Source organism: Methanoculleus sp. UBA291 (assembly GCF_002499755.1).
Taxonomy (GTDB): domain Archaea; phylum Halobacteriota; class Methanomicrobia; order Methanomicrobiales; family Methanoculleaceae; genus Methanoculleus; species Methanoculleus palmolei.
On record NZ_DANC01000021.1, the window covers coordinates 1 to 113,643 of the forward strand.

General features: G+C 59.9%; 114 protein-coding genes and 3 tRNA genes. 78 read left to right on the plus strand and 39 right to left on the minus strand.

The genetic code is table 11. The annotated features are described in order from the left end of the window. The 6 genes from BP737_RS04830 to BP737_RS04855 form a co-directional block, all read left to right on the plus strand. Window positions 1-232: hypothetical protein (locus BP737_RS04830; protein ID WP_292410110.1), on the plus strand; the 232-nt coding region annotated here is incomplete at its 5' end. Window positions 233-433: 201 nt separating this feature from the next. Continuing rightward, complete coding sequence (locus BP737_RS04835; RefSeq protein WP_292410112.1) at window positions 434-1,330, plus strand: hypothetical protein; 897 nt, start codon at window positions 434-436, stop codon at window positions 1,328-1,330. An 84-nt stretch (window positions 1,331-1,414) separates the two neighbouring features. Beyond that, on the plus strand, window positions 1,415-2,878 hold the full coding sequence (locus BP737_RS04840; protein WP_292410114.1) for a redoxin domain-containing protein: 1,464 nt from the start codon (window positions 1,415-1,417) through the stop codon (window positions 2,876-2,878). A 95-nt stretch (window positions 2,879-2,973) separates the two neighbouring features. Continuing rightward, window positions 2,974-3,579, plus strand: coding sequence for a fasciclin domain-containing protein (locus BP737_RS04845; RefSeq protein ID WP_292410116.1), 606 nt, complete (start codon window positions 2,974-2,976; stop codon window positions 3,577-3,579). Between the two features lie 534 nt (window positions 3,580-4,113). Continuing rightward, window positions 4,114-7,962 carry a bifunctional RecB family nuclease/DEAD/DEAH box helicase gene (locus tag BP737_RS04850; protein ID WP_292410118.1) on the plus strand — a complete coding sequence of 1,283 codons (3,849 nt, stop codon included), beginning with the start codon at window positions 4,114-4,116 and terminating at the stop codon, window positions 7,960-7,962. Between the two features lie 184 nt (window positions 7,963-8,146). Beyond that, on the plus strand, window positions 8,147-9,031 hold the full coding sequence (locus tag BP737_RS04855) for an A/G-specific adenine glycosylase (RefSeq protein WP_342685974.1): 885 nt from the start codon (window positions 8,147-8,149) through the stop codon (window positions 9,029-9,031). Between the two features lie 15 nt (window positions 9,032-9,046). On the opposite strand, the gene BP737_RS04860 is transcribed toward BP737_RS04855, so the two are convergent. The 8 genes from BP737_RS04860 to BP737_RS04895 all read right to left on the minus strand — a co-directional run bounded on the left by BP737_RS04860 (window position 9,047) and on the right by BP737_RS04895 (window position 14,255). After that, window positions 9,047-9,472 carry a fasciclin domain-containing protein gene (locus tag BP737_RS04860; protein ID WP_292410122.1) on the minus strand — a complete coding sequence of 142 codons (426 nt, stop codon included), beginning with the start codon at window positions 9,470-9,472 and terminating at the stop codon, window positions 9,047-9,049. Window positions 9,473-9,509: 37 nt separating this feature from the next. Beyond that, window positions 9,510-9,956 carry a fasciclin domain-containing protein gene (locus BP737_RS04865; RefSeq protein ID WP_292410124.1) on the minus strand — a complete coding sequence of 149 codons (447 nt, stop codon included), beginning with the start codon at window positions 9,954-9,956 and terminating at the stop codon, window positions 9,510-9,512. Window positions 9,957-10,099: 143 nt separating this feature from the next. Beyond that, window positions 10,100-10,534: a fasciclin domain-containing protein gene (locus tag BP737_RS04870; RefSeq protein ID WP_292410125.1), complete on the minus strand. Its 435-nt coding sequence runs from the start codon at window positions 10,532-10,534 to the stop codon at window positions 10,100-10,102. Window positions 10,535-10,672: 138 nt separating this feature from the next. After that, on the minus strand, window positions 10,673-11,113 hold the full coding sequence (locus tag BP737_RS04875) for a fasciclin domain-containing protein (protein WP_292410126.1): 441 nt from the start codon (window positions 11,111-11,113) through the stop codon (window positions 10,673-10,675). Between the two features lie 153 nt (window positions 11,114-11,266). Continuing rightward, window positions 11,267-11,842 (minus strand): DUF447 domain-containing protein, encoded by a 576-nt coding sequence (locus tag BP737_RS04880; RefSeq protein ID WP_342685986.1) that lies wholly within the window; start codon window positions 11,840-11,842, stop codon window positions 11,267-11,269. Next, window positions 11,830-12,636, minus strand: a complete 807-nt coding sequence (locus tag BP737_RS04885; protein ID WP_342685975.1) for a triphosphoribosyl-dephospho-CoA synthase — start codon at window positions 12,634-12,636, stop codon at window positions 11,830-11,832. Before BP737_RS04885 ends, BP737_RS04880 begins: the two co-directional genes overlap by 13 nt. After that, a complete protein-coding gene (locus BP737_RS04890; RefSeq protein WP_342685976.1) occupies window positions 12,623-13,762 on the minus strand; it encodes a methanogenesis marker 9 domain-containing protein in 1,140 nt (379 codons plus the stop codon). Before BP737_RS04890 ends, BP737_RS04885 begins: the two co-directional genes overlap by 14 nt. After that, on the minus strand, window positions 13,746-14,255 hold the full coding sequence (locus BP737_RS04895; RefSeq protein WP_292410131.1) for a Holliday junction resolvase: 510 nt from the start codon (window positions 14,253-14,255) through the stop codon (window positions 13,746-13,748). The genes BP737_RS04890 and BP737_RS04895 overlap by 17 nt, the downstream gene beginning before the upstream one ends. 77 nt (window positions 14,256-14,332) lie before the next feature. Here BP737_RS04895 and cfbA point away from each other — a divergent pair, with 77 nt between their 5' ends. The 9 genes from cfbA (at window position 14,333) to BP737_RS14765 (ending at window position 22,412) form a co-directional block, all read left to right on the plus strand. Next, window positions 14,333-14,740 (plus strand): sirohydrochlorin nickelochelatase, encoded by a 408-nt coding sequence (cfbA, locus tag BP737_RS04900; protein ID WP_292410133.1) that lies wholly within the window; start codon window positions 14,333-14,335, stop codon window positions 14,738-14,740. A gap of 4 nt (window positions 14,741-14,744) precedes the next feature. Then, window positions 14,745-15,920, plus strand: a complete 1,176-nt coding sequence (gene cfbE / locus BP737_RS04905) for a coenzyme F430 synthase (RefSeq protein WP_292410135.1) — start codon at window positions 14,745-14,747, stop codon at window positions 15,918-15,920. Between the two features lies 1 nt (window position 15,921). After that, window positions 15,922-16,986, plus strand: coding sequence for a Ni-sirohydrochlorin a,c-diamide reductive cyclase catalytic subunit (gene cfbD / locus BP737_RS04910; protein WP_292410137.1), 1,065 nt, complete (start codon window positions 15,922-15,924; stop codon window positions 16,984-16,986). Next, the gene (gene cfbB, locus BP737_RS04915) at window positions 16,983-18,353 is read left to right on the plus strand and encodes a Ni-sirohydrochlorin a,c-diamide synthase (protein ID WP_292410139.1); all 1,371 of its coding nucleotides are present in this window, start codon (window positions 16,983-16,985) and stop codon (window positions 18,351-18,353) included. Before cfbD ends, cfbB begins: the two co-directional genes overlap by 4 nt. Window positions 18,354-18,413: 60 nt before the next feature. After that, window positions 18,414-19,283 (plus strand): branched-chain-amino-acid transaminase, encoded by an 870-nt coding sequence (ilvE, locus tag BP737_RS04920; RefSeq protein ID WP_292410140.1) that lies wholly within the window; start codon window positions 18,414-18,416, stop codon window positions 19,281-19,283. 154 nt (window positions 19,284-19,437) lie between these two features. After that, complete coding sequence (locus tag BP737_RS04925) at window positions 19,438-20,631, plus strand: nitrogenase component 1 (RefSeq protein ID WP_292410142.1); 1,194 nt, start codon at window positions 19,438-19,440, stop codon at window positions 20,629-20,631. 118 nt (window positions 20,632-20,749) lie between these two features. Next, window positions 20,750-20,822: transfer RNA gene (locus tag BP737_RS04930), tRNA-Glu, on the plus strand. A gap of 406 nt (window positions 20,823-21,228) precedes the next feature. Further along, window positions 21,229-22,059 (plus strand): CPBP family intramembrane glutamic endopeptidase, encoded by an 831-nt coding sequence (locus BP737_RS04935; RefSeq protein ID WP_292410144.1) that lies wholly within the window; start codon window positions 21,229-21,231, stop codon window positions 22,057-22,059. Between the two features lie 83 nt (window positions 22,060-22,142). Next, on the plus strand, window positions 22,143-22,412 hold the full coding sequence (locus tag BP737_RS14765) for a DUF3368 domain-containing protein (RefSeq protein ID WP_394339211.1): 270 nt from the start codon (window positions 22,143-22,145) through the stop codon (window positions 22,410-22,412). Here the strand turns inward: BP737_RS14765 and BP737_RS04940 are convergent. Further along, the gene (locus BP737_RS04940; protein WP_292410146.1) at window positions 22,297-22,842 is read right to left on the minus strand and encodes a MarR family winged helix-turn-helix transcriptional regulator; all 546 of its coding nucleotides are present in this window, start codon (window positions 22,840-22,842) and stop codon (window positions 22,297-22,299) included. The genes BP737_RS14765 and BP737_RS04940 overlap by 116 nt on opposite strands. A gap of 409 nt (window positions 22,843-23,251) precedes the next feature. On the opposite strand from BP737_RS04940, the gene BP737_RS04945 reads away from it, so the two are divergent. Both BP737_RS04945 and BP737_RS04950 read left to right on the plus strand, forming a co-directional pair. After that, on the plus strand, window positions 23,252-23,539 hold the full coding sequence (locus BP737_RS04945) for a hypothetical protein (protein WP_292410148.1): 288 nt from the start codon (window positions 23,252-23,254) through the stop codon (window positions 23,537-23,539). 550 nt (window positions 23,540-24,089) lie between these two features. After that, a complete protein-coding gene (locus tag BP737_RS04950; protein ID WP_342685977.1) occupies window positions 24,090-25,433 on the plus strand; it encodes a hypothetical protein in 1,344 nt (447 codons plus the stop codon). A 554-nt stretch (window positions 25,434-25,987) separates the two neighbouring features. On the opposite strand, the gene BP737_RS04955 is transcribed toward BP737_RS04950, so the two are convergent. Both BP737_RS04955 and ilvB read right to left on the minus strand, forming a co-directional pair. Continuing rightward, window positions 25,988-26,440, minus strand: coding sequence for a phosphate-starvation-inducible PsiE family protein (locus tag BP737_RS04955; protein ID WP_292410154.1), 453 nt, complete (start codon window positions 26,438-26,440; stop codon window positions 25,988-25,990). 275 nt (window positions 26,441-26,715) lie between these two features. Further along, window positions 26,716-28,392 carry a biosynthetic-type acetolactate synthase large subunit gene (gene ilvB / locus BP737_RS04960; RefSeq protein ID WP_342685987.1) on the minus strand — a complete coding sequence of 559 codons (1,677 nt, stop codon included), beginning with the start codon at window positions 28,390-28,392 and terminating at the stop codon, window positions 26,716-26,718. A 592-nt stretch (window positions 28,393-28,984) separates the two neighbouring features. Between ilvB and nifH the strand changes: the two genes are divergently transcribed. From nifH to BP737_RS05020, 12 genes are all read left to right on the plus strand, one after another. Next, entirely contained in the window at window positions 28,985-29,806 is an 822-nt protein-coding gene (nifH, locus tag BP737_RS04965) for a nitrogenase iron protein (RefSeq protein ID WP_342685978.1), read from the plus strand. Between the two features lie 23 nt (window positions 29,807-29,829). Beyond that, window positions 29,830-30,156, plus strand: a complete 327-nt coding sequence (locus BP737_RS04970) for a P-II family nitrogen regulator (RefSeq protein ID WP_292410158.1) — start codon at window positions 29,830-29,832, stop codon at window positions 30,154-30,156. A 17-nt stretch (window positions 30,157-30,173) separates the two neighbouring features. Next, entirely contained in the window at window positions 30,174-30,593 is a 420-nt protein-coding gene (locus BP737_RS04975; protein WP_292410159.1) for a P-II family nitrogen regulator, read from the plus strand. A 21-nt stretch (window positions 30,594-30,614) separates the two neighbouring features. Next, a complete protein-coding gene (gene nifD / locus BP737_RS04980) occupies window positions 30,615-32,219 on the plus strand; it encodes a nitrogenase molybdenum-iron protein alpha chain (protein ID WP_292410161.1) in 1,605 nt (534 codons plus the stop codon). A 16-nt stretch (window positions 32,220-32,235) separates the two neighbouring features. Then, the gene (locus BP737_RS04985) at window positions 32,236-33,612 is read left to right on the plus strand and encodes a nitrogenase component 1 (protein WP_342685979.1); all 1,377 of its coding nucleotides are present in this window, start codon (window positions 32,236-32,238) and stop codon (window positions 33,610-33,612) included. Window positions 33,613-33,627: 15 nt separating this feature from the next. Beyond that, window positions 33,628-35,019, plus strand: coding sequence for a nitrogenase iron-molybdenum cofactor biosynthesis protein NifE (nifE, locus tag BP737_RS04990; RefSeq protein ID WP_292410165.1), 1,392 nt, complete (start codon window positions 33,628-33,630; stop codon window positions 35,017-35,019). Beyond that, window positions 35,016-36,413 carry a nitrogenase component 1 gene (locus BP737_RS04995; RefSeq protein WP_292410168.1) on the plus strand — a complete coding sequence of 466 codons (1,398 nt, stop codon included), beginning with the start codon at window positions 35,016-35,018 and terminating at the stop codon, window positions 36,411-36,413. The genes nifE and BP737_RS04995 overlap by 4 nt, the downstream gene beginning before the upstream one ends. Then, window positions 36,400-36,708, plus strand: a complete 309-nt coding sequence (locus tag BP737_RS05000) for a 2Fe-2S ferredoxin (RefSeq protein WP_292410170.1) — start codon at window positions 36,400-36,402, stop codon at window positions 36,706-36,708. The genes BP737_RS04995 and BP737_RS05000 overlap by 14 nt, the downstream gene beginning before the upstream one ends. 45 nt (window positions 36,709-36,753) lie before the next feature. Continuing rightward, window positions 36,754-37,362 (plus strand): Fe-only nitrogenase accessory AnfO family protein, encoded by a 609-nt coding sequence (locus BP737_RS05005; RefSeq protein WP_292410172.1) that lies wholly within the window; start codon window positions 36,754-36,756, stop codon window positions 37,360-37,362. A gap of 78 nt (window positions 37,363-37,440) precedes the next feature. After that, window positions 37,441-38,262, plus strand: coding sequence for a molybdate ABC transporter substrate-binding protein (modA, locus tag BP737_RS05010; RefSeq protein WP_342685980.1), 822 nt, complete (start codon window positions 37,441-37,443; stop codon window positions 38,260-38,262). Beyond that, window positions 38,240-39,055 carry an ABC transporter permease gene (locus tag BP737_RS05015; protein WP_292410176.1) on the plus strand — a complete coding sequence of 272 codons (816 nt, stop codon included), beginning with the start codon at window positions 38,240-38,242 and terminating at the stop codon, window positions 39,053-39,055. Before modA ends, BP737_RS05015 begins: the two co-directional genes overlap by 23 nt. A 26-nt stretch (window positions 39,056-39,081) precedes the next feature. After that, entirely contained in the window at window positions 39,082-39,786 is a 705-nt protein-coding gene (locus BP737_RS05020; RefSeq protein ID WP_292410178.1) for an ABC transporter ATP-binding protein, read from the plus strand. A 31-nt stretch (window positions 39,787-39,817) separates the two neighbouring features. On the opposite strand, the gene BP737_RS05025 is transcribed toward BP737_RS05020, so the two are convergent. The 6 genes from BP737_RS05025 to BP737_RS05050 form a co-directional block, all read right to left on the minus strand. After that, window positions 39,818-40,228, minus strand: coding sequence for a HEPN domain-containing protein (locus BP737_RS05025; RefSeq protein WP_292410180.1), 411 nt, complete (start codon window positions 40,226-40,228; stop codon window positions 39,818-39,820). Next, the gene (locus BP737_RS05030) at window positions 40,221-40,787 is read right to left on the minus strand and encodes a nucleotidyltransferase domain-containing protein (protein ID WP_292410182.1); all 567 of its coding nucleotides are present in this window, start codon (window positions 40,785-40,787) and stop codon (window positions 40,221-40,223) included. The genes BP737_RS05025 and BP737_RS05030 overlap by 8 nt, the downstream gene beginning before the upstream one ends. Before the next feature lie 71 nt (window positions 40,788-40,858). After that, entirely contained in the window at window positions 40,859-41,275 is a 417-nt protein-coding gene (locus BP737_RS05035; RefSeq protein ID WP_292410184.1) for a DUF86 domain-containing protein, read from the minus strand. After that, window positions 41,235-41,606 carry a type VII toxin-antitoxin system MntA family adenylyltransferase antitoxin gene (gene mntA, locus BP737_RS05040; RefSeq protein ID WP_292410186.1) on the minus strand — a complete coding sequence of 124 codons (372 nt, stop codon included), beginning with the start codon at window positions 41,604-41,606 and terminating at the stop codon, window positions 41,235-41,237. The genes BP737_RS05035 and mntA overlap by 41 nt, the downstream gene beginning before the upstream one ends. Before the next feature lie 141 nt (window positions 41,607-41,747). Continuing rightward, window positions 41,748-42,548: a sulfite exporter TauE/SafE family protein gene (locus tag BP737_RS05045; RefSeq protein WP_292410187.1), complete on the minus strand. Its 801-nt coding sequence runs from the start codon at window positions 42,546-42,548 to the stop codon at window positions 41,748-41,750. A gap of 177 nt (window positions 42,549-42,725) precedes the next feature. Next, a complete protein-coding gene (locus BP737_RS05050; RefSeq protein WP_292410188.1) occupies window positions 42,726-43,904 on the minus strand; it encodes a pyridoxal phosphate-dependent aminotransferase in 1,179 nt (392 codons plus the stop codon). Between the two features lie 227 nt (window positions 43,905-44,131). Here BP737_RS05050 and BP737_RS05055 point away from each other — a divergent pair, with 227 nt between their 5' ends. Next, window positions 44,132-44,500, plus strand: coding sequence for an ArsR/SmtB family transcription factor (locus BP737_RS05055; RefSeq protein WP_292410189.1), 369 nt, complete (start codon window positions 44,132-44,134; stop codon window positions 44,498-44,500). An 80-nt stretch (window positions 44,501-44,580) separates the two neighbouring features. Here BP737_RS05055 and BP737_RS05060 read toward each other — a convergent pair whose 3' ends face one another. Then, window positions 44,581-46,968, minus strand: a complete 2,388-nt coding sequence (locus tag BP737_RS05060; protein WP_292410191.1) for a heavy metal translocating P-type ATPase — start codon at window positions 46,966-46,968, stop codon at window positions 44,581-44,583. 1,044 nt (window positions 46,969-48,012) lie between these two features. Here BP737_RS05060 and BP737_RS05065 point away from each other — a divergent pair. Further along, complete coding sequence (locus tag BP737_RS05065; RefSeq protein WP_292410193.1) at window positions 48,013-48,699, plus strand: Hsp20/alpha crystallin family protein; 687 nt, start codon at window positions 48,013-48,015, stop codon at window positions 48,697-48,699. Between the two features lie 5 nt (window positions 48,700-48,704). Here the strand turns inward: BP737_RS05065 and BP737_RS05070 are convergent, their stop codons facing one another. Next, window positions 48,705-49,448 carry a uracil-DNA glycosylase family protein gene (locus tag BP737_RS05070; protein ID WP_292410194.1) on the minus strand — a complete coding sequence of 248 codons (744 nt, stop codon included), beginning with the start codon at window positions 49,446-49,448 and terminating at the stop codon, window positions 48,705-48,707. A 168-nt stretch (window positions 49,449-49,616) separates the two neighbouring features. Between BP737_RS05070 and BP737_RS05075 the strand changes: the two genes are divergently transcribed. The 3 genes from BP737_RS05075 to BP737_RS05085 all read left to right on the plus strand — a co-directional run bounded on the left by BP737_RS05075 (window position 49,617) and on the right by BP737_RS05085 (window position 53,357). Continuing rightward, entirely contained in the window at window positions 49,617-51,230 is a 1,614-nt protein-coding gene (locus BP737_RS05075; RefSeq protein WP_292410196.1) for a DEAD/DEAH box helicase, read from the plus strand. A 972-nt stretch (window positions 51,231-52,202) separates the two neighbouring features. Beyond that, the gene (locus BP737_RS05080; protein ID WP_292410198.1) at window positions 52,203-52,886 is read left to right on the plus strand and encodes an FkbM family methyltransferase; all 684 of its coding nucleotides are present in this window, start codon (window positions 52,203-52,205) and stop codon (window positions 52,884-52,886) included. A 33-nt stretch (window positions 52,887-52,919) separates the two neighbouring features. Next, window positions 52,920-53,357 (plus strand): FKBP-type peptidyl-prolyl cis-trans isomerase, encoded by a 438-nt coding sequence (locus BP737_RS05085; protein WP_292410200.1) that lies wholly within the window; start codon window positions 52,920-52,922, stop codon window positions 53,355-53,357. A gap of 31 nt (window positions 53,358-53,388) precedes the next feature. On the opposite strand, the gene polX is transcribed toward BP737_RS05085, so the two are convergent. Both polX and BP737_RS05095 read right to left on the minus strand, forming a co-directional pair. Then, window positions 53,389-55,122: a DNA polymerase/3'-5' exonuclease PolX gene (gene polX / locus BP737_RS05090; RefSeq protein ID WP_342685981.1), complete on the minus strand. Its 1,734-nt coding sequence runs from the start codon at window positions 55,120-55,122 to the stop codon at window positions 53,389-53,391. A gap of 2 nt (window positions 55,123-55,124) precedes the next feature. Continuing rightward, complete coding sequence (locus tag BP737_RS05095; protein ID WP_292410204.1) at window positions 55,125-56,864, minus strand: ATP-dependent DNA ligase; 1,740 nt, start codon at window positions 56,862-56,864, stop codon at window positions 55,125-55,127. A gap of 94 nt (window positions 56,865-56,958) precedes the next feature. On the opposite strand from BP737_RS05095, the gene BP737_RS05100 reads away from it, so the two are divergent. From BP737_RS05100 to BP737_RS05110, 3 genes are read left to right on the plus strand one after another with little or no spacing between them, the layout of a single operon-like run. Continuing rightward, window positions 56,959-58,269, plus strand: coding sequence for an acetyl ornithine aminotransferase family protein (locus tag BP737_RS05100; protein ID WP_292410206.1), 1,311 nt, complete (start codon window positions 56,959-56,961; stop codon window positions 58,267-58,269). After that, a complete protein-coding gene (locus tag BP737_RS05105; protein WP_292410208.1) occupies window positions 58,269-59,891 on the plus strand; it encodes an aldehyde dehydrogenase family protein in 1,623 nt (540 codons plus the stop codon). The genes BP737_RS05100 and BP737_RS05105 overlap by 1 nt, the downstream gene beginning before the upstream one ends. Before the next feature lie 39 nt (window positions 59,892-59,930). Further along, entirely contained in the window at window positions 59,931-60,380 is a 450-nt protein-coding gene (locus BP737_RS05110) for a hypothetical protein (RefSeq protein WP_292410211.1), read from the plus strand. A 15-nt stretch (window positions 60,381-60,395) separates the two neighbouring features. Here BP737_RS05110 and BP737_RS05115 read toward each other — a convergent pair whose 3' ends face one another. Continuing rightward, complete coding sequence (locus tag BP737_RS05115) at window positions 60,396-60,662, minus strand: hypothetical protein (protein ID WP_292410213.1); 267 nt, start codon at window positions 60,660-60,662, stop codon at window positions 60,396-60,398. Between the two features lie 92 nt (window positions 60,663-60,754). After that, entirely contained in the window at window positions 60,755-61,039 is a 285-nt protein-coding gene (locus tag BP737_RS05120) for a hypothetical protein (protein WP_292410215.1), read from the minus strand. 201 nt (window positions 61,040-61,240) lie between these two features. On the opposite strand from BP737_RS05120, the gene BP737_RS05125 reads away from it, so the two are divergent. Then, a complete protein-coding gene (locus BP737_RS05125) occupies window positions 61,241-61,984 on the plus strand; it encodes an SIMPL domain-containing protein (RefSeq protein ID WP_292410217.1) in 744 nt (247 codons plus the stop codon). A 191-nt stretch (window positions 61,985-62,175) separates the two neighbouring features. Here the strand turns inward: BP737_RS05125 and BP737_RS05130 are convergent, their stop codons facing one another. Together BP737_RS05130 and BP737_RS05135 are read right to left on the minus strand one after the other, a co-directional pair. Further along, window positions 62,176-63,036 carry a mechanosensitive ion channel family protein gene (locus BP737_RS05130; protein WP_292410219.1) on the minus strand — a complete coding sequence of 287 codons (861 nt, stop codon included), beginning with the start codon at window positions 63,034-63,036 and terminating at the stop codon, window positions 62,176-62,178. Further along, complete coding sequence (locus BP737_RS05135) at window positions 63,033-63,671, minus strand: DUF432 domain-containing protein (protein ID WP_292410221.1); 639 nt, start codon at window positions 63,669-63,671, stop codon at window positions 63,033-63,035. The genes BP737_RS05130 and BP737_RS05135 overlap by 4 nt, the downstream gene beginning before the upstream one ends. 565 nt (window positions 63,672-64,236) lie before the next feature. Here BP737_RS05135 and BP737_RS05140 point away from each other — a divergent pair. The 3 genes from BP737_RS05140 (at window position 64,237) to hisE (ending at window position 66,490) form a co-directional block, all read left to right on the plus strand. Then, window positions 64,237-65,673 carry a sensor histidine kinase gene (locus tag BP737_RS05140; RefSeq protein ID WP_292410223.1) on the plus strand — a complete coding sequence of 479 codons (1,437 nt, stop codon included), beginning with the start codon at window positions 64,237-64,239 and terminating at the stop codon, window positions 65,671-65,673. Between the two features lie 90 nt (window positions 65,674-65,763). Beyond that, on the plus strand, window positions 65,764-66,204 hold the full coding sequence (locus tag BP737_RS05145; protein WP_292410225.1) for a NusA-like transcription termination signal-binding factor: 441 nt from the start codon (window positions 65,764-65,766) through the stop codon (window positions 66,202-66,204). Further along, window positions 66,197-66,490: a phosphoribosyl-ATP diphosphatase gene (gene hisE / locus BP737_RS05150; RefSeq protein ID WP_292410226.1), complete on the plus strand. Its 294-nt coding sequence runs from the start codon at window positions 66,197-66,199 to the stop codon at window positions 66,488-66,490. Before BP737_RS05145 ends, hisE begins: the two co-directional genes overlap by 8 nt. Before the next feature lie 46 nt (window positions 66,491-66,536). Here hisE and BP737_RS05155 read toward each other — a convergent pair whose 3' ends face one another. The 7 genes from BP737_RS05155 to BP737_RS05185 all read right to left on the minus strand — a co-directional run bounded on the left by BP737_RS05155 (window position 66,537) and on the right by BP737_RS05185 (window position 72,863). Beyond that, the gene (locus BP737_RS05155; RefSeq protein WP_292410227.1) at window positions 66,537-66,983 is read right to left on the minus strand and encodes a bifunctional nuclease family protein; all 447 of its coding nucleotides are present in this window, start codon (window positions 66,981-66,983) and stop codon (window positions 66,537-66,539) included. A gap of 52 nt (window positions 66,984-67,035) precedes the next feature. Continuing rightward, a complete protein-coding gene (locus BP737_RS05160; RefSeq protein WP_292410228.1) occupies window positions 67,036-68,070 on the minus strand; it encodes a lysylphosphatidylglycerol synthase transmembrane domain-containing protein in 1,035 nt (344 codons plus the stop codon). Between the two features lie 229 nt (window positions 68,071-68,299). Next, window positions 68,300-68,869: a DUF357 domain-containing protein gene (locus BP737_RS05165; protein ID WP_292410230.1), complete on the minus strand. Its 570-nt coding sequence runs from the start codon at window positions 68,867-68,869 to the stop codon at window positions 68,300-68,302. Next, window positions 68,866-69,618 carry a diphthine synthase gene (gene dph5 / locus BP737_RS05170; RefSeq protein ID WP_292410232.1) on the minus strand — a complete coding sequence of 251 codons (753 nt, stop codon included), beginning with the start codon at window positions 69,616-69,618 and terminating at the stop codon, window positions 68,866-68,868. The genes BP737_RS05165 and dph5 overlap by 4 nt, the downstream gene beginning before the upstream one ends. A 31-nt stretch (window positions 69,619-69,649) precedes the next feature. Next, on the minus strand, window positions 69,650-70,369 hold the full coding sequence (locus tag BP737_RS05175) for an RAD55 family ATPase (RefSeq protein ID WP_292410233.1): 720 nt from the start codon (window positions 70,367-70,369) through the stop codon (window positions 69,650-69,652). Then, window positions 70,369-72,228, minus strand: coding sequence for a ferrous iron transport protein B (gene feoB / locus BP737_RS05180; protein ID WP_292410235.1), 1,860 nt, complete (start codon window positions 72,226-72,228; stop codon window positions 70,369-70,371). Before feoB ends, BP737_RS05175 begins: the two co-directional genes overlap by 1 nt. Then, window positions 72,225-72,863 carry a DtxR family transcriptional regulator gene (locus tag BP737_RS05185; protein WP_292410237.1) on the minus strand — a complete coding sequence of 213 codons (639 nt, stop codon included), beginning with the start codon at window positions 72,861-72,863 and terminating at the stop codon, window positions 72,225-72,227. The genes feoB and BP737_RS05185 overlap by 4 nt, the downstream gene beginning before the upstream one ends. A gap of 162 nt (window positions 72,864-73,025) precedes the next feature. Between BP737_RS05185 and BP737_RS05190 the strand changes: the two genes are divergently transcribed. Both BP737_RS05190 and BP737_RS05195 read left to right on the plus strand, forming a co-directional pair. Then, the gene (locus BP737_RS05190) at window positions 73,026-74,711 is read left to right on the plus strand and encodes a helix-hairpin-helix domain-containing protein (RefSeq protein ID WP_292410238.1); all 1,686 of its coding nucleotides are present in this window, start codon (window positions 73,026-73,028) and stop codon (window positions 74,709-74,711) included. Further along, the gene (locus BP737_RS05195) at window positions 74,708-75,298 is read left to right on the plus strand and encodes an undecaprenyl diphosphate synthase family protein (RefSeq protein ID WP_292410317.1); all 591 of its coding nucleotides are present in this window, start codon (window positions 74,708-74,710) and stop codon (window positions 75,296-75,298) included. Before BP737_RS05190 ends, BP737_RS05195 begins: the two co-directional genes overlap by 4 nt. 43 nt (window positions 75,299-75,341) lie before the next feature. Here BP737_RS05195 and uppS read toward each other — a convergent pair whose 3' ends face one another. Together uppS and BP737_RS05205 are read right to left on the minus strand one after the other, a co-directional pair. Next, window positions 75,342-76,121 carry a polyprenyl diphosphate synthase gene (uppS, locus tag BP737_RS05200; protein WP_292410319.1) on the minus strand — a complete coding sequence of 260 codons (780 nt, stop codon included), beginning with the start codon at window positions 76,119-76,121 and terminating at the stop codon, window positions 75,342-75,344. Then, window positions 76,121-77,053, minus strand: a complete 933-nt coding sequence (locus BP737_RS05205) for a radical SAM protein (protein WP_292410240.1) — start codon at window positions 77,051-77,053, stop codon at window positions 76,121-76,123. The genes uppS and BP737_RS05205 overlap by 1 nt, the downstream gene beginning before the upstream one ends. A 261-nt stretch (window positions 77,054-77,314) precedes the next feature. Here BP737_RS05205 and BP737_RS05210 point away from each other — a divergent pair, with 261 nt between their 5' ends. The 3 genes from BP737_RS05210 (at window position 77,315) to BP737_RS05220 (ending at window position 82,269) form a co-directional block, all read left to right on the plus strand. Continuing rightward, entirely contained in the window at window positions 77,315-78,217 is a 903-nt protein-coding gene (locus BP737_RS05210) for a DUF7289 family protein (protein WP_292410242.1), read from the plus strand. 5 nt (window positions 78,218-78,222) lie between these two features. Next, the gene (locus tag BP737_RS05215; RefSeq protein WP_342685982.1) at window positions 78,223-79,431 is read left to right on the plus strand and encodes a PKD domain-containing protein; all 1,209 of its coding nucleotides are present in this window, start codon (window positions 78,223-78,225) and stop codon (window positions 79,429-79,431) included. Window positions 79,432-79,713: 282 nt separating this feature from the next. Next, window positions 79,714-82,269: a PKD domain-containing protein gene (locus tag BP737_RS05220; RefSeq protein WP_342685983.1), complete on the plus strand. Its 2,556-nt coding sequence runs from the start codon at window positions 79,714-79,716 to the stop codon at window positions 82,267-82,269. Between the two features lie 307 nt (window positions 82,270-82,576). Here the strand turns inward: BP737_RS05220 and BP737_RS05225 are convergent, their stop codons facing one another. The 4 genes from BP737_RS05225 to BP737_RS05240 form a co-directional block, all read right to left on the minus strand. Then, window positions 82,577-83,758, minus strand: a complete 1,182-nt coding sequence (locus BP737_RS05225) for a KamA family radical SAM protein (RefSeq protein ID WP_292410246.1) — start codon at window positions 83,756-83,758, stop codon at window positions 82,577-82,579. 369 nt (window positions 83,759-84,127) lie between these two features. After that, entirely contained in the window at window positions 84,128-84,505 is a 378-nt protein-coding gene (locus BP737_RS05230; RefSeq protein ID WP_292410248.1) for a Zn-ribbon domain-containing protein, read from the minus strand. 23 nt (window positions 84,506-84,528) lie between these two features. Beyond that, a complete protein-coding gene (locus BP737_RS05235; RefSeq protein ID WP_292410250.1) occupies window positions 84,529-84,897 on the minus strand; it encodes a DUF2073 domain-containing protein in 369 nt (122 codons plus the stop codon). Window positions 84,898-84,902: 5 nt separating this feature from the next. Then, a complete protein-coding gene (locus BP737_RS05240) occupies window positions 84,903-85,544 on the minus strand; it encodes an Era-like GTP-binding protein (protein WP_292410252.1) in 642 nt (213 codons plus the stop codon). Window positions 85,545-85,783: 239 nt separating this feature from the next. Between BP737_RS05240 and BP737_RS05245 the strand changes: the two genes are divergently transcribed. The 26 genes from BP737_RS05245 to BP737_RS05370 all read left to right on the plus strand — a co-directional run bounded on the left by BP737_RS05245 (window position 85,784) and on the right by BP737_RS05370 (window position 104,611). Further along, a complete protein-coding gene (locus BP737_RS05245; RefSeq protein WP_292410255.1) occupies window positions 85,784-86,347 on the plus strand; it encodes a cyclic nucleotide-binding/CBS domain-containing protein in 564 nt (187 codons plus the stop codon). Further along, on the plus strand, window positions 86,344-87,099 hold the full coding sequence (locus BP737_RS05250) for a CBS domain-containing protein (RefSeq protein ID WP_292410257.1): 756 nt from the start codon (window positions 86,344-86,346) through the stop codon (window positions 87,097-87,099). The genes BP737_RS05245 and BP737_RS05250 overlap by 4 nt, the downstream gene beginning before the upstream one ends. A gap of 40 nt (window positions 87,100-87,139) precedes the next feature. Next, window positions 87,140-88,087, plus strand: a complete 948-nt coding sequence (locus BP737_RS05255) for a CBS domain-containing protein (RefSeq protein WP_292410259.1) — start codon at window positions 87,140-87,142, stop codon at window positions 88,085-88,087. 7 nt (window positions 88,088-88,094) lie between these two features. Further along, window positions 88,095-88,934 carry a CBS domain-containing protein gene (locus BP737_RS05260; RefSeq protein ID WP_292410261.1) on the plus strand — a complete coding sequence of 280 codons (840 nt, stop codon included), beginning with the start codon at window positions 88,095-88,097 and terminating at the stop codon, window positions 88,932-88,934. Further along, window positions 88,931-89,713: an HPP family protein gene (locus BP737_RS05265; RefSeq protein ID WP_292410263.1), complete on the plus strand. Its 783-nt coding sequence runs from the start codon at window positions 88,931-88,933 to the stop codon at window positions 89,711-89,713. The genes BP737_RS05260 and BP737_RS05265 overlap by 4 nt, the downstream gene beginning before the upstream one ends. A 425-nt stretch (window positions 89,714-90,138) precedes the next feature. Then, entirely contained in the window at window positions 90,139-91,104 is a 966-nt protein-coding gene (locus BP737_RS05270; RefSeq protein WP_292410266.1) for a deoxyhypusine synthase, read from the plus strand. 116 nt (window positions 91,105-91,220) lie between these two features. Then, window positions 91,221-91,305 (plus strand) — tRNA-Ser (locus BP737_RS05275). A 34-nt stretch (window positions 91,306-91,339) separates the two neighbouring features. After that, on the plus strand, window positions 91,340-91,789 hold the full coding sequence (locus BP737_RS05280; RefSeq protein WP_292410268.1) for a 30S ribosomal protein S13: 450 nt from the start codon (window positions 91,340-91,342) through the stop codon (window positions 91,787-91,789). A 12-nt stretch (window positions 91,790-91,801) separates the two neighbouring features. Then, entirely contained in the window at window positions 91,802-92,350 is a 549-nt protein-coding gene (locus tag BP737_RS05285; RefSeq protein WP_292410270.1) for a 30S ribosomal protein S4, read from the plus strand. Between the two features lie 4 nt (window positions 92,351-92,354). Further along, window positions 92,355-92,744, plus strand: coding sequence for a 30S ribosomal protein S11 (locus tag BP737_RS05290; RefSeq protein WP_209729628.1), 390 nt, complete (start codon window positions 92,355-92,357; stop codon window positions 92,742-92,744). Beyond that, a complete protein-coding gene (locus BP737_RS05295) occupies window positions 92,744-93,592 on the plus strand; it encodes a DNA-directed RNA polymerase subunit D (RefSeq protein ID WP_292410273.1) in 849 nt (282 codons plus the stop codon). Before BP737_RS05290 ends, BP737_RS05295 begins: the two co-directional genes overlap by 1 nt. Next, on the plus strand, window positions 93,570-93,938 hold the full coding sequence (locus BP737_RS05300; RefSeq protein WP_292410275.1) for a 50S ribosomal protein L18e: 369 nt from the start codon (window positions 93,570-93,572) through the stop codon (window positions 93,936-93,938). The genes BP737_RS05295 and BP737_RS05300 overlap by 23 nt, the downstream gene beginning before the upstream one ends. A 5-nt stretch (window positions 93,939-93,943) precedes the next feature. Then, the gene (locus BP737_RS05305; protein WP_292410277.1) at window positions 93,944-94,366 is read left to right on the plus strand and encodes a 50S ribosomal protein L13; all 423 of its coding nucleotides are present in this window, start codon (window positions 93,944-93,946) and stop codon (window positions 94,364-94,366) included. A 13-nt stretch (window positions 94,367-94,379) separates the two neighbouring features. Next, on the plus strand, window positions 94,380-94,781 hold the full coding sequence (locus BP737_RS05310) for a 30S ribosomal protein S9 (RefSeq protein ID WP_292410279.1): 402 nt from the start codon (window positions 94,380-94,382) through the stop codon (window positions 94,779-94,781). 35 nt (window positions 94,782-94,816) lie between these two features. Beyond that, a complete protein-coding gene (locus BP737_RS05315) occupies window positions 94,817-95,005 on the plus strand; it encodes a DNA-directed RNA polymerase subunit N (protein WP_292410281.1) in 189 nt (62 codons plus the stop codon). Next, window positions 95,006-95,080: transfer RNA gene (locus BP737_RS05320), tRNA-Pro, on the plus strand. A 30-nt stretch (window positions 95,081-95,110) separates the two neighbouring features. Beyond that, window positions 95,111-95,278 (plus strand): DNA-directed RNA polymerase subunit K, encoded by a 168-nt coding sequence (locus BP737_RS05325; protein ID WP_292410283.1) that lies wholly within the window; start codon window positions 95,111-95,113, stop codon window positions 95,276-95,278. Window positions 95,279-95,285: 7 nt separating this feature from the next. Beyond that, window positions 95,286-96,473: a phosphopyruvate hydratase gene (eno, locus tag BP737_RS05330; RefSeq protein WP_292410285.1), complete on the plus strand. Its 1,188-nt coding sequence runs from the start codon at window positions 95,286-95,288 to the stop codon at window positions 96,471-96,473. A 1-nt stretch (window position 96,474) separates the two neighbouring features. Beyond that, window positions 96,475-97,083: a 30S ribosomal protein S2 gene (gene rpsB / locus BP737_RS05335; protein ID WP_292410287.1), complete on the plus strand. Its 609-nt coding sequence runs from the start codon at window positions 96,475-96,477 to the stop codon at window positions 97,081-97,083. A gap of 26 nt (window positions 97,084-97,109) precedes the next feature. Next, window positions 97,110-97,898 (plus strand): AmmeMemoRadiSam system protein B, encoded by a 789-nt coding sequence (amrB, locus tag BP737_RS05340; protein WP_292410289.1) that lies wholly within the window; start codon window positions 97,110-97,112, stop codon window positions 97,896-97,898. Further along, window positions 97,899-98,768: a mevalonate kinase gene (gene mvk / locus BP737_RS05345; RefSeq protein ID WP_292410291.1), complete on the plus strand. Its 870-nt coding sequence runs from the start codon at window positions 97,899-97,901 to the stop codon at window positions 98,766-98,768. It abuts the gene before it with no gap. Continuing rightward, entirely contained in the window at window positions 98,761-99,525 is a 765-nt protein-coding gene (locus BP737_RS05350) for an isopentenyl phosphate kinase (RefSeq protein WP_292410293.1), read from the plus strand. The genes mvk and BP737_RS05350 overlap by 8 nt, the downstream gene beginning before the upstream one ends. Then, complete coding sequence (fni, locus tag BP737_RS05355) at window positions 99,522-100,574, plus strand: type 2 isopentenyl-diphosphate Delta-isomerase (protein ID WP_292410295.1); 1,053 nt, start codon at window positions 99,522-99,524, stop codon at window positions 100,572-100,574. The genes BP737_RS05350 and fni overlap by 4 nt, the downstream gene beginning before the upstream one ends. A 30-nt stretch (window positions 100,575-100,604) precedes the next feature. After that, the gene (locus BP737_RS05360; protein ID WP_292410297.1) at window positions 100,605-101,942 is read left to right on the plus strand and encodes an RNase J family beta-CASP ribonuclease; all 1,338 of its coding nucleotides are present in this window, start codon (window positions 100,605-100,607) and stop codon (window positions 101,940-101,942) included. Between the two features lie 10 nt (window positions 101,943-101,952). Next, entirely contained in the window at window positions 101,953-102,918 is a 966-nt protein-coding gene (locus BP737_RS05365) for a polyprenyl synthetase family protein (RefSeq protein ID WP_292410299.1), read from the plus strand. Between the two features lie 4 nt (window positions 102,919-102,922). Beyond that, a complete protein-coding gene (locus BP737_RS05370) occupies window positions 102,923-104,611 on the plus strand; it encodes a glutamate--tRNA ligase (RefSeq protein WP_342685984.1) in 1,689 nt (562 codons plus the stop codon). A 103-nt stretch (window positions 104,612-104,714) separates the two neighbouring features. Here BP737_RS05370 and BP737_RS05375 read toward each other — a convergent pair whose 3' ends face one another. Next, window positions 104,715-105,914, minus strand: coding sequence for a hypothetical protein (locus BP737_RS05375; RefSeq protein ID WP_292410300.1), 1,200 nt, complete (start codon window positions 105,912-105,914; stop codon window positions 104,715-104,717). Between the two features lie 236 nt (window positions 105,915-106,150). Here BP737_RS05375 and BP737_RS05380 point away from each other — a divergent pair, with 236 nt between their 5' ends. From BP737_RS05380 to BP737_RS05405, 6 genes are all read left to right on the plus strand, one after another. Continuing rightward, window positions 106,151-107,230 carry a hypothetical protein gene (locus BP737_RS05380; RefSeq protein WP_292410302.1) on the plus strand — a complete coding sequence of 360 codons (1,080 nt, stop codon included), beginning with the start codon at window positions 106,151-106,153 and terminating at the stop codon, window positions 107,228-107,230. A gap of 3 nt (window positions 107,231-107,233) precedes the next feature. Next, complete coding sequence (locus BP737_RS05385; RefSeq protein ID WP_292410304.1) at window positions 107,234-109,123, plus strand: hypothetical protein; 1,890 nt, start codon at window positions 107,234-107,236, stop codon at window positions 109,121-109,123. 24 nt (window positions 109,124-109,147) lie between these two features. Then, complete coding sequence (locus tag BP737_RS05390; RefSeq protein WP_292410305.1) at window positions 109,148-109,819, plus strand: hypothetical protein; 672 nt, start codon at window positions 109,148-109,150, stop codon at window positions 109,817-109,819. Window positions 109,820-109,892: 73 nt separating this feature from the next. Continuing rightward, window positions 109,893-111,086, plus strand: a complete 1,194-nt coding sequence (locus BP737_RS05395) for a TolB family protein (protein WP_292410307.1) — start codon at window positions 109,893-109,895, stop codon at window positions 111,084-111,086. A gap of 178 nt (window positions 111,087-111,264) precedes the next feature. Beyond that, window positions 111,265-111,777 (plus strand): hypothetical protein, encoded by a 513-nt coding sequence (locus BP737_RS05400; RefSeq protein ID WP_292410311.1) that lies wholly within the window; start codon window positions 111,265-111,267, stop codon window positions 111,775-111,777. Between the two features lie 730 nt (window positions 111,778-112,507). Continuing rightward, on the plus strand, window positions 112,508-113,599 hold the full coding sequence (locus BP737_RS05405) for a tyrosine-type recombinase/integrase (protein WP_342685985.1): 1,092 nt from the start codon (window positions 112,508-112,510) through the stop codon (window positions 113,597-113,599). Window positions 113,600-113,643 lie beyond the last annotated feature (44 nt).

Sequence of the window (113,643 nt, forward strand, 5' to 3'; positions counted from 1 at the left end):
TGCTCAATATACCGGGACGCCGGAACTGGAAGCACCAGACCGGGCCAGGTATGGCATATACGATGCCGTAACCGGTGAGTTGACCCGACAGAAAGAGAGAAGACCAAAACAATACGAATGTGCGCAGTGTATGTACTATGATCCTGAGCGTGCCTACTGCACCTATATTTATGCGCCCGTGGATATCCTGTTTGTGTGTCCGCAGGTTCTCGATAATCCCATGCGACGCTGAGTGTTGCGCGACAGCAGCAGAGAACGCGACAGTCGTTACAATCCGGATCAGGTATAGAGACGAGACGCGAACCCCCACCACATCTCGGCCAAGCCGGTAGGAACAGCGGTCTCGTCAGGTTAGGAACAGGTCGTCGAACCCGACAATGCCGGATCACCCAACATTTTTGTATCACTCCTGCCATGGCGTAGCCTGATTGCCATGCCAGGTGCAGACTACATCTACCCAAACGTCACAGAAGTCGCGCAACGGGGAGGACTCCTTGAGCGCTGGCATCTTGCCGAACGGTTCGGCTGCACGTATATCGAAGTTCCCGCCGATTTCATCAAGAACAAAACCGAGGTGGAGCGAACCGGGCAGGAGATCGGCTCCATGCTCAACCGGTCGTCTATCCTGCACCTTTACGAGCAGGATACAGACCTTCCAGGCTCTCTCGACTACGTCATGCACACCGAACCGGCCGTCCCGAGAAGAGATCAGCACCATAGGCAGGTGAAAGCGGCGTTGCGGTGGCGCGACCCGGACTGGGTGATCGCGTTCGGGGACATGCTCCTTGAGATCGAGGACCGTCTGGGCATTCCTCCCGGGATCATCGAGATTCACCCCGGCGACAGGAGGAACGCCCACACCGATATCGTCGCGGCGATGCACACCCTGATCGCCGCCCACTGGAACGCGTTTGGGGCAGAACCCCTGGTGCTGCTTGAGAACAACAAGGACCAGAGCATCTCCACCGGGAGCCAGATCCGTGCGTTCTGGACGACGCTCAAGAATGTCCACCCGGAGATCGCCGGACTTGCCGGGATCGCCCTTGACCCCTGGAACCTCTACGCCGCCGAAGGAGAAGATTTTCCGGAAGCGCTCCGGCAGGTCCCGCGCGAGGCCCTGCGGGCCTTTCACATTCACAACAACCTTGCCCCTCCGTCGATGACCGATCCGATACCCTGGCGGCAGGTATTCTCGGTGATCGGCGGCCTTCCCGACACGCCCTGCATCAAACCCGCGGTCTACCGGAAGAACATGGTTTTCGGGGCGATTGCCTTCTGCGAGGAGATGCTTGCCGCCCCAGAGACGCTCTCTCCCGAGCCGCCGGCATGAGATTGGGGGCGACGGCGGTTTACCGAGATCCAGGCCACCGGGCCGGGCCAACATTCATAACGTTAAACCGCCAGAAGGTGCCGCATGAAACTGATAGCAGCCCCTGAGTTCCCCGCAGGCGTTGAGTGGCTCAATACCAATCGCCCGCTCTCCGTCCGCGACCTTGCAGGCAGGATTGTGCTGCTCTCTTTTCAGACGTTTGCCTGCTCAAACTGCATACGCCTGGCACCGGAGGTCCGGCACCTCCAGGATAACCACCCGGACCTGGTAGTTATTGAAGTTCATTCACCAGGGTTTGAGTCCGGCGCGGTTGCCGGGAACCTCCGCGAGGCGGTTCGCCGCGCCGGAGTACGTGGTCCCATCGTCGTCGACCCCGATCGTCTCCTCTGGCAGGCCTTCGGGGTCCGGGACTGGCCGACCCTTATCCTCATCGACCCGGAGGGGAACATAGTCGGGAAGACCACCGGAGAGGGGCTATCTGGGAGGCTCGACCTGAAGATCGACCTGATAGTGAAAGAGTTCGAGCAGCGCGGTTTATTGGCAAGGGGGCCGTTGCAGTCCGGAGCCGATCGGGAGACGGCGCGGGAGGGGACCCTTTACCACCCCGCCAAGATCGCAGCGGACCATGCGGGGGCACGGCTCTTTATAAGCGATACCGGCCACCATCGGATAATCGTCGCCGACAAAGCAGGAAAGATTCTGGAGACAATCGGCTCCGGAGCCGCCGGAAACGCCGACGGGTTGTTTCAGGAGGCGGCTTTCTACCTGCCGGAGGGCCTCGCCTTCGATGAGGAGGCGGGAACTCTCTACGTTGCAGATACCGGGAACCACATGATCCGGCAGGTTTTCTGGCCCGACCGGCGGGTGACGACGGTCGCCGGGACCGGACTTGCCGCCCCCTCGCCCGGTGAAGGCGGACCGGGTACCGATGTAGCGCTGAACGCGCCCCGGGACCTCGTGCTGATGGGCGGCTATCTCTATATCGCAATGGCCGGGGGGAACCAGATCTGGCGGCTGGATCTGGCCGCCCGCACAATAGAACCATACGCCGGGTCGGGCCTGGAGGCCCTGGTCGACGGCCCGTTTCCAAAGGCCGCTTTCGCCGGACCCGCCGGCATCGTCGCCGACGGCGAGGTGCTCTACGTAGCCGACAGCGGGGCTTCGGCGATCCGGCGGATAAAGCGGGGGATGGTCGAGACGTCCATAGGGCACTCGCTGGAAGACTTCGGCGACCTTGACACCATCGCCGGGATGGCCCGTATCCGTCACCCGAAGGGTATAGCCTACCGGGACGGGGCGGTCTACATCGCCGATACCGAAAACCATAAGATCAAGCAGTTCGACCCGGGCACCGGCTGGGTTCTCACCATAATCGGGAACGGCAGCCGCGGCCACCGGGATGGACTGTCGGGGGACGCGAAACTGAACGAGCCGGACGGCCTGGTCGATTTCGGAGGGCTCTGGTATATCGCCGATACCGGCAACCATGCCGTCAGGGTCTACGACCCGGTGCGCCACGTGGTCTCGACCATGAGACTCTGGAAGTAAAGTGCCCCGGGAGCTCGGGTTCCCGGGCTCTTCTGCCGGTTCCGGAGACAATGAGTTAGAAGGAAAGGTTTGAGTATACAGCCCACAGAGGAGCCATGAGAGCGAAGTACGCACTATTCATAGCCGTTCTGGTTCTCGGGGCGGCGGCCCTCGCCTGCGGCTGCACGGACCCGTCGGAGGACGGCGACCGAAACCAGACGGACGGCACGGCTGCCGCAACGCAGATGGGCGTGAACCTGACAATCGGTGAGGTGCTGGTCGGGGACGGGAACTTCTCGGCATTTACCCGCGCTATCGATGCAGCCGGGCTTGAGAGAGTTCTCGCCGGGCCTGGACCGTATACAGTTTTTGCACCCACCGATGAAGCATTTTCCCGGCTTCCCGAGGCGGTGATGCAAGACCTCTCAAACGACCCGAAGGGCAATCTCGCCGAGGTCCTGCTCTACCACATGGCTCCGGGAACCTATACGAGAGCCGAACTCGCCACGAATGGTACCATCGCAACGGTACAGGGCAACTCAATCTCTGTCGATGCCGACGGCAAGAACATAACGGTGAACGGAGTAGAGATCATCCGGGTCGATATACAGGCTATAAACGGCGTCATTCACGCCATTGATACGGTTATGGTCCCATCCGGCGTTACCCTGTCGGGACAGAACGAGACCGCCGCAAACGTGACGATGAACGTCACCGGCTGAAAGATTGCCTGCCCCGGACGCCCTTTCTGCGGCGCATACGAATTGCATTCGTGCCTGGAGATGTATCCGCATAAAGACCGATTTGATCGCGGATTGTAAAAGAAGCAGCCAATTACGGCTCTGTTGAGACCATATTTTGGTTCCGGAAGTCGTGAAGGCTGAAGGTCTTCAGTGTGCGGCAGGCTGAGCGGTCAAAACGAGAATGTACCGTGTAGCAGACGGAGAACCATCGCCACGGGAGAACGACTGCTAGTCCGGCAGAAACTCGAGCACGGAGGATGTGAGGAGAGGCTGACGGGGAGTGCAATACGCGGAACGCCCGAATCTTGAGAAACCTGAAGGATTTCGAGGGAAGCATCCCTCTCCCCTCACAGGGTCCCCATCCGAAATCCGTGTCAGGGCCGCAATCGACTCTCCAGAGAGGGTTTCAACAGGGGTCCATAACAACAGTTTTCCCGCGACCGCACAAACAGATGAGTCACCGTCGCCATCAGGGAGAACTCCCGACCCTCCCGGCATCGATCGTGAACGCTTATGCCTCGTTTTAACCTCAGTCCGTCGCTCATCGGCTGGTTCTTCTACCACGACTGCGAGCGCCACCTCCGCTACCACGCAACCCCGAGAGAGGAACGGGAGGCCGCCGGTATCCCGGCAGGCGCGATGGACCATAGCCCGGTGACGCAGGCCCTCCTGGATGCAGGAATCCGGTGGGAGGAAGAGGTCGTCCGTATGAAACTCGCAGGACATGTGCAGCTCCCGGCCGGGACCGGCCCCCTCTCCGGACGGTCGTTCTCTATCGAGGAGAGTTTCAACCTCCTCCCCCGGTTATCCCCGGGAGAGGCAATCTACCAGTCAACCATCCCGGTCTCGGTCCACTTCCTGCGCAACTACGGCATCAACCCGGAGGTGTACCGGTTCTCCCCCTGCCGCCCCGACCTCATCCGGCTGGATGGCAGGGGCGACGGGGGGCCGCATCTCTCGGTCATCGATATCAAGGCAAGCGAGGACCTCAGCGTCAGCCACCGGGTCCAGGCGACGCTGTATGCCCTGATCCTCGATCACGCCCTCCGCCTGCTCGGGATCGACCTCCCGGTCAACCTCGCCCGGGCAGGGATCTGGCTGTACGGGGACGACGAACCCAGACCGTTTGACCTGCACCTCAACATCCGGGTGATCGAGGACTTCTTCCGCCATCGCCTTCCGGTTATCTTTGCCGGCCCGCCGGGGGACGTGCCCTGGCACCTCACGGCACGATGCGAGTCCTGCGAATACTACGCGTGCTGCCGCAAGGAAGCGGAAGTTTCCGCCTCTGTCTCGCAGATTCCGGGCCTTTCATCCGTCGGGCGACGCTACCTCCGGGAAGCCCCGTGGGACCCCGGTCTCTCCATCAACACGCTTCCCGACCTCGAAGAGTTTCTCCGGGACCCCGAGAACGACCGGCACCTGGACAACTGCGGGTCGCTTGCAGATCAGGGCGACCGCCTGCGGGCGACCGTCCGGGCGCTCCGGACGGGAGAGGTCATCGCGCTCGCCGCAAGATCGCCGGCCCTCCCTGTCTACGAAGATATCGGTATCGTTCTCACGCTCCAGAAAGACCCCGTCTCCGGCCGGATATACGCTCTCGGGTTCCGGCGCTTCAAGGGCGAGGCGGTCTACGGAACGCCCTCAAACGAAGTTATCTCCGTCGCCCGGAACCCCGACGACTGCAACCGGGTGAGGCGGGAGTTTGTCCGGGCGCTCGCCGGAGAACTTGCAGCCGTCCACGAGTATAACCAGGGCCGGGAATGGACAGGGCAGAAGTCGGTGCAGACCTACGTCTACGACACTTACGAAGAGGAACTCTTCACCAGACTGCTCGACGACGCAATCAGGGACCCCGAAACGGCGGAAGATGCCCTGCGGCTGCGGTTTTACTACCAGGACCCCGGCATTGCTATCGGGTCCAGCCACCCGTCAACATCGATCCCGTTCCCTCTCGTCGTCCTGACGCGCGAGATCCGGCGACTGCTTGCGCTCCCCGTCCCGTTCACCCTCCGTCTGCCGGAGGTCCTTGCGGCAATCCCCTCTTCCCGTTTCGCATACCGGCTCGATCCGGGCACTCTCTTCTGGAACGAGCACAGCAACGCGCTCAAGAGCGACGCCATCATCATGGCGTGGCAGGGAACAAAGCCGGAAGCCGCAGACTGGGTCCGGCAGGAGATGTCGCGGCGTCTGCTTTCAGCGGGGAGCGTCCTCGACGGACTCCGTGAACGGGTTAAACCCGGCCTCGTGCGCTGGGCGGAGAATTTCCGGTTTCCGCGCCCGTGGGATGCCGCGGCACCTGAGATATCGCGCCTCCTCTTCATCGTAGAGTACGAATCGACCCTGGGTGCCCGGAAGGTGCAGGAACTGCGCAGCAAGCCGTGGCCGGTTCGGGTCCGGGACGGGATCAGCATCCCCGTCCGGAAGAGCGAAGGGAACTTCTGGAAGGTGCTCGGTCCCCTGGACCTTGCGCTCTTCGAGCAATCGCAGGCGTTCAGCTACCTCCTCATCCCTCGCGGCGAAGCAGGCGAAGAGGCCATGATCGCGTTCGACGACCTCCGCTACCGGAGCAGTCCGAACCCCGGGACGAGCGGAGTCTGCTTCGCCAGGGTCCGGGACACCATCGTCGACCGGAAGGCGGGTCAGGTCCGGGGACTTGTCCTGGAGGTGACGTACGGCCGGGAGATCGCACCTTTCGCGGAGGGCGACCTCGCGGTGCTGCACCCCCGTTTCACCGACTTTATCGTGGCGCACTACGTCGACCGCCTCCTCACCCTGGACGGACAGCCGGATAACACGTTCATCCGCCTCCTCCGCGACCCGCAGGGGTTCGCCGCCCCGGTCGTTGAACCCGAGGGACTCGTCGCCGATGCAGAACGGCTCGCCGCCGGCGCCGGGTTCACGCAGAGCCAGGCCGGGGCGTTCCGCCACCTGATGAGAGACCGGCTGACACTGGTCTGGGGGCCGCCCGGAACCGGGAAGACGCATTTTCTCGCGACGGCCATCCTCCTGCTCGTCAAAGCACGGAGGCTGCATGGAAAACGGGTCCGGGTCGGTGTCGCAGCGTGCACCCACGCTGCGATCGAGAACCTGCTCGTCAAGGTGCAGGAGTCCGTCGATGAGTTCGATCTCGCCGCCGACTTCCCCATCTACAAGTTAAAGGGCGCCAGAACAGCCGGAGGGGAGCGGAGCCTTGCGGTGCTGCCCCATGATCGGGCCGATACCGTCGTCGGCTACCCGTCCCTCCTCCTCGGCGGGACGGTGCACAGTTTCGGCAAACTCGAGAAGTCCCTCCCGTCTCTCGACCTCCTGATCGTCGACGAAGCGTCGCAGATGAGACCAACCGACCTTGCAATGGTGCTCCCGATGCTTGCCGAGGGGGGCCGTCTCATTCTCGCGGGCGACGACCTGCAGCTTCCCCCGGTCGTCCAGGGGGAGTACCCGCTACCGGAGGACGGCCTCCCCGGGCTTGAAGACTCCGTCTTTGCCTACCTCCGGCACCGCGACGACCCCGCGCGCCCTGCCTACACCTGCCAGCTCCAGGAGAACTGGAGGATGAACCGCACCCTCTCCTGCTTCCCGGCGGAGACGCTCTACGGCGCCGATTACGCCCCGGCGAACGATACGATCGGGCGGCAGCAAATCGCCCTCGTCCCGGGTCCTCCGGGAGAGGAATGGGTCGAGCAGGTCCTCGATCCGGCATACCCGCTCGTGCTCTGTGTGCTTGAGGGTGTCCGGACGACGGTGGAGAACCAGATCGAGGCAGCGCTGGTTACCAGCCTTGTCGGAGCGCTCCGGGAGAAGCTCATCGACCCTCAGTCGGGTAAGCCGTATCCGGCAACGGGGGAAGGAGACTTCCTCTTCTGGCGGCGCGGGCTCTTCATCGTCAGCCCGCACCATGCCCAGATCGGCGCAATTCGGAGTCGCCTTGACAGGATGCGGGCATGGGAGTATCCGCCGTTCGTGGACACCGTCGACAGTATGCAGGGACAGGAAGCAGAGGCGGTTATCGTCAGTTACGGCGTAAGCGACGTCGAGACCGCTCTTGCAGAGGCCGAGTTCATCTACAGCAGAAACCGCCTGAACGTTTCGCTGACCCGGGGACGGTCGAAATGCATCGTTTTTCTGCCCCGGCCGCTGCTGGAGCCGCCGCTCGACCTCGTACAGAACGAGAAGGCGGCAACCGGCCTTCGGCACATGCTCGACCTCCAGGAGTTCTGCCGGGACCACGGAAAGGAACGGACGTTCGACCTGGATGGGGCGGCAGGCGCCCGGCTCACCGTGATGCGGGCGCGGGTGGAGGGAGGTTCCCACCTCGTGCACGGATCTCCATCGGATATTGCAACCGGAGAAAGGGCCTGACGCAATCCGGTTTACCGGGACGGTCGGGAAAATTCCAGTTTCCGCCATCATCCCGGGGCTTTGATCTCCGGCAAGCGCGAAGGGGACGCTTTGGGCAGGAAAGTGTCGGACCTGCCATTCTCAGCGCTATTAACGTCCCATCCCCGACCCAACCTATTTCCCCGGGTCGGACCAAACAGATGGTGTGATCGGCAGTCTCGACCCCGACCAGAACGCACGCGAACGCGACATCCTTGCCGCCATCCGGGAGCAGGGAGCCACCCTGGAGACCATGGGCCTCTTTCAGGACCTTATTCTCTCCCATTACCGGGCTCACGGCCGCGACCTTCCCTGGAGGCAGACCACCGACCCTTACCGTATCCTCGTCTCCGAGATCATGCTCCAGCAGACGCAGGTCGAGCGGGTCGCCGTAAAATACCCGGAGTTTATCGAGCAGTTCCCGAATTTTGAGAGTCTTGCCCGCGCACCGAAGAGCGAGGTGCTGCGTGTCTGGCAGGGCATGGGTTACAACCGCCGGGCAATCGCGCTCCAGAAAGCCGCCGAGCGCGTGGTGGAGGAGAACGGCGGCCGGCTCCCGGCGGATGTCGAGGCGCTTGCAGCCCTCCCCGGCATCGGGAAGGCGACCGCGTCGGCAATTGTCGCGTACGCGTTCAACATGCCTGTCGTCTATATCGAGACGAACATCCGGCGAATCTTCATCCACTTCTTCTTCCAGGGCCGGGAGGGCGTGCGGGACGACGCTATCCTCCCGCTCGTCGAGCAGGCGCTCTACCGGGAGAACCCCGGGGAGTGGTATAGCGCATTAATGGACTACGGCACGATCCTGAAGAAGCGGACGGCAAACCCGAACCGGCGGAGCGCGTCCTACACCCGGCAGAGCCGATTCGAGGGGTCCGACCGGCAGGTCAGGGGCCGGATACTCGCGCTCGTTCTTGATGAGGGGGCGGTCACCGAGGAGCAGGTGATACTCCGGGTCTGCGAGAATCCCGGACGGGTAAGAAAGATCCTTGGTGACCTCGCGCGGGAAGGGTTCGTCGCCGAGAGCGAAGGGACCTATACCTGCAGGTAATGGGGGAAGAACGCTTCAGGGCGCAGCGATATCGATTGTCGGAGGGACAAGCGCCGCGCGGATGGCATGACAGATGCCGTTCGTGCAGAACGCGTCGGCCTCGACGATGGGGACGCTGTTGACGGTGATGCCCCGGTCGGACGACCGTATGACCAGGTCGGTCCCGAGGCTCGACCTGACGGCAGTGACGCTCCGGAGGTCCTCGGAAGTGAACTGCCCCGGCACCACGTGGTAACTCACGATCAGGAGAAGTTTATCCGGGTCCTGCCGGAGTTCGTCCATCCGGTCCTTCCGGACCCGCATAAACGCCTCGTCCGTAGGGACGAAGACGGTAAACGGTCCTCTTTCGCGGAGCATCGGCTCCATGCCAGCAATTCGGACCAGTTCGAGAAACGTCGTGAGACTCCCGGAGTCTTCCAGGGTAGTAATGATGTTCTTCATACTGCTCTTCTCCACGCACACCACTACCCCTGCAGGATTATTTATACGTTCTCCCGGAGCCGGCCCTGCCGGCAACCGTATCGGCAACAGGAGGCCGGAGCAGAGCGTGGACCGCGTGGCAGATCCCGTTTGTGCACCACGCATCGGACTCCACGACCGGCACGTTGTTGACCAGCACCCCCTCCGGGGCGATGTCCACGGTCAGGTCTTCCCCCTGGAGCGAACGCAGGGCCCGTATGCCGAGCAGGTCGATCATAGAATGCACCCCCGGGACGATATGGTAATTCAGCAGATCGGCGAGCCGGTCGGCATTCTCCCGGATTGTGGCGAGGTCCGATACTGCCCGCAATGCATCGTCGTCAGGAACAAAGAGCGTATAGGGCCCTTCGGCGCTCAACCGCCCTTCCATGCCGGCGGCCCGTACCAGGTCGAGGAACGTGGTAAATGAATCCGATTCACGCAGGGTCGCAAGGATGTTCTTCATGAAGGCCAACTCCCGCCGGGAGTATATAAAAATACGGGCGGTTCCTCACGGCCCCGTGGGTCTATCGCATGGAAGAAAGACACCCCGTAGGGTCCCTGTATCCGAAACGGCGTTTTACCATTCCAAGATCGGAAGTCCCCGAGTCAGGCCGGTCTCTTCACCCGCGCCGCAACGGCGCGCGGCAGGAGCACCCGGTCGATGATGTGGTAGATGCCGTTCGTGCACTCAATATCTGGCTCGACAACGGTGGCGTCGTTCAGCCGAATCGCTGCCGGAGGCCCCGTGATATCCAGGTGTTCCCCCTGCAGGGTGGCAATCGCCTCCAGCTGTCCGAGTTCACGCACAGTGAGTTTGCCCCTGACGATGTGATACGCGATCATATCCGCGAGTCTCTCCCGGTCCTTCAGGACAGCGTCCAGCACCTCTGCGGAAAACGCGGAATACGCCTCATTCGTCGGGAAAAACGCCGTATACTCGCCCTCCCCCCGGAGGATCTCCTCCATCCCTCCAGCCTGTATCATCCTCGTGGAGATGCTCAGCCGGCTGTCTTCCCGGTTTGTCTCAAAGATACTCTTCATCGATGATCCACCTACGGACACCGGGGGTACTTTGATGGATATATAAAATTGCATTCATAATAACGACAGGTCCCGGGGGCGGACTGCCAGCCCCCGGAAGGACGGCGACAGAAAGAAAAAGGGTATTCTGGTCCGGGTTTAGTCCGCTGCGTATGCTTCGTAAGCCTGGGCGAGCGTCGCAAAGGGGACGCCGTCAAGGACGTGGAGGACGCCGTTATCGGCCTGCACGTCTCCCTCAAGCACGAGGGCCTCATCCACCTGGGTGCCCTTCCCGGTCTTCCGGACCATGATGGAGTTTCCTTCGGCGGTCTTCACGACATTCTTTGCCAGCAGCGTATCGAGCTTGCACGCATGGTTGCGGATGGTGAAGAAGTCGATGAGATGCGAGAGCATCTGCTTATCGTTTAAGATCATTGCCCGGTTTGGTTCGGGGATCGCATCCCACGCCGAGTCGACCGGAGCAAAGAACGTCATCGGCCCCTCCCCCTGCAGCACCGCATCTTCGCCGAGCGTCTGAATGATCGTGACAAGCCGGCTGAACCTTCCATCGCTCTTTAACGTATCAAAGATCTTCGCCATATCAGGCACCTTCCTGTAAGGGCCCTTCGTAGGTTATTGTATATATTGATTATTATACAAATGTTAAGATACAAATGAGGGAGAGAATAACGACCCGGGTAAAATGCCGGCCCGATTGACCGAAGACGCCGGAGCACCGCCTGGCTGTGCTCCTCAGGGGGTCCCGCCGGTCAGGTCACGGATATACCGGTTAAGGAGTTCGAGCGCCTCCCACTCCCGGGGGCCGCCGCACTTCCGGGCAAGGCCGGTATGGTGTTTGACCAGTTGTCCGAGCCACGGATCGCGGTTCCTGATATAGCGGGTGGCATGGACCGTCGCTTCAACGATGCTCGAAAACCCCCGGTTCACCGGGTGCAACCGCAGGTCAAGCACCTCCTCGCGGAAGGGGACGAGCCGAACGGTGATCGCCTCGTCGCTCGACCGTTCCACATCGGCGACGAACGCGGCCCAGGCCTCCACGTCGCGAAGACGAGAGACGACCCGCCCATCGATCTTCTCCATAACGAAGGCCTCCGGAGGCAGGTCATCAAAAGTGGTCCGGACGTAGAGCACCGGGTCAAAGATGAAGTTCGCCACCACCCAGCGGTCCCGGGCGATATTCCTCGCCGTATGACTCCCCCGGAAGAGAACCATGTGCAGGGAGCCGCTCCGGTTGATGATCCCCATAGGTGCGGCGTTGCAGTCGGTGGTCGCAATCACTTCGTTGATCCCCTCGCTCAACAGTCCCACTGCCATCCCTCCCCGAGCGCCACGTAAATTCCGGCGATGGTGATATCGGCAAGCGAACCCGGGTTGATACCCTCCCGGATGCATTCGGCGTCGAAGGCAGCGAGATCGCGCCCTCCGTCAAGTACTTCGGCCGCACACCGCATCGTCTTCTCAGCCGTCTCCATCCCGTGCTTCTTTGCAATGAAGGTGTCGGGCTCCGAAGCAAGGAGGTCGAGGAACGCCTTGACGATTGCCTCCCGTCCGTGCCCGTGCGCATGGAGCAGGTCGGCGCTTCGGCGTGTCAGGCGGAATCCGTTCGTCCACTCCCGGGCAACCATATCCCGGGGCGCCGAGTAAGCCATGATGTCGGCAAGCGTCATGCCCCGTTCCCGGATCGCAGCAACCGAAGCCGGGTCGTTCACGTCCAGATCGTCGCGCTCCGCCATCCGGACATTGGTGAGGCCGAACGCCGCGTAGAAATCGACCGCATCTTCGACGTCGGTCCCGGCGACAACCCGCAACGCCCCGTCGATATCCTCCCCGAGGACGAGCGGGATGAGAAGAATGAACGCTCCGAAGTGGGTGTTTCCCCCGGCGTAACCGCTGGTGAGCCGGACCGCCTCCCGGATCAGTCGCCCGACCCGGCCGCCGGTCTTCTCGGCCGCATCAAAAGCAGGTCTCGCGAGGATCGTTGAAGCGAGGAAGTGCTCGAGACGGGTGCCGGAATAGTCGTGGCACCGGTCAACGTTCCCTGGTTTCGGGTAGGCGCAGACCTCGAGCATCATCGCCATCTGGGCCTGTTCAGCTCGATTCATCGGCGGTCTCTTTTTCATCGAATATCCTGTGCATAATCTTCTCGGAGAGACGGTGCTTGCAGCGCATGTACTCCCGCGCAGAGAGGCCCACATTCTCAAGCGTCATGTTCCGGAACATGCAGGGCGAACTGATCTTGCAGCACCAGGCGAGGCTCCCGAAACAGGTGGTCTTCCCGTTTTCGAGTGCCGTTCCCTTCACCGCCTCCTGCTTGAGTTTCAGGTACTCTTTCCGGGAGAGCCCGATCCTCTCGAGGGTCGGGATGAGCGGGCAGGCCTTCACCGGCATACAGCAGAAAGCGAGCGCCCGGATGTCGCCGCCGCGGCAGAGTTGCTTCGGAGCGTTGTACCAGCCGCCTTCATCGGCGGCCCGGGTTATGGCGGCATCAAGACCCGCAAGCGTCCAGGGGTCGGATTTTCGAGCGAGCGAGACGAGGTCCGCCCCGTGAGAGAAGGCGTCCATCGCCCGGTCGAACGTGTTGATGGAGTTGTTTGCGATGAGCGTCAGGGGCGAAGCGTTGCGGATCTGGCGGAGTTTGTTGTGCCCATAGTCCATCAGGTCCACGTGGAGGATATCCGCTCCCGCCTTCCAGACGGTGCGGGCGAGGTCGGCGTCATTGGCCGCAACACCGGCACGGACCTTCACTGAGACGGTCACATCTTCCGCTTTTAAGGCCCGGATGATCTCGACGAGGGCGTCCGGGTGATGGAGGAGATACTCGCCGCATCCGGCGTTAAGCATCGGCGACTGCCGGCAGTGGGCGTCAATCTCGTAAACCACGCGGTCTTCAAACGCGCTCGCGACCCCGGCGTAGGCAGCGGGGGTGCTGCCGCGAAGGTTGATGCCAGCGACGACGCTGCTCTCTTTCAGGGCGTCGATCTCATGCCCCAGCGCTTCGATGGGATCGGCATACAGGAATTCTTTGCGGCCATCCTCCGCCATCCGCCGGCTCACTTCAAGGGTAGGGCCGTCAATGGAGTAGCCGCCGATAAAGGCGACCCCGACGTGAGCCGCGCGCTCAAGAACGTAGGCCGCATCCACGATCCCGGCCATGGACGCGATAGCCACCGGTGTTTTCACGACCTGATCGTTTATGAGAAGTTCAAAACGATCATATGCTTCCATCATCTTCCCGATCCGTTGGTGGTGAGAGCGGATATTGATTTGTATCGAGCCCCGGGAGGTCATACTCCTCATCGGAACGGGTAAGCGCACAACAGAGCCGAAAATCGTCGATCGAGATACCAGGCGCGCTGCCGTAGTATCCGAGCACCGTGCTCCAGGGCATGAGATACGCCTCTTTTGCCCTCCCCGCACCGAACCGGAACTCGACGGCAAGGAATCCGCGGCGTCCGGTCTTCCGGATGAAGTCCGTGATCGCATCGACCTGGTGAACATTGTTTCTGTCGGAGTGGAAGTGCTGGGTGAAGTAAAGTTTCTTTCCCGATATCGACTTGCACTCGATGGCAAGGTAGTAGCGGGGGTCGAGAGAATCGACAAGTACATCGACGTACTGGGTATTGAACTTGCTCTGTTTGAGCCGGTAGGCAAATCCCTGCATCTTTCGGTGGGCGAAAAACCGGTTGACGCAGGAAGTGATCGCCCGTTCGAAATTATCCATCCATTAGAGGTTTAGGAACGGTCCCATAAAAACAATCGGTAATTATTTTAAGGTCCTCTCGTAGTACCTTGTAACATATGAGTAAAAAAGGGATGTTACTGATCGGTCACGGGAGCAAACTCCCCTACAATAAGGAACTCATCGAGACCACCGCAAACCTCATCGCCAAAAAAGCCGATGAATATATCGTCAAACCCGGCTTCATGAGCCTCAACACCCCGACGGTGGAGGAGCAACTGGAGGCGTTCCGGGGCGAGGATATCGACATGCTGGTCGTCGTCCCGCTCTTCCTCGCACGGGGCATTCACATCAACCGGGATATTCCCGAACTTCTCGGCCTTCCCGAAGACTCCAGGAGAGGTGAGTTTCGGCTGAACGGCAGGACCGTGCCGCTTGTCTACGCAAACCCTATCGGCAGCGACCCGCTCCTCGCCGAACTGATGCTGAAGAACGCATCCGACGCGATCACCGAACTGAAGGCCTAGGAGCATGCGAATCCTGGTGCTGGACACCATCCACGGCGGGGCGGAACTCGCCGGGGCGCTCCGTGGTGCCGGCCACCAGGTGGACGAGGTGGACGTCTACCGCGGAAAGACCGGCATCCCCGTAGAGGAGGCGCTCGCCCGCACTTACGACCTCGTCACCGCGCCGGTGCACCTCGACCCGGATCACCCCCTCCTCCGGCAGCATGGCCCTGTGGTCTCGCACCACGAGATGGTGAGGCGGGTCCTCGGCGACCGGCTCCTCCCGCACCCCTTCATTGAGATCACCGGGGCGCGGGGGAAGACCACCACCGCCCATGCCCTCGCCTCGCTGCTGCCGGGCCCGGGCATCCTGCACACATCGACCGGGACCTACCGCTACCCGGAGCGGGAACGCCTCTGGAAGAAGAGCATCACGCCCGCTTCATTGATCGCGGCGGCGCGCGAAGCGGAGCGGATAGGGGGCTGGTTGATTGCCGAAGAGTCGCTCGGGGTTACGGCCGCCGGAGACGTGGCGGTGCTGACCTCGACGGAAGACTACCCGATCGCGGCAGGGAAGAAACACGCGATAACGGAGAAATGCCGGCTGCTCTCCCGGGCGAGGACGGTCGTGCTTCCGCCGGGGATCGACCTTCCGGGGCGGACGGTCGTCGCCGACGAGGTCGTGTCCTTCGACGGCGAGACCTGTCGATACGCCGGAAACGGGGTCGCCGGTACCTTCGAAAATCCGCTCTGCACCCTCGTCGGCTACCGTCCGGCGCTCTCGTTCGCGGCCGCGACCGCCTGTGTGCTCGGGATCGATCCTGCGCCGCTTGCGGGGTTCACGGCTCTCTCCGGCAGAATGGCGACCAGATGGGAGGGAAAACGTCTGATCCTCGACAACGCAAACAGCGGGACGAACATGGCCACCACCGTTGAAGCCGCCCGCTATGCGAGGACCCTTGCCGGCGACGGCGCCCTGACGCTCGTCATCGGCGAAGAGGCGCGGGCGATCTGCGAAGGGTTCCCGACGGAGGAGGTCCGGCGGACGGTATCTGCCGTCGACCCGGCGGCGACCGTCTACGTCGGGGAGGCGTGGCCTGGAGAGGAGCATACCGCCGCGACGCTCGAGATGGGGCTGGACCTTGCCCGGGAGATAACCCCGGCGGGAGCAATCGTCCTTGCAGTAAAGACATGGCGATAATATGCATTACATTCAACCGAGACCAAGTTCCATCGTCGCGGCGCTCTACACCGCCCGCGACCTGGGGGTGGACGTGGCGATCCTTCACGGTCCGTCGGGCTGTTCGTTCAAGCACGCCCGGCTCCTTGAGGAGGACGGCATGCGGGTGCTGACGACCTCGCTCGCCGACAACGAGTTCATCTTCGGCGGGCACGATCCGCTCGTGCAGGTGCTCCGCTATGCGGAGGAGACATTTCGCCCCCGGCGGATAGCGGTCGTCGGGACGTGTGTTGCGATGATCATCGGAGAGGACCTCCAGTCCGCAATCGAGGATTCCGGGATCGAGACCCCGGCGATTGCCGTGGATATTCATGCCGGGTTCCGGGAGAACATCGACGGCGTGCTCGCAGCGCTCGAACCGGCGGCGACCGCCGGATGGATCAGCGGCGACGAACTGGAACGGCAGCGCTACCTTCTCGCGAAAGCAAACGAGGTCGAACGGCTGCGGGGAGCGGCCTCCCGGACCTACATCGAGCCCTCGCGCGGCGACCTCAAGCATGTTGCAGCCGGTCGCCTCGTGGAACTCGCCGCCGCCGGTGCAAGAGGGGTTGCGGTCATGAACGCGAAGAAAGAGACCGCCTATATGTTTGCCGACGAGCTCCTCGCCCTCCACGATGCCTGCCCGGATGCCGCGGTCACGTATATCGCAAACCTCGAAGACCGGGGCCTCCCGAAGGTGCGGGAGGATGCCGCCCGGATCGTTGCCGGGATGCGGGGGCGGGGGGTCGACCCGGAACTTCTCGGGGCTCTGGACGAGTACGGGGCGAACGGCCCCGCGATCGGGGAGCGAATCAGGGAACTCAAACCCGACTTCGCCCTCCTCGTCGGGGTGCCGCACGCCGTCCCGTCGGAGTACACGGAAGGTATCGAGGTCTTCTCGGTCACGAACGGCCCCCGGCAGGTTGAGCCGCTCCGGGAGATGGGCCACCGGCACGTCATGGTCGAGATCGACCTGCACCCGAAGACCCTTGGTGTCCGGGAGATCGTCGAGAGCGAGTTCGGGGCGATCCTGCGGAGCATGCGATGAAGTCCTTCCTCGTGGCCGGTGACCGTTCCGGAAGCGGAAAGACGAGCATCACCCTTGCGCTTTCGGCCCTCCTTTCAGCCACCCGGTCCGTCCAGACCTTCAAGGTGGGGATGGACTACATCGACCCATCGTACCTTGCCGGGGTGACGGGACGGCCCTGCCGGAACCTGGATGGCTACGTGATGAACCCCGACGAGGTCCGGGCGGTCTTTGCGCACGGGTGCCGGGGAGCGGATATCGCCGTGGTCGAGGGGGTGCGGGGGCTCTTTGAAGGTGCGGAGGCCCTCACCGACCTCGGGAGCACGGCCGCGATTGCAAAGCAACTCAACCTGCCGGTTGTTCTGGTCGTCAACGCCCGGAGCATCACCCGGAGCGCGGCGGCGATCGTGAGGGGATTCCAGGTCTTCGACCCGGACGTCACGATCAGAGGGGTCATCTTAAACAACATCACCGGCGCCCGCCACCAGGAAAAGGCTATCCGGGCGATCGAGCACTACTGCGGCATCCCGGTCGTCGGCGCCGTCCCCCGGACGGCGGAGATGGAACTTGCGATGCGCCACCTCGGCCTTGTGCCCTATCGGGAAGGGCAGGGGCACGGGGAGTTTCAGAGGCGTATCGAGGCGGTGAAGCGGATGATCGCCGATCACGTCGATCTCGACGCCCTGCTCGCGCTCGCCCGCGAGACTGAACTGCCGGCGGAAGAGAGCCCCCTTTACGCGGCGACCGGCGAGACGGACGTTCGGGTCGGCGTCGCCCTGGACGAGGCCTTCAACTTCTACTACGCCGATCTCTTCGACGTACTCTCATCGCTCGGGGCGGAAGCGGTCCCGTTCTCCCCGCTTCACGACTCCCTGCCGGAGGCCGACGGCTACATCCTCGGCGGCGGCTACCCGGAGGTCTTCGGCCCCGAACTCGAGGCGAACACCGCGGTGCGGGAGGGGATTCGCGAGGTCTCCCGGAACGGCACTCCAATCTACGCGGAGTGCGGGGGGCTCATCTACCTCACCGACCGGATGGTGCTCGCCCCGGGCTTTATGGACGCAAAGACGGAGAGGGCCTACGACCTCGCCGGTGTCTTTCCCGGCACAACGAGGATGCCGGCCCGGCGGATGCTTGGTTACGTGGTGGGGACGAGCGCGGCCGGGAGCCCCATGGGCGAGGCGACGTTCCGGGGCCATGAGTTTCACTACAGCAGTGTCGATCTCTCTTTGGAGACCCGCTACGCCTACCGGCTGAGCCGCGGGAGCGGGATCCGGGACGGGCTCGACGGTGCGGTGCGGGACCGGACGATCGGGAGTTACACTCACCTCCACCCGGTGACGAGCCGGGGGATGCTCGCGCATTTTGTGGACTGCTGCCGAACCTAAGACGGGCGCGAACGGTATAAAACGCAAAACATACAAACGAACCGGGACCACACGTATTGCATGATAATCTACCTTGACGGTAAATATGTCCCCGAGGAAGAGGCGAAGGTCTCGGTCTTCGACCACGGCCTCCTCTACGGCGACGGCGTTTTCGAAGGGATACGCGCCTACAACGGGAGGGTTTTCCGTCTCGACGAACATCTCGCACGGCTTTACGACTCGGCAAAGACGATCGACCTTGCCGTCGCGATCACGAAGGAGGAGATGGCCGAAGCGATCAAGGAGACATTGCGGCGAAATAACTTAAAAGACGCCTACATCCGCCCGATCGTGACGCGGGGCAGGGGCGACCTCGGCCTTGACCCCCGAAAATGCCCGAAACCGACCGTCATCGTCATCGCCGTCACGTGGGGCGCCATGTACGGCGACCTCTACGAGAAGGGCCTTCGGGCGATCTGCGTCTCGGTCCGGCGCACTCCGCCGGAATCGATGCCGCCGAACGTCAAGAGCCTCAATTACTTAAACAACATCCTCGCAAAGATCGAGGCGAACCACATGGGTGTGGACGAGGCGATCTTCTTCGACACCCAGGGTCATATTGCCGAGGGATCGGGGGACAACCTCTTCCTCGTCAAGAACGGCGTCCTCATCACCCCGCCGACATTAAACAACCTGCGCGGCGTCACCCGTCTGGTCGTGCTGGAGATCGCGGCGTCGATGGGGCTTACCGTCATCGAGCGGAACCTCGGCTACTTCGATCTCTATGCGGCCGACGAGGTCTTCGTCACCGGGACCGCGGCGGAGATCGGGCCGATCCGTGAGATCGACGGCCGCGTCATCGGGAACGGGAAACCCGGTCCCGTCACCCGGCAGTTGATGGCGGCCTTCAAGACCGTCACCCAGAAGGAAGGGACCCCGGTCTACGAGTGAGGGGAAAGGGTCTTTCAGAAAGATCCTTTTTTCTAACCGTTTGCTGATCTCACGGGCGCCTCGCATGTATATGTAGTATGCAGAACAAGACAGGGGTAACCGTTCCGCCCCGTGCAAGATCAGAGCCGGGCCAAATCGATGAAGGATGGTTACGATGACCACCAGGGCAGTGAAGATCCCCCGGGCGACGTGCAAGCTCTTCGGCGCAATAAAGGCGCTCGCAACCATCAAACGGTGTGCCGTGCTCGTCCACGGGCCGAAGGGCTGCGTCTACCATATCAACTACATCCTCGGGATGCGGGGCGACCGCCCGTCCGAGATCTACTCGACGTGCCTTGACGAGCACGACGTCATCTTCGGCGCCGAGGAGAAACTCAAAGAAGCCATCGAAGAACTCGATGCGAAGCTGCGGCCCGATCTCATCGCGGTCCTTTCCTGCTGCGTCTCAAGCATCATCGGCGAGGACATCGCCGCCGCGGTGAAAGCCGCCTCGACCGACGCACGGGTCGTCGGGATCGAAGCCGGGGGATTCGAGGGCGACTTCCGGACAGGCTACAGCGAGACCCTCTGTCGGCTCGTCGAGGAGTTCGTCTGTGAACCGTGCGGGGCAAACGAGCGGTCCGTCAACCTGATAGGCCTTCTCCGAGGCGGACCGGACCTGCGGGAGCTCGTGCGCATCCTCGACCTCATCGGCGTCCGGGTCAACGCGGCGCTCACCGCCGACGCAACGGTCGAAGAGATCGAGCGCCTGGGTTCTGCGGCGCTCAACATCGTCGTCTGCGAACCGGCGGGGAAGGAGGCCGCAGAGGTGCTCGAACAGGTCTGCGGTACCCCGTTCATCGTCGCCGACATCCCTGTCGGGCACGCCGCCACCGTCCGGTTCCTGGACCATATCGCCGAATCCCTCGGGCTTCCGCACTACGCGGGGCACGACCCCGACACCGACGGCGCCTGCCGCGAGGTCCTCGCCGGCCGGCGGGTGGCGATCGTCAGCGGGCCGACGCGGGCAATCTCCATGACTCTCTTCCTCGCAGGTCTCGGCCTTGCACCGTCTCTCATCGTCGTGGACTTCGATTCGGACACCCTGGACCGGCTGAAGGACCTGGCCGGCCCGGAGTGCGAGATCCTGATCGAGCCGGAGCAGGAGGAGATCCGGGAGAGGCTCAAGACCTGCCGGATCGACCTGGTCTTCGGCGGCATGCTCGAGAAGCCCCTTGCCGCATCCCTCGGGATCGAGCACCTGGACATGATGCACGGCAGCCAGAGGACGCTCGGGTTTGCCGGCACGGAGCACCTCGTCGCGGCGCTCACGAAGCAAAAGCCCCGCCGCCCCGGCGGATGCGGGTAAGGTGGACGACGGCGCGTACACACCCCGGGGAATGGCAGGCCGTCATCGAATCCGCCCGGCTCCCCCGGCACAACTTTTTTATCTCCCGGCATCGAAGTTGTATGGCAACATCGTGCATGCTGCTATAGTGTAGAGGCCAATCATGTCGGCCTTTCACGCCGACGACAGGGGTTCGAATCCCCTTAGCAGCATCTGTTTTCAGGCTCAAATTTGTCTCTAAAAGGTTTTATATCCCTGTTCCGACCCCCCTTGCATGGGAGTGTGCATAGCACCAACCCAAACAGACAGAGAGTTCATCACATCGATAGAACCTACGCCAGCACACCGTCCGGGGAAGCCCTGGCCAGAGACATACTCGCGACGACGCCGACCTCATCAACGAGTTCGTGACGGGACTCCAAGCATCGCACGGGATCACCCTGAGCAAGGGGTTGAGGCGTTCAAGAAGAGTACTCCTCGATATAAATGCTGTGAGCACTTGTTCCTGGGATGATTCACGTGGCATGCAGTGTCATGATCGGGAGAATACTAGGATGACTTCATAGAAAGAAGGAAAAAGGAGCTTTTTTTATATGATCAAACTGGTTTCACCCACCGATGAGACTGCAAGCCCCGAACAACAGCACATCAAAAAGGTCACCATTTCTATTTTTTATATTGGTTTACGCTCTTTCTATTCCACTTTGGGTGCTTAATGTCATTTACCCGGTGAATCTTCCTGTGGATAATCTTCCCGTGACAGACATTGTGGCCACTTTTACCCCGATGATAGCGGCATCCATCCTTGTGTACCGGGAAGAGAAACTTTCAGGGGTAAAGAATCTGTTGAAAAGAGCCTTCGATTATAAGAGGATCACGAAAAAAGTCTGGTATGTTCCCATCATTTTCTTGATGCCGTTTATCTACGTTCTGACCTACGTGACAATGCGTCTCGTCGGGCTGCCGGTCCCAACTGTTTGGAACCCGCCCCTATTTACACCGCTCCTCTTTATTGCGTACTTTTTTGCCGCTGCAGGTGAAGAGCTTGGCTATACGGGATATGTCACCGATCCTATGCAAGCCCGATACACCGCACTGACAGCCAGCCTCATCATTGGGTTGATTCATGCGGTATGGCATTTCCCGTCGGAGATTGCAATTGGCCAGACCCTGGGACTGATTATATGGGGAGGAGTTATGCTGGCCGTTAGTTTCCGGATTCTGACTGTCTGGCTCTATAACAACACTGAAAAAAGCGTCTTTGCAGCCATACTCTTTCATGCCGTGACCAATACCGGAAGGAGCATATTTCCCGGTAGTCGTTCAGCTTTCGAACTGTATGACGGGGTTATCGGCTATGGGCTCATTGCCATCACGGCTGTGATCGTGGTGTTTTTATGGGGATCAAAGACGTTGGCGCGATTCAGGTATGCCCATAGAGCAGATTAGGCGGGCTAGAACGACTCTTCCGATCGGTTCGCCGGGCATTTGGCGGAAGTTTGAAATTGGAAGAATTAACATAAACCGGCATTATCGGACTGCTGTTCCGGGCAAAGTACGAAGGGCAGGCCTCCTCGCTTGCAGAGGAGATGGACCGGCTAAGAGAACAGGGTAATTTCCGGATCCACGATGCCCTCTACAGGCGTGTTCTTAAAGTGGAGAAGGAAAAGGACCTGATCCGCCTGGTTAAACCAACCCGGGCTGTTTCGCTCTGCTTCTCCACGAAGCCCGACCTCGTCTCTCTCTGGTTGCTTTCCAGGGTTTATACGACTTTGAGGCACCTCTTAACACCAACTCATTAGGTTGTCCCACGTATTCCCGCCGTATTCCTGTATATTTTCGTGCCCCTATGCCAATGGTCGATCCCGCCATACCCCCAACACGCAACTCCCGAGGCGCCCGCCCCTCTGGGATGGCAACATCGTTCAGCACCTCAAACAGCCGCAGCCCTATATCGGTCGGCTCGTAGAACACCTTCCGTTTATCCACGAAATCCTCGAACTTGGCTATCTTTCGTGCTACAAGCCCGCCGTCGACGAGACCTTTCAGAACCGGACCGATCGTGTTCGGATTCGCCTTGAACTCCTCTTTTATCTCGCTGAAGTACTTCCTGCCTTCAAGTACCAGGGCTATGTACACGGCCCACCGCAGGTCGTTATTCAGCTCCATCACGGCAACCCTAGCTTCATAGGGGATCTCATTCAGGAATTTTTCGACGACTGCCTGCTCCATACCTCACCTCAACATAGATATCGATTACATATGGCTAACGGATATTAACCCTATCGCCAACATTAGTTAGTATTGTGTAACTAATTGTTATAATATCGAGATGATAATACTTTCTTAATGGCACCTCCGAGGGGACACTCAACCAGACAGAACGCAGCTCGCATTCGTTTTGAAAGAATGAAGCGAGAACTTCCCATCGGCATTTATGGCTCGTTCTACCAGGAGAGAAAGAGTGACCTGCTCAGACTGAGGGATGCCCTCAGACAGCGTGGCTACCTCAACGCGTGCATATCGGAAGACTTAGACGACAGACTACAAAGGTTACGAAACCCACAAGACCCCTTATATGATCGTCGCTTGAGCATACAACTGATCGACCTTGAGTGTGGCTCATATCTTCGTCCTTGCAATGCCTAGAGATGACGAACCGGCCAACCTGATACAGTCCGTCTCGATGGAACTGGAACGGCTCACCACCCTCATGGATTATGGAATAAAAGATCGTCAGGATATCATGCTCCTTGTCCAGGACGGGCTTACCGACTGCATCGCCGGGAGTGCCGGGAACGTATTCAAGGGATTGATTGCCGAGAAAGAGCATGACTGGGATATCGAATACTATACGCAAATAAGTGCCACCTTCAAACCAACACTTAACTTCTGTTATCGGTGTATTGAAAAACGGTGGGACCTATAACAAACACACCTCGGAATGAACAGAAAGACGGGATTCACTCGATCTGAACTCCCTGAAAGGCTTGAATTCCTTGCTTGTACAGCACTGCCAAGTGCCAGCGTATCAAGGTATGCAGCAGCTCTCTCACTTACTCCCATGTCCTTTCTCATCTCCGTATCGATAGCCGATCCCGCCACACCCCAACTCGCGACCCCGGAGGCATCCGCCCCTCAGGAATGACGACATCGTTCAGCACCCCTGCCGGACAGAACCACTCTCCCGCCGCCGCTTCCCAAATCGGGAATCGCACGAAATTCACCACAGCCGCCGCAGGCATCTATATATACTCCGTCCCCAATCCCGCCGCGGCGTGCGATCATTGTACCGCAGATATCTTCCCCGCGATCGTCTACAGGAGGATCCACCCCATTTGAGAACAGGCAGAGAGGGGTGCACAGACCCGGGCGCAAGGAAGAGAGGACAACATATGCGGGATCGTGATCGCATGCAACAGGGCTCTCCCCCTGAGAACGAGACGGAGAAACGACAACAGTCAAGGAAGGTGAAACGTATGAAAGTGATAACGTTCGGGGTGACGGCCGCGATCCTCGTCATCGTCGTCTGCGCGACGGGACTTGTTTCGGCAATGCCGCCTCCCATACAGCCGGAGCAACCGCCGGTAGTCCAACTTCCGCCAACGCCGACACCAACGGTCGTGCCGACGCGACCCCCGGTAATCGGGCCGCCGATAGTGGTAGAACCGCCGATAGCCGAACCGCCCCCGGCGACAACGGCCACACCGACGCAGACCGCGACGCCAAATGCAACGGTAACGGCAACATCCAACCAGACACCGACGGCGACGCCGACACAAACCGCAACGCCCACACCAGCACAGACATCGCCCCCGACAGCCCTGCCCCAGCGTCCGTCACCGCCGACAATCACACCTCCGCAGTCACCGACGACACAGCCCCTGCAGAGCGTCCCGACAGGTGCCGCAACACAGGTATCGAGCGGTCCGGCGGACAAGATGTTCCCCGCAATATCCGGAGACAACATCCTCTGGGTTCTCAACGATTCGCAAAACGAATCGCTCTCGGTGGAACTCTACAGCATCTCCTCAGAGAATACCTCGACCATATCCAACGCCACATCGGTTCCTCTCGGCGTGCCGCACCAACTTGCCATCGCTGAAAGCAACGCGGTCTGGTCGGGGCAAGACCCCGGGACAGGAGACATCAGCATTTACCTCTACGACATCTCTTCGGGCGGGCTGCAGCAGGTGACGGATGAAAGCGGCGGGACGCAACTGGACCCGGGTGCCTCGCAGGGCTACATCATCTGGACGAACCTTACGACCGGGTCGAGCGACGTGTACCTCTATGCGATTGCAAACGAGAGCACCATACCCGTGGTCACCGATAACTCCTACCAGATGGAGACGGCCATCGGCGGGAATACAACGGCCTGGGCGGATAACGCAACCGAGAGTGGAGATTTCAACATCGTAGTGGCGCCTGTCGGGGAATCTGAAGGAACCTCCCTAGGCGGTTCCGGTGACGACCGCTACCCGGACGTATCGAGCGACGGCCGGTACGTCGCCTGGATCGGCTTCCTCGGCAACCGGAGCGCCGTGTATCTCTACGACGTGGAAGAAGACAACACGACGGAGATTACCGGAGAGTCGGATCTACCGGACTCCGTTGCGGTCGACGGCAACCTCGTGGTCTACTCGGACCTGCGGAGCGGAAACCACGACATCTACATGTATAACATCACCACCGGAATGGAATCGCCGGTTACGCAGGACCAGTACGATCAATCTTACCCGGACGTCTCCAACGGCGAGATCGTCTGGATGGGCAACAACACCGGCCGGTGGGAGGTCTACCGTGTCTCAGCCGGCGGGTAACGGAAGCGGGGCATAATGCCCGCGAGTTCGGCATCCACCGCGGCATGGACGCAACCCCGGGATGCGGCACCGCCGGGCTCGACCTTCGGGCTGCAGAACAGAGCAGGAACCGCAACAGAGCAAAGAGAACCGTATCGACCACGCAGGACCCTGCACACTGTGGCATGTCTGCTCGCCGCAGTGCATTCCACCCTTTTTACGAGAGGTATCCTGAGACAGAAAATCCGGGAGAAATCCCATAAATACCCGTAATATCGGCGGCTATGATACCCTTTCAGCTCCCTACGGCGGCACCTGATCCTGTGCCTCGTCGCCGAACGGCGCGGCATCCATGGCGGTGATACTACCATTTGCATCCATCCACACAAACCATGGACCTCCGTCTCCATCGTCGACCCGGGAGTCCGGTGGATCTGGCCGTAGAAGTCCGGGTTCAAGAACCCGATGGCCGCGAGCTGCATCGGCCCATATTGATAACGAAACACCAGAGCATGCACTCTCTGTAGGGAAAAAGAGAGAGAACCAGTCAAACCGCGAACGCCAGAGAAGCCGGATCACTGCTTTTCCCGGCCCTCAGATGAGGGCGCAGGATAGCGCGGCGAGAGAAAACTCGGCAGTCCTGCCTGGCGTATGAAGTAATACCCGCCGCAGAGAGCGATGATAATCAGCCCGATACCGATGAGCTCGCCCGCAGTTGCCGTACCGAGGAGGATAACTTTCCTTGCAATAGCAATGATCGCAACGAGAATGATGGTCTCGACGTGGAACTCTCTCCGATTCAGGTACGCCTTTATCGTCTCCAGAAGTTCCAGACCGATGAGAATCAGAAGAAAATGCCCGAGGAGATCGAACAGGTCCAGACTATCGAATCTGTAGAGAGTGTCGTCGAACAGTCCCTCAACCACCAGCCAGCCCAGTTCGAGGAGGGCAAAGAATAACAGCAGCATCAGGAATATGATAAGCACAATGTAGACGGTGTGCTCAAACCGTTCGACGAAACGGTACATATATAGTTTATCCTCCAGATCGGCATAAAAATCTGTCGAGATTTCGCTGTTTCTGCCTCGGGGATCGTTGCTGGCGCCTCATCTCCCGTTCTCGCCCTGGCGGCCGGATCATTACCCCGAGCACCGAAATGACGCCGGACCCAGAATGGCCGCCCACCCAGATAGCGCGGGAGGCAAAGGGGGATCAACTTCTTTCGGTTCATCCGCTCAGGCTCGCCTGGCGGCATGCCCCGCCGGGGAAAAAAGATGGGCAATCTTCCCCGGTGTCCTCCGGCTTAGCCCGCACCCGGATCGATCATCGCGTCGATCGCCGCACCGGGGGGAACCATGGGAAAGACGTTCTCCTCCCGCTCGATCCTGAAATCGATAAGGTATGGGCCGGCATGATCGAGTGCGTTCGATAACGCATCCCTCACGTCCTCATCGGCCTCGACCGTCTCGCCCTCGATGCCGTAAGCCCGGGCAACTCCGACGAAACCCAGGGGAGGCAGGGCGGTGCAGGCATACCGACGGTCGTAGAAGAGTTCCTGCCACTGACGGACCATGCCGAGGTACCGGTTGTTCAGGACCAGGATCTTGAGGGGGATGTTGTACTGGGCGATCGTCCCGAACTCCTGGATATTCATCTGGAGACTGCCGTCCCCCGCGATGACACAGACCGTCTCATCCGGGCGGGCGAAGTGCGCCCCCATAGCCGCGGGAAGGCCGTAGCCCATCGTCCCGAGCCCACCGGACGAGATCCATGCCCGGGGCCGCTTGAAACAGTAGTGTTGCGCCGTCCACATCTGGTTCTGGCCCACCTCGCTTGCGATGATGCCGGTTCCGTCCAGGAGCGAGCAGAGGTCCCGAACGATTCGTTGCGGGCGAAGACCGCCTTCGAGCGGGCAGCGGAGGGGGTGCTCCGTCTTCACCTGCGAGATCCTCGTGATCCAGGCATCGCGCTCCCTTCTTTTCTGCATGAGCCCGAGCATCTCCGTCAGGACAGCCTTCGCATCACCGACGACGGGGATATCGACCGGTTTGTTCTTTCCGATCTCCGCCGGATCGATATCGATGTGCACGACCGTGGCGCCGGGGGCGAAGGTCTCGATCCGCCCGGTAACCCGATCGTCGAACCGCACGCCGACGGCAAGCAGGAGGTCGCACTCCGTGATCGCGGCATTCGCGTATCTCGTTCCGTGCATCCCGGGCATGCCGAGGTTGAGCGGGTGGTCCCCGGGAATGAGCCCAAGCCCCATCAGGGTTGTCGTCACCGGGATGAGCATGGTCTCCGCGAGCGCGACGACCTCCGGGGCCGCCCCGGAGGCCACCACCCCGCCCCCGGCGTAGATGACCGGCCGCTCGGCCGCTGCGAGGGCGGCGACGGCCTTCTCGATCTGCATCCGGTGCCCCCGGAGGACCGGGCGATAGCCCTTTCTCACGACCGGTTGCCGGTGTCCGCCGTCGTATTCGATCCGGCTCTCAAGCACATCCCGCGGGAGATCGATAAGGACCGGGCCGCACCTCCCCGTCCGGCTGATATAGAAGGCTTCACGGACGATTGGCGCGAGGTCTTCCGTTCGTTTGACGAGGTAGTTCTGCTTGGTGATCGGGGTGGTGATACCGGTGATGTCGGCCTCCTGGAAAGCGTCGTTCCCGATGGATGTCGTCGGGACCTGCCCGGTCAGCGCAACCATGGGCACCGAGTCCATGTACGCCGTCGCGATCCCCGTGACGAGGTTGCAGGCCCCCGGGCCGGACGTTGCGAGACAGACCCCGGTCCTGCCGCTCGCGCGCGCGTAACCGTCGGCGGCGTGCGCTGCCGCCTGCTCGTGCCTTACCAGAATGTGCCGGATCTCCGAGCAGTAGAGTTCATCGTAGACGGAGAGGACCGTCGCACCGGGGTACCCGAAGATGGTCGTCACCCCCTGTTCCGCGAGCCCTTCGAGCAGGATGCCCGCACCTGACTGCATCATGCGGCCACCCGGAAGGAGAGACCAGACGGTTCGGCAAAACGTCCGCAATCAGAAGGCGAGACTGTGCAAAGAACCGCAGAATAGTCGTTTGAGCGTTCGCTTTTCAGCCGATCAGAGTCGGACTGTTCACAAATCCTTCCCGCCGTATGCCGTTCGGCATGAGTACAGCGGCTGTACAAAACGATCCGTCATGGTTGTCCACCACGCTATGGTATTTGCTCTCCAGCGATATGAATGGATCGGGAACGGTTCGCAGACGCTGAACCCTTCCCGTGCGAGCACAGGCCCCCTTTCACCGGGCCGGGACCGGAAGTACCGCGACGCGAAGGGCGATTTCCCCATCACGTTCTCTCACGGCAGCCGTTCCGATCACTTCGGCTCTCCGCGCATCAGGTTGTGTTTTCGCCGTCGGTCACAGGGGCCGGACAATCCCTGCGGAATAGCATCCCCTGCTGCCGTTGCCCAGATGCGCAGGGCTCCGCCCCCCCATATTAAAAATATTTATATAATGAAGGAAGGAATGTTCCTTCCATAAATTATAAATAGTTGTATGCAGACAATTCAGGTGGCAACGAAAGAGGAAAACACCATGAGACAAGTGGCAATCTATGGAAAAGGCGGTATCGGCAAATCGACGACAACGCAGAACACGGTGGCAGCGCTCGCGGAGGCCGGTAAGCACGTGATGGTGGTAGGGTGCGACCCGAAGGCCGACTCTACCCGGCTCCTGCTCCACGGATTGTGCCAGAAGACGGTTCTCGATACCCTCCGGGACGAAGGCGACGACATCGATCTCGAGGAGATCCTCAAATCCGGATTCGGGAACACCCGCTGCGTCGAATCGGGCGGTCCCGAACCCGGGGTCGGCTGCGCCGGCAGGGGGATCATCACGTCCATCAACCTCCTCGAGTCTCTCGGAGCATACACCGACAACCTCGACTACGTCTTCTACGACGTGCTCGGCGACGTCGTCTGCGGCGGTTTCGCGATGCCGATCCGGGAAGGAAAGGCACAGGAGATCTACATCGTTGCCTCGGGCGAACTGATGGCTCTCTATGCCGCAAACAACATCTCCAAAGGCATTCGGAAGTATGCCCAGACCGGCGGCGTCAGGCTCGGCGGCATCATCTGCAACAGCCGAAAAGTGGACAACGAACTCGAACTCCTGCAGGCGTTCGCCAAGGAACTCGGGTCACAGTTGATCTACTTCGTCCCGCGCGACAACCTGGTGCAACGTGCCGAGATCAACAAAAAGACGGTCGTCGACTTCGACCCCGAGTCCAACCAGGCGAACGAGTACCGGAACCTTGCCCGGGCCATCGACAACAACAAGATGTTTGTCATTCCCGAGCCCATGACGCAGGACCGGCTTGAAGAACTGATGATGGAGCACGGGTTCCTGGGCCTGTAACAACCAGACAGAGAGTGAAGCGCATGCAGTTTGTACGAGCGATAGTCAGGCCTGAAAAGAAGGACGAAGTCCTCGAAAACCTGTCGGCAGGAGGATTCAATGCCGCAACGGTCGTCGACGTCGTGGGCCGCGGCAAACAGAAGGGCATCAGGATGGGGGACGTCTACTACGACGAGATCCCCAAAACCCTCATCCTCGTCGCGATAGAGGACGAGGATAGGGACAGGATCGTGGATATAATCCTCAAGACCGCCAGAACCGGCCCTAACGGCAACTTCGGCGACGGGAAGATCTTCATCAGTCCCGTGGAAGAGGCGTACACCGTCTCAAAGGGGACGAAAGGTCTCTGAACCGGAGGTGCCGAACGATGAAAGAGATTATGGCCATCGTGCGGATGAAAAAGACCGGTGCAACGAAACGCGCCCTGATCGAGGCGGGCGTCGCCGGCTTTACCGCCGTCAAAGCAATGGGCAGAGGAAAATTGCTGCCGCATGAGGAGATTAACGTCCCCTGCAAGGAGAAACTCATGGGGATGGCCGCTACCGACGTCATCGAGAGGGAGGAATCCGAAGAACAGGTCGTCGCGTTCCTCGACGACAAAACAATGTTCCCGCGGCGGCTGTTCACCATCCTCGCCTACGACGAGGACGTGCCGCGGATCGTGGACGCAATCATCAAGGCAAACCGCACGGAGCGCGGTGCAGGCGACGGGAAGATCTTCGTGACGCCTGTGGCCGATGCAGTCCGTGTCCGCACGGGCGAATCCGGTGACGCTGCAATCTGGTAAGGACTACAGGAGACAGAAGACATGACGATGACGGACGTAAACGTCGACGATATACTGGCACCGATGCCGGACAAAGTAAAAAAGAACAGGAAAAAACACATCGTCAAAAAGGATGTATCCGCCGGCTCCTGCCCGCAGATCGAGGCAAATACCAGGACGGTTCCCGGGATCATAACGCAGCGCGGATGCTGCTACGCCGGATGCAAGGGCGTGGTCGTCGGACCGATCAAGGATATGCTCACGATCACCCACGGCCCGATCGGGTGCGCGTACTACAGCTGGGGGACACGGCGGAACAAAGCACGGGTCGACGAGAAAACTCCTCCCGAGCAGATCTACTCGACGATGTGCTTCTCGACCGACATGCAGGAGAGCGACATCGTCTTTGGGGGCGAGAAGAAACTTGCGAAGATGATCGACGAGGTCGTGGCGATCTTCCACCCGAGGGCCATCAACATCTGCGCGACGTGTCCGATCGGACTCATCGGCGACGATCTGGCCGCCATTGCAAAAGCGGCGGAGGAGAGGCACGGTATTCCGGTGATCCATTACAACTGCGAGGGCTATAAGGGGGTCAGCCAGTCGGCCGGCCACCACATCGCCAACAACCAGGTTATGGAACGCATCATCGGAACCGGCACCGAGAAACCTGACGGGAAATACGTCCTCAACATACTCGGCGAGTACAACATCGGCGGAGATACCTGGGAGATCGAGAGACTCCTCAACGAGATCGGCTACACGATAGGCTCGACGCTCACCGGCGATTCGGCCTACGTAAACATCAGGAACATGCACAAGGCCCACTTAAACCTCGTCCAGTGCCACCGTTCGATCAACTACATCGCCGAGATGATGGAGACGAAGTACGGCATCCCCTGGCTGAAGGTGAACTTCATCGGCATCGATGCGACGATCGACACGCTCCGTGAGATCGCACGGTGCTTCGGCGACGAAGAACTGATCGCAAGGACCGAGCTCGTCATAGAGCGTGAACTCGCCGCAGTCACGCCGGAGATCGAGCGGTACGAGAAGATCTGCAGGGGCAAGACCGCCTTTGTCTTCGTCGGCGGGTCGCGCAGCCATCACTACCAGTTCCTGCTCAGGAATCTCGGCATGGAGGTCATGGTTGCGGGGTACGAGTTCGCCCACCGCGACGACTACGAGGGGCGTGAGGTGATACCGACCATCAAGAGCGATGCGGACTCAAAGAACATCCCTGAGCTCCACCTCGAACCGGACCCCGAGATGTACAGAGCACCCCACCTGCACCTGAACATGTCGAAGGAGAAGTACGACGAACTGGTCGCGTCCGGCATCCTCAACGACTACAAGGGAATGTACCCGGACATGGTGAACGGCGGCATCATGATCGACGACGCCAACCACTTCGAGACCGAAGGGCTGGTCGAGATCTTCAAGCCCGACCTGATCTTCACCGGCATAAAGGACAAGTACGTCACGCACAAGATGGGCCTCCCCTCAAAGCAGATGCACTCGTACGACTACAGCGGCCCGTACACGTGCTTTAAGGGTGCGGTGACCTTTGCAAAGGATATAGCGCACTCGCTCTCCACGCCCGCATGGAAGATGATCACGGCGCCCTGGAAACAGAGCAAAACCTGACAGAGGTGATGAAACAATGCTTGACTGCACACCAAAAGAGCCGCTTCCCGAAGATGCGCACACGACAGGAAAGATCAACCCGGTAAAGACGTGTCAGCCGGTCGGCGCGATGTATGCAGCCCTCGGCATTCACGGCTGTCTCCCGCACAGCCACGGGTCGCAGGGGTGCTGTTCCTACCACCGGATGGTATTGTCCAGACACTTCCACGAGCCCGCGATGGCCTCGACAAGCTCCTTCACCGAAGGGGCGTCCGTATTCGGCGGCGCTGCAAACTTAAAGACCGCGATAAAGAACGTCTTTGCGATCTACGACCCCGAGATCATCGCGGTCCACACCACATGCCTCAGCGAGACCATCGGGGACGACATCCCGACGATCATCAAGCAGTCGGAGATCCCCGAAGGCCGGTACGTCATCCACGCCAACACGCCGAGTTACCACGGCTCGCACATCACCGGCTTTGCGAACATGTGCAAGGGGATCGTCTCCTACCTTGCTGAGTCGGACGGCGGTCCGAAGAAGGAGCAGGCAAACATATTTCCGGGGTTCGTCAACCCCGGGGATATGAGGGAGATAAAAAGGATCGTAACCGAGATGGGCGTCCCCTCGATCATGTATCCCGACACCACGGGCGTGATGGACGCACCATTGCGGGAGACTTACGAGATGTACCCCCGGGGCGGCGCGACGATCGAGGCGATCAAGGACTCGGGCAACTCGAAGATGACCTTTTCTCTCGGAGCCTGGTCGTCCGACGAGGCGGCGGCGGCCCTTCAGTCGAAGTGCGGCGTGCCCGGCGTCCCCCTCAGGGTCCCGATCGGGATCAGGGCGACCGACGACCTGATCATGGCGGTGAAGGAAGGGTTCGGGGTCGACGTGCCCGAATCCCTCGAAGTCGAGAGGGGACAGGTCGTCGACACCCTGATCGACACCCACTTCCAGTACGAGGGGAAGACGGTGGCGCTCTACGGGGACCCGGACATCCTGATCCCGCTCGCGGAATTCCTCATCACGATGGGCATGGTCCCGAAGTACGTCGTCACGGGAACGCCCGGCGCCAAATTCGAGAAGACCGTCAACGGGATGCTCGAAGAAGGGGGAATAGAAGGAAGCAGGGTCAAGGCCGAAGGGGATCTCTTCGACCTCCACCAGTGGATCAAGGACGAATCGGTGGACCTCCTCATCGGCAACACGCACGGCAAGTACATCGCACGAGCCGAAGACATCCCCCTGATCAGGGTCGGGTTCCCCGTATTCGACCGGGCCGTGCACCCGCTGATGCCGATCGTCGGTTACCGGGGGTGCCTCCGGCTGATCGAGATGATCAGCAGCGCACTGCTTGAGAGGCGCGACCGCGACTCTCTGGACGAAGACTACGAGTTGATCCTGTAAGATTGGTGAGAAGACATGGAGAACGAATGTTTTGTGCCCGCCGAGCCTGCAGCGTGCATCGATGAACGGCAGTTCTCCATCATGACCACGGGAAAGAACAAAAGCCGCATTCACTGCGCTGACGACAGTCTTGCCGGGGCCGTGAGCCAGCGGGCCTGCGTATACTCCGGGGCGAGGGTGGTCTTAAATCCGGTGACGGATGCGGTCCACCTCGTCCACGGCCCCATCGGGTGTGCGGCGTACACGTGGGATATCCGCGGCAGTCTGTCCAGCGGTTCGGAGATCTTCAGGCAGAGTTTTTCTACCGACTTAAAAGAGAGGGACGTGGTCTTTGGTGGAGAAAAGAAACTTGTCGCCTGTATCGACGAGATCGTCGAGAAGTATCATCCGCCGGCGATGTTCATCTACGCGACCTGCGTCGTCGGGTTGATCGGCGACGATATCGTCGCCGTCTGCAAGGAGGCATCGGAGAGGCACGGCATCGACGTGATCCCGGTGGAGTCGAGCGGTTTCATATCGGGAAACAAGATCGTCGGCTACCGGGCGGCAGGAGAAGCCCTGCTGAAGTTGATCCGCCCAAAAGATGGGGAAACGGCCGAAAAAACGCGGGAACTCAACTTCCTCGGGGAATACAATCTGGGCGGCGAGAAGTGGCTCGTCGAGCGCTACCTTCGGGAGATAGGCATCGAGATCAACGTGGCCTTCACCGGGGACTCGACCGTCGCGGCCCTGAAGAGAGCACCCGGCGCGTGCCTGAACCTGGTGCAGTGCAGCGGCTCCATGCACTGGGTGGCGATGAGCCTGGAGAAGGAGTACGGCATCCCGTACATCGACGTAAACTTCTTCGGCGCGGAGAACACCGCGGAAAGCCTGCGTAAGATCGCCCGTTTCTACGGAGACGAGGAGGTAGCGCGCCGGACGGAGGCGCTCATCGAGCGCGAGATGAGGAGGGTCAGGCCGGTCATCGAGATGTACCGGGAGAAACTCACAGGAAAGCGGGCGGCGATCTACGTGGGCGGCGCGTTCAAGGCGCTCGCCATCATCCGCCAACTGCAGGAGCTCGGCATGGAGGTCATGTTCACCGGCACGCAGACCGGCAAGCAGGAAGATTACGAGCAGATCGGCGCCATCGTCAGCGAGGGGACGGTCGTGATCGACGACGCCAACCCCGCCGAGATCGAGAAGTTTCTGCTGGAGAAAGGTGTCGACATGATGGCCGGCGGCGTGAAGGAGCGTTTCCTTGCGCACAAACTGGGCATAGGCTTCGTCGACCACAACCACGACCGCAAAGACGGTCTTGCCGGGTTCGACGGGGCGATCAGGTTCGCCCGCGAGGTCTACGCCACCACCTGCTCCCCGGTCTGGGAGCGGGTGAAGAAGAACCCCTTCGAGGAGGCGGAAGGATGAGCGGGCACGAGGTCACGTCACGGGCAAGACAGGTCAATGAGAACCAGTGCCACATGTGCATGCCCCTTGGCGGCGTCATTGCTCTCCGGGGCGTCGAAGACTCCATCGCACTGGTGCACGGTTCACAGGGGTGCAGCACCTACATGCGCCTTACGAACGTCGAGCACTTCAACGAACCGATAGACATCGCCTCCTCGTCCTTGAACGAGAAGCAGGCGATCTTCGGAGGGGAGGCGAACCTGAGAATCGCGCTGGACAACGTGATCCGGGTCTACCGCCCGAAGGTCATCGGCATCCTGACGAGCTGCCTTGCCGAGACCATGGGCGACGACATCAAGAGGTTCGTCGAGACCTACAAAACGGACCGAGATATCAGGGGCATCGAGATCATCCCCGTCTCCACGCCGAGTTACGGCGGCACGCACACCGAGGGGTTCTGGGCGACGACACGAGCGGTCATCGCCCACTACGCCCGGCCGACCGAACGCCACCAGGGGATCAACATCATCGTCCCCAACATCAGTCCGGCCGACATCAGGGAGATAAAACGCATTCTCGACCTCATGGGACTTGAGTACACACTGCTGCCCGACTACTCCCTGACGCTGGACCGCCCCTTCGGGGGACGGTACAAAAAGATCGCACCGGGCGGCACGCCGACCGCCGCTATCGCACGCATGAGCGGGGCGCGGGCCACCATCCAGTTCGGCCTCACCTGCCCGGACAACCTCTCCCCCGGTCGCTTCCTGGAAGAGCGGTTCGGTGTCCCGCTGATCAACCTCCCGCTCCCCATCGGCCTCGACAGCACGGACCTGTTTATCGGGACCTTGAAGGACCTCAGCGGGCAGTCCGTACCTGACAGCCTCAGGCTCGAGCGGGGATGGCTTTGCGACGCGATGGCCGACGCCCACAAGATCAACGCGGCGGCGCGGCCGGTCATCTACGGCGAACCCGAACTGGTCTATGCCCTGGCAAAACTCTGTCTGGAGAACGGTTCGATCCCCGCCGTCATCGCCAGCGGGACGCAGGAGAGCGATCTATCCGCGTTGCTGCAGCCCCTGCTCGAGGATGCGATGGAAGAAACGCTCGTCTTCGAAGAAGCGGATTTCGTGACGATCGAGGACGCAGCGGTGCGGACGTCGGCGAACCTTGCCGTCGGCCACTCGGGCGGCCGGTACCTGACCGAACGGCAGGGGATCCCCGGACTCAGGGTGGGCTACCCCGTCCACGACCGGGTCGGGGGGCAGAGGATCCTCTCGGTCGGGTACACGGGCACCCTCGCCTTTCTCGACCGATTCACCAACACCCTGCTGGAAGCGAAGTACGGTTCCTACCGCAGACTGCGGAAAGAAGAGTTGCTCAACGAAAGAGGTGTATCCAATGCAAAAGCCTGAACGTCACATCTTCATCTGCACGAGTTCACGCGCAAACGGCCAGCAGAAAGGGTTCTGCCACAGCAAGGACGGCGTGACCGTCATGATGAAGTTCATGGAAGAGATCGAGGACCGTGAACTCGGCGGCGAGGTCTTCATCAACAACACCGGCTGCTTCGGCATCTGCGAGAAGGGGCCGATCGTCGTGGTCTACCCCGATAACGTCTGGTACGGGTCGGTCACGCCCGACGACGTCGAGGAGATCCTGGATGAGCATATCGAGGGCGGCAACGTCGTGGAACGCCTGGTGATCTAGATGTGCAAAAGGTGCGAAGGTCACGGCGGTGTCGGAGAGATCGCAGTGCTCTTGGATGCGGACGGTTTCTCCGGCAGGTTCACCGAACCCGGAAAGGTCGTCGTGTACAGGAGGTGCGGACCCTCCTTTACGGCCGAGCGCGAGATGGAACTCGCATTCAACCGGAGCCGAGGGCTCGCGGAACTGCGATCGAGGATGAGCGAACTCCTCCAGTTCCTCGGCCCCTGCAAGGTCTTCGTCGCGAAGTCGGCGAGCGGCGCCGTCTACTTCGAACTCGAGAAGGCAGGGTGCAGCGTATGGGAGGTCCCCGGCAGACCCGCCGAGTTCCTCGACAGCGTGCTGAAAGGCGAGGAGGAGGCGGAGAGCGTAGCGGCAGCGGAGACCGTGGAGATCCCCGTGCCCGTCGAGGTCTCGCCCGGCAGATTCTTCGTCTCGATCAAGGAGGTCCAGGGAAAGACACCCCTTGTCAGCAGCAAGCAGGTCCTCCAGGAGTTCATCTGCCGGGCCGGTTTCGATGCGCTGGAGGTGGTCTGCGACCACGTGCCCCCCTGGATCGAGGTGGAAGCGCAACGGAGAGGGTATGCCACGGAGACCGAGCCACGTGGGAAGAACGAGGTCCATGTGAGGCTTGCGAGGAAGACGGCCGCCCGGTGAGGCGCCGTCTCCGAAGCCGCAGTCGGTCCAGGCAACTTCGACGTATACCGATAATCCGGCGTACATTCGAGGCACACGATGAGATCTCATGATACCGTTACACTGCTGGTGCCGCTTCTCCTCATCGCCGCAACGCTCGCCGTCGCAGGATGCACCGGCACCACGCAGCCGACCGCACAGCAGACGACGCTGACGGTCTTTGCCGCAGCCTCGCTCACGGGGGCCTTCTCCGAGATCAAAGAGGCCTACACGGCGGAGAACCCGGACGTCGTCGTGGACTTTGTCTTCGACGGCTCCCAGGCGCTCCGCACCCAGATCGAGCAGGGAGCTTTGCCCGACGTCTTCGTCTCGGCGAATGAAAAGCAGATGGAGGCCCTGCAGGAGGGTGGGTTCATGGAGAACGACACGGTCGCGGTCTTCCTCGAGAACTCGCTTGCCGTGATCGTTCCCGCCGAAAACCCGGCGAGTGTCACGAATCTCGCCGGTCTCGCCCGGCCGGGCGTCAGGGTCGTCATCGGAACGAAGGACGTCCCGTTCGGGGCCTACACCAGGCAGGTGCTTGATGCAATGGCGGCCGACCCCGCCTACGGCACGGCGTACCGGGACGCCGTGATGGAAAACGTCGTCTCCGAAGAAACCGCAGTCTCGACGGTGATGCCGAAGCTGACGCTCGGCGAGGCGGAAGCGGCGTTTGTCTACAAATCGGACGTCCGGCTCGATGATCGCTCTCGGGTCCGCCAGATCGAGGTTCCGGCGGAGTACAACGTCGTCGCGGAGTACCCGCTCGGAATACTCGCGTCCTCGGAGCAGAGGGCCGAAGCGGCCGCATTCATAGCGTTCGTCCGCGGCCCGACCGGCAGCGCCGTCCTGGAATCCTATGGATTCGACCCCGTTCAATAGGGCCGCAAGGCCCTGGGAGGCCGTCCTCTCCCTCCTTGTCTTCTGCCTCATCGCGGGTTTCCTCCTCTTCGTGACGATCCCGGTAGCCTCGCTCTTCCTGCGGATCACCCCCGAGGCGTTCTTCTGGTCGCTGCAGCAGCCGGTGGTCCTCGACGCCCTCCGGCTCTCCCTTCTCACCGCCTCGGCAAGCACCGCAATCGTCGTCCTCCTGGGGACGCCGCTCTCGTACGTGAACGCAAGGGTGCGCTACCGCGGCCGGGCGATCGTCGACACCCTTACGGACCTTCCGATCGTCCTCCCGCCCGCGGTTGCGGGCATCGCTCTCCTCATGGCCTTCGGCCGCCGGGGCGTCGTCGGGGAGTTCCTCGACGGGTTCGGCATAACCGTCGCGTTCACGACGGTCGCGGTGATCCTCGCACAGGTCTTCGTCGCCTCGCCGTTCTACATCCGGCAGGCGCGGGCGAGTTTCGAGGCGGTCGACCCGCTCTACGAGGACGCGGCCCGGACGCTCGGGGCGTCGAGGCTCGCCGTCCTCCTCCGCGTCTCGATCCCCCTTGCACGGAGCGGGCTCGTATCGGGGGCGATCCTCTCGTTTGCCCGGGCGCTCGGCGAGTTCGGCGCGACGATCATGTTCGCCGGGAACCTCCAGGGCCGGACCCAGACGATGCCGCTTGCGATCTACACGACGATGCAGGGAAACCTCGACGAGGCGATCAGCATCGCGATCGTCCTCGTGGTCATATCGTTCGCCGTGATCCTGACTGTTAAACACACCACCCGGAGGAGTGCCTGAGGCTTACCATACATGCCGCAAAACAGTTGCGGGACTTCGAACTCGACGTCTCCCTCTCGGTCGGACCGGGGGAGACCCTCGTCCTGATCGGGGAGAACGGAGCCGGAAAATCGACCGTGCTCAACCTGGCCTCAGGGCTGCTCGTCCCGGACCACGGCGAGATCGCCCTTGCGGGCCGGGTGCTCTACTCGGACCGCCTGCGCCTCGACGTCCCTGTCGAAGACCGGAACATCGGTCACCTCTTCCAGTCCTACGCACTCTTCCCGCACCTCTCGGTCTTCGAGAACGTCGCCTTCGGCCTCCGGTGCCGGAAGGTCCCGGCCGGCGAGATCGCCGCCCGCGTCGCCGGGGAACTCGAACGCATGCACCTCTCCGATCTCGCGGGCGTCAACGTCGGCCGGCTCTCCGGCGGGCAGCGCCAGCGGGTGGCTCTCGCCCGGGCGCTCGCGGTAAAGCCCGGCCTCCTCCTCCTGGACGAGCCGCTCGCCGCGGTCGATGTTCGAGCCCAGGGAGAGATGCGCCGCGAACTCCGGGAAACCATCCGGGCCGCTGACATTCCCTGCATCCTCGTCACCCACGCGCTCCGCGACGCCCTCGAACTCGGCGACCGAACCTGCGTCATGGAAGAGGGGAGAGTCGTCCTCGAGGGGACGCCGGAGGAGGTGCTGGCGTCGGGGGAGAATGAGTTTATCGCGGAGTTCTCGTGTGGATGCAGGAGGTACCGGGAGTAGGGAACGGGGCGGCCGGGGAACGTCGTGAACGTCAACTGAGGAGCGTCTCGACCTTCTGGATCAGAGCCACAGCTGAATTCACCGCAAATTCGGCCTCGGCCCCGGAGATCGTCCCCGCGGCATCATAGACCGAACTGTGCCGTTTGCGACGCATCCTGTCGAAAACGAGAGCATCGTCCTCGTCGATGAAAAGTCCGGCAAACTTCACCACGGAGATATGCTGATTTGCACCGTCAGGGCGATACCCTTTTGCAAACATCAGGGCACGCCCGGCCTGGAGTGCTGCATTATACGCGATGGTATACGCCCAATCACAATCAATCGGGAGAAGTATCCTGGCGGTCTCAATGTCCCGGCGGGCAAGGGCCATTGCGTCGTCCACTTTCTTCCGGTCGGGCGGGAGCCGCTTGATCAACCCCTGCCTCTCAAGATCTTCAAGCATCACAGGTTCCAACGATCATGATCTTTCTCTCGCTCATTACATTCTTTACGAAAGGATCTCCGGTTTCCCGTCGTCGGGCAAACTCGCTGCCCTGCATGAGCGTGTAGTTGATCTCCCGGCTGATTGCACGTTCGCTCGTGTTTACGAGGGGGATCAGTGCCTTCTCATCCACGTCGCCGACGATGAAGAGGTCGATGTCGCTCTTTCCTCCAGCGGTCCCTTTAGCAAACGATCCATAGATGAACATACACTCGATATTCTGCAGGAGCGAGAGGTTCTCCCGGATGACTCGTGCAACTCCCTCCGTCTTGAGCACGAGTCGCTGGAGGTCAGTATAGAGGAAAAAATCACGGTTGACGGTGAAATACTGCTGATTTCCCCTTTTCTTCCCGACCAGAAGCCCGAACGATTCCAGATTCGCAAGCTCGCGGCGCACTCCGGTGATGTTCTCACCGGTCATGCGGACAATTTCGCGAACGTAAAACTCGCTCTCCGGGTTGAGCAGAAACAGGGTGAGGAGTTTCACCCGGACCTTCGAAGGGATGAGCGCCTCAATCATGAATATATAATGTATTCAACAGGATAAAAAATGTATTCGATCGAATACAAAAATATTCTTTTCGATCCTGTTCATGAGCCTCGTCGGGCTCCCACGGAAGACTGGGATGATGGTGGTGGGTGACCAGGTCGCTGGAGGCGACAAAGAGGGATTATCCTGCACGGGTGCGGGGCTGGCATAATTCCATCTTCAACTAAAAGGGCCGATGCAGGACCATCTTCTCCAAGGAGGTTGACGCCGGGCTTTCGGCCTGCAGCAATGTCCCTGTTAAGCAATAGGTGGGTGGGGATCTCCGGGTGCTCTCTACGTAACTCCGGAGAGACCATCTTTGCCGCCTCGCCGATAATGGTCAGCATACGTTCGATCCCGGCGCGTTCCAGCCGGCGGTTCCGAAGATCTTCCGCCGATATGATGTTTTCGGAGAATTCCTCGATGCTTATGATGGCATCAAGGATGTGGTGAAGATACGCGAGGTCCTCCGGCGTCATAGATCACCACAGCATCACGGTATATCGCATCGGCGAGGTAGGGGCTCACGGCGTTTTCGGTGACGAGGTCCACCTTCATGCGGAGAGACCGGGCGAGTTCGTCCTCGATCCGCACAAGCGAGAAAAGGCTCTTTTTGCGGGCGAATCTGACCAGGATGTCGATGTCGCTCGCCGGGCCGGCGGATCCGCGTGCGTAGGAGCCGAAGATCGCAATCCATTCGGCATCGTTTTGGGTGAATTTCGCAACGATTGTCTCCCGTGCTGTCCTGGTTAATCTACGTCCTGCTATTTCACCCGACCGCATCTGTATGCTGGTTAGTATGACGCTCACCCCGTATCAGTCTTTTGAAGAATGAAGCGGCTCCCAGACATGAACGAGCGATTACCTCCCGATGAGGCGTCTCTTCAGAGCAGGGTGAAACCAGCCCCGGAATGAACAGACATCCACTTGAAGCAAAATTTATTGCAAACTTCAGATCATCATGAAGATCCCGATCGCTGCGATCAAAAAGCCGAAGACAAGCTGGATTGTCCGGGCCGGTATCCTTGCCGCAACCTGCGCCCCGGCGAACGCCCCGAGCGAGACCCCGATCGCGTACGATACAAAATACTGCAGCGAGTAGTTCCCCTGCACGATATGGGCCAGGGCCCCGGTCGACGAGGTCGCGAAGATGATCGCCATTGAGGTCCCGACCGCGGCGTGGACCGGGAGCCCCCCCGAGATCATGGCGGGGACCATTGCAATCCCCGAAGAAAGGCCGGTTGCCCCGCTCATGGCCCCGGCCACGAGCCCCCATATACCGAGGTGGAGGTAATACATCCTGACCTCCGGGAGTTCCTCGGTATCCGAAGAATACGCCTGGCAGAAGGAAGGGCCCTTCACGATCGCCGGGACGAGGGAGAGGCCGGGAAGGACCATCTGGGCCGCAAGGATCAGCATAACGGCTCCGAAGAGAAGGGTAAGGGTGCCGTCGGAGACGAAACCCGTCAGAAAAGCCCCGATGAGGCTTCCCGCCATGCAGGGGACTGCCGCAACAGCAATCGTCTTCCAGCACAGTCTCCCCTGCCGCCCGTAGACGATGCCCCCCGATAGCGCGGTAAAGGGGGCCACGGCAAGGCTCGTCCCGATTGCAGTCTTCAGGTCAAGGCCGAAGAGGAGCGTGAGGGTCGGGACGGCGAGGAAACCTCCGCCGAGACCGAGGATCGCGGAGACCCCGCCGATACCGGTTGCAATGATGAACGCGAGGATGAGCTGGATCAAAGACGGAATCATTGATTGGTCATCCTGCTCGGCTCCGTCCTTGCAGGCTTAAAAACGGGGAACCCGTTATCCCCCGGTATGACCCCAAAGTCATGCGCCGTGAACGGGGATGAAGCGGGGGCCTCCCGTAGATCCGCCGGGGGCCTTTTGTCCCAGTACGTCTTCTCAGTCATTCAGGACCCACAAAGGTCAATTCAGTTGCTCCAATCTGCGGGTGGCCTCCAGGAGGGTCTCATCCTTCTTTGAGAAGGTGAACCGGACCCGGTTCTCCCCGCCGTCTCGGAAGAACGAACTCCCCGGAACCGCTGCAACACCGACATTCTCGACGAGGTGCCGGGCAAACTCCGTATCGTTCATCCCGAACTCCGAGATGTCGGCGAAGATGTAGTAGGCCCCTTCCGGGAGACGGCACCGGAGACCGGCTTTTGTCAGGCCCGAAAAGAGGATCTTTCGTTTCCGGTCATAGAGAGCCGCAAGGTCCCGGTAATACGAGGGAGGGAGATCCAGCGCTGCAACACAGGCACGCTGGAGGGGAGCCGGGGCTCCCACGGTCAGGAAGTCATGGATCTTCCGGATCCGGGCCGTCAGGTCCCGGTGGGCCAGGGCATACCCGACCCGCCAGCCCGTAACGCTGTAGGTTTTCGAGAAACTCCCGATCGTGACCGTTCGCTCCTCCATCCCGGGAAGCGAGCCGATCGAGATATGCTTGCGCCCGCCATAGAGGATGTGTTCGTAGATCTCGTCCGTGATCGCGACGACATCGTTCTCGACGCAGAGATCGGCAAGGAGCCGCAGCTCCTGCCCGGAAAAGACCTTCCCGGTCGGGTTGTTCGGGGTATTGAGGATGAGGACCCGGGTCTTCTTGGTAAACGCGGATTTCAGGGCCTCCTCGTCGAGAGAGAAATCGGCCTTCAGCCGGATGAACCGGGGTACGGCCCCGGAGATGACGGAATCAGGCCCGTAATTCTCGTAGAACGGCTCGAAGATGACCGCCTCGTCGCCCGGCGAGATCAGGGCAAGGAGGGAGGCCATCATGGCCTCCGTTGAGCCGCACGTCACGGTGATCTCGGTCTCCGGATCGAACTGCATCCGATTGTACGCCTCCACGTTCCGGGAAAGAGCTTCCCGAAGGGACCTGTCCCCCCAGGTGATCGCATACTGGTTCACATCGGCATGAAGCGCCGCACAGGCCGCATCCTTGAGTTCCCGCGGGCACGGAAAATCGGGAAATCCCTGGGCAAGGTTGATGGCGTTATTCGCTATCGCAAGCCGCGTCATCTCACGGATGACCGACTCGGAAAAATGGTCGGCACGGGACCTCCGGGAGGGCTCCATCGCCCCGCAGTCAGTGTATGGTGCAGGAGACAAGCCGCTACACCCCACATCTCTCATACCTTGGCATATTGATCATAAAGAGAAATAGTTCCGGGGAAAGGAGAAAATTTTGCCGCAATCATTCTGAAAGTTCCCTCAAACAACCAATATCACTCGTTATCATCCCGAACGAAAGAACGACCGATGAGATTGCGGGTTGTGGTTCAGCGTATCTGCGGAGAAAGGATATATTTTATACGACCACATATTCAGGTGGTGTAATGAAAGAGTCCCCCTGCGATTTTGATATGTGCGAAGAGGTGTGCGAGCATCCTCAAACGATATGTCAGGCAAAAAAAGAGATGGCGCCGGAGGAAGACATTCAGCATGCGACAGAAATATTCCGGCTTCTGGGCGATGTGACCCGGTTTAAGATATTATACGCTCTCTCTAAGCGCGAGTTGTGTGTCTGCGATATTGCAGCGGTGGTGCAGATGGCGCAATCGGCGGTATCGCATCAGCTCCGTCTTCTGCGCGGGGCCCGCCTGGTCAAGTATCGCAGAGAAGGGACCATGGCCAAGTATTCGCTGAACGACGAGACTATCGCCGTTCTGCTGCAGCATGGGCTCGACCACGTCCGACAAAAATAACAAGAGATTCGCCGGAGCGGCCCTAGCCCGTCCAGCAAGAAAAAAAAATCAAAACTGACCTGTTTGCAGCGCGTCAGTCTCTATGTAGTTGATCGGCTTACCCCCTGCATCAAACGCATGCCATTCAAGGTAACGAGAAGCGACGACCCCATGTCGGCAAGCACCGCCAGCCAGAGATCGACGAACCCGAGAAACGTCAGGGCAACGAATACCAGTTTGACCATGATGGCAAAACCGATGTTCTGCTTGATAACGGTCACCGTCCTGCGGCTCAGGTCGATCACATAGGCCAGCTTCCCCAGATCGTTGGACATCAGGGCGATATCGGCCGTTTCCAGCGCCGTATCCGAGCCGGCCACACCCATCGCAACACCGACGTTGGCGGCTGCCAGCGCCGGGGCGTCGTTGACGCCGTCCCCCACCATCACGACGGTGCCGAACTCTTTCGTCAGTTTCTGCACGGCAGCCACTTTGTCCTGCGGCAGCAGGTCGCTGTAGTAGGCATCAAGGCCGAGGTCTTTTGCTATGGCGCCGGCCACCCGGCGATTGTCGCCGGTCAGCATGGCGATGTGCTTCATGCCGACCCGGCGAAGGGCCCGGACGGCATCCCTGCCGCTGCCGCGCAGCGTGTCGGCCACTGCAATCATGCCGAAGATTGCACCCCCGGAGCCGACCAGCATGACCGTCTTGCCCTGCTCTTCCAGCCCGGTCACCCTGTTCATATATTGCGCCGGGTTCAAACCCAGGTCCTCGAAGAGACGCAGATTCCCGATATAGACCGTCTGCCCGTCGACGTCAGCCCGGGCGCCGCGACCGACCAGAGCCTTGAAATTCACTGCCGGCTGCAGGGGTAAACTCCCGGCCTTTTCGACGATGGCCACGGCCAGGGGGTGTTCCGACCATTTTTCGACGGCCGCCGCCATGGCCAGGAAGTCCTGCTCGGTATGTTCACCCAGCGGCAGGACATCCGTAACAACCGGGCGGCCGTGGGTCAGGGTGCCGGTTTTATCAAGAGCAATGGCCTGAATGGCGCCCATCTGCTCGAGGTAAGCGCCGCCTTTGATGAGGACGCCGTTACGGGATGCGTTGCCGATCGCCGACACGATGGACACCGGCGTCGAGATGACCAGGGCGCACGGGCAGGAGATGACCAGCAGCACGAGCCCGGTGTAGAACCAGTACGCAAAGTCCTGACCGAACAGCAGCCAGGGGAGGACCATGGTTCCGGCAGCGGCAAGCAGGACCGCCGGGGTATAGTACCTGGCGAAGAGATCGACAAACTGCTGCGAAGGCGCTCTCTGGGCCTGGGCCTCCTCCACAAGGTGCATAATCTTCGCCAGCGTCGAATCTGCGGCGACCCGGGTGACCTCAACCTCCAGAGCGCCGTGTTCATTGACGGTCCCGGCATACACCGCATCGCCGGCTGCCTTCTCCACCGGGAGCGACTCCCCGGTGATCATCGCCTGGTTGACGGCCGACATACCGCTCCTCACCGTGCCGTCCATCGCAATTCGCTCTCCGGGTTTGACGATGATCAGGTCGCCGACGGCAACCTCCTCCACCGGCAGCCTCTGCTCCACCCCGTTGCGCCGCACCAGAGCGTCGGGCGGGGCCAGATCCATCAGCGTCCGGATAGACTGCCGGGTCTTATCCATCGTATAGGTCTGGAGGGTGTTGCCGAGAGAGAAGAGAAAGGCAACGGTTGCCCCTTCGCTCCACTCCCCAATGGCCGCCGCCCCGATGATGGCGACGGTCATGAGAAGGTTCATGTCGAAGGTGAGGGAACGCAGGCCGTACAGTCCCCGTTTTGCCGTGCTGTAACCGCCGACAATCGTAGCCGCGGCGTACAGCGGGATCACGATGGGGTCGCTGAAACCCAGCAGGTCCAGGGCACCGGCCACCGCCAGTATGATGCCGGAGGCGACGGTTGCCTGGGTGCGCCGGTGGGCCCACCACGAGATCCCGGTTTCCGGGCGGTGCCGACCCGCTTCTTCGCGTTCGGCTTTATACCCGGCCTGCCCCACCGTCTTCAGGATCTCGGCAAAGGGAGCGGTGTGCTCCACCGTCATTTTGCTGGCGGCAAAATTGACCTGCACCGAGCGTACTCCCTCCAGCGCGCCGACCCGTCTCTCCAGGTTGGCTGCGCAGTCGGCGCAGTCGAGGCCGGAGAGCCGGAACACCGAACGCCGGACCTCCGGATGGCCGGCGTCTGCGGAAAGGAGCGTGGCCCGGTAGCCGAAACCGCCGACCGCCTTCTCGATCTGCTCCGGCCGGATCCGCACCCGGTCGTAGGTCACTTTCATCTTTGCCGTAGCAAAGTTGACGTCTGCATCGATGACGCCGTTGAGTCTTCCAATGCCCTTTTCGAGCGTAGCGGCGCAATCGGCGCAATCAAGACCGTCCACGGCGAATGTGTCGGTCAGAGCATCGGCAGCGGCTGCCGCCCCGGGACCCGCGTGTCGGTGCATGTCACCCTCATGGCAGCAGTCACAAACGGGCTCGGCGGACGCAGGTTGTGCGGGCTCTTCGTCCGGGCAGCAGTCGCAACCCGCCCCGGCGGTCGCCGTGGAGTCTTCCGGCAGAGAACAATCGGAAGCTGCTGCCGGATCAGATTCGGGGGGTTGCTCCGACGAATCCGGGCGGCAGCCGCACCGGCAGGCGGTTTTCTCCGCTTCATCATCCGGTGATGAATGATTATGGGCCATTGTTTTACTCCGGCCCGTATCCGATGTGTTTGATATCCTGCGACAGCAACGAGCCGACGTGTTCGCTGGTTAAAGAATACCCGGGCGATCTTTCCCCGCGGCGGCGGTCGACCGGGAGTACACCGGGCAACGGCCGTAGTCGATGAAATGCTGCCGGCGGTCTCGTTGACACAATGACACCGGTATCGCAGGCGTGTGCCTCCGGGGGAGATATGACTCGCAATGTCTTCGCCCCGGCTGTATTCGGCGGTTTGAATATCCCGCCCAATTTCCGGGCTTCCGGTGCAGGGCTCATCTCTTCGTTTGCAGAGTTGCCGTCCCGACGTCCGCAACGGCGTGAGCGCAGGTCCTTTCGGTCTTCTCCGATAGACATAAACAGTCCCTTCTCATCGATACACCACAAATATGAATATATATTCACATATCGAGTATATGAATTCATCCCCGGGCACAGGTTCGACCGACGAGAACTCGGTAAGATCTGCCGGATCAGGCGGCACATGCAGGTGTATCTGGCAGGAAGAGAAACGCGAAGACTGCCTATATGAACATCTTCTGTCCACTCGCCGGTTCCCTCATCTTCACGGCGCCCGCCCAGGAAGTTCCGGGTCGTACTTCAGGGGATACAGGGCTGCAGAAGCCATGGGCATGAATTTTCCTTCACGTTCCCCATAGGCATCACCCATACTCCGGATCAGTCTTTTGAAGGGAGACGCGTTCAATCCGGCCGCCCCACACCCCGCACAGGAACATATATACGAAGTGTCTGCAATCAGAAGACCGCCAGCAGGCAGGAGAAGAACTATCATGGCGTGGAGAAGATCGGCACGCGAACCATGGAGCGAGTTTGAAGATATGCTCTCGGGTATGCAGAGGCAGTTCACCGAGATGATGGAGAACCTTTCACGAACCGCGCAGCAGCCACCTCTCCCCGGCGGGGCCGGGACGATGGTCGACGTCCTCGAACACGACACCGACGTCGTGGTCGTTGCCGACCTCCCCGGCGTTGAGAGAGGAGACATAACCGTCCGGCTCCTTGACCCGCGGACGCTCCGGATCGCCGCCCGGCGGGAGGAGGCAAGCGAAAAGGAGCAGACAGGATACCATATGCGGGAGCGGAGGATCGGTTCTCTCTCCCGGACGGTCTCTCTCCCAACCGATGTCAAGGACGAAGGGGCGGGCGCCACGTTTAAAAACGGGACTCTCGAGGTGCGGCTGAAGAAAGCCGCCGAGGCCCGCGGCGAGGAGATTCCAGTGGGCGGACCGGCCGGCCAATCCGTCGCACAGGAGCACCGGCAACAGATTGAGGAAGAGTACCGGGAGGACAGGGAGAAGATGAGGCCGTCCGGGTACCGGAGTCGCAGCGACCTGATGGAAGAAGCGCAGAAGATCAAGATCGAGGAGAAAGGAGACCCCGACGAGCAGAAGAAGGCCGCAGAACTCCGTCGACAGAAGGAGAGGATGTACGAAGAGGGGAAAAAGACGTTCCGGTGAGGCGGTCAGGCCGCAAGGTCCCGGACGGCTGAAAATCCCGCCTCGATAAGATCCATCCGGCCCCGGTTGCGCCAGCCGGGATAGGGCAGACAGAGAAGGTGATTCTCCTCGAAGAGGACCTCCCGGAGGTCTCCGGAGATCTCTGTAATCGTCCTGACACCGGCGAGGGCATTCGCATAGGGCTCGATCTCGCGAAGCCCGGCGAATGCCGTACTTCCGAGGGCGACGACGTATCCGGGGGCGAGACCGGCGATCTCCCGTCCGAGAATTTCCCGCGCGCTCAACCGGACGAGGCCTCCGGGAACGGCCGCCCTCCGGTTCTTCCGGAAGACGCACTTGACGGTATCGACAAGGAAGAAGCCGTTCCCGGTGAAGAGATCAAGGTTTTCCCGGCGCGATTCGCCGTTAAGCCCGAGCAGCAGAAACAAATTTTCCGCAAACCCGAGGGAGAGCGGAGCGCGTCCCCCGCGATGTCGCACGTCGTAGCGGCCGTTCCAGAAGTAGGGGTAGTCGGGATTCAGACAGTCGGAAGGTGCGGCAACCTCGCGCCGCCCGGCAGACCAGGGTGGGGATTCGGCGACGAAGAGCACCCGTATGCGGTCGGGCGGCCTGCAGTATGCGCTGCAAACGTCGTGAGGCAGGAGTTCCGGCAGGATGACGTCGCAGAGATCCGGGCGACCGACGGAGTAGCGGCGGTAGACCTCCCGAACCCTCGCGGCGCTCACCGGCGGAGGGTTTTTGACATCCATTCCAGGAGGTTTGCTTCGCAGAAGTGATATATCTTTCAGGAAGGCACCACACGCGATACGATACACGGACACACGCCCTGTATTCTTCATCCTCACGCTACTGAGATCTGCTGCGCGCCCCCGTCACCCCCACAAGATAAAGATACATAAACACCAAGATATGAAAGAATGGAAAATAACGTTACCTTTCAGGATTTCAATATCTCGCAAAAGACACTCCAGGCGATAGAAGACCTGGGCTTTGAGGAGCCCACGCCGATCCAGGTACGCACAATACCAATGATACTCAAAGGCCGCGACGTGACCGGCCAGGCCCAGACCGGGACAGGAAAGACGGCAGCGTTCGGCATCCCGGCAATTGAGCGCGTCGACCCCGACAGCCGGGCGACACAGGTTCTTGTCCTCTCTCCCACCCGAGAACTCGCCATTCAGACCGCCGAAGAGTTCTCCCGCCTGGCAAAATACCACAAGGGCATCAGCACCACCCCGATCTACGGTGGCCAGCCGATAGACCGGCAGTTCAAGGCATTGCAACGCGGCGTCCAGATCGTTGTCGGGACCCCCGGCCGGGTGCTCGACCACCTCGACCGCGGGACGCTCTCGTTTGCCCGGGTAGGCCTGGTCGTCCTCGACGAAGCCGACCAGATGCTGGATATGGGATTTCGTGAAGATATCGAGAAGATCCTGGACGAAACACCAAAAGACCGCCAGACGGTTCTCTTCTCGGCCACCCTCCCGAAACCCATCCTCGATATCTCGAAGAAGTTCCAGAAGAACCCCGAGTTCATCTCTGTCGCACGGCGCGAGGTGACCGTCCCGCAGATCGAGCAACTCTACATTGAGGTGCGGAATAGAGACAAACTCGAAGTCCTCACCCGTCTGCTCGATATGTACGACCCGGAATTGACCCTCGTCTTCTCAAACACCAAAAAGGGCGTCGACGAACTGACCACGCACCTCCAGGCCCGCGGCTACTTCGCCGAAGGACTCCACGGGGACATGAAACAGACCCTCCGGGACCGGGTGATGGCAAAGTTCCGTGCGGGGACGATCGACATTCTCGTCGCCACGGACGTCGCCGCGCGGGGCATCGATGTAGAGGACGTCGACCTGGTCATCAACTACGACGTCCCGCAGGACATCGAATATTACATCCACCGGATCGGCCGGACAGCGCGTGCCGGCCGCACCGGACGGGCCGTCACGTTCGTGGGCCCGAAAGAGTATTTCAAACTCCGGACGATCCAGGACTACACCCGGATCAAGATCGCCCGCATCCCGCTCCCAACACAGGGAGATGTTGAGGAGAGCCGGACACGGAAACTCATCGACCGGGTACAGCACATCATAGAGGAGGGCGACCTTGAACACTACATGAACCTCGTCGACCAGATATCCGAAGACTACACCTCACTTGAGGTTGCCGCGGCCCTCCTGAAGATGGAGCTTGCCGGGAGCAGTCCGGGCGACAGGAACCAGGTCCTGCCGCAGGAGATCGGACCGGCTCAGGGGTTGGCTCTCCTCAAGATCCCGGTCGGAAAAGAGCACCAGATCCGGCCCAAAGATATTGTCGGAGCACTCGCAGGCGAGACCGGGATTCCCGGGACCGCAATCGGAGCAATCAATATCTACGAGACATACTCCACGGTCGATCTCCCCCTCGACCTCGCCGACCAGGTCATTGAGGGAATGAAAGGGAAAACCATCGCAAGGGTCCGACTGACCCAGCCGATCGAGATCATCGGAGCGCCGGGGAGCAACGTATCTTGGGACAGGCGGTAAGTAAGAGCATGCGGGCTGGCTCCATTCCGGAGCACCTCTTTTATCGGGCAACGTGAAGAGAAAGGCCGCTGAACCACACTCCGGCTTATTCGGAACGCTTTTACACGAAATCTGGAATTCATTTGGTAAAGGTTGACGGGGGTGCTTCACGGCAGCCCGGAAGTATGGGGGGTTTCCCGGCATACCGGCACCGCCCCCTCCCATAGGAGAAAGGATTATATCCTAGAATACGTATTTTGTCATCGAAGGGGGTGGTGGCGTCAACGGATACGAGATGCAATCACTGAATCTCCCGAAAGTCTCATCACCAAGTGCATCCTCCCGGTAAGACCTGCCCAATAAACTCATATCACCCACAAGAGATACGAATACCATGGTGTGCTGTAAGCCTCTGACCGGGTTCAGACAACCTGTGCTGCCGACCCTGCATCCAGAGGGCGTTGACGGGTGACCAGACGACGCGTCACGCCCTCCTGGAAACCCGATCTGAAGTTAGGAGACGCGAGACCGTGAAGTCCATGTGACTGCTCCTTCGAGGTCGTCCCCGGGGACACCCTCCCTCTGAATTGCAGTCCCGTAGACCGATTGCTGCGTTCGGGTCGCGGTCCACGACGAGCCTGCAATGCGGGCAGGCATGGACCGCGCCCGGAGAGCTTTTTTGCGACGATCATCTCACACAGATAGTTTCGAAAAACGGTTACAGGTGTCGTGGGCCTTCTGCCTGCCTTCGTCCTGAAGCATCAATGCGTGAGAGATAATAATTTATACTGACTTAAGCGGTTATCAAAAGCAAACGTCGTTTGACAGCGATCAAATTTGATTTATACCTGTTTCATGGTAAAATGGGCACGCGAAAAGGATAATAGGAGAGCATGGATTCGGACCTTCCGTGCGGGGCCGGGCAGGGGAGCACCATGGCAATCCCGGGGAGGAACGCCCATATAGGCAAGGGACCAAACGCTACCTGATGCAATGGCCCGAAAGGATGTTACATCGGTCGTCGCTTACGACGACATAACCTTCAGGAGGATGCCGGATTCGGCCGATGCCGTCTACGTCGTCGGCGAATACCGCATCGACGACATCCGGCCGGACGAGAGAGTCCTCGATATTGGGGCGAACGTCGGTGCGTTCTGCATTCGGGCCGCCCGGAGATCCCGGCGGGTCCTGGCCGTCGAACCAATCCTCACGGAGGCACTCCGGGAGAATGTCAGAGCAAACGGCGTCGACGTCACGGTGTTCGACGGGGCGCTCGGCGATGGAAGCGTAAGGCGGATCGCCTGGGGAAACCGGACCCTCGCCGTGAAAACCCGGACCCTCGAGGAGTTCATCGATACGGCCAGGGGCTGCGACTTCCTGAAGTGCGACTGCGAGGGTGCGGAATGGTCCATCCGGCCCGGGGCCCTCGACGGGGTGCGCCGGATCGAGATGGAACTTCACATGCCCCCGATCGGGGGGCCGGTGAACAGGGCGCTCCTCGACTACATCGGGGAGCACTACGACTTTACGATCGACCGGACCCCGGGCTACGATGTGCGGGGCGTGATGGGGATCCTGCACGCCGCCCGCAAGAACGGCAAACGACATCTTCGCCCTCAAATGCCGGGAGTTCCCGTCTCCGCCGATAACCAGGATTCGGTCGACACGCATAAATAGGAGTCAGGATCACCACCCCGCCGGTGAAGCAGTATGGCACAGGTAAAGGAAGGCGACACCGTCAAGGTGCACTACACCGGGAAACTGGAAGACGGCACGGTCTTTGACAGTTCCAACGAACGAGAGCCTCTGGAGTTCACCATCGGCAACGGACAGATTATCTCCGGGTTCGAGCAGGCTGTGATCGGCATGACGCCGGGAGAGACAAAGACCGCCACGATCCCCCCGGAAGAGGCATACGGTCCGCACCGTGAAGACATGACGCTTACCGTAGACCGGGAGCAGTTCCCCGAAGATATCAACCCCGAGCCGGGCCAGCAACTCCAGATCCAGCAGCCGGACGGCAAGGCGGCAATCGTCGTCGTCAGCGACGTCTCGACTTCGACCGTGACGCTGGACGCAAACCATCCGCTGGCCGGAAAACCCCTGACGTTCGACATCCGCCTCATGGATGTCGTCAACGCGGCATGAGAGCGGGTAACCGGTGACCACCGGCCCACTCTTATGTCCGCAGAACTCTTCTCAACCCCGCAAGCGGGTGGGTATTGACGATATCGTCCGCCGAGAGCCAGCCTCGCCGGGCGGTCGCGACCCCGAACTCCATGTAGCGGAGGTTCTCCCGGCTGTGGGCGTCCGAACCGAGCGAGAACCGGACTCCCGCCTCGCGGGCCGCGAAGCAGTTGACGTCGGAGAGGTCCAGACGGGACGGAAAGGCGTTGATCTCCATCAAGACACCGAGTTTTGTTGCGGCATCATAGACCGCAGATAGATCGATCCGGTAGGGCTCGCGTTCAAGGAGGATCCGCCCCGTCGGGTGGCCGATGATGTCGACGTGGTCGTTATGCATCGCCGTGATAACCCGCCCGGTCATCTCCCGCTCGGTCTGCTTGAACCCGGAATGAACGCTCGCCACCACAACGTCAAGGTCGGCGAGGACGCTGTCCGGGAGGTCCGGCTTCCCATCCATGCCGATGTTGCACTCGGTGCCGGAGAGGACGGTGAAATCATCGCCGGCCACCCGGTTAATCCGCTCGATCTCGCGCACCTGGTCGGCCAGGCGCCCGGGGGAGAGGCCGCGGGCGATATGGAGGGCCTCTGAATGGTCGCAGATGGCGATGTACCTGTAGCCGAGTGCTCGCGCCGCCTCCGCCATCTCCTCGATGGAGTGAGCGCCCTCGCTCCAGCGGGTATGGACGTGGAGATCGCCCCGGATCGCGTCGTAGCCGACGAGGTCGGGCAGGGTCCCGGTCCGTGCGGCCTCGATCTCGCCGCGGTCCTCCCGGAGTTCCGGCTCGATCCAGGCAAGACCGAGAGCCCGGTAGACCCCGCCCTCGTCCTCGCCCGCGACCGTCCTGCCGCTTGCAAGGTCTACGAGCCCATACTCGTTCAGCCGCCAGTTTCGCGCAACAGCAAGTTTCCGGAGAGCAATATTGTGCTCCTTTGAACCCGTGAAATACTGGAGCGCGGCCCCGAAATGCCCGTCCTCCACAACCCGGAGGTCGACCTGGATCCCGGTCGCGAGCACCACCGACGTCTTCGTCGTTCCCCGGGCGAGAACCCGCTCAATACCCGGAAGGGTGGAAAATACCTCCATCACCTCCTCCGGGCGCGAAGAGGTCGCGAGGACGTCGACGTCCCCGACCGTCTCCTTCCTGCGCCGTATCGAACCGGCAAGGCTCACCTGCCGGACCGACGTGAGCGACGAAAGACGCCGTTCGATATCGCGGGCGACGGGCAGGATATACCCGAGAAGGCGGCGCTCTTTTGCGGTCCGGCTCATCCGGACGCTCTCGAGGATGTTCTGCTCGGTCTTCTCCCCGAACCCGGGGAGGTCGCGGATCCGGCCGGCCGCTGCCGCCGCCTCCAGGTCGTCGACGGTCCGGACCCCGAGTTCCCGGGCGAGATAGACCGCCTTCTTCGGCCCGATCCCGGGAAGCCGGACCAGGTGCTGCACGCCCTCCGGGAGTTCCTCGCGGAGAGACGCGAGGTAAGCGAGGCGGCCAGTCTCGACGATCTCGCGGATCTTTTCGGCGATGCTCTTGCCGACGCCGGGGATATCATCGAGGTCGCCCTCCCGCGCGACGTCGGCGATATCCTCCGGAAGAGTCTCGATCGCCCGGGCTGCCCGCCGGTATGCCTGCGGCTTGAACCGGACGCCTTTGATCTCCAGGAGGTCCGCGACCTCGTCGAGGACCGCCGCGACCTCTATATTGGTCACCTGCGAAAGATTCTCCACCGTCACGCCTCCCGCTGCCGGCGGAACATGGCCGCGACCTCGGTGGTCGTCGTCGCCTGTTCCGGGCTCTTCTCGTCCCGCCACCGCACGAACCGCGGGAACCGGAGGGCGAGCCCCCGCCGCCGCTCCGGGTCCCAGTTGCAGGTATGGACCGGGCTCTCGGTGATCTCAAGCCCGAGCACCTCCACGACCCGGGCCGGCACGAACCAGAAGTCGGGTGCCGCCTGCGGGTTCACCATCACCCGCGCCGGCTGCCGGTCCGTCCTCGCACCGGCGAGCCGTCGGGGGAGGCCCGCGAGTTCTTCGTCAGAGAAACCCGTGCCCATGCCGCAGACCGTCTGAAAGAGGTCTTCCTCGTGGTTATAGGCGGCACAGAGGACCGAACCGTAGGTCCCGGCCCGCTTCCCCCGACCGGCGCTGGCGCCGACGATGACAAGGTCGAGCGTATCGGCAAGGCCGGGAGCGTAGTCCCCCTTCCACTTGATCCACTGCCACTCCCGCGCTCCCGCCCGGTAAAACGAGTCCTTTGCGCACGACTTGCAGACGATCCCTTCGAGCCCGCGTTCAATGCAGGCGCTGTAGAACTCCGTGATCCCGTCGGTATCCCCTGTTACAATGCGGTCGGCGACGGAGATCCGGTCGTCCCCTGAGAGGACCGCCTCGAGTATCGCCCGCCGGTCGGGGTAACTCCGGGAGAGGCAGGACTCGCCGTTAACGTAGAGGAGATCGAAGACCCGGTAGGTCGCGGGGATCTCGCCGGCAACCTCCCGGACCCGGTACTTCCGTCGCCGCCGCATCAGCGTCTGGAACGGCTGATAGGTCCCGGCCTCATGGTTGAACGCAACCGCCTCGCCGTCGAGGATCGCCGTCTTCGCCGTAACGGAGCCCCGGACGCGGCGGACGATATCGGGGTACTGGTCGGTGACGTCGGTCAACCGCCGCGAAAAGAGGGTGACGTCGTCGCCGTCCTTGTGCGCCTGAATCCGTTCGCCGTCGTACTTCTCCTCGACGGCGATGACGGGAGAGCCGATCCGCTCGAGGATCTCCGAGATCCTGGCGACCCGCTGGGGAAGCATCGGCCGGACGGGCCGGTGCAGGGCGATGGTGATTGCCTGCACCCCGGGCGGCCCTTTCACCCGGAGCGTCCGGGCCACAAAACCGATATCGGATGATACGTTGTAGGCATGCTCGAGGAGCGGGCGCCCCGTCTTCGATCCCAGGTATGCCTCCGCAAGGGCATCGAGGAGCGTCATATCCCCGACGCCGAGCCGCATCTCCCCGGTGGCGAGCCGGACCAGGTAACGCCGCTCAGGCGGCGTGGCGGCGGTGAGCAGCCGTGCGAGGATGTTTTTCTTCTCTTCCGCCGAACCCTGGCCGGACGCATGGGCGATCCCGACAAGACCGCGGTGGACGTCGGCGACCGAGAGCGATCCTGTGGCCGGGGCCTCGATCAACCGGGATGCGGCGTCGCCGTAATCGCCGAGTTCCCGCGTCGCCGCCTCGACGAAAGCCGGATCGGTTCCGGCCGCAAGAGCGATCGCCGCCGCCGTGGTCCGGTCCCCGAGGCCCAGATTCAGATCGCTGGCGCCCGGACCGATCTCTCCCAGCACAAAGTAGCAGACGATGCCGATCTCGTCCGGCTCCGCCCCGGCGAGCAGTCGCGCGAGAAGTGCGGTCATCTCGTTTCGGGACGATGTCGCCTCAAGCCGCTCAAAGCAGGAGGTGAGGGTTGCAAATTTCACGGCTGACCGGTTTCTTCACTGCCGGGAGCTACATCAACGTTGCGGTCTCCGGCCCGGCGGGGACTTTATTACCGACCGGGGACAGGGTAGGTGCATGGAGCCCCTGATACGTGTCGAACCTCCGGGTGAGAAAGCCCTCGAGGTGCTCCGCCGGGACGCGGCGGTCATCTCCCGGTCGATCGTGAGGAAGTACCCCCTCGTGCTGCAGAAGGCGAGCGGCGTGAATCTCTGGGATGTCGATGGAAACCGCTACCTTGATTTTACGGCCGGGATCGCCGTAATGAACGCGGGGTGGAACCACCCCCGGGTCGTCTCCGCCGTCCAGGAGCAGGCGAAGTACCTCTCGCACGGGGCGTTTCTGGACTTCTGCTCCGAAATCCCGGTGCGGTGCGCCGAGGAATTGGTGAGACTCCTCCCGGACGGGCTTAACCGGGTTTACTACGCCAACTCCGGGGCGGAGAGCATTGAAGCGGCGATGAAACTTGCCCGGCACCACACGGGCAGGAACTTCTTCATATCGTTCTACCGCGGGTTTCACGGCCGGACCTACGGGGCCCTCAGCCTCACCGCCTCGCAGGTTATTCAGCGCCGCGCCTTCGGGCCGTTTCTGCCGGTTGTCCACGTGCCTTATCCCGATCCCTATCACCCGCTCGGCGGGGACCCCGCGACCTGCGACGCCGACGTCATAACCTACCTTGAGGATACCGTCTTTCGCTCCGAGGTCGCGCCCGACGAGGTTGCCGCGATCTTCGTCGAACCCGTACTGGGGGAAGGTGGATACGTCGTCCCGCCGCCGGGTTTCCTTCCCCGGCTGCGGCGGCTCTGCGACGAGCACGGGATCCTCCTTGCGGCGGATGAGGTGCAGTCGGGGTGCTTCCGGACCGGGCGGTTCCTCGCCTCCATGCACGCCGGCGTCACCCCCGATATCGTCTGTCTCGGGAAAGCGATCGGCGGAGGGTTGCCGCTCGGCGTCACCGTTGCCTCCGAGGAGGTCATGGACTGGCCGCCCGGCTCGCACGCGAGCACCTTCGGCGGGAACAACCTTGCCTGCGCGGCGGCGCTCGCCGTGATGGCTCTCCTCCGTGAAGAGGGGTTCGGAGACCGGGTGCTGGAAAGAGGAGAGTATCTGATGGAGCGCCTGCGCGAACTTGCGGAGCGGCATCCGATCGTCGGGGACGTTCGCGGCCTCGGGCTCATGGCAGGGATGGAACTCGTCCGGGACCCGACCACAAAGGAGCCGGCAGGAGAGGAGCGGGAGACCGTCCTCCGGCACGCGTTCGAACACGGTCTCGTCCTGCTCCCGGCAGGGGAGTCGACGATCCGGTTCAGCCCGCCCCTGACCATAGACGAGGAGGAGATCGATATCGGCATGGATATCCTCGACAGGGTCATGGAGGGGTTTTAATGCCGGAGTCGGAGAAGGTCACCTACGTCTCGCTTGAATCGGACGAGAGGCTCCACGGCGAGTACGAAGCGGCGCTCCATGAGATCGAGCGGGAGTTCGGAAAGCGCCACCCGATGTACATCGGCGGCCGGGAGGTCACGGCCGATCGGGAGTTCGAGGTGTGGTCTCCCATCGACGCGACCGTCCTGCTCGGGGCGTTCTCCTCCGGAGGAGAGGAGCATGCCCGGCAGGGAATCGCCGCAGCGAACGGGACCTTCCCGGAGTGGAGCCGGAGGGACTGGCGGAAACGGGTCGCGGTCATCAGGCGGACGGCCGATGCAATTGAGGACCGGCTCTTTTCGCTTGCAGCCCTCCTGACTTTTGAAGCAGGGAAGACCCGGTCCGAGGCACTGGCGGAGGTCGGCGAGACGGCCGATATGCTCCGGTATTACTGCGGGGTCTACGAGCAGAACAACGGCTACGTGCTCTCCCTGCACTCCCCGGCCCCGGGGGAGGAGTCCCGGAGCGTCATGCGGCCGTACGGCGTCTGGGCGGTCATCTCCCCGTTCAACTTCCCGATAGCGCTTGCCGCTGGCATGATCTCCGGGGCGCTCCTCACCGGGAACACAGTCGTCTTCAAACCGACAAGCAAGACGCCTCTTTCCGGGGCGACCCTCTTCCGACTTTTTGCGGAGAGCGGGGTCCCTCCCGGCGTCCTCAACCTGGTGACCGGGCCCGGGGGCCCCTTCGGCAGAGTCGTGGCCGCCCATCCGGACGTCGCCGGGATCGCATTCACGGGGTCGCGGGCCGTGGGGATGCGGCTGGAGCGGCAGACGGTCGCGGTGCAGCCCTACCACAGACCGCTGGTCATGGAACTGGGGAGCAAAAACCCGGTGATCGTCACGGCGAACGCCGATATCACAAAGGCGGTTGAGGGTGTGGCCCGGGCGGCCTTCGGGTTTGCGGGACAGAAGTGCAGCGCCGCATCCCGGGTCTACGTCCAGGCATCGGTTGCGGAGCGGTTCCTGCAGGCGCTCCGCAACCGGGCGGAGCGGATGGAAATCGGGGACCCCCGACGGCGGGAGGTCGCGTACGGCCCCCTGATCGACGACGATGCGCGGCTGACCTTCCAGAAGGCGGTCGACGAGGCGATCCGGGACGGCGGCAGGATTGTTGCCGGCGGGAAGGTCCTCGAGGACGAACGCACCGGTCGGGGCGCCTACGTCCGGCCCACGGTCATCGCCGGCCTCGCGCACGATCACCGGATCTTCCGGGAAGAACTCTTCGTCCCGATCCTCGCCGTCGGCACCTTCGAGACCCTCGATGAGGCGCTCGCGCTCGCAAACGCGACGGAATACGGCCTGACGGCGGGAATATTTACAGAAGACCCAGAAGAGGTGGAGAATTTCTTCGACAGGATACGGTTCGGGGTCGTCTACGCCAACCGGCGCGGAGGGGCGACGACCGGAGCCTGGCCCGGGGCCCAGCCTTTCGGGGGCTGGAAGGCGAGCGGAACGACCGGCAGGGGTGTCGGGGGACCCTACTACCTCCTCTCGTTTCTCCGCGAGCAGGCAGAGACCCGGGTGACGGAGCCGGGCGGAGATGAACAGGACCTCGCCCGCCGCACGCCGGCATCACAATAAGGGGAGAGGTCCCACCACCCACACAAGGAAGAGATCGGCATGGGCAAGCGCAGGAAGATATCGGTCGTCGGCGTCCTCGTCTCATGGGCCATCGGACTTGTCGTCTTCCTGATCCTGCTCGGCCTCCTGAACGCCCTCGCCGGCTCCTCCGTCCAGACCCCGGTCTTCCTCCGCATCGTCGCGTTCCTCAACGCGAATCTCGGGCTGCTGATCCTGATCTCGGTAACCTTCCTCATCGGCGACCTCTTCGGCGCCCTCGCGTTTCCTCTGAACCTGCCCGGCCCGGTCTTTGGCGCCGTCGGTGCCGTCCTTCTGGTCGTCTTTCTCTTCCGGCTCATCCGGATCGTCGGCGAGATCGCGGGCATTGGAATCTTCGCGCTGCTTACCGGGACGCCCGCGCTCCTGATCTCCCTCTTCGTCTTCGTCGTCGTGCTCGTCGGGGGATACATCGCGCTCTTTGCGGACCCACCCGGCGAGGATCACAGCTGAAGCATGAGCCGACGATTATTCGGACCCTTCCGCCTCCTCAAACGTACTCACCCCATATTCCTGTAACCGGCCGGTCTCCGGGTTCATACGAACTATCACGAAGAGTTCATACTCGGGGTTCTCCCAGAGGGCGAGGGCAGGGTTGTCCTCCCGGGCCCGGAACCCAAGGTCTTCGAGGCCCTTGCAGACGTCGCCGTAGGTGGTGCTTGCGGCGATCATCTCCCGGACCCGGCCCTTTCTGGTCTCCTGCTCCTTCCGGTAAGCCGCTATCGATCCGCGCATGCGATTGACCATACCGCATACGTCCTCATAAATTTGACCCGGCGGGAGACAGGTGAGAAGAGGCGGAGATCGGGTTGTCCGGAAAAAAGACCTTATCGGGCAGTATATCCAGGGAAATCTTCCCTGTGGTCTTCAAGGTCGTCGTAGGCGGCCACCCTGTACCCCGCATACCCGCCCCCGAGGTTCATCCTGAGCAGGACAAAGATCCTGAGGGCAGGCTGTACCCAGATCGCGACATCGGCATCGTCCTGCTCGGGAACGAAGTTAAGCGACCGGAGTGTCTCTTTGACACTGGCGTAGTCGGGCGTCGACTGGATCATCTCCTCGATCTCCGCCATCACGGCCCGCTGCTGTGCCGCTGCGATATCATCAAGCATGGCTCTCCCGATCGATCGTCTCATATAAAACATGATCCGGGAGCGGATATCGAGAAGAATCTCGCCGCCCCGGGGCGTTGCAGCCCCCCGGACCGGCGTCTTAAATGCCGGATTTTCACATTCCACAGAGTAAAACTACGAAAATTCCCGTAGTTAAAGCAAGATATTTATTTTCACCAAATCAAGTGATGACTGATATCTATGCGAGGAAAGACAGCACTTCTGGGGATTGTTCTGGCGATCCTTCTCTCTGCCGCGGTGATCGGCAACGTCACCGCACAGGTGTCGGAGGAGTCCACAGACAAACTGATCCATGTTTCAGGGACGGGCAAAGTGACGACCACACCCGACCAGGCCGTCATCCGGTTCGCGGTCGAGACCGAGCACGCCGACGTTACGGTGGCGCAGCAGCAGAACGCCCAAAGAATGGACGCCGTGATCAATGCTCTAAAGAACGCAGGAATTCCGGAGAAAGATATCCGGACCGCCGGTTACAACATCATCCCGGTGACCGAAAACAACGACCGGCCCCTGACTACCGACGCAAAGGTCCGGTTCTACCGCGTCGTCAACACCCTTGAGGTCACGCTCACCGACGTGAATCGCGCCGGAGAGATCATCGACCTTGCAGTCGCGAACGGCGCAAACCGGGTCGACCGGTTCACGTTCACCTTAAGCGACGCAAAACAGCTGGAGTTCCGCTCGCAGGCCCTGACCGCCGCGGTAGCGCAGGCGCGGGGCGACGCGGACGCGGTTGCCGCGGCCCTCGGGAAGACCATCGTCGACGTCAAAGAGGTCAACGTCGGAAACAACTACATACCGCTGGCTTACGACAGCAGTTATATGAACATGGAAAAGACGGCGGGTGCGGCGGTCCGGACCCCGCTCGAGGTCGGTGAGATCGACGTGACCGCAACCGTCTCCATCTCCTACGTCATCGGGTAACGCTTTCGCAAAACCCACTTTTTTTTGTCTGCAGGTCCGGGGGCGGTCTTATGCACCGTCCCGGTGAAGATATCGGCGCCCTCATCGGGGCGGCGTATCTCCGGCATCCCCAAACGGCGGGACTGCAGGCACGGCACCCGGAGTCCCTCCTGCGGAGGAGGGGGCGGAAAGGCGCACCGGACCTAAAAGGGTTACTCCATCCGCTCTCGCTTTTCAGGAGCCCTGTTCGTCACCCTGAGTTCGTCCGCAAACCGGAGGGTCTGTTGCGGGTAGGGCATCTCGATACCGTTCTCTTCGAGCGCCTGTTTGATCTTCCAGAGGAGGTCCGTCCTGACGCCCCACCAGTTCTGAGCCGGCGCCCAGATGTAAGCGGTCAGGTTGACGCTGCTATCGCCGAAGTTGTCGACGAAGACCGAGGGCGCCGGATTCTTCAGTGCGAACGGATGGGTCGCGATGACCTCCTTCATGATCCGCATCGCCGCCTCTGCATCGTCCTCATACCTGATGCCGATCTGATACTCAAACCTTCGGGCGGCGTTATGGACATAGTTGGTAATATTGGAGGTGAAGACCTTTTCGTTTGGAATCCGGACGTAAATCCCGTCATAGGTCTTGATGACGGTCGAGAGGATGCGGATATCCTCGACGTTACCGCTGACGTTCGCGACGTTGATGCTGTCGCCGATCCGGATCGGGTGCTCGAACATGAGGAAGAGGCCGGAGATCAGGTTGGAGACGACGCTCTGGCTGGCAAAACCGAGGACGAGACCGGCAACGCCCCCGGCCACCAGGAGGCCGGAGAGGTTGAAATTGAGCTGCGGGAGAGCGACGACGAGCGCCCAGACGATGATGAAGTAGTAGATCAGTTTCACGAGCAACTCGCGCTCGTTCTTGGGCAGCCGGTCCCCGAGGGCTCGCCGGACGTTTATCGCGACGATCTTCGCGATGGTGACGCCGACGATGAGGATGATCGCAAAATACAGGAGGTCCTCGACGGTGATCGAACCGACGCCGATAGGGATCTCCAGAACCTCGGTCAGGTCGAACGTCATGACAGCCCCCACTCCATCAGGTATCCCCGGGAGAGCACCGGGATCTTGCGGGCCGTGTAGAGCTCGATGGACTTCACCATATCCGATTTGAGGGGCACATCGACGAAGTCCGTCTCCGCAAGGAGCTTGGAGAGAATCTTCATGGTGGTAGTGACCGCCACGAACTCACCGTAGTAGAGCTTCATGTCGGTGCTGTCAAAGACCGCCCGGGAGACCTCCGCCCATTCGTGGGATGCATTCGAGATGGAGAGTTCCATCACCCCGTCACAAAAAGATTCGACCGGAGGGATCTCCGGGTAGACGGCACTCCAGTAGTACCGGGCGATGACCCCGGTCGTCGCCGGGCCGTAGAGCGTATACTTCTGACGTCCGGGAGCGAAGACGTCCAGCACCTCAATGCATTTTGCAGCATCGAGATACACGCCGATCTCGACGGGGAACTTCAGGTAGATCGTCTGGGTGGCACCGGGCCCGATGACCATCGGAGGGAATTCCATCATCAGGAAGTCCGTGATCTCCTCAGGGAGGTTGACCGGCTCCACCGGGTTGATGACGATCTCATCTGTCTCCGAGACCAAGATCCGCTCGAACGTCTGCCCTTCGCACCTCCGCCGGTAGGTCATAAGACCGTTCACCGGCCCGGCCTCCACCGAAACACTCCCGCATTCACGATGGAAAGCGCCTCTATACCTCCCAAACATCATCTATAATCTGCAAATACTCAAATATTAACTTACTTCAATGACGTAAGATGCCGATTTTTGCGTCCCGGAGCACAATCCGGAAAGACCCCCAGAAAAAGCCTGTTACTCCTGTTCCCGGAGAGAACCTGCTTATTGTAGTAACTCCGGCTGCCCAGACGGGATGAGATCTGAGAAAATATAAATATCAAATCGCCCGGGATGTATATTTTGAAGAGAATAAATAGACATCCTTTTAAGCGACGGTTCCAGAAACTTTCTCTGCGTATTAGTCCCGGTTCAGGGTGATACCCGTCGTTTCCGCCTTTTGCGGTAGTTGTCGTGAAGGTAGGGGCTATCACCACTGATCGGAAGCAGTAATTAATAAGAGGCGTCGAACTTGTCCAGAGAGAAGATCTTCCCGGCGGCCAAGAAGGTGCCACCGGGGCAACTTTGCAGGGGCGAAAACCGTCCACAGGTGATGCGCGTGAAGATGTACCAGGAGATTGCCAGAGGGCATATGAATTGCAGCCAGATACCTGTGGGTATCTTCGACCGTCTCCAGCAACCGACACTCGTTCTCGACTGCGAGGGGCGGGTGGTTATCTGGAACGACAGCATGGTACAGTATACCGGCGTTCCGGCAGAAAATATCGTTGGAATGGGCGGGTACGCGCATGGAGAAGCGCTGTTCGGCGAGAAACGTCCTACACTCGCGAACTACCTCCTGACTCGCGGCGATGCCGGAAGCGACTACCAGCAGCACAACGAAAGTGAGGAGACATTCACCGAGTCACGCATCACCCTGGCGTCCGGGAGAGAGGTTGTCTGCACGGCAGCTTCCCTCTACGACACCACCGGCAGACAGATCGGTGCCGTTGAGACCATCCGGAACACCCCGGAAGAGGAAACGATCCAAGAGTCTCGTGGAGGAGCGGAGGAGCAGATCCAGGTCCTGGCAAGCGCTCTGCCGGATATGATCTTCAAGCTCAACCGGGACGGCGTCTTCACCCAGTTTTACTGGTCCGAAGCCCGGAAAATGGGCGTAGACCCGGAAAAAGTCATCGGTGCGGCTCCCGGCGTCCTGCTCCCGCCGGAGGAGGCGGACTTCCTGACCGGAGCCGCTCGCCGGGTCATCGAGATGGGAGAGGTCGTCTCGAAGACCCGGTCGTTTATGTGGCACGGCGACCGACGGTCGTTCAAAGTCACCATTCACCCCCTGCACAACCAGGCCGGAAAAGTCGTGGCCGCCGCCGGGGTCAGCCGCGACATCACCAGCGTTCTCTGCCGTGAACGAACCATTCAGGAGACCGGCCAGCTCTCCAGCCTTTACCTCGACCTGCTCGGCACCGACATCTACAACACCAACATGGTCGCAGCAACGATCATCGAGATGCTTCGGGAGCGGCTCTCCGGCGAAGAGGCGGAACTCGCTCAAATGGTCAAAAATACGGTCGAGCAGGGGATCAACGTCATCAAAAACGTCGAACTCTTAAATACGCTCAAAACTCATCGCATCTGCCTGGAGCCGGTTGACCTGGACAGCAGTATCCGCAGCCAGATACGCCGGTACGCAGGCATCGATATCAGGTATGAGGGAGAAAAACTCATGGTCTGGGCGAACCCTCTCCTCGAGCACATCATATCAAATCTGATCAGCAACAGCATCAAGTTCGGCGGAATGAAGGTGCGGATTGAGATAACCGTCATGGAGGCCGGAGATACCGTAACGCTGACGGTTGCCGATACCGGCATCGGCATACCGGACCATCTGAAGCCCAACATATTCGATCGCTTCGCCAGGGGAAACAAAACCGCATCCGGGAGCAGAGGTCTTGGACTCCATATCGTCAAAACCCTCACAAACCAGTACGGCGGACGTGTCTGGGCGGCGGATCGGGTGCCCGGCAAACCGGAGGAAGGAGCGGCAATAAAGGTGATCCTGCAGAAGTGCTAGGCCGACATCCGGTTATGGCCAAGGGTACTTAGATATATATTCTCTCAAGGACTATATCCTACCGCATCATTCCCATCGGGGACTGCTTCAATGATACGAACCATATGCTTTAAAGAACGACGATACATCGAAGAGTTGAGAATTCTTACCAGAGCGACCGCGCTGGACTGCATCATCGATGAACGCTTCGACCGGGTAGTATACCTCATAAAAGAAGGCGATATGGGTCTCGCCATCGGCCGAAAGGGAAGCAATATCAGGAAAATGCAGCGGGTCCTCGGAAAACGCATCGAGATGGTTGAATATTCCCCGGAAATTGAAAATTTCACGAGGAATGTATTTAAGCCTGCCAGCGTCGTCGGTGTCAGGAGAGAAGACGACGGGAGACTCACGGTCTACGTCGATCCGGGCGATCTCGGCATCGCCATCGGGAAGAGCGGGTGCACCATCGAGAAAGCACGGCTCCTCCTCTCCCGGTACTTCGACACTGTCCTTGGTGAGGTGCTCGCGGAGGAAAACACCCATGCGTGACTGGAGCATCCTCGACGAGGTCTGGGAGGTCATCCAGGACCGGGCAGAACACCCCTCTGCCGAGAGTTACGTCAGTTCGGTCCTGACGCACCGGAAAGGAATCGACAAATCCCTGGAGAAGGTCGGTGAAGAAGCAGTCGAGTTCATCCTGGCCGCAAAGAACCAGGTGCCGGAGAGAACGGTCTCCGAAGCGGCCGACCTCCTCTTCCACTTCCTGGTGGCGCTTCAGGCATCCGGCACCGACATTTCGACTGTGCTCGACGAACTCTCCGCACGTCGAAAATAACCATAGTCATCCGGATTTCGGGGCGGGGCAATTCCCGGCGAACCGCTCAAAGGTATTCCTTCAGGTCCACCATCCGGGGAAGATCGTCCTTCTTCACGGCCGCGGACTCGACGACTGTATCTTCGATCATGATGGGAGCACGGTAACGCAGAGCGATGGCTATCCCGTCGCTCGGCCGGCAATCCATGATCTCGGTGCGCGACCCCTGCCGGAGGAGGAGTTTGGCATAGAAGACCCCCTCTTCCAGGGAATCGATGTGCAGGGCGTCGAGGGCTATCTCAAAATTCCGGAACAGCTCGACAATGAGGTCGTGGGTTATGGGCCGGGGAAGCATCTCACTATTTAACGCATTATTTATCGAAATCGCCTCCCAGAGCCCGACGTATATAGGTATCGTGCTGTCCTCCCCGGCATCCAGGACGACTGTCGGCGCCGCCCCCATATCGCTCACCGACATGAACACGCCCTGCACCCTGCAACTTTGAGCAGTCATGTTATCATCTGACATGAGCCTTATGACGTTTAAACCTTGGGGTCAATCCTTGCTATTTCTTCACGCGGGCAAGATACTCGCGCCGTACAATGACGAGACTCGACAGGAGACCGACGAGTATGTTGAGGTAGTAGAGGATCAGCCGCCAGAGAAGGACGAAGACCCCCACAATCGACGATGGGATGAAGAGGCTGTAGAGCGATGTGGCGCCGAGCTCCGCAATACCCGAGCCTCCGGGCGTGAGCGGGATCATCATGATGACGGCAAGGATAAGCTGGGCGACGAACGACTCGATGAGGAAAGGCGGCTGCCCAAGACCCACAAGGAGCAGCGAACCGATGGCAAACTCTGCGAACCAGAAGAGCGTTGTAAAGATAATCCCCCATACAAGGCCAACCTTTCCGCGGTTCACGAACCTGACGAGGCCGTCGTTAAAGTTGTCCACCTCCCGATCGATCGTCTCAAGGAGGCTCTCGAACCGCTTTAAGTGCCAGCGCCGGTCGATCCACCGCGACATCCTTTTGAGGAGACGCTTGAGGTAGTCCGGGTTCCTCACCGAGTAGACGAAGACCAGCACAAAGAGGATGACGGCTATCCAGGCGGCGTACATAAGGAGGCTCAGGCCGCTGAACCCTGAGGCAAGGCCGCTCCAGTACCGCCCGAGGAAGAGCATGGAAAAAGCCCCGAGGGCTCCAAGGACGATCCCATCAAGAATCCGCTCCATAACGACGACGGCGGTGGCGTCTCCGATCGGGACGCCGGCCCGGTAGAGTTCGTGAACCCGGACCGGTTCGCCTCCCGCCTGCGCCGGGGTGACCGACGCAACGAGTATGTTTGCCAGTACCAGGTTCATGCAGTGTTTAAAGCCCACGCGGTATCCGAGCGACGCTGTCATCAACTGGATACGGAGGGCCCAGAACCCGAACGAGACGAGGTGGAGGAGGACGGCAAGGACCAGGTAGAGCAGACTCACCCGGCTGAGATACTCGATCGTCATCTCGTCGACGGTGAAGTACAGGACACCCACCATGACAAGGGTGCTAAAACCGATCGAGATGAGCAGCCAGGTCCACTGGGACTTCTTCATGCTTTACGACGCTCCGTGTACTGGGGACGGATTCGGAGACCCGGTCCCCGAACGCCAATAGATATCCGCAGATATCATGCAAATTATCGGGCAATTTCAGGGGAAGGTGCCCGAAATGAGTTAATAGAGTATCGTGCAGCTACTATTTAACGATGATTTTATCGGATTTCGGCGGGATTGTCAGGATTCGGAAAACCCGCCGTCCGCGCACAGAGCATTACGAAGACCTCTAGACGGTGAAGAGTCCCCGGTCGCCGGTTATACGGAATAACCCGGCACGGATACCGGCATCAAGCCAGGCATACCCATAGCTGAACCGGGCGAGGGCCCCGGCAAGGTCGCCCGCTTCGAGGCACTCCACACCCCCGGTATACCAGGAGTGAGCCGCGGCATGGAGCGACTCGGCTCCCGCACAGAGGGGACTCGCCCTGTCCGGCCCCGTGCAAACCGCCATATAAGCATCAGAAAGCATCCGCCGGTAACGATGGGTCTTTTCATCCAGATGGGCGCTCAGTGAATCCGGGATGCATGCATCCACATCGACCGGGGGGTGGGCGGCAAGCGGTTCGAGCAGCCCGAGGCGCGAGCCCGCGTCGAGCCAGCCGATCCCGTATGCAAACGCGGCGAGCGCGTTTACCGGGTCACCCGCCCGGAGAAACGTTGTGCCGTCGCTCTGGTATGCTATGGCCATCTCGACCACCTCGTCCGCTGCCCGGTGGAGGAGAGTTCCCGCCGGAACGGCAATCCGGGTCCTGGAGAGGGACCCCCGGTAGAGAGTTCCGTAGTCTTCGAGGATCATAGGCCGGCAAAGACCTCCAGGTACTCGCGCTCCATGGGGTGGAGTTCCGCCGGCACGAGAAGGACATGGAGCGGAGGCCCGAAATCGGTCTCTTTGAGGTCCGCGCCTGACCCGGCGCGAACCACCGGGGCCGCCGATCCGGCCCGGGCGATGCCCACGTAGAGTGCCGGCGGTTCGATGCCGAGCTTCTCCGCCATCTCTTCGAGGAGAGCGATCGCTTCGGGGATGCACATGTAGCGGTCCTTCTGGATATCAAGGTAGACGAGCGTATGGAGAGAAAGAGCGAGGTTTGCCGCAACCGTCTCGATCGGAGTCGTGGGGAACCACCCTTTCGCGGGGAACGGCACCGAACAGGATTTCCCGAACCGGTAATTCTGGAGACCGGAGAGGCCCGAGACGGCGCTCGATATGGACGAAGCGTGGATGATGGACGTCTCAATGCCGGCGGCGGCCGCCCGCATCCGTAAGTCGGCATGCGTCGTCGAGACCATGGGGTCCCCCCCGGTCAGGAACACCACCCGACCTCTCGCGGCACGTTCCAGGACCTCACGGGGGTCCTGCTCGACGTCCTCCCGCACGAGCACCCGGACCTCCTTGCCGAAGAACGCCTCCATCGCGGCGACATCCGTCCCCATCAGCCGGGACGTATACGACTCAAGGTAGATGGCATCGGCATCCCGGACGCAATCGAGACCTTTGACCGATATATCCCCGAGATCGTAGAGCCCGAGGCCCACAAACGTCAGCATGGCCGGTTCGACTCCGGAGCAGGCATCATCGTCATCCCTCAATCGTCAGTATGTCATCATCGTAGAAGTAGCGGATCCAGGGAGTCGTTCTGCCGCGGATGCCGATAACGCGGAAGCTCCGCTCCACCGGCTGCCTTCCGTCATCCGTCCTCACTTCAATGACAATGTTCATCAGCTGCTTGATCGTGGCTATGATCTTCTCATCGAACGACTCGCTGTTAAGGACATAGACGCCGATCCCCTCGATTTTCTTCACCCGGTTCGTGATGACGTGGAGAAACTTGAAGGTCACCTCCAGCCGCGCATACAGAAGGAGCGTCGAGACCGAATTGACGCAGAGCCGGACCGGCGGGGGCATCGGCCCCGGAGGATCGGCCATCACCCCCTCTTTCCACATATACTCCACCATCCGGAAGAACTTGATCCCCATGTTGGTCAGGTCGCGGGGGCTCGTGACGAACTTCACCTTCGCCGTGTCCTGCAGGGTCGGCACCGACGTCTTCGTGACCGCGTCGATGAACCCGATATGGCTCATGTTCACCCCTGCCCCCTTGAACACATCGGCGACGACGGCGACACGCTCGTCGGTCGTGATTGCAACGGTCCATTCCCCGGACTGGGGGCAGGTTATCCTGTACGCGAGGTGTTCCGCGTAGGCAAGAGGCGGTGCCAGGACGAGGATATTCGTGGCGGCCCGCAGGCCACCGAATTCCCTGTCTATCATCGGGATACCGGTTTTATAGAGATACATCACATCACCAGCGGCAGTATATGGAACAGAAGACTTCCGACGAGGAGGCCGAGGGCGACCGTATAGACCGTGATTGCAAGCGTGATCTTTGAACCGACCTCGCGCAGGAGGACGGTGATGGTCGCGAGGCAGGGGACGAAGAGGACCGTCACGACCGCAAAGATATAGAGTTGCAGAGACGAGAGCACCGCCCCGAGGTTCGCGGTCCCTGCGAGGATGGCAAGGGTCTCAAACGCCATCTCCTTACGGAGAATGCCGAAGACGAGCGCCGTCGCCGAGTAACCGGGCAGGCCGAGGAGGGCCATGGTGTAGGGCTCCACCAGTTGTTCGAAGGCGCCCATGACGCCGAAGAATTCGAGCAGTCCGAGAACGACGCTTCCCACGAGGAGCAAAGGCATGGCGATGAAGAGGAACTCGGAGAGGCGCAGCCAGGCCTTCTTCATCACGAGTTTCGGAACCGGCCGGCGGAGCGGCGCCATTTCCATGATCATGCCGAACCGCTCGCCGGGCGTCACCCGGGAGAGGAAGAGCCCCGTGATCAGGATCAGGACAAAGACGATGGCGTAGACGCTGAATGCCGCTCCGATACCGACAAAACCCGCCACAATCCCGGCAATGATGACGGACCGGGCCGAGCAGGGCACCATGGTGACCAGGAACGAAGCGATGACGCGCTCCCGCCGGGAGGAGAGAAGTCGTATGCTCATAATGGCCGGCACGTTGCACCCGAATGCCAGCGTCAGCGGGATGACCGCACCGCCGTGCATCCCGACCCGGTGCATCGCGTTGTCGGCGAGAAAGGCCGCCCGGGTCATATACCCGGAGTCCTCGAGGATAGAGATGATGATGTAGAAGAGGAAGACATACGGGAACGCTATCCCGAAACCCGCCTGGAGCGCGAGCAGGAGAGATTTTCCCAGTTCTTCCACCAGAGGGGGCAGCCCGAGCGCGAGGAACGGCTGGAGCAAAAAGACATCGAAGAACTCCACGATAACTTCCTCAAGAAACGATCCCGTGATGAAGACCACAAGAAGCATCCCCACGAGGATACCGAGCATGATGGGGATGCCCGGGAACACCCGCGTCAGGATGCGGTCGAGATCGGTTTTGGGGAGGTGGGCCTTCTCCTTTATGGTGAGTCCGGCGATTTCGTGGGCGAAGTTGTGCCGGTTGGCCGCGATGATCTGGGCGACCGTCATCCGGTGCCGGGACTCGATCTCGTCGGCAATCGTCCGTGCCGCTTCGAGCAACTCCGGATTATCGCCAAACCCAAGGAGCGCACGGATGCTCTCCTTTCGGTCGGTCCCGAACATCTTTTCAAGGCTCCGGATGGCAGCCTCGATGTGGTGATCGTAGGGGATCTCAATCGCCGACGGGCGGGGAGCGGCAAGAGCCGCTGGAATGATCTGGTCGATGTTCTTCCCCTGCGACGCGGCCGTCGGGATCACGTCGATGCCGAGGAGGTCGCGGAGCGGGCCGGGATCGATTTCGAGCCCCTCTTTTACGGCTTCGTCGGCCATATTCAGCACAACGACCATCGGAAGACCGTACTCCGCCACCTGGAGGAGAAGATAGAGGTTGCGTTCCAGACGCGTGGCGTTCAACACCACGATGACCGCATCGGTGTCCTTCTGTTCCAGGAACCGACGGACCAGATTTTCTTCCTCCGAACTTCCATCCAGGGAGTAGACACCGGGGAGGTCCACAAGTTCGATGATCTCCCGCTGGAAGCAGGTGTTGCCCCGCTGCAATTCGACGGTGGTCCCGGGGTAGTTGCTCACCTCGACGCCGAGACCGGTGAGCTGGCTGAAGATCATGGATTTGCCCACGCTGGGGTTACCGATCAGTGCAAACCTCATGGGCACGACTCCACAATGATCGATGTCGCTATCTCGGGGCTGATCGCAATGTCGCACCCTTTCACCCGGACCACGATCGACAGGTTCGGTAGTTTCCGCCGGATCTGCACGACTTCACCGGGGAAGATGCCGAGGTCGAGCAGCCTCCGGTTCCGCCGGGGCCCCTGGATCATCGCTACCCGGGCGGTATCCCCTTCCTTGCAGTCGAGCAGCGTGCAGGTTCCCTGCCCCCGGCGGCAGCGTCCCATATGCCGCCCCGGGGCGGTTTGCGCGTCGTCCATGTAGGTGGAGAGCCGATCGATGGTCTCGTCGGAGATGCCGTGCTCGAGCGTGCAGGCCTCTTTGCTTGCTCTCTCCGCATCAACGCCAAGCATCTCCGTCAGGAAGCACTGCAGGACACGGTGCTTTCGGGCAACCTGCGACGCGACCGCCGACCCGTTCTCGGTCAGCCTGACGGCATCGTCCGATACTCGCTCAAGGTATCCTTCCTCGACCAGGGAGGCGAGAGAAGCGTCGACGGTCGCCTTCTCGACGCCGAGTGCCGCGGCTATCTCCTGCGACGTCGCCGACTGCCTGCCGTTTTCCGTGATCGTGAGAATTGCTTCAAGGTAATCCTCAACTGTGGAAGAAAGCATGTTACACTTTCTTTCATTTCTACAAGTTTATGGATTTGGGTTATCATAGTCGTCTATGAAAAACAGCGCCGTGCCGTCTTCATGAACCGAACAGACGGGGGTTCGTCCGAAGCGCCTGACGAACGTTAATGCCTATATGGTTTTGCAAATGATCGATTGATCATGGAAAGCCCGGGTAAGCAGGTCACCAACAGGGATGTCACCGAACGGCTCGCGTTCATGAGCCGTCTACTCGAGGTCGCGGGAAGCGACCGATACCGGATCGGGGCTTACGAGCGGGCGGCACGGCAGGTCGAGCGACTCCCCCTCCCGGTTGCCGGACTCGACGAAGAGGAACTGACCCGGGTCCCGGGCATAGGAGTCAAGATAGCCGGACAGATCCGGGAGATCGCCGCCACCGGATCGTTCCGGGAACTCAACGACCTGCAGACAGCCGTTCCCGGGTCGCTCGTCGAGCTGCTCGACGTTGCCGGGGTGGGACCCCGGACCCTGCGCGTCCTCTGGAAGAGACTCGGTGTCCGGACCGTGGAGGATCTCGCGCAGGCAGTGGAAGGGCACCGGATCAGGGCGCTCCCGGGTTTCGGCGTAAAGAAGGAAGAGATGATCAAAAGAGGCATCAGGCAGCTTCGCCGGAAATCGGACCGGATGACCAGACAGCAGGCCGAGGCCGTGCTTGCGAGCGCGCGAGCATTGCTCCCTCGCGGAGGGTATGCGGTCGCGGGGAGCTACCGGCGAGGGTCAAGTACCGTCGGCCGGATTGAGATTGTCGCTATCGGAGACCGGAGCACATTCTTGCACCGTCCTGGAACCGCCGCCGACGGGGTCGCCGGCGAGAGCGCTGAAGAAACCGTGCTCTTTGTCAACGACGCCGAACTGAACATCCGATTCACCGACCCCGAACGGTGCGGCACCGCACTCCTCTGCGCCACCGGCTCCCGCGGGTTTTTAGACCGGCTCGGTGCGGTAGCACAGAAACAGGGTTACCGGCTTGACCGAAACGGCCTCGCGGACTCGGCGACCGGGAAACTGCAGACGTTCGAGAGCGAGGAGGAGGTCTTTGCGTTCCTTGGCATGGCGACTATCCCGCCGGAACTGCGCGAGAACCGGGGCGAGGTCGAACTTGCCCTCCAGCACGCCCTCCCCGACCTTGTCGACCTCCACGAGATACGGGGGGACCTCCACGCCCACACCACCTCAAGCGACGGCCGCCAGTCGCTGGAAGACGTGGCAGAGGCAGGAGATGCCCGGGGCTATGAGTATATCGCAGTCACCGACCACTCGTCACGCATGAGCCCGGATGCTCTCGCAAAGCAGCGGGTCGAGATCGAGCGGGTCAACCGGCGGCATGTCTGCCAGCTCCTTGCCGGGAGCGAGGTGGAGATCAAGAGCGACGGGAAGTTAGGGTATTCGAATAAGGTCCTTGCAGACCTGGACCTGGTGATCGCCTCGGTTCATACTGGATTCAGCCAGGACCAGGATACCCTGACCCGGCGGGTCCTCACCGCGATGGAGAACGACCACGTCGATATCATTGGCCATCCTACCGGGCGCCTCCTCAGCCGGCGACCGCCGTACGCAATCGATCTTGTGCGCGTGGTCGCTCATGCGGCGGAGACGGGGACCGCCCTTGAGATCAACGCGTCGCCCCACCGGCTTGACCTTGAGGATATTTATATCTGGCACGCGAAGAAGAAGGGAGTGAAACTGGCTGCAGGAACAGATGCTCACAGGATTGGCGAATTCTCGAATATGCGCTACGGCGTTATGCTGGCGCGCCGGGGCTGGTGCACCGCGAGCGATATTATAAACACCCTCTCTCTATCCGGGTTGCTGGAGTGGAGGTCGTGATCTACCGTCTCTACGAGAAGATCCTCCTTCGGGACCTCCATACGCTTCCGGAGCAGATCTGTTTCATGATCACCGAGCAGGATATGCTCGACGCCCCGGGCAACCTCTACCGCGCCACCCAGTGGTGCCGTGACCTCGGGATCAGGAGCGTCATGTTCCACATCAGTACCACCGACCCGGCCCGGCTGGAGCAATGCCTTCCGCAGATCCGCGCGATCTCGTCGATTGCGCACCTGACCCTGCACTACCTGGACGGAATGGAGGCGAGCGGGGAAGGTATGGACGTAACGGTGGCGATCGGGAAGAGCGGGCGGGAAGAGATCGCCGACTGCGTGAGAAGGATGGCCAGAGACGGTGTAGACCCATCTTCGGTCGACGAAGACCTGCTGGAGTCATACCTCACCTTCAACTACGAACCGGACCTCGTCATCAAAACGGGCGGCAACCACCTGACCGACTTCCTCATATGGCAGTCGGTCTACTCCGAACTCTTCTTTCTCGACGTCAACTGGGCGCTTCTGCGGAAAGTGGATTTTCTCCGGGCACTCAGGGATTACCAGTCGCGCGCGCGCCGGTTCGGGCGATGAGATGTATCCGGCGCGAGGTCCGGAAAACCCTCTGCCTTTATCGTCAGGACCGACTCTCTGCACGCTCCTTCAGGCGCATGCGCTGGTCATAGACGCGCATCGCCCGCAGGAGATCGATCTTCCGGAACGCCGGCCAGTAGGGGGCGCAGAAGTAGACGGCGGACTCGTGGCCGTTCGCGAGCCAGGGGAGGAAGTTGGATGTCCGGTAGTCGTTGCCGGTGCGGATGATCAGGTCGACGGGGGGTATCGGCGCTCCCCGGTTGAGGTGGCTCTCGATGGTCGCGGTGCTGATAGCCCGAGGATCGATGACGCCCTGCTTTATTTCATTCAGTATTGACCGGGTTGCATGCACGATCTCGTTTCGGCCGCCGTATGCAAGCGCGATGTTGATGTAGTAGTCGGTGTAGTGCCGCGTCGCCTTCTCCGCCGCCTCAATGGTGGCAAGAAGGGCGTCGGGGAGGAGGGACCGGTCGCCGATCATCTGTACCCGGATATGGTTTTGATGCACCCGCTCGTCGGTCAGTATCGCGACAAATTTCTCCTGGAAGAGCGTAAAGAGCGATTTTAACTCGCTCTTATCCCTCCGGAAGTTCTCGGTGGAGAAGGTATAGAGCGTGATGTGCTGCACCCCGAGATCGCACGCCCAATCGAGGACATGCTCCGTGGTGTCCGCCCCGAGCCGGTGTCCTATTGCGGTATCGAACCCCTGTTCTTTGGCAAATCGGCGATTTCCGTCCTGGATCACCGCAACATGCCGGGGAATGTGCTTCACCTCCCATCGCAAACAGCGCTCATAGAGGGCCTCAATCCGGGACCTGAGTATCACAGAGGCGTCACCTCCACCACCATACCACCGTTGGGGTAGCGCTCGACGACGTACTTCCGGCCGGGCAGCCCGGCACCCTCGCCGGCAAGCACCCACCATGCCATCTCGACCCTTCCATCGCAGACCATATAATCATCCTCATCGAGGCTCGCCAGAAACTCGGTGACGGGGACCGCCGGTTCGAGCACCCCGTACACGACAGTCCCGTCATCGGTCACCTCTTCAAACGGACGCGCAGTATTGGCAGCGATCCGCTTTAACCGTTCCCGCAGCTGGACCGAGTCTTTGAAGACGGATGAGCAGAAATGGACTTTCGGGTCGTCGGGGAGTTCTTCCACCCAGCGGCGGGCGCCCAGCACCGCGTTATGCAGTCCGTCCTCGGGTTCGAGCCCGCGCGCGCGCATGGCGGCGGCGCAGGTCTCGCCCCACTCCAGTTCGTTGATGTTGAGGAAGTCAAGGAGCGGCAGCACGGCGGCAAGGGCGCCGATGCCCGGGAGCGCCGGCACCTCGATGCCGATGGAAAAACCCATTCGACGGGCGATGACGGCAGAACGGGCGTAGTCGGTCTCGCTGATGCGGGGCCAGGACTCGTGGGGCGGGTGGAGCCGGATCTCGTCGACCAGACCCTGCAGGCGCCGGAACATGGTTTCGTCCGGTGCAAGGCCGGTGTAGAGATGGATCTGGTGATCCGGGCCAAAATGCTCTTTGAGGGCCCGGCAATACTCCACCACGCGGTCAAGTTCAAGCAGCGGTTCGCCGCCGGTGACACCGGTCCCGAGAGCGCTCATGCACTCCGCTTCCTCGATGGCCTCCGACGGCGACGAGACCTGCCGGTCGTTTGCAAAAACAACATCCCGGCCTTTTCTCTCGCGCGAGAGCGGGCAGTACCAGCAGGTGCGGCGACACCGTCCGGTCACGAAGAGAACCATCTTTGCTCCCTGGTGGCAGAGGACACAACCCGGGCTCAGATGCGGCCCGTCGGAGGATACTCCCGAATCCTGTGGCATAAGACTGTATTATTTATGGCGGATGGAGATGAAAAGGTTTAATGATAAAGGAAGGAAGGGCAGAAAGACCAGATATGGGCATTAAATTGCCATACGCTCCAGGATTTTGCGTTTATCCTTCGGGCCGCAGGTGGCGGTGAACAATAAACAGATATAGGCCACGCACAGAAAATGATCCTGATAATGTCACCCAAGCCGCGCGATGACGGCCTCTCGGAGGTTGTCGGTTTCGTCCTTCTCCTCGGCGTGATCGTTGTCGCACTCTCGCTCTACCAGGTCTACGCAGTCCCTGCGGCGGGAAGGGAGAACGAGATCGCGCACATGAACCAGGTGAAGGACCGGTTCGTAGACTATAAGATCGGTCTGGATTCGCTCTGGGTGAACGAAAGACATGGGGTGCTCCTCTCGACGGCCTTCGACCTCGGGACGGGCGCGGGCGCGACCGGCGGCAGAGTCTTCACGCTCCCCATCTTTACTCCTGCGGGCTCGGGGGGGACGGTCTCGGTGATGAGCGGGGGGGCCAACCTGACGATTGAAGCCGGGACTGAGAGCACGACCATCCCCCTCGGCAGCCTTACCTACCGGTCCTCGAACAACTACTGGGTGGAGCAGACCTGGACTTACCAGATGGGCGCGGTCTTCCTCTCCCAGGAAGAGGGGACGACGGTGCGGGTCGGGCCGTCGATCGCGGCCTACAAAACCACCGACGGCAACACCACCCTCACCATCGCCCCGATCAGTCTCGACGGGGCGGCCACGATAGCGGGCTCGGGGCCGGTGCGGGTCGAGACAAGGATGCGCTCGAGCGGTTCTTCCTCCCTCAACGGGGCCTACGATCGGGTGAACCTGACCATCGAGGCTGGCGATCTGACGACGGCCAGAGCCTGGGAGAGAGGTTTTGGGGAGGTCCGGCAAAGGGCGATAGAAGAGGGGGTTGATACCTCGTCGTGGTCGATTGAACGGGACGGGAACACGACCCGGCTCATCGTCCGGCCGCCAGCAGACGAGAGCGAGACGGTGACCCTCAAGGTGTATCCGGCGAACTACACGGTGACGATCCATAACGCGGCGTCCCTGGTGGAGTGAGCGGTATGAGACAACATCGCGGTGAAGATGGAATCTCCGAGGTGGTCGGGGCCATGCTCCTGGTCGGCGTGACCGTCCTCGCCGTGGTGATCGTGGCGGTAGTCCTCCTCTCCGGCTACCAGCCGGACGAGGTCCCCCGTGCAGCCATCGTCGCGGGGAACGAGAGCGGCCGCCTCGCCCTCGTTCACGAGGGAGGCGACCCCCTCAGGGCGGGGGAGTACCGGATCTACGTTGACAACGAGAGCGGCCTTGCTGACGGGACCGATGACTTCATCGGACTTGAAGACGGCGCCTGGTCGATCGGGGGAGTCCTCACCTATACAGGCGGCGCAAACCCTACCCGCGTGATCGTGACCGCAGTCGCAGGGGGCAGCGAGACGATCCTTGCCGAGGTGGCCTTCAGGGGAGGGGGAAAGACGTTCTCCCCGGACCCGACGGAGCCGGGGGCCGGGACCGTCTCTGCAAACTTCACCGCGAACGTCACCTACGGCCCCGCCCCGCTTGCCGTCCGGTTCACCGACACCTCCACGGGCGGACCGACCGCCTGGCTCTGGGACTTCGGAGACGGAAACACGTCGACTGTGCAGAACCCCATCCACACCTACACGACGCCTGGAACCTATACCGTCAGCCTGACCGTAACGAGGGCGGGAGCATCCGATACCGAAACAAAGACAGGATACATCACCGTTACAGTATCTTCAACCGGGCACGATGCCCTGCTCAACACGGCAGTGGGAAAAACGGGCACGCTCATGCCGGGCGGTTACCTCGAATTCAAGGTGACCGGAGCCTACTCCTATGTCGAGATCGGGGGCACGCGCTACGACCTCACGATCGGCGATACGGTGAAACTGGTCATCGGAACGAGCGGAAGGGGCGAGATCTACATGAGCGAATCGACGATCACAACGTTTGCCTACGATGATGTAACGCTCTACATCAACGGCGGCGGGAAAGGAACCGCAAAAATCAACGATATCTACATCCAGAGTCACGAAGACCTCGTTTCAACACTGACACTGAACGTGCCGTCGAACAATAGGTGGACACGGTTCACGGTGGATGGTGAAACCATCATCGATGGTGATGATGACCGTGAAATTACCCTCTACAACCTGATGCCGGGAACGGATGGGCTGATGAATCTGAACAACGGGCAGGAGACGATCTATTTCGTGGGATCGATCACCAATTACATATTCTACGGGTAACGTTTATGAAAAACAACCAAAATGACGTGCAAACAATCTCCAGTCATTCACCCCGGGGCGAATACTGGATGGAATATGGAGGTTCGGCTCTGCCTGACCTCTTTGTGAAGAACCATCAGGCGTTGAGATGACCATAAGTTCCGCTCCTCGAGATAGTGTGATTTCTGCTGTCTCCGCTTCAATTGCCCTTGATAAGCGTGGCATTGCCGGAGGTAGTGTACAGAAAGTAAATGTATCGATGAAGACAACCAAGTTTCAGGACGAAACGTAAAAGGACCCTTCATGCCCGGCGACACCGCCGCCTCCGACCTCATCGGCGTCATGGCTCTCATCGCCGTCTTCGTGACGGCGGTAGCGATAGCCGGGGTGGCGCTCCTCTCCCACCCGCCCGGGGATGCGGCGCCCGCAATGATCGCCCGCATGGAGACCGATAGTGAGGGAGGGACCGTTTCAATCTACCACGACGGCGGCGACCCGCTTGAGAAGGGGCGCTTCGCGATCCTCGTCGACGGAGTCGACCGGACGGCCGATTTCAGCCTTATCGACGCCGCAGGAGAAAAGCATGAGATCTGGACGTCGTGGAAGACCGGGGAGGCCCTTGTCCTCGATACGAACGGAACGGAGAACCTCCGCATCCAGATTGTCGGAGAGGGCGTGAGACGCACCGGCGGCGACTGGCTCCTCCACGACCTCGGGAACGGCACGGCGGTGACGCCGACAACAGGACCCACACCGACAGAGACAGCAGGACCAACACCGGTGCCCCTTGCTGCGAACTTCACCGCCAACGTCACCTACGGCACCGCCCCGCTCGCCGTCCGGTTCACTGACACCTCCACGGGCGGGCCGACCGCCTGGCTCTGGGACTTCGGGGACAACGCTACCTCGACCGACCGGCACCCAACTCATATCTACGCGGCGCCGGGCAACTACACCGTCAGCCTGACCGTAACCCGGGCCGGGGCCTCCGACACCGAGACGAAGACCGGGTACATCATCGTCTCCTGCTGCTCGTCCCCGGGGCTTCTCGGCACCTATTACCCGACCAGAGAGTTCACCGGCACGCCGGTCCAGAGGGTCGATCAGAGACTCCGGTTCGCCGACGCGGAGGCCGGGAGAATATATCGTTGCGGTTCCGACGAAGAGGACTGGCCCAACAGCACTCTCAACAAGACCGAGCAGTTCAGCGTCGTCTATGAAGGTTACCTGCTCGTTCCGGCGGATGCCACATACACCTTCTACCTCACCTCAGACGACGGGTCGCGCCTCTGGATCGATGCCGTGGACGAGGGTGCCGAACCCCTGATCGACCACTGGGGTTACCACAAGCCGGAGGAGAAGAACAGTTCGATCCATCTCTCCGCCGGGTCGCACCCCATCAAGGTGAAGATGTTCGAGAACAACGGAGCGGCCGTCCTTTACCTTGAGTGGTCGTCGCCCGACTTCGAGCGCAAACCGGTCGATTCCTTCTGTCAGGGCACGGTGCAGGTCTCTGCAAACTTCACCGCAACACCGCTGAACGGCACCGCACCCCTTGAGGTGCAGTTCACCGACGCTTCCATGGGAGGGGTGACATCGTGGTTCTGGAACTTCGGGGACGGCACCACGTCGACTGTGCAGCATCCGAACCACACCTACACGGCGCCGGGAACCTACACCGTCAGCCTGACGGCAAGCAACGCCTGCGGGTTCTCGACCGAGACCAGGACCGACTACATAACCGTGCTGGCCCCGCCCGTTGCAAACTTCACCGCGAACGTCACCGAAGGAAACGCGCCGCTCGTCGTCCAGTTCAACGACACCTCGACCGGCAATGTGACCTCATGGTCCTGGGACTTCGGGGACGGCAACACATCGACCGAGCAGAACCCGGTGCATATCTACGAGAGCCCCGGCAACTACACCGTCAGCCTGACCGCAAGCAACGCCTACGGCAACGACACCTGGACCAGAGAGGACTACATCCGGGTTACAAAATCCTTCATCGATTTCATCATAGACGAGAACGTCTTCGTCTACGGAAGCGCCCTCCAGTTCGGCGGGAACAACGTCAACGGCCCGGGAGCAACGGTCATCGTTACCGGTGGGCTGACGACGAGTGACCTGAACGGCGGCGCCTCCATCGCCGTGACGGACATCTACATCGACGGCGACGTTACCCTCGACGACGGGAGCGCGGGCCTCGGGTCGGCAGAAAAACCCGGGTCCATCTACGTCAACGGGGACCTTGAGTTATGGAGAGGCGCAAGAGAGATCTATGGCGACGTGTACGTTGCCGGCAACTTCAGCCTGAAGGACGCGAAGATCCACGGGAACGTCTACGTCGACGGAGACCTCACACTCGAATGGACCCCCTGGATCGCGGACGATGCATACATCTACTACACCGGCACGAACACGACCCCCAGCAACTACAATGCCGATATCCTTGCAAAATGCATCCACCAGGCAACAGTGCCCGGATTCACCATGCCGGATCAGGGGATACCCTCCGTGAAATCTGACGAATGGTATGCGGCACGAGGGTACGTCTCGGGCGGAGACCTGACGAGCAACATGAAGGTATTTGCCGACAGTTACACCTCCGAAGGTTGGAAGCACACCGCAACCAACGTCATCATCATCGCACGCACCGGCGACATCACCATAACAGGGCTGGGCGGTAGCGGTGTCACCGGCATCTTCTTCGCCCCGAACGGGAAGGTAACGTTTAATGGTGCATTCCTGGAGGGAGTCGTCGTCGCCCGCGACGGATTCGACGTCACCAGCGGCGGAACGACGGTCACCTTCAAGAACGTCGAGGTATACGTCAGCGACCCTGCGGACTATCCGTTCTGACGGGTGAAGATAAGGATCACAGGGCCGACCATAGCCCTCACCCCAAATATCATCTTCGCCCCACTCCCCGCCGTCGAGCAAGCATGAAAAGCCTCCCTGCCCCTAACCGGGAACGAAAACCCTTATAGACGGAACAGGTCCTGCTCGTGTGCATTCTCCGGCAGGCGGGCATATCTTCTGAAGAATGGAGCGCAGTCGATGATGAAAAATCCATTCTAGGCCAGACTGCTCTTAGCGCATCTCAGGCGCCCAAACCCCCGTTCGCCCCGGCGTGAACTCCGCACCCGACGACAACCTCCCGGACAGCCTACATCGGCCCATCCGGCCCCGTCACCCTCCCCTCGTCCATCAGGTCCGTGTAATCGTCGAACCAGTAGGCCTCCGGGTTGCTCTTATAGACCATGAACCGGCCTATGTCCTCCGGGTTTTCCGCCTGGTTGTACTTGAAGAACGTGAACTCATCGGTCCGGCCCACCACCTCGATCTTCCCCGTCGCGTGGGAGATCACAAACCGGGCCCGCTTCGCCAGCCCCGAGCAGCCCGACCGCGCCTGCTCGAAGATCCGGTAGGACTCCTCCACCGGCACCGCGAACGTCCGGTTGCCGGTCGTCGGGCGGCACTGGAAGACATAGTAAGGATTCGCCCCGATCGAAGCGAGTCTCTCGAAGAGCGCAGCAAGCACCGCCGGGTCGTCGTTGATGCCGCGGATCAGAGGCGTCTGGTTCATGACGACCGCTCCGGCATCCTGCAGGAGAGAGACTGACTGACATGCAGCGTCGGTCAGTTCCCGCGGGTGGGTGAACTGCGCCATGACGTAGATCCGCTTTTCGTCCGTGCTGTACTTCCGGATCATATCGAGGAGCGCCGGGTTATCGGTGACCCGGAAGGGATCGTATGCAGGCACCTTCGTCCCTATCCGGATGACCCCGACATGATCGATCCCCCGGAGTCGCCGGACGATATCGGCCAGCCCGGCGGCCTCAAGCATCAGCGGATCGCCTCCGGTAAGCAGGACGTTGGTGATCTCCGGATGGTCCCGGATGTAGAGAAGTCCCTCCGAGACGTCCTTAGTCACTTCGCGCGCACTCTTGATGAAGAGACGCTTGCGGAAGCAATAACGACAGAGACCGCCGCAGAGGTCGCTGACCAGCAGGAGAGCAGTCTCCCGGTATTTGTGCTGCAGCCCCGGCGCCATGGTGTATCGGTGTTCGGACGACGGGTCAAGTTGCCCCCAGGGCTCCAGTTCCTCAAGGGTCGGGATGATCAACCGCCGGATAGGGTCCCGGGGATCGCTCCAGTCGATCAATGAGAGGTAATAGTCGTTTGCGCGAAACGCAAAGAGTTCCGTTACCCGCGCAAGGTCGGCACGCTCCTCCGGAGGGATACCGGAGATCCTATCGAGCGATGATAGGTAGACCGGAGTTCTGGTATCATTGATCTGGCCCGTTGCATCATCGACCGGATTCTGGGTATCATCTCTTGTGTTCATGGGAATGCCTCCAGACCGACACTCTGCCGTGCATGATGCGACCCGCACAGGCCGGGGGACAGGTGCATGAGAGCGAGAGCGAGAAGAAGATCCGATCTACGCGCAAAGATTCATGAGAGATTCATGCTCTCATGCAGGAAACCGTCGTTTCGGCATGTATCACAGAGTGTCGGGTTTGGTTTGTACCTGAAAAAAGGGTCTGACGATATTTAAACATTCGGTTTGAGGTGCAAAAATGCAGGGATCTCGCCCGGATTCCCATCGACTCCCCGGTTCGTCAGGGCAGGGCGGGAGTGCAGATACCCGGGCGGAAGGGCAATGCCTCTCCCGCTTACAGGGGGTCTCCGACCGGTGAAACGGTCGGAGGCGCTATCTCCTCTTCTTTCTGGCCATCGAGAGGATATCCACCACGTATCTTCCTTCTTTCTCCAATCCGACGACAACTTCATCAGATCTGGCCAATTTATCGATGTTCAGTTCGTACGAACCCGGCCCGAGGATCCGGATGCTCTCAATCCGCTCAAAGACCTCGATCTCCTCTTTTTTCCGGTCCTCGCGGATCTCAAGCACGTTCTCACCCGTTTCCCGGGCTATTTCGTCGATGGTCTTCTCTTTCAGCACGTCGTCGTGCCGTTCGGCCTCACGAATGTAAAGAAACTTCTTTCCGCCACAGCTCGGGCACCCCTTCAGTATCTTCGTCGAACCGTCCTCGAATTCCCTGCCGCATTGCGTACACTTGTGAGGCATATCTATCACCCGTACTTATCCCGCTACTTTGAAGATGAGACCCACGCACTGATGAGGTCTTTCTCCTTCTTAAGGGTCCGAAGCTGGTTTGCAGGCCCGATCACGGTCAATCGGCTCTCAGAGCGCTTCCCTCCAAGCAGTTTGCCGAGGAATCCGGTCGGCGCTTCCCGAATCGGATAGGTCTCCATCTCAATCCCGGAAAACCCGTCGGGCGCGATCTCCCGCATCGTGATCTCGATAAGTTTACTCTGTTCGTCCGGCGCGAGACCCTTCTCCAGAACAACGATGTTCCCCTCCATGACATCGTCAAGGATCAGGCGAATCTTCTCCATGGATGTGAGCCGGTCGAGGCGATCTGCCGAAATAAGGTCTATCTGTACACCCTGTATCATCTCCATCACCCAAAGTATGATGCCATCTTTTCGTACAACTCGTCCACGTTGTTCCCTTCAAGACCCGAGATGGAGATCACCGGGTGCTGAGGAAACGCACTCTTGATCCGGGCGGCAGAAGCATCAGGGAGGTCGTTCTTGTTCGCAACGATCAGGACCGGGAGACTCCGGCTCTCGATGATCCCGATCAGCATGATATTCACCTGCTGGAACGGGTCCTGCGTTGAATCAAGCATGTAAATGACGCCGTCGATATCCTCACGGAGCCAGTGCATCGCCTCGGCCACGCCCTCGGTAGCCTCCCGTGCCCGCTTGATCGCTTCCTCCTTCTCGATGCCGTATTCAACGAACTCGTTATAATCAATCTTGGTCGTCACGCCCGGCGTATCGACGATGTCGATGGTGATCGAGTTGCCGTTGTGGCTCGTGATGGTGATGTCCTCCTTGCGCCGCACGCGGCGGGTTTCGTGAGGCACCTCACTGACCGGCCCGACTGCATCACCCACCCAATCCCGCACAATTCTGTTTGCAAGCGTCGTTTTGCCTGCATTGGGAGGGCCGTAAATCCCAATACGGCAGGTCCGCTTCTTAAAGAGCGTCTTTAAGAACGTTGAGATCTTTTGTTTTGCACGAACGAAGAACGTCATTAAGCTCCCTCAAGTAGGCCGATTCGCCTATACTAAGGTGTGTTATGGCACTCACAAATACATATAATTATATGTTCCGTTCAGCGCACCCATCTGATTTTATGGAAAGAACCGCAATCCCAGAGCGAGAGAATTCTTTTATACTGTTGAGACCTAGATACACTTGCACCGGGGGAATCAGACCGCATATCGACCGGATTAGAAGAATACCAACATATTGATCGGATCAGGTGAATCCCATGATGAACAACAGCGATACTATCCGTTTCGAGACACGCATACCGGTAAGGGAGGTCATGCAAAGTCATCCAACGACAATCGATGTGGGAGAGGCCGTTGCCAGAGCGGCGCAGACCATGTGCCGGGATGGAGTCGGCAGTTGTATCGTACTGCAAAATAACCTGCCCACCGGGATCGTCACGGAGGAGGATATCAACTGTAAAGTCGTGGCAAAAGACTTAAAACCGAGCAGCATTCAGGTTCGCGAGATCATGAGCACCCCGCTGATCACGATCGGTGCCGATAAACTGGTCGGCGACGCGGCGGCAATGATGGTGAAGCACCGCGTTCGCAGACTTCCCGTCGTTGAGAACCAGATGGTTATCGGGATCGTGACGGTCAGAGATATTCTCACCGTTGCAGCCGAAGTGAACGAACTGCTGGCAGATCTTATTGAGATCAATCGCGAGGAGGAGTATGCCATGGGCGTCTGCGACCGATGCGGGAAGATGTCCGACGACCGATCAAGGGTCGACAACCTTATGCTCTGTCCCGCCTGTCGGGAGGAGGAACAATTGCTATGAAAGTGGCCTCAAGCCTGATGGTGGAAATACCCACCCTGCACTACGACGACTACGTCACGAAAGCGCGAAGCGTTCTCCGGGACGACGTCTTTCGTGAACTTTTCGTCGTAGACGAGACAAAGCGCCTGATGGGATACCTGGACATATCCGACGTCCTGTTGGTGATAGACACCAAATCAAACGTTACCATCAAGGGCTTTATCCGGGAGGCCGCCCGGGTCGCTCCGGATACGCCCCTAACAGAGGTCGCCCTCGCCATAATGGAGGCCCGGACAAACAGCGCGGCGGTCGTGAACGAAGACGGCCGGCTCCTCGGGGGAGTACTCTTCTCCGAGCTCTTTCCGGTCCTGATCTCCCGCTACAACATCCCGGGGAGGGTCAAGGACGTCATGTCGCGGGAACCCGTCACCTGCGAATTCCGGGAGCCCATACACCGCATCTACAGCCTGATCACCTCCAGCGGTTTCATTGCATTCCCGGTTCTGCAGAAGAAAGAAGTCATCGGCGTCGTCTCCCGTCGAGACCTTCTGCGCGCCGGAAACATTCGTATGTCGGTGAAAAACCAGGCGGATACCACGGTGGAGCGGGTGATGACAACACCCGTCATCAGCGTAGCACCCGACGATACGATTGCAACGGCGAGCCGGCTGATGGTCGATCATGATGTCAGCATCCTCCCGGTTATCGATGAAAAAAAGAGGTTTGTCGGCGTTATCGACCGTCACGACGTTCTAAGCAGTCTCCCCCGATGAGGAGATTTCCATACCATATCTTTCCGAAAAGAGTGATACTATGCAACCGAACTCCAATAACTCAGAGAAGAAACCGGCCGACCGGCTCCTGAAGATGCCGGGGAAAGGCGAACGCGGGCCTGTCGATTTCAAGACGAGGGTCGCCGGGCACGAAGGCGAAGTCATGGCGATCGCCACAAGAGATGTTGTCGTGGCACAGCGGACCACCTCGATCATCCAGGCAGTCGAGATCATGACAAGGGAAGGGTTCCGCAGGCTGCCGGTCGTCGACGCGGGTACGCACCGCCTCCGCGGGATCGTGACCGTCAGCGACATCATCGACTTCATGGGCGGCGGCGACAAATCGAATCTTGTGCAGGTGAAGCACGGGGGAAACTTCCTTGCCGCCGTCAACGAGGATCTGCGCGAGATTATGACCGCGCACCCGGTCACCATGCCCGTATCCGGGAGCATTGCCGATGCGGTCGAGATCATCGTCAATCGGAACATCGGCGGGATCCCCATCGTCAACGGAGGGGGAGACCTGAAGGGCATCGTGACCGAGCGCGACGTGATGAAGGTGCTCACCACCGAGCACTCGAGCCGCACGGTGGAGGATGTGATGACGTCATCGGTCCGCGTCACCGGGCCCGACACCCCTATCGGCAAGGTCTGTGAAGAGATGGTGAAGTGCAGGTTCCGGCGGCTTCCGGTCGTCGTGGACGAGGTTCTCTGCGGTATCGTTACCGCTACCGATATTATGAATTACCTCGGCAAAGGCAAAGCATTCGAACAACTGACGACCGGGGACTCCGCCGAGGTGATGGGGGCGCCGGTGCGGTCGCTCCTCTCCGGGGAACTGCACACCACCACACTGGACCGAAATATCCACGACGTCGCCATCGAGCTGATCCGGCGACGTATCGGTGCGTTTCCGGTTATCGAAGATTCACGCCTTGTCGGACTCGTGACGGAATACGACCTCGTGAAGGCATTTGCAGAGGAGTGAAAGGAACATGCGTGCCATTGACGTGATGTCGAGTCCGGTGTATGTCGTTGCACCGGCCGATAACGTTGCCTATGCGCGAAACCTGATGCTTAAACACCGTGTATCAAGACTTCCCGTCATGGAGGGGGATGAACTCCGGGGCATCCTCACCAAGAAGGACATCGCCTATCGACTCAGGCAGACGGAACCGATGTGGCGACGACGCCCAATCGACCGGATTCCGGTCAGTATCCTGATGGCGCCAACGCCGATCACCGTAACGCCGGAGACCGGCATTCGCGAGATTGCAGCAACGATGCTTGACCGCGACATATCGGGATTGCCTGTCGTCGCCGACGGCAAGGTGACCGGCATCGTCACCAAACTGGATGTTATGCGCTCCGCCCATGTACTCGGGCTCTCGTCCCGGGTCGACGAGATCATGGAGGATGCGGTCACGGTCAACCGGTATCACTCACTGGACCATGTCATCGACACGATTAAGGGGAAAAACGATAAACTTATCGTCGTTAACGACAATGGAAGCCTTGCCGGCATTATTACGGAGAGTAACCTTGCATTCTACGAGTATCTGGACGAACGGATGAACCTGCCCAGAAAAGACATCACTCTCCTCCGGAAAGAGGAGCCGGCAGGGCAGAAACGATTCAGATACGTCGTCGAGGTATCGGCAGTCGCAGAGGACATCATGAGCCGCCCCGTCATCACCGTCTCCCCCGGCGCATCCCTGCAGGATGCCACCGGGCTGATGCTCGAAAATCAGATCAACAGCCTCGTTGTCGTTGAGGACGGTGATATCCGGGGCGTGCTCAAGAGAGACGATATCATTAAGGAAGTGGCAAAATGAGCGACAAATATCAGGTACTTGTCAAAGACGTGATGGCAAAACCGATCGCCATCGCAAAGTCTGCCTTTGTCAGCGAAGCGCTCGAAAAAATGCTCGATCAGGGGGTCGATCCGCTCATCGTGACCAACAACGGCACGGTCATCGGCACGACTTCCCGGGCGGCGATTGCTGAGACGCTCGGGAGCAAGAAGACCCAGGCACTGAAAGCCACATCCATTCACGTCGCGAACACGGTCGAAGAAGACTTCACCTCCGCATACCCGGACCAGAGCATCGATGTTCTGGTGCCGTTGCTCCAGCACTACAAGCTGGTCGTGGTTCTTGATGCCGAGCACCGCCTCATCGGACAGGTGACGGCGGGCGACCTCCTGAAGGTGCTTCGGCCGGCAGGCGGCATCAAGGACGTTCTGGAACCGGTGCAGTCCATCCAGGCCGAGGAGCGGGCCGTCCACCTCCGCAGGAGGATGCTTGACGGCAACATCAACCGGTTCATCGTTGAGGACGGCGACAAAGTTCTCGGGATCGTCACGGAGACCGATGTCGCAAAGGCGCTCTATGCGTTCAAGGATATCGTGGAGGGGACCCGGCAGGAGTACCGGATCAGAAACCTCCTTGTGCGCGACATCATGAGCACGCCCCTGATCTCGACGGATGCGGGTACGGACGTCTCGGACGTCATCTCCCTGATGCTCAAGAAGAGCATCAGTTCCGTCCCGGTCACGGAGAACGGAAAGATCACGGGCGTTGTTACCAGGAACTCACTCGTTCAGGCCCTGTGAACGGGGCCCTGAAGACCACCTCTTTTTCGGGCCCGGGGGCCAACGCCGGCGTTTGTTTTGCTTAACAGGACTGATTAAAGGGGGACCGGAGCCAGGCTTCGCCGGGCGCCATCGGTGCCCCCATTCCCAGCACCACCAGCCTTATCTAACTGACCTTCTGACGCTCAGTCGCCGCTGTGGCTCCAGGCGAAACCCTCCAGGGTGACCCTCGCCGGTCACCCTTCCGGGTCGAATGTCCTGGACATGAGGGTATCCCCGACCGAAGAGAGCCCTTTTAGTGGATTTCTGTAGGTCGAAATTAAAGGGGCGAAACCTGCACCGACCGCATCTCGTGCACGATCTTTCCAGAAACTTCGCTTCGTTCTTCCGGACGGGTGCCAATCATTATGGTTCTGCAACAAGAAACGGGTAATCAGGATGTATCCATGATACCAACGCAGCCAGTCAAACCGAACACGGACGTAACGGCACTTCTTCTGTCCATGAGCAGGACCGGCTTCCAGGGGCGGAAACTCGGGGAGTCGCTCGGCGTCTGGACCAGGATGGTCGAAGATCCGGACTGCACGATATTCATGGGGCTGTCGGGGGCGATGATCCCGGCAGGAATGCAAACGGTGTTGATCGAACTCGTCAGGCACCGCTACGTCGACGTCCTCGTCTCGACGGGCGCAAACATCTTTCACGACACCTGCGAGCACCTCGGCGTGCGCCACTACCTCGGCAACCACCACGCCGACGACGCGGCGCTCCTCGAAGAGGGGATCGACCGGATCTACGACGTCTTTGCCTACGAAGAGGAGTTCCGGAGCATCGATGCGGAGATCGCCCGGTTTGCCGACGAGCTCGCGCCGTTCCGGGGGTCGTCGCGGGAGTTCATCCGGCTCCTCGGGGAGTGGCTCCGCAAGCGGCAGCCGGAAGGGCGGTCGCTCATCGCCACCTGCGCCGAATACGACGTCCCGATCTTCATTCCCGCTCTCGGCGATTCGTCCATCGGCATCGCCCTCGTCATGGCCCGCCGGCGTGGGGTCGAGATCGAGATCGACCAGATCGCCGATACCGACGAGATCACCCGCATGGTCGAAGAGTCGAGGAAGACCGGCGTCATCTACATCGGCGGCGGTGTGCCGAAGAACTTCATCCAGCAGACTCAGGTCATCGCCTCAATTCACGAACAACACCTTGGCGGACATGCCTACGCCATCCAGTACACCACCGACGCCCCCCACTGGGGCGGCCTCTCCGGGTGCACCTTTGAAGAGGCGATCAGCTGGGGCAAGGAGGCGCCGGAGTCCCCGCGCGTCCAGTGTTTCTGCGACGCGACGATAGCACTCCCCATCGTCGCCTCGGGGCTGATCGGAAGCGGGGTCAAGCGGGCCCGTCCGTCTCCCTGACACCACCACAATTATTATTAGGGTATCGTACTAAAATTAATAGGCACAAGTCATAGAATGCTGTGTCTGGAGCAGCACCCCGTGTGTTGCGAGTATCGAAAGATGCGAAGTTCTATGTTGAGGTAGCCAAGCCTGGTATGGCGCAGGTTTGCTAAACCTGTGTCCCCCTGGGACTCGAGGGTTCAAATCCCTCCCTCAGCGCTTTCACCGACAACGTCGATGATGAGGCGATCACATGGATGATGAAGAGATAAAATACTTTGTTCGAATCAGGAACACTGATCTCGACGGCACGAAGGCGGTGCACATAGCACTGACCGGGATCAAGGGCATCGGCCCGCATACGTCGCGCACCATCGCCGCCCTTGCTGGCGTGGACCCCCACGCCGTGCTCGGCAAACTTGACGACGAGACGGTCGGGCGGATCGCAAACACCGTCGATACGTATACCGAACAGGTACCCGACTGGATGGTGAACCGTCCAAAGGATGTCTATACCGGGGAAGTCCGTCACCTTCTCGGGACCGATCTTTCCATGATGAATGACGATGATGTCAACCGTATGAGGAAGATGCGCAGTTACCGCGGCATCAGGCACGAGACAGGACAGAAGGTCCGCGGCCAGCGCACCAAGTCCACCGGAAGAACCGGTACGACAGTCGGCGTCAAGAGAAAGAAAGAGTAAGGCGGTGATTGAATGGGATATCCCGGAAAGAGTTACAAGCAGTATGCGACGCCCAAGCGGCGGTTCGAGAAGACAAGACTTGAAGACGAAAAGCGGCTGATCATCGACTACGGGCTCCGGAACAAGCGTGAACTCTGGAAGGCGCAGAGCGTGCTCCGGAAGTACCGGGCCGCAGCCCGTGAACTGGTGGCGCTGCGATCGGGAGGCCTCAGCCCGGAGGATTATCAGAAGAAAAAGGATCAATTCATCAACCACCTCTACCGCTACGGTCTCGTCGGTGAGAGCGCCGATGTCGGCGACGCTCTCGCCCTGAAGGTCGAGCAGCAGCTCGATCGCCGCCTCCAGACGCTGGTCCTCCGGAAAGGACTCGCACGCTCGCCCAAGCAGGCCCGCCAGTTCATTACGCACGGGCACATCGCAATCGCCGGCCGCCGGGTGACCGTGCCCGGTTACCGGGTCGAGAGAGCCGAAGAAATGGAGATCGGTTACTACGGCCCCTCTCCGCTCTCGAACGAGGTCCACCCCGAAAGAAGCCGCATCGTCCGTGCAGGAGTGAGGTAAACCCATGGCAGAAGAGAAATGGGGCATTGCACACATCTTTGCCTCCTTCAACAACACCATCATCACCGTCACCGACCTCTCCGGAGCCGAGACGGTCACCAAGAGCAGCGGTGGCATGGTCGTGAAACAGGACCGGAACGAGAGCTCGCCGTATGCGGCCATGCAGATGGCAATCCAGGTCGCACAGAATGCACGCGACAAGGGGATCACCGGCGTCCACGTGAAAGTTCGTGCACCGGGCCGCGGCAAACAGCGGAGCCCCGGTCCCGGCGCTCAGGCAGCGATCCGTGCCCTTGCCCGCGCAGGGATGAAGATCGGCCGCATAGAAGACGTCACCCCGGTGCCCCACGACAGCATCCGCGGCAAGGGCGGACGGCGAGGAAGGAGAGTGTAATGGAGATAGCGTTTTCTCGACTGGATGAGAGAGTCGCCAAATTCATCTTAAACGGCGTTTCCACGTCGTTCGCCAATATGCTCCGACGGGCGATGATCAGCGAAGTGCCGACGCTCGCCATAGAAGATGTCCGCGTATATGATAACACCAGCGTCCTCTTCGATGAGATGCTGGCGCACCGGTTGGGGCTCATTCCCCTGCGAACCGACCTGAAACGCTACGCGGCACGGAGCGAGTGCGCCTGCAACGGCGCCGGCTGTCCGGTCTGCACCGCGACCTATACGCTCTCCGCCGAGGGGCCGAAAACGGTCTACTCAAGCGACCTGATACCCCAGGACCCCGACGCGGCACCGGTAGAGGGGAGCATTCCCATCATCGATCTCGCCAAAGAACAGAAGGTTGTTCTCGAAGCGCAAGCGATCCTCGGTACCGGAAAAGAGCATGCGAAATGGCAGGCGACCACCGTCTGCGGGTACAAAAACTACCCCGTGATTACCATCGACGAATTGTGCGACGGGTGCGGGATGTGCGTCGATGAATGCCCACGCCATGTCCTCGAAACGGGACAGGGAAAGGTCCGGGTCATCGAAGGACGGTTGGAATCCTGTTCCCTCTGCAAACTCTGCGAGCGGGCGTGCCTTGCCGGCGGTATCGGCAATGAACCGGCCGTCCATATCGGTACCGACGCGGAGAGGTTCATCTTCGTGGTGGAAGGCGATGGATCGATGCCCGTCCGGGAGATCATCGAGAGAGCGCTACAATATATCCAGAAATCATCAGACGACCTGGTAGACGTGATGAACGAGATAACGGGAGAGGGGACTCATGAAGAAGACAAGCGAGACTAAATCCAACCCCCGGCTGGCCGCACTCATTGTGACGCTGAAGGATGCGTCACGCGTACATGAGGCGAACATCTGGCGCGAGATTGCAAAGAGGCTGGATGCACCCCGGAAGAACTACGCCGAGGTAAACCTCAGTAAGATCGACCGCTATGCGAACGAAGACGAGACGATCCTGGTGCCGGGCAAGGTGCTCGGCAGCGGCGCGCTCAGTCTGCCGGTGAAGATCGCCGCACTGGATTTCTCAGAGGCTGCGGTGAGCAAGATCACCGGCGCCAACGGGACGTGCATGACTATCGAGGACCTCATTCGAGATAACCCGAAGGGGAGCAAGGTACGGATCCTCAGGTGAGACGAATGGTTACAGTTATCGATGCAGACGGACTACTGCTCGGAAGAATGGCCAGCATGATCGCACAGCGCGCGCTCGCCGGCGAGGAGATTGCCATTGTGAACGTCGAAAAGGCGATCGTCTCCGGAAGCCGGGCGCACGTGCTCGCGAACTACACTACCAAGCGCGAGCGCGGGTCCCGGGAAGGCGGCCCGTTCTTCCCGCGCAGGCCCGACCAGATCGTCAAGCGCACCATCCGGGGCATGCTCCCTTACAAGCGTGAGCGCGGCATTGCCGCATTCAAGCGGATCAAGGCTTATGTCGGCGTTCCCGTGGAGTTCTCCGGAGTGGAGACCGAAACGCTCGAAGCGGCTCATATCGACCGGCTGAGCAGCCCGAGATACCTGACGATCGGGGCAATAAGTACCAACCTCGGAGCAAAATATTAAATGAGGTGATGGAGTGGCAAAGATCATCAATACAAGCGGGAAGAGAAAGACGGCAATCGCCAGGGCGACCCTGAAATCCGGCAACGGACGGGTCCGTATCAACTCCGTGCCCCTGGAGATCTACGGGAACGAGTTGACGCGCATGAAGATCGCCGAACCGTTGCTGCTGATCCCGAACGCACTCGACGGTATTGACGCAGCAATTGATGTTGCAGGCGGCGGCATGATGGGCCAGGCCGAAGCGATCAGGACAGCGCTTGCGCGCGGCATTGTGGAGTGGCATAACGATCCCCGGATCAAGGACGCGTTCCTCGCATACGACCGGACTCTGCTCGTGAATGACTCACGGCAGAAAGAAACCAAGAAACCGCACGGTCGGGGTGCACGGGCAAGATTCCAGAAGTCCTACCGGTGAGACAAAAGAGATATAAGTGATGCAGGATAACGGATATGATACCCGTACGATGTTTTACATGCGGTAAGGTCATCTCTACAGCCTGGAAAGAGTTCAAGGAGCGGCGAGATGCCGGCGAGGATCCGGGAAGGATCCTCGACGACCTCGGTCTGGAGCGGTACTGTTGCAGGCGGATGCTGCTGACGCACAAGGAAGTAGTGGAGGACCTGAATCCGTATCAATGAGGGGTCGTGGGGTAGCCTGGACTATCCTATGGCGTTCGGGATGCTGTGACCTGAGTTCAAATCTCAGCGACCCCATTTAATTATTAATGATTTTGAGGCTGCACGATGGAATCATATACCCGATACGAACGAGCGCGGATTATAGGGGCTCGTGCTCTGCAGATATCGATGGGTGCACCGGTTTTGGTTAAAACGACGAAGACGGAACCGCTCGAGATCGCACTTGAAGAATTCGATCAAGGCGTGATCCCTATAACGGTGAAGAGAAAGTAGTGATCTGATGACGACCATCGAACAGATTATCTTGAGACCGATCCTGGATAGCCGTGGAAACGAAACCGTTGAGGCGGAGATTTACACGGACTGCGGCTTCGGACGGGCTGCTGCACCGAGCGGCGCAAGCACCGGGACCTATGAGGCAAGGGTGCGGCCGCCGCGCGAGGCTATCGAGGACGCACGGAAAAACCTGATTCCATCGCTCATCGGTGAGGACACTCACGATCAGATCACATTCGACGCACTGCTCCGGGAGAACGACGGAACACCCAACTTCAGTTCAATCGGCGCAAACGTTGCCGTAGCACTCTCTCTTGCGTGTGCAAAGGCAGCGGCATCGTCCCTTAACCTGGAACTCTTCCGTTACCTGGGCGGCGCATTTGCCGGAGAGACGCCTCTCCCCCTCGGCAACGTCATCGGCGGCGGGGCTCACGCTCCGAACGCCACATCCATCCAGGAGTTTCTGGTGGTTCCGACCGGGGCTTCCGGCGCAACGGAGGGGGTCTTCGCAAACGCCGCCGTTCACCGCACCGTAAAGAAGATTCTGCAGGAGCGGGGCAAACTCTCCGGTAAAGGAGATGAAGGCGCCTGGGCGCCCGCCATATCCGATACCGAGGCATTCGAGACCATCAGCGAAGCAATCGCCACGGTCTCCGACGAGATGAACGTCGAGATCCGGATGGGAATCGACGTGGCGGCAAGCGAACTCTGGGACGGCGGACAGTATCACTACAAGGATGCCGACCGGACGCGTGAAGACCAGATCGCCTACATGGCGGACCTCGTCGACCGCTACAACCTCATCTACATCGAGGACCCGCTCTTTGAGGAAGACTTCAGCGGATTCGCCGAACTGACCGATCAGGTCGGGGACCGCTGCCTGATCTGCGGCGACGACCTCTTCGTAACCAACGTCGAGCGGATCACGAAAGGCATCGAGACGGACGCGGCAAACTGCGTGCTGATCAAACCCAACCAGATCGGAACGCTCACCGATACCTACGAGGCAATCCACCTCGCCCAGGAAAACGGCATGGAGACGGTCATGAGCCACCGGTCCGGAGAGACCACCGACACGACGATTGCGCATCTCGCCACCGCATTCGGATGCATCTTCATCAAGACCGGCGTGGTCGGCGGGGAACGGATAGCCAAACTGAACGAACTTATTCGCATAGAGGAGCTGATCTAACTTGACGGGAAACGAACTTGAAATCGAACTGAAAGAACCACTGGTACCTGTGGAAGAGTACCTCGCAGCGGGTGTGCACATCGGCACCCAGCAGAAGAGCAAGGACATGATGAAGTTCATCTACCGCGTACGCGGGGATGGGCTCTACATCCTGGACATCCAGGCAACCGACGAGAGAATTAAGACTGCAGCAAAGTTCCTCTCGCAGTATGAACCGGCAAAGATCCTGGTCGTCACCTCACGGCAGTACGGCCAATACCCCGCAAAGAAGTTCGCCGACACCATCGGCGGCATGGCGGTCATCGGCCGCTTCATCCCGGGGATGCTCACGAACCAGCGTCTGAACAAGTACATCGAGCCCGACGTGATCGTGGTGACCGATCCGATCGGCGACTCCCAGGCGATCAACGAAGCGGTCCAGGCAGGTATCCCGATTGTTGCTCTCTGCGACACCAACAACATGACGAAGTACGTCGACGTGGTCATCCCGACAAACAACAAAGGCAGAAAGGCGCTCTCGATGATCTACTACCTCCTGACGAAAGAGATGCTCCACCTGCGCGGTGTGACCACATCGCTCACTCCCGAAGACTTTGAGACAGAGTTATAAGATCGAAGCACAAGAGCTCAACCTTGATGGATATGCGCCCATGCAGTGTAGCGGGAATGTTCTATCCTGCCGAGCCCCGGCATCTGGAGCAACTGCTGGAAACGTTCTTCCAGAAGAGGGCCCCGGAGACCAACGCCCGGGGAATCGTCGCTCCCCATGCAGGGTATATCTACTCGGGGGAGACCGGAGCCTGTGCTTTCTCCACCATATCACCTGATTTTGACGGTACGTTCGTTGTCATCGGCCCAAGCCACCGGGGGTACATGACCTGCGCCTCTGCCGTGCCGTGGGAGACGCCTCTCGGAATAGTCGAGGTTGACGGGGCGTTTGTCGACGTGCTGGATATCGAGATAGATGAGGCATCCCATCAGAGCGAGCACTCCATCGAGGTGCAGATGCCGTTTATCAAGTACCGGTTCCCGAGAGCAAGGGTTGTGCCCATCCTGATGGGCGACCAGAGTCCCGAAGCGGCGACTGATCTCGCCGGGCAGATACTCCGGGCGACGGAGCGGACAGGAAGAGACGTGCGGGTCGTTGCTTCAAGCGATTTCTCCCATTATGTCCCGGAGAGGATAGCCCGCCAGCAGGATCTCTATGCAATCGATGCGCTCAAAAACCTGGACACATCGGAGTTCTACCGGAGACTTCGAGAAACCGGCGCTACGGTGTGCGGCTACGGCCCGATCTCGACCATGTGCATCGCCTGCCGGTCGCTCGGTGCGGAGCGGGGGGAACTCTTACGGTATACGACCAGCGGCGACGTGACGGGAGACTATAATCAGGTAGTGGGGTATGCGGCGATAGCGGTGGTGTGATTGGCAACGTGGAGCGCGCCGGGCAAGGTTTTCCTGTTCGGCGAGCATGCAGTGGTCTATGGAAAGCCGGGGGTCGCGATGGCGATAAAACCCCGCGTCTTTGTCACGGTGAGAAAATCCCGGAACCCGACACGCCCAAAATCGCCCTACATAGATGAGTGTTTCAAGCGGATGGGCGTCCGGGGCAGCGTCTACGTCCATTCGCAACTGCAGAGTTCATCGGGGCTCGGATCATCGGCAGCGGTGACGGTGGCGACGCTCTCTGCGATCAACGACGAGTTCGGTCTCGGGCACACCCGTGAATACATCGCCGACGTCGCGTATGCTATCGAGAAGAAGGTCCAGAACGGGCGGGCAAGCCCTACGGACACTTACGTCTCCGCGAACGGAGGAATGGTCCTCATCACCGGCAATTCCAAGCGGAGACTCCCCCCGCAGGGCCTGCAGATCGTCGTGGGGAATACCCTGGTGCCGCACAGCACCGCGAAGATGGTGGAGCTGGTCGGGGCCCTTCATCGGAAGCACCCGGAGATCGCAAACCCGATACTGGACGCCATTGAGGCCGTGACGCTGACCGCCCTCCATAACATCAACCAGCCGAAAGGACTGGGGCAATGCATGGACATGAATAACGCCCTCCTGGAAGCCCTCGGGGTGGGACACCCGATAAGCAGTAAACTCGTGCTTGCGGCAAGGGCGAGCGGCGCTTACGGAGCGAAGATAACCGGGGCCGGGGGCGGCGGGTGTATAATCGCCCTCTGCCCGCGGCGTGCAAAGAGCCGAGTTGCCGGGGCCATCGAAGCCTGCGAAGGAAAAGCAATCATCACCACGATCGACACCGACGGCGCGAGAAAAGAGAAGCATGACTGAGACCGTGATACTGAAACTGGGAGGAAGCGTGATCACCGATAAGTCGGGAGACGGTGCGATCGATCGCGCCCGCCTGCACGAGATTGCAGGCCAGCTCGCCGCACGAGGAGCCGCCGCACTCGTTCTCGTCCATGGTGCGGGGTCATGCGGGCACCCGGAGGCCCGGCGCTACCGCATCAACAAAGGTCTCACCGGGAAGAATGTTCCCGGCGTCTACTACACGCACGCCGCCGTCGTGCGCCTGAACGCCGCGGTCGTCGAGGCCTTGCGGGATGCAGGCATCGAGGCGATCGGCATCCACCCGCTCGATCTGGCTCTCACCGAAGACGGCCGTCTGGTCTCGCTGGAGACCCGCCATATTGCCGAAATGACAGAACACGGCATTGTGCCCGTGCTGCACGGCGATGTGGTGATGGACCGTCTGAAGGGCTCCTGCATTGTGTCGGGGGACCAGCTGGTGACCCGCCTTGCCGCAGCGCTCGGGAGCAGGCGCGTGGGGCTTGCAACGGATGTGCCCGGCGTGCTGCAGAACGGCTCGGTCGTCCCGCGCATAGACCGGGACACAGCGGCGTCGCTCTCCATCGGCGGATCGAGCAACACCGACGTGACCGGGGGTATGCAGGGCAAGATTGCAGAACTCCTCACACTCGCCGATGCCGGCATCGAGTCGCACATCTTTCATGTCTCAAAGATCGCCCGATTCCTTGACGAAACCGGGCACGGCGGAACGACCATAACGGGAAGAGGGATACGATGACGGGAGAGACCGCGACATCTTCGAGGAAACGAGATCACCTGGTCATCTGTTGTGAAAAACCCATCGAGGCGGGCGACGCCGGATTTGGCGACGTTCGGCTTGTCCACAATGCTCTTCCCGAATGCAACCTTGATGCGATCGAGACCGGGACCCGGTTCCTCGGCGCATCGCTCGGCTCTCCTCTCTTCATTGCAGCGATGACCGGAGGACATCCGGACACCCTCGAGGTAAACCGGCGGCTTGCACGTGCCGCCGAACGGTACAATCTCGGTATGGGTGTTGGTTCTCAGCGAGCGGCACTGGAAAAACCCGAACTGGAGGAGAGTTTCGTTGTTGTGCGGGAGGAGGCGCCACATGCCTTCCTCTGCGCGAATCTCGGGATCATCCAGCTCCGCGACCATGGCATCGAATGGGCGGAACGGGCTGTCGAGATGATCGATGCACAGGCGATCGCCATCCACGTCAATCCACTTCAGGAAGCGATTCAGCCGGAAGGCGATCATAACGCGGAGGGGTGCCTCGAAGCCCTCCGCAATCTCTGCGAAGAATTCTCCCACCCGGTCATCGTGAAGGAGACTGGTTCCGGCATATCCGCCGGAACTGCGCGGGCAATCCGGGGAGCAGGAGCGAGTGCCATCGATATCGGCGGCTACGGAGGCACGTCCTGGGCAAAGATAGAATGCCTGCGGGCGAACGCCACCGGACTTGCCGATCTCGGGGAAGCGTTCCTCTCCTGGGGCATACCGACTGTGGTAAGCCTCTGTGAGGTGCGGACGGCAGGAGGCCCGATCGTTGCAACGGGCGGACTGCGCTCAGGAACCGATATCGCGAAGGCAATCGCGCTCGGGGCGGATCTCGGGGGCATGGCGCTCCCCCTCTTAAAACCCGCCATGGAGAGCGAGGAAGCACTCTTTGCGACCGTCGAGGCGATACATCGCGAGTTAACGGTGGCGATGTTCCTGACGGGGTCCAGGACGATAGGGGACCTCCACCATGCACGGACGTATATAACCGGACTGACCCGGCAAATGATTGAAACAAGCGACTAACCACAAAAACATCCGAATTTGGAGGCATACATGGATATTGAAATCATAGCAGTGGGCGGGTATAACGAAGTCGGCAGAAATATGACTGCCGTCCGCTGCGGAAAGGAGATTGTCATCTTTGATATGGGTCTGCGCCTCGACCAGGTGATGATCCACGAGGATGCCGATATCGAGAACATGCATTCACTGGACCTGATCCAGATGAAAGCCATTCCCGACGACACCATCATGAATTCGGTGGAAGGGAGCGTCAAGGCGATCGTCTGTTCGCACGGGCACCTGGACCACATCGGTGCGATACCGAAACTGGCGCACCGCTACAACGCTCCCATCATCAGCACGCCGTATACCTCGGAACTGATCAGGCAGCAGATAGCGGGCGAACAGAAGTTCGGGGTGAACAATAAGCTCTTCGTCCTGAAGGCCGGACAGCGTTACACCATCTCTCCGCACCTCACGCTCGAGTTCGTGCGGACCCAGCACTCGATCATCGATACCGTCTTCCCGGTCCTGCATACGCCGCGGGGCGCAATCGTCTATGCGAACGACTTTAAACTGGACCGGACCCCGGTGCTCGGGGAACCGCCGGACTTCGCCAGGCTACGGCAGATCGGGAAGGAGGGGGTTCTCGCCCTCATCACGGAGAGCGTCAACATTGCCGATAAGGGGCGCTGTCCGAGCGAGAAGATCGCACGGGACCTCGTGCGGGATACCATCACGAGTTACGAGGACGATAAGAGCGCGATATTTGTCTCGACGTTCTCATCGCATATCTCCCGCGTCAAGACCATCGCCGAGTGCGCCCACGAGATCGGGAGAAAACCGATCCTGCTCGGGCGGTCGATGGAACGCTACAGTTCGGCAGCCGAGCAGTTGAAACTGGTCGGGTTTCCCGAGAGCCTCTCGATGTTCGGCAACCGCCGGACAGTCGACCGGACGCTGCGGCGGATCATGAAGACCGGGAAAGACAAGTTCCTCCCGATCGTCACCGGCCACCAGGGGGAGCCGGGCGCCATCCTGACAAGGATTGTGATGGGGGACACGCCGTTCAAACTGGAGAAGGGCGACAAGGTCCTCTTTTCGGCAAAAGTGATCCCGAATCCGATGAACTACGGGCAGCGCTATCTCGTCGAGGCCCGTGCCAAGATGGCAGGTGTGCGGATCTTCGATGACCTGCACGTCTCGGGTCATGCTTACAAGGAGGACCATTACGAGTTCCTGCACCTCTTAAATCCCCAGCACGTCATCCCGTCCCACGGCGATATCGGTATGACCGGAGAGTATGCGAAATTCGCTGAGGAGATCGGGTATACGCTCGGAAACGACCTTCATATTCTCCGGAACGGGCAAAACATAGTGATAAAGTAGGTGATGAGATATGACGATGCTTGAAGACTACCTGGAGAAGAATGCTGACATAATCGACAAGGTGATCCACCGCTACTTTGGAGATGTCCATGGCGACCTCTTCCAGGCGAGCGCCCACCTGCTGCTTGCAGGCGGGAAGCGTCTTCGCCCGGCGGTCGTTCTCCTTGCTGCGGATGCGGTGAGGAAAGGCAGTTCGGACGATCTGCTCCCGGCGGCCCTCGCGCTTGAGTTGACGCACAGTTTCACCCTCATCCATGACGACATCATGGACGGCGACGCCGTGCGGCGCGGCGTCCCGACGGTGCACACGGTCTGGGATGAGCCGACGGCCATCCTTGCGGGCGACGTGCTGTATGCGAAGGCATTCGAGTATCTCTGTCTCTCGGAATCCAAAGATGCAGCAAAAATTCGGGCCACGAAGATGCTCGCCCGGACATGCACCGAGATCTGCGAGGGGCAGAGTATGGATATGGCGTTTGAAGCGAGAGACGATGTCTCGGATCTCGAATACCTGGAGATGATCAGCAAGAAGACGGGCGTGCTCTACGGTGCGTCTGCCGCCATCGGGGGAATCCTTGCGGGTGCAACCTCGGTACAGGCCGATGCCCTCTACCAGTTCGGGTTAAACAGCGGCGTTGCCTTCCAGATCCAGGACGATCTCATCGATCTTCTCGCCAGCGCCGAGGTGACCGGCAAGGACCGTGCATCGGACATCCGGGAAGGGAAGCAGACCCTGATTGCAATCAGGGCGCGCGAGAAAGGGATCGACCTCGCTCCGTACCGGAGGGCTCTCTCGGACGCGGAGACCGACGGCCTGATCGCACGGTTGAAGGATGCGGGCATCATCGACGAGGTCAGGGCCAAGGCCATCGAGCGGGCGACCGTTGCAAAGGAAGCGCTCGCGATCCTCCCGGACACCGAGGAGAAGCATCTCCTTGCAGATATCGCCGATTACTTTGTCAATCGGGGATTCTGATATCATGGACGCCGATATCGAGCACCTGCTCCTCATTTACGCTCTTCAGAACGCTGTGAAGTACGGCGACACCCCGAAGAGCGGGACGGTCATCGGTACGGTGCTCGGCAAGCACCCGGAGTTCCGGAGCCGGGCCCGGGAGGTAGGTCCTCTTGCGGCGAAGGTGATCGCGAAGGTGGCGGCGATGAGTCAGCAGGAGCGAAAGAGCCTTCTTCTCGAGATAGCCCCCGAACTCCTCGACGAGCTCGCCGAGACGCATGAGCGGTCGTCGCGGGAACTGCCCGCCCTGCCCGGCGCCGGGAACGGTGTGGTGATGCGGTTCGCACCGAACCCGAGCGGGCCGCTGCACCTCGGGCACGCCCGGGCCTCCGTCCTGAACGATTACTATGTGCGGCGGTATGGGGGCCGGTATGTTCTCCGTATCGAGGATACCGACCCGAGAAGGGTTGATCCGGAGGCATACGGGATGGTGCTTGAGGATGTCGAGTGGCTGGGGCTCGGGATCACAGATATCGTCTACCAGAGCGACCGGCTGGACATCTACTACGACTGGTGCAGGAAGCTCATCGAACTCGGCGGCGCCTACGTCTGCGTCTGCGAGGCGGAACGCTTCCGGGAACTCAAACTCAGGGGGAAGGCGTGCCCCTGCCGGGAGCGGACGGTGGAGGAGAACCTGGAACTCTGGCAGCAGATGCTCGACGGCGAGTTCTATGAGGGCGACGTGACCGTCCGGGTGAAGACGGACCTCACCCACCCCGACCCGGCGATGCGGGATTACTCCGCGATGAGGATCGTGAACGCGCCCCTCCACCCGAGAGTGGACGCCACGGTCTTTCCGCTGATGAACTTCTCGGTTGCGGTGGACGACCACCTGCTCGGGATCACGCACGTGATCCGCGGGAAGGACCACATTGCAAACACGCGGCGGCAGCGCTACATCTTCGATTACTTCGGCTGGGAGCCGCCGGTTTATCGCCACTACGGCAGGATGGGGATATCGGGGGTCGTCCTCTCGACGTCGGGGATGCGCGAGGGGATCAAGAGCGGCCTCTACACCGGCTGGGACGATATCCACCTCGGGACGCTCCGGGCGATTTCACGCCGGGGCATCAAGGCGGAGGCGGTTCGGAACGCCATGATCGATATCGGGATCGGGGAGACCGACATCTCGTTCTCGTGGGAGAACCTTTACGCCAAAAACAAGGAGCTCGTCGACCCGAAGGCGAACCGGTACTTCTTCGTGCCCGACCCGGTCGAGGTCGTCGTGGAGGGGGCCCCGTGCCGCGAGGCCCATGCGGCTCTCCACCCGAACGATCCCTCCCGGGGGGTCCGCACCCTCGTCGCCGCCGGGAGGGTGCTCCTCCCAAAGGCGGATATCGAAGGAAAGAGCATGGTCCGGTTAAAAGACCTCTACAACGTCAGGATCGCGTGGGACGGAGATCTGCCGCGCGTCTCCTACGCGGGGGACTCGCTTGAGGATGCCCGGCAGGAGAAGGCGCCGATCATCCAGTGGCTGCCGGCGGACGCGAAACTCCCCTGCACGCTTCTCCGGCAGGACGGGAGCCTCGAAGGGTTCTGCGAACCGCTGGTCGCCGGAGAGGCGGACCGCGTCGTCCAGTTCGAGCGGATCGGGTTTGCCCGGATCGACTCGGCGGACGGCGGACGGGTGAGCGCCTACTTCGCGCACCGGTAAGACGATTCATCTTTTTCTGGAGAGAAGGGGCAGAGGTGCCGGTCCGGAACGCTACGGCCGCGCACCGCCCCCATCTTCGCGTGAGAGCCCCGTGCGATCCCCTTCAACGATCTTCAGACCTAAGATGCCGACGCTTATACGATAACGTACCGGCAGCTGCGGGTTTGCCCGGAGATAGATCCGTTCGCAGCACAACGTGCACGAACTCCGGCAGCGGATCGGCGGACCGCCGGCAGCCGGCGTACACAAAATCCCCCCTCACCTCGATTGAGCAGCGGAACCGAGGATCGGCACAGAGTTCCTGCAAGTCTCGTGCAATCGTTCGTTCGCACGACTGCAGGTGCGACCTTGCCGGGATGTCCCGGCGGATATCGATCTCCACCCCTGCCTCGATGTCGCGGAAGACCAGGGAGGCATCGTTGTGCTTCAGGAGACCGGGGTATTTCAACAGAACGCCGAATTCGTAGAGACTCCGGGCGCCGTCGGGACCGGTGGAGAGAGTATTGCAATGCGACCGTTCCACAATCAAATCCAGAAACTCAGGATTGTCGAGAGCATACTCCAGGGAGAAGAGGTACCTTTCGCCGGGGACAAGGCGGTTCAGCTTGATCTTATATGCACTGTCGGCCGTTACAACCGCTTCGGGCACCGGAACCAGTTTCGGCAGCCGGGCGATGGCGACCCGTAACGGGACGACATGCGTGTATTTCACCGTTTTAGGGAGAAGATACGTCTTTTCGGGTATCAGGACCATGTCGTATCTCTGTATCCGCTCGCTGCAGGAGATCGTCATCTGCCGACCTTCGATCCTGAACTCCTCCCGTAATTCGGCATCGATAACACCCATGGTGCGGTAGATACGCTCTATTGCGGCAGAGACCAGATCCCGTTCGTTATGAACCCGGGCGCCCCCTGTGGCGGACAGGGCCGGCCCGGGGGAATCACCGGCGAGACGAGGGCCGTGTACCGGCGAGCCGATCAGGTTCACCCGTTTTGTATGCACTTCGCCAAGGCCGTCTTCGGCCTCGACGGCATATGTCAACTGCATCGTATCCGATGCTTTATCCAGCACCGGGGCTCTGAATACCACGCCCAGGTATCCGTTCACCCCGAATCGTGAGAACACCAGCTCGTCTTCCCCGGTACCTTGTTCCAGTTCCGCATTAAAGATCTCTTCAACTGTGAAACACTCCGGTTTCGTGATCCGGATGATAACCTTCCGGCTTTCCGGCCATAGAACGTATGTGGTCACCCTGCCGCCCTGAGGGCATGAAGAGGGGACAAAGAGGTTTCTTACCAGCATTCAATCTCCCGCCCGCTCGTCCCGGAGGGGAAAGGCACAATCATCCCGTCGCGGTCCGCCCGAACGCCTTCGATTCTCGATTCATGCATCCCTATACCCCTGCAAAGGGTGCGGGAAGAGCACCGGGTTTCATGGGCATTAATAAATGTTTATCTATTAACAAATGACACATATTGAGTTCTTTTATTTAACAAGATATAAATAGGCCGGGGGTCCATCGGGTTACATGTGGTGAAATGAGCGACCTTGTCGTGCTGACTTCGAATAAGGGCCAGGGAAAGAGGACCGCTACGTTATTGCTCGAAGAGACACTCCGAAATGAAGGGTATCGTGTTGCCTGCCTGGTGACGGGCAACGGCCGTCTCGATGTCTATTCCTATCTTCTGGAGCAGCGGTATCACTATTCCGTCCCTCTCGAAGCGACGCACAGCAAGGAAGCGTTCGAACGATGGGTGCCGACGGGCTATGACAGGTACATCCTTGAGGTTACGTTCCCCTACTCCCCTATCGGCGCCGCGTACATCGATCTCTTCGGGAACATCAACGAGGTCGTCTCGTACGACCTCCGGGACACCTGGGAACAGCACGTCCTTGATCCGAAGAATAAGGCCGAGAGCATCGATCCGGCCGAGAACAACCCCGACGTCGCGGCCGCGCCGGACCTCGCCCCGCTCTGGGACGTTGTCCACGACCGCAACGTCCGGACCCTCGTCACGAAGGCCCCAAAAGCCCTTGACGGCCCGTACGTCGACACGGCAAAGGTGTTCCATAATCTAGAGATGCTTGCCGTGGAGTCCATTACGCCGCGAATGAAACTGCCGAAGAGCAGTAAAAAAGTCATTGCGGTCGGGGAGTTCCCCGCCGAGTACTGGGATATCTATCCCGATCTCACCTGGTATCAGTATTACTACGCGGAGTTCATGCAGGCCCTCCGGGATGAAAAGTATGACCTGGCGGTGATCGGCACCTGCCACAACGAGGCGCTGAAGTTCCGGGACAGGCCCAAAGACCGCACCGTGGTCTGCTACCAGCCATCGGTGTACCTGGATCTCAAGACACGGGAGAAGAAGTTATCCGCAAACCACGATTTTCGAGCGGTCTTTTCAACCATCAGGACGCGACCCTCCGGGACTCCCCTGGGCCCGGCTGGCGGCGCGTTCTCCGGCTACAACAACCGGCTCTGGATCAACACAAAGCACGAGGTCGACGAGCCGTTGTGGCGGGATGGAAACGTCATCTTCTGCGACGGCTGGATCACCCCGCAGGTCCTGCTCCGGGAGAAGTATCTGACCGATGAAGGGCTCCAGGAGGCCTGAAGCATGGGGAGTAACTGCGGTGGCGGTAGCGGTGGCGGCGGCAATCCCCCGGTGGTGAGGCTGGTCGAACCGGCAGGCCCCGGCATCGGCGACCCCGTCGGGGCGGCACGAACGTTCACGGCATCATGCACCCAGTCGGCGACGATGCGGGTGTATCTCAACGGCAACTTAGTGCATACAAGTGCTCCCAGCGTCCAACAGGTGGCCTACACCTTCCCGAGCGGAGCGCTCGGGCAGCACATGGTACGGGTGACCGCAACGAACGCCAGAGGCTCCGGGGAGAACTACTGGACCTGGAACGTGCTTTCGACGCCGCCGGTTATTACTTCCCTTCTGCCCGGGTCCGACTGCCTGATTGATACGGCGGAGAATTTCTTCCAGCGCACCTTTGAGATCAACACCGACATCGCATCCAAGATCCGGGTGTATGTGAACGGCGTCCTCGCGTTTGCGCAGGAAACCTATTCAACGGTAATGTCGTGGATTTTCGACCGCACAACGACCATTGTTAACCCCGACCCCTTTGTCAACATTATCCGTATCATCGTCGAAAACACCAACGGAACAACCGAAAGCATCATCTACTCGATCATTACGCAGGCGCCGGTGACGTCTGCTCCCGTCATCACCGATACCTCTCCTGCCGAGCACACCATTGCTAATATTGCCGGTTCCCCGGGTAGAAGGACCTTCGGAGTAACCGTCGATCAACCGACGACGATAATATTTTCCGTTGACGGGCAGGAAAAGCCCAGATTTAATGCCGTAACCAATGCCATGTGGGAATGTGATTTTTCCGGGTATTCCACCGGCATCCATAACGTGGTCGTAACTGCGTCTAATTCAAACGGGAGTGACTCGTTCACGTGGTCGTGGAATATCCTGCCACTCGTGATCACGCTTGAAGAGCCCGCAACGCAGTACGTCAATAATTATGACACCTCCTCCAGATTGTTTAGAGCCAGCCTGAACACCCCTGCTCGTCTCACGATGTACTTCGACGACCGGCCGATAGAACGACCGGAATCCGAAGTATCAACGATCTTGCATGAATTCAAAACCGTGCCCCTCGGCAACCACACCATTCGGGTTGTCGCGGAAAAGGACGGGGTCAGCGTTGAAAATTTCTGGAGATGGAATGTCTCGGAATACCCCAGTCAAGATATAATCTATTGTGAATGTCAGCAGTATTCCGGATTGCGTTCGCTTCGAGCGGGCAATGTTCCGCTTACCATCGAGAAATATTTGAATTTCTACAGCAATTCGGAAATGCGGTGCCAGAAAGCACAATTGCCGGATGGAAGCTGGATCTACCTCTTTGCATTGTCAAATGTCGGCCTGGTTATAGATAATGACTCACAGTTGCCTCCTATTGTAATAAATGCAGAAGCTCGTAAGCTCGACATCTATCTAAGTGGTTTCGCCGAGATAGAGTTATCAATTAATGAAATCTCTGGCAATGAACATTTCGTATTATTTTCATCAATTGACAAATATTGTGTGGGAATATCTCCATTAAAAGGGGGAAATCTTGAAAATTATTATAGAGAACGTGCAGACCTTGAGGTTTTAGTAGGATTAGTCGGTTTTCTGCCTTACGTTGGGGCTTTGACAAATTTAGCAGAGTTAATGTCTCCAAAGAATTACCTATCCGAAATAGAATCGATAAATTATTCTTTTGGGTATGAAGCCACAATGGAATCCAATGGAAAATCCCCAGATGGCGGTAAATCGCCTTACGTTGAAAATCAATTCAGGTGGGTGGTGTGGGTACAACCTGAATGTTGCGTGAGATTTAACGTTATGATGAAATTAGTAGAAACTTACGTTGAGAGTCTTGAAATAAGTAAAGATATTCAGATAACAGCAGGGGAGAGCCCTGTTGTACTCTGATAAAATTATGGTCAGGGAACACTTATGAAAGAAGAAACAGATGCTACAGCAAAAGGATTCACTGCACCGGGAAAAGATGAGTCGCCTGATTACCTGCATCTGATCTACCTCTTCTACCGGCACCCGTCGCAGGCGTTCGAGATCGTCAACAGCGGCAAAACAATGCATGGCATTGCGTTCTTCGCCATATTTGTCTTTATTGCGGGTTTTTTGAGCACCAGCATAAGGGGTATTTACCTGGATGTGCTATGGTATGGTTTTAAATCATTATCGGCGTTTCCCATCATTCGTTCCGGGGTTTTAAGCGGCCTGACGACAACGATTGAATTTTTTCTCTTATTTGCGACGGAAGCCGTGGTGCTTCTCGGTCTGCTCTGGATTATGCAGGTGAAGCCCCCCCTGACCCGGACGCTCAGCGTCATTTTCTACAGTTGCGCAATAGCATGCCCCTTCATCCTGATAATGTTAATATTAGATCTGTTCTCCGGGTATGCCCTGCTAAGAAATTCAGGCATAATACTCTACTATTTGTATTTACTGCCTCTGGGGTATCTTGAGTATCTCGGACTCCAGGAGGTAGTGAAAGCGAATCGTCTCCAGATTATAGCTGCAGTAGTCATTGCAATTGTTGTCCACTATCTCCTGTTCGAGCCTGAGATCTATTTCATTGAGAATGTATTAAACGGGATTTTTTGATGCGTATGACTGCCGATAACTGTAACCGTTGCAGGTACCCAGGAGCCCAGTAAAAGAAGCAGGGGTGCAGAATATGATGAAGAAACTATTGTTACTGCTGCTATTACTGGCCGTTTTTTTTAGCTTTTTAAATCAGTATGGGTTTACTCCTGATTATTCTGCGTACTCGATGACGAAGGTTTGCGAACAACTCCCGACCTATAATATCGGCGATCTCAAGGATACAAAAGTCCTGTATTTGTCAAGTACCCCTATTGTACTCGATTATTATAGCAACCAGAAGGTATCGATTCCCTGCAGTGGTATCACTATACCTTCATTTCCTGTGATGGATAGTACCGGGACGAAGGTTGCGTATAGACCGTACTCCGATCCCAATCTATGGATTTATACCACCGAAACCGGTGGAGCTGTACAGATACCACTCGGTTACACCGGCAGTCGGTGGGAGTGGGATCATCATAACATTCCACGTTTCAGCCCGGACGGGGAGCAACTCGGTTATCTTCACAGCATCTCATCTAATAATTATTCACTCTCCGTTGCAGATACCGATGGAAGCTGGAAAAAGGACCTGATGACCGGTATTGCCGATCTCTCGTACTATGACTGGAACCCCGACAACAAAAGAATCGCAATATTGGCCAAAGAAGGGGGTAACGAGAGGTCTTCGATCTATATCGTCGATTCTGCAGATTCGGATATCATCAAAATAAAAGAGAATGTTGAAACAAAGCAGAGTATCCTGGATAGATTGTACCTGTGGAACCCTGTGGGTCTGGATGGATTATGCCAGTGGGACCCTGCGGGTACGAACATAGCCTATATCTCAGCCGGGAATATCTTCACCATTACTGCCGATGGGAGCCAAGAGCGCCAGGTGACCGATGATAGAAACACATTCTTTCTCCAATGGAGCCCAACAGGGGATAAAATTGCTTACCTGACCCGTGACGGGCTCGGTCAGGAATACGAAACCGGACACGTGAAAAAGGGAGAATACAGCAGACTGCACCTGATCAACCCGGATGGAACGGGCCATGAGGAGATCTTTGCAGAGTACACCGAAGGTTATCTCAATGAGCTTCCGTTCACCTGGGCTGAAGATGGAAAAGGGATAATCCTCTTCAATATTGAAGGCGGGTACCTGATGGACCTGGAGAAGCCGGCAGGCTATGAACCGGCTTTAATTGCGCTCGTCGCCCTCGGCGTTGCAATCGTGGCCTGTACGGTATCGATCATCCTTGAATACGACCGGAGGGCGTGACGTGGAGTCCGTCGGCAGGCCATCAATAGTAACCCTCAACGGCAGTCTGATACATATCACGATTCCAGACGTCCGGGAAGTGTCCTATACCTTCCCGAGCGCTCCGTTGGGAGAGCACATGGTCCGGGTGACCGCAGCGAACGCCAAAGGCTCCGGGGAGAACTACTGGACCTAGAACATGGTCTCGACGCCGCCGGTGGTGACACGCATCGCTCCGCACGAACAGGCAATCTCCGACGATTCGCCGGATGCGACCAGAGTGTTTGAGATCGAGGTGGATCAATCCGCCCACATCATCTTCTACCACAACGGGGGTGTAATCTACGACTCCAATGATCAGACCCTGACCTCCTGTTCGGTACCATTTTCGGCGCACAGGTATGGCGTGCATGTCATTACCGTTGTTGCCCAGAACTCAAACGGCCGGGGAACGCTTCACTGGACGTGGACCATCAGAAAGCCCCAACCGTCCCCGAAACCCCCGGAAATAACCCTCATCTGGCTGAATACGACAACCGTCGGTGCATCCTGTTCGGAGCACTTACATCCAAAATATCTACCATCTGAGACAAGGAGGGTGAAACGGCTTTTCATTGGGACTTTCCCGAAGAGAAAAGGGTTCAAGAAACTCGAAGAATTTCGGAGAGTGACAGGCCGCAGGATGCAACGGTTCGTCAGAACCGGATCTTGAGAATTACGAAGAATTTCGAGCAGGCGCGGGAGAAGAACGACGTTCTTCGAAGGGATGTCCGCCTCCCGGGTAGCAGTGTTTTGGGACACCCCACATCCGATTAGCCCCCGGCGAGGGGCGTGAGAAGAGAATCGAAGATCCCGGGCACAAATAAACGTATTTTAGTTAATATTTTCCAAATATTATGTTATTTAGATTAACAAGAGATAAATAGACCGAGGTGCATCACATTATGTACAGTGAAATGAACGATCCCATCGTGCTGACTGTGAATAAGAACCAGGGAAAAATGACCGCTACTTTATCGCTGGAAAAAATACCGGGATGAAGGACAGAGCAGTACCTGCCCCATGCGGGATTTTCCTTCTGCACCTATCTCTTTCCCCTTGCACATCTGGAATATCATGGACATAAGGATTTATTGAAAAACAGAATATTCCCCAATCCTGATAGCGGCGGTGATAGCAGTTATTGTCCACTATATCCTTTCGAACTCGAGGTGCTTTTCACTGCGAATGTATTAAATGGGTTTTTTGCCTGCCTAGGACGGCCGATAGCCGTAAACGTTGCAGATAACCGGGACTCCGGTGCAGAGAACATTTTTTTGAAATTCAAGAGATAGGGAAACAATTCGTCTCTTAGAGTATTGAGGAGGGTATCCTGAAGCAAGGGATAGGGTGGTCGAAGAAGAACTCCTGGCATCATACGCAGCAAAACACAAAAGATAGACATGACCCGGACGAACCACACGACTCATCTTGCCTTCTCCCTGCTTCATCGATCCAGAGCCACGCAGAGTGCCGTCAGAAAAAGTCTCCGCGACTATCTCCGCTTCATCACAGCCGCCCCGGACGCTTCGGATACCGACCTTCTCAAGATCCAGTCCGATTATCTCAAACGATCTCCCGGAGAGGTGTTCGGCGATCTTGTCTCCTACCTCGCTTTTCTTACCCGGGAGAAACACAACTCTCCAAACACCATCCGGCTCAAACTCCACTATACGAGAGCATGGCTGTTGTACAACGATATCCGCCTGAGTCCCAACGATGAAAAAATTCTCAGAAATCTTCAGCCCCGAACCGTTATTGTCACCGAAGAAGCGGAACTCAGCCGGGAAACGATACGGGAGATTGCAGAACATGCCGACCTCCTTACCAGAACACTGATCGTCATTCTCGCAAGTTCGGGAATGCGGATCTCCGAGCTTCTCGGCGTGGTTCCTGAGGATATTGTCCTCGGCGATCCCGGGGAGATTCGCATCCCCCACGAGAGGATGAAAGCCGGAAAAGCCCACATCTACTACTTTTCCCGGGAAGCGGGGGATCACCTCAGGCAGTATCTCCGGTTCCGCGACGAACTGTACTCCCTGTCGCGAAAGCGGACCAACATCCGGTTCCAGAAAGCGTATGAAGACCGGCGGGTCTTCCCGATCGCTTATGGAACCGCAGCCAACCGGTTTATTCGGGCGGCAAAGCGGGCAGGAGTTCATGCCAGGTGCAGCGCCGGGAACCGCAGCAAAATTACGTATCATTCCATCAGAAAATGGACCGAGTCCACCATGAAACTCCATATCTCGATTAATCTGGCAAATGAATTCATCGGCCATGACGAAGGGCTCTCCGTACACTACCGCCGCTACAACAGGAAGCAGATGCGGGAAGCGTACAAGATCGTCGAGCCGTATCTGTCAATCTATACCGATATTCCGGAGGATGTCGGGGTGCCTCCCCAGGAAGAGGTTCTCCGGATGCTGGTCAGGCAGCAGGAAGAGATCATGGAGCGACTCGCACAGATCGAGACGATCCTGATGAGCGGGGCGTGATCTGTGTCGCGGGCGCTGCAGCGTGAGGTAACTATCATTATCGC

Coding starts and splice junctions, on each gene's coding strand:
- BP737_RS04835 (WP_292410112.1), top strand. CDS start 434: ATGCCAGGTGCAGACTACATCTACCCAAACGTCACAGAAGTCGCGCAA.
- BP737_RS04840 (WP_292410114.1), top strand. CDS start 1,415: ATGAAACTGATAGCAGCCCCTGAGTTCCCCGCAGGCGTTGAGTGGCTC.
- BP737_RS04845 (WP_292410116.1), top strand. CDS start 2,974: ATGAGAGCGAAGTACGCACTATTCATAGCCGTTCTGGTTCTCGGGGCG.
- BP737_RS04850 (WP_292410118.1), top strand. CDS start 4,114: ATGCCTCGTTTTAACCTCAGTCCGTCGCTCATCGGCTGGTTCTTCTAC.
- BP737_RS04860 (WP_292410122.1), bottom strand. CDS start 9,472: ATGAAGAACATCATTACTACCCTGGAAGACTCCGGGAGTCTCACGACG.
- BP737_RS04865 (WP_292410124.1), bottom strand. CDS start 9,956: ATGAAGAACATCCTTGCGACCCTGCGTGAATCGGATTCATTTACCACG.
- BP737_RS04870 (WP_292410125.1), bottom strand. CDS start 10,534: ATGAAGAGTATCTTTGAGACAAACCGGGAAGACAGCCGGCTGAGCATC.
- BP737_RS04875 (WP_292410126.1), bottom strand. CDS start 11,113: ATGGCGAAGATCTTTGATACGTTAAAGAGCGATGGAAGGTTCAGCCGG.
- BP737_RS04885 (WP_342685975.1), bottom strand. CDS start 12,636: ATGAATCGAGCTGAACAGGCCCAGATGGCGATGATGCTCGAGGTCTGC.
- BP737_RS04890 (WP_342685976.1), bottom strand. CDS start 13,762: ATGATGGAAGCATATGATCGTTTTGAACTTCTCATAAACGATCAGGTC.
- BP737_RS04895 (WP_292410131.1), bottom strand. CDS start 14,255: ATGGATAATTTCGAACGGGCGATCACTTCCTGCGTCAACCGGTTTTTC.
- cfbA (WP_292410133.1), top strand. CDS start 14,333: ATGAGTAAAAAAGGGATGTTACTGATCGGTCACGGGAGCAAACTCCCC.
- cfbE (WP_292410135.1), top strand. CDS start 14,745: ATGCGAATCCTGGTGCTGGACACCATCCACGGCGGGGCGGAACTCGCC.
- cfbD (WP_292410137.1), top strand. CDS start 15,922: ATGCATTACATTCAACCGAGACCAAGTTCCATCGTCGCGGCGCTCTAC.
- cfbB (WP_292410139.1), top strand. CDS start 16,983: ATGAAGTCCTTCCTCGTGGCCGGTGACCGTTCCGGAAGCGGAAAGACG.
- ilvE (WP_292410140.1), top strand. CDS start 18,414: ATGATAATCTACCTTGACGGTAAATATGTCCCCGAGGAAGAGGCGAAG.
- BP737_RS04925 (WP_292410142.1), top strand. CDS start 19,438: ATGACCACCAGGGCAGTGAAGATCCCCCGGGCGACGTGCAAGCTCTTC.
- BP737_RS04935 (WP_292410144.1), top strand. CDS start 21,229: ATGAGACTGCAAGCCCCGAACAACAGCACATCAAAAAGGTCACCATTT.
- BP737_RS04940 (WP_292410146.1), bottom strand. CDS start 22,842: ATGGAGCAGGCAGTCGTCGAAAAATTCCTGAATGAGATCCCCTATGAA.
- BP737_RS04945 (WP_292410148.1), top strand. CDS start 23,252: ATGCCTAGAGATGACGAACCGGCCAACCTGATACAGTCCGTCTCGATG.
- BP737_RS04950 (WP_342685977.1), top strand. CDS start 24,090: ATGAAAGTGATAACGTTCGGGGTGACGGCCGCGATCCTCGTCATCGTC.
- BP737_RS04955 (WP_292410154.1), bottom strand. CDS start 26,440: ATGTACCGTTTCGTCGAACGGTTTGAGCACACCGTCTACATTGTGCTT.
- ilvB (WP_342685987.1), bottom strand. CDS start 28,392: ATGCAGTCAGGTGCGGGCATCCTGCTCGAAGGGCTCGCGGAACAGGGG.
- nifH (WP_342685978.1), top strand. CDS start 28,985: ATGAGACAAGTGGCAATCTATGGAAAAGGCGGTATCGGCAAATCGACG.
- BP737_RS04970 (WP_292410158.1), top strand. CDS start 29,830: ATGCAGTTTGTACGAGCGATAGTCAGGCCTGAAAAGAAGGACGAAGTC.
- BP737_RS04975 (WP_292410159.1), top strand. CDS start 30,174: ATGAAAGAGATTATGGCCATCGTGCGGATGAAAAAGACCGGTGCAACG.
- nifD (WP_292410161.1), top strand. CDS start 30,615: ATGACGATGACGGACGTAAACGTCGACGATATACTGGCACCGATGCCG.
- BP737_RS04985 (WP_342685979.1), top strand. CDS start 32,236: ATGCTTGACTGCACACCAAAAGAGCCGCTTCCCGAAGATGCGCACACG.
- nifE (WP_292410165.1), top strand. CDS start 33,628: ATGGAGAACGAATGTTTTGTGCCCGCCGAGCCTGCAGCGTGCATCGAT.
- BP737_RS04995 (WP_292410168.1), top strand. CDS start 35,016: ATGAGCGGGCACGAGGTCACGTCACGGGCAAGACAGGTCAATGAGAAC.
- BP737_RS05000 (WP_292410170.1), top strand. CDS start 36,400: ATGCAAAAGCCTGAACGTCACATCTTCATCTGCACGAGTTCACGCGCA.
- modA (WP_342685980.1), top strand. CDS start 37,441: ATGAGATCTCATGATACCGTTACACTGCTGGTGCCGCTTCTCCTCATC.
- BP737_RS05015 (WP_292410176.1), top strand. CDS start 38,240: ATGGATTCGACCCCGTTCAATAGGGCCGCAAGGCCCTGGGAGGCCGTC.
- BP737_RS05025 (WP_292410180.1), bottom strand. CDS start 40,228: ATGCTTGAAGATCTTGAGAGGCAGGGGTTGATCAAGCGGCTCCCGCCC.
- BP737_RS05030 (WP_292410182.1), bottom strand. CDS start 40,787: ATGATTGAGGCGCTCATCCCTTCGAAGGTCCGGGTGAAACTCCTCACC.
- BP737_RS05035 (WP_292410184.1), bottom strand. CDS start 41,275: ATGACGCCGGAGGACCTCGCGTATCTTCACCACATCCTTGATGCCATC.
- BP737_RS05045 (WP_292410187.1), bottom strand. CDS start 42,548: ATGATTCCGTCTTTGATCCAGCTCATCCTCGCGTTCATCATTGCAACC.
- BP737_RS05055 (WP_292410189.1), top strand. CDS start 44,132: ATGAAAGAGTCCCCCTGCGATTTTGATATGTGCGAAGAGGTGTGCGAG.
- BP737_RS05060 (WP_292410191.1), bottom strand. CDS start 46,968: ATGCACCGACACGCGGGTCCCGGGGCGGCAGCCGCTGCCGATGCTCTG.
- BP737_RS05065 (WP_292410193.1), top strand. CDS start 48,013: ATGGCGTGGAGAAGATCGGCACGCGAACCATGGAGCGAGTTTGAAGAT.
- BP737_RS05070 (WP_292410194.1), bottom strand. CDS start 49,448: ATGGATGTCAAAAACCCTCCGCCGGTGAGCGCCGCGAGGGTTCGGGAG.
- BP737_RS05075 (WP_292410196.1), top strand. CDS start 49,617: ATGGAAAATAACGTTACCTTTCAGGATTTCAATATCTCGCAAAAGACA.
- BP737_RS05080 (WP_292410198.1), top strand. CDS start 52,203: ATGGCCCGAAAGGATGTTACATCGGTCGTCGCTTACGACGACATAACC.
- BP737_RS05085 (WP_292410200.1), top strand. CDS start 52,920: ATGGCACAGGTAAAGGAAGGCGACACCGTCAAGGTGCACTACACCGGG.
- BP737_RS05100 (WP_292410206.1), top strand. CDS start 56,959: ATGGAGCCCCTGATACGTGTCGAACCTCCGGGTGAGAAAGCCCTCGAG.
- BP737_RS05105 (WP_292410208.1), top strand. CDS start 58,269: ATGCCGGAGTCGGAGAAGGTCACCTACGTCTCGCTTGAATCGGACGAG.
- BP737_RS05110 (WP_292410211.1), top strand. CDS start 59,931: ATGGGCAAGCGCAGGAAGATATCGGTCGTCGGCGTCCTCGTCTCATGG.
- BP737_RS05115 (WP_292410213.1), bottom strand. CDS start 60,662: ATGCGCGGATCGATAGCGGCTTACCGGAAGGAGCAGGAGACCAGAAAG.
- BP737_RS05120 (WP_292410215.1), bottom strand. CDS start 61,039: ATGCTTGATGATATCGCAGCGGCACAGCAGCGGGCCGTGATGGCGGAG.
- BP737_RS05125 (WP_292410217.1), top strand. CDS start 61,241: ATGCGAGGAAAGACAGCACTTCTGGGGATTGTTCTGGCGATCCTTCTC.
- BP737_RS05130 (WP_292410219.1), bottom strand. CDS start 63,036: ATGACGTTCGACCTGACCGAGGTTCTGGAGATCCCTATCGGCGTCGGT.
- BP737_RS05140 (WP_292410223.1), top strand. CDS start 64,237: ATGAATTGCAGCCAGATACCTGTGGGTATCTTCGACCGTCTCCAGCAA.
- BP737_RS05145 (WP_292410225.1), top strand. CDS start 65,764: ATGATACGAACCATATGCTTTAAAGAACGACGATACATCGAAGAGTTG.
- hisE (WP_292410226.1), top strand. CDS start 66,197: ATGCGTGACTGGAGCATCCTCGACGAGGTCTGGGAGGTCATCCAGGAC.
- BP737_RS05155 (WP_292410227.1), bottom strand. CDS start 66,983: ATGACTGCTCAAAGTTGCAGGGTGCAGGGCGTGTTCATGTCGGTGAGC.
- BP737_RS05160 (WP_292410228.1), bottom strand. CDS start 68,070: ATGAAGAAGTCCCAGTGGACCTGGCTGCTCATCTCGATCGGTTTTAGC.
- BP737_RS05165 (WP_292410230.1), bottom strand. CDS start 68,869: ATGATCCTCGAAGACTACGGAACTCTCTACCGGGGGTCCCTCTCCAGG.
- dph5 (WP_292410232.1), bottom strand. CDS start 69,618: ATGCTGACGTTTGTGGGCCTCGGGCTCTACGATCTCGGGGATATATCG.
- BP737_RS05175 (WP_292410233.1), bottom strand. CDS start 70,369: ATGTATCTCTATAAAACCGGTATCCCGATGATAGACAGGGAATTCGGT.
- feoB (WP_292410235.1), bottom strand. CDS start 72,228: ATGAGGTTTGCACTGATCGGTAACCCCAGCGTGGGCAAATCCATGATC.
- BP737_RS05185 (WP_292410237.1), bottom strand. CDS start 72,863: ATGCTTTCTTCCACAGTTGAGGATTACCTTGAAGCAATTCTCACGATC.
- BP737_RS05190 (WP_292410238.1), top strand. CDS start 73,026: ATGGAAAGCCCGGGTAAGCAGGTCACCAACAGGGATGTCACCGAACGG.
- BP737_RS05205 (WP_292410240.1), bottom strand. CDS start 77,053: ATGGTTCTCTTCGTGACCGGACGGTGTCGCCGCACCTGCTGGTACTGC.
- BP737_RS05210 (WP_292410242.1), top strand. CDS start 77,315: ATGTCACCCAAGCCGCGCGATGACGGCCTCTCGGAGGTTGTCGGTTTC.
- BP737_RS05215 (WP_342685982.1), top strand. CDS start 78,223: ATGAGACAACATCGCGGTGAAGATGGAATCTCCGAGGTGGTCGGGGCC.
- BP737_RS05220 (WP_342685983.1), top strand. CDS start 79,714: ATGCCCGGCGACACCGCCGCCTCCGACCTCATCGGCGTCATGGCTCTC.
- BP737_RS05225 (WP_292410246.1), bottom strand. CDS start 83,758: ATGAACACAAGAGATGATACCCAGAATCCGGTCGATGATGCAACGGGC.
- BP737_RS05230 (WP_292410248.1), bottom strand. CDS start 84,505: ATGCCTCACAAGTGTACGCAATGCGGCAGGGAATTCGAGGACGGTTCG.
- BP737_RS05235 (WP_292410250.1), bottom strand. CDS start 84,897: ATGATACAGGGTGTACAGATAGACCTTATTTCGGCAGATCGCCTCGAC.
- BP737_RS05240 (WP_292410252.1), bottom strand. CDS start 85,544: ATGACGTTCTTCGTTCGTGCAAAACAAAAGATCTCAACGTTCTTAAAG.
- BP737_RS05245 (WP_292410255.1), top strand. CDS start 85,784: ATGATGAACAACAGCGATACTATCCGTTTCGAGACACGCATACCGGTA.
- BP737_RS05250 (WP_292410257.1), top strand. CDS start 86,344: ATGAAAGTGGCCTCAAGCCTGATGGTGGAAATACCCACCCTGCACTAC.
- BP737_RS05255 (WP_292410259.1), top strand. CDS start 87,140: ATGCAACCGAACTCCAATAACTCAGAGAAGAAACCGGCCGACCGGCTC.
- BP737_RS05260 (WP_292410261.1), top strand. CDS start 88,095: ATGCGTGCCATTGACGTGATGTCGAGTCCGGTGTATGTCGTTGCACCG.
- BP737_RS05265 (WP_292410263.1), top strand. CDS start 88,931: ATGAGCGACAAATATCAGGTACTTGTCAAAGACGTGATGGCAAAACCG.
- BP737_RS05270 (WP_292410266.1), top strand. CDS start 90,139: ATGATACCAACGCAGCCAGTCAAACCGAACACGGACGTAACGGCACTT.
- BP737_RS05280 (WP_292410268.1), top strand. CDS start 91,340: ATGGATGATGAAGAGATAAAATACTTTGTTCGAATCAGGAACACTGAT.
- BP737_RS05285 (WP_292410270.1), top strand. CDS start 91,802: ATGGGATATCCCGGAAAGAGTTACAAGCAGTATGCGACGCCCAAGCGG.
- BP737_RS05290 (WP_209729628.1), top strand. CDS start 92,355: ATGGCAGAAGAGAAATGGGGCATTGCACACATCTTTGCCTCCTTCAAC.
- BP737_RS05295 (WP_292410273.1), top strand. CDS start 92,744: ATGGAGATAGCGTTTTCTCGACTGGATGAGAGAGTCGCCAAATTCATC.
- BP737_RS05300 (WP_292410275.1), top strand. CDS start 93,570: ATGAAGAAGACAAGCGAGACTAAATCCAACCCCCGGCTGGCCGCACTC.
- BP737_RS05305 (WP_292410277.1), top strand. CDS start 93,944: ATGGTTACAGTTATCGATGCAGACGGACTACTGCTCGGAAGAATGGCC.
- BP737_RS05315 (WP_292410281.1), top strand. CDS start 94,817: ATGATACCCGTACGATGTTTTACATGCGGTAAGGTCATCTCTACAGCC.
- BP737_RS05325 (WP_292410283.1), top strand. CDS start 95,111: ATGGAATCATATACCCGATACGAACGAGCGCGGATTATAGGGGCTCGT.
- eno (WP_292410285.1), top strand. CDS start 95,286: ATGACGACCATCGAACAGATTATCTTGAGACCGATCCTGGATAGCCGT.
- amrB (WP_292410289.1), top strand. CDS start 97,110: ATGGATATGCGCCCATGCAGTGTAGCGGGAATGTTCTATCCTGCCGAG.
- BP737_RS05350 (WP_292410293.1), top strand. CDS start 98,761: ATGACTGAGACCGTGATACTGAAACTGGGAGGAAGCGTGATCACCGAT.
- fni (WP_292410295.1), top strand. CDS start 99,522: ATGACGGGAGAGACCGCGACATCTTCGAGGAAACGAGATCACCTGGTC.
- BP737_RS05360 (WP_292410297.1), top strand. CDS start 100,605: ATGGATATTGAAATCATAGCAGTGGGCGGGTATAACGAAGTCGGCAGA.
- BP737_RS05365 (WP_292410299.1), top strand. CDS start 101,953: ATGACGATGCTTGAAGACTACCTGGAGAAGAATGCTGACATAATCGAC.
- BP737_RS05370 (WP_342685984.1), top strand. CDS start 102,923: ATGGACGCCGATATCGAGCACCTGCTCCTCATTTACGCTCTTCAGAAC.
- BP737_RS05375 (WP_292410300.1), bottom strand. CDS start 105,914: ATGCTGGTAAGAAACCTCTTTGTCCCCTCTTCATGCCCTCAGGGCGGC.
- BP737_RS05380 (WP_292410302.1), top strand. CDS start 106,151: ATGAGCGACCTTGTCGTGCTGACTTCGAATAAGGGCCAGGGAAAGAGG.
- BP737_RS05385 (WP_292410304.1), top strand. CDS start 107,234: ATGGGGAGTAACTGCGGTGGCGGTAGCGGTGGCGGCGGCAATCCCCCG.
- BP737_RS05390 (WP_292410305.1), top strand. CDS start 109,148: ATGAAAGAAGAAACAGATGCTACAGCAAAAGGATTCACTGCACCGGGA.
- BP737_RS05395 (WP_292410307.1), top strand. CDS start 109,893: ATGATGAAGAAACTATTGTTACTGCTGCTATTACTGGCCGTTTTTTTT.
- BP737_RS05400 (WP_292410311.1), top strand. CDS start 111,265: ATGGTCTCGACGCCGCCGGTGGTGACACGCATCGCTCCGCACGAACAG.
- BP737_RS05405 (WP_342685985.1), top strand. CDS start 112,508: ATGACCCGGACGAACCACACGACTCATCTTGCCTTCTCCCTGCTTCAT.